Source organism: Nocardiopsis sp. CNS-639, assembly GCF_000381685.1.
GTDB classification, from domain to species: Bacteria; Actinomycetota; Actinomycetes; order Streptosporangiales; family Streptosporangiaceae; genus Nocardiopsis; species Nocardiopsis dassonvillei.
Genome location: NZ_KB906864.1, coordinates 57,672 through 170,937 on the forward strand (window position 1 = coordinate 57,672; position 113,266 = coordinate 170,937).

A 113,266-nucleotide genomic window follows, 5' to 3' on the forward strand; every position below is an offset into this window, starting at 1 on the left:
TGAACTCCCGGTAGGGGGTCCCGTCCAGGAACAGCTGCCCCTCCTCGGGTTCGAGGAAGCGCAGCAGCAGCGAGAACACGGTGGTCTTGCCCGCGCCGGAGGGCCCAACGATCGCGGTGTGCCCGCGCCGGGGGACGGCCAGGTCCACGCCGTCCAGCGCGGACTCGGCGCCGGGCGCGTACCGGGCGGTGACCCCGCGCAGTTCCAGCAGCGCGCCCGAGCGGTCCCCGTCCGGGGAGGGGACCGGTGCGCCCGTGTCCGCCGCCTCGGAGGAGGGTTCGAGCGGAATGGCCTCCACCTCGCGGATGCGTCTGGCCGCGGCCACGCCCGACTGGAGGGTGGTGACGCTCTGGGACAGCTCCATGACCGGGGTCATCAGGGTGAACGCGTAGAGCAGGAAGGCGATGAGGGTGGAGACCTCGATCGCGCCCGAGGACACCCGCAGCGCGCCCACGCCCAGGATGGAGATGATGGCGAGCTGGATCCCGCTGAACGCGATCGTCCAGGCGACCGCCTCGCGCCGCACCGAGCGCACGCCGTGCCGCGCGGACTCCCGCGCGTGTTCGAGGATCTGGCCGCTCAGGCGCTCCTCGGCCCGGCTGACCTTGACCGTGCGCACCGCGCGCAGCGCGCCGTCGAGCATGCCGCCCATCAGGCCCAGGGAGTTCTGCGCCCTCTCCTGCGCCTTGGCCAGGGCGGGCATCAGGGTCAGGAACAGGACGGTGACCACGAGCACCGCGACGAAGGTGACCGTGAGCAGGAACAGGTCCAGCACGCCCATCATGACCAGCGTTCCCACCAGCAGCACGCCGCCGTTGATGAGGCTGATGACGCTGCTGGAGGCGGCCTCGCGCAGCAGGACCGTGTCGGAGGTCGCCCGGGTGACGAGTTCGCCGGAGGAGCGGCGCGACAGCGGGATGAGCGCGGCGCGGAAGTAGCGGCGCACCAGCGAGGTGCGCGCGTCCAGCACCACCTTCTCGGCGACGGTGCCCAGGAGGATCCAGTGCCACAGTCCGGACACCGTGCCCAGCACGAACAGGCCCAGCAGCAGGGCGATCGGCACGAGCAGGCCGCCCCCGCCGGAGACGGTGTCCAGGACCAGCTTGATCACCATCGGGTTGGCGAGTTCGAGCGCCGAGCCGAACAGGGCCAGCACCAGGCCCAGCGCCAGCTTGTTCCGGTGCGGGCGCACGAACGACCACAGCACCCGGAGCTGGGCGAACCGGGGTTCGGGCGCACCCGGTTGCGAGCCGGTGTCTACTTTCGATGGATCAGTCATGTTTCAAAGTAGGTCATAGGTGACCGATTATTGTCAACCAATTACCGACAAGCCTAGGATGAGGGCATGGTGAAGAGCGCTCCCTCAGACGAAGAGACGAGGACCCGCGCCCGGACCCGGCGCGCGATCCTCGAAGCGGCGGTGAAGGTGCTCGGGGAGAACTCCTCGGCCCCCCTGTCCCAGGTGGCCAGAACCGCGGGTGTGGCGCGCAGCACGCTCCAGCGCTACTTCGCCGAACGCGCCGACCTGGTGTGCGCCCTCGGCGAGTACGCCGACGAGCTCATCAACGAGGCCACCGAACGGGCGCGCACCGCCGAGGGCACCGGACTGGAGGCCTTCCGGCGCCTCGTGCCCGAGTACTTCGGACTCCAGAAGGTGATCATGCTGGCCTTCGGGTCCGACGACTCCTGGGACGAGGTGCTGGAGGAGGAGTGCGGGGAGGCGGACCGGGCCCTGTTCGCCCTGGTCGAGCGGGGCCACGCCGACGGCAGCATCGACCCCAGGATCACCCCGATATGGGCGCAGCAGCTCCTGTGGTCGGGGCTCTACGCGGCCTGGGCCTACGTGAGCGTCAGCCGCACGCCCGCCTACGAGGCCCTCAACCTGTGCGTGCACTCGCTGGTCAAGGCCATCGCGAACCCCGACCGCGACGGCACGGGCGACTGACCCGGGGGCGGCGCGAGGACGGGCGCCCGCCCCGGCCGGCGCGTCGGGGAACCCGCGGGGGAGAGGACTACAGGTACAGGCCGGTGCCGCGCTCGGGGGCCTCGTTGGCCACGGCGTGCACGTCGCGCTCGCGCAGGATCACGTAGCGCTCGCCGTTCAGCTCCACCTCGCCCTGCTCCTCGGGATCGAAGAGCACCCGGTCCCCGGTCTTGACGTGGCGGGCGCTGGTCCCGGCGCCGACGACCTCCCCCCACGCGAGCCTGGTCGCCAGCTTGACCGTGTCCGGGATGACCAGGCCGGCGCTGCTGCGCCGCTCGGTCCTGTCCGGGACCGTCTTCACCAGCAGGCGGTCGTGGAGCATCTGGATCTCAAGCTTTGATTCGGGCACCACTCCAGGGTATTCGGCGCGGAAACCGGCCACCGCACGTCCACCCGAGTGCCCCGAGGTCGCAACCCACTCCCAACCTCCGGTACAGTAATTCCATCGCCGAGCGGGGGAACCGCCCGGCATACACAAAAGCAAGGGGGTTGCGGGAATCGGCGGGGCGGATGGGGTGCTCTCCCGCAACGTGGGGCTTCGCCTCTGGGCCCCTGCGGTTGAGGCCGCGTTGACCGGCCGGGCGGGCGGCGCGTTCCCTCGCAACGCGGGACTTCGCCCCGGACTCGCGAGGCGCCCCCTGCGGTTGAGGCCGCGTTCCCTTCTTTCCGAGACGCTCCTCCTGTGGGTGCGCCCGGGTTCCGTGTTCGAGCCGCGCCGTCAGTACCGGTGGAACGTCCACTTCCCGGGGGCGGCTGCATCGTGGTATTCGGGATTAGGTTAGCCTCGCCTGGCTTGCGTCAAGGCTTCCCTCAGGAGTTCCCATGCCCCGCACCTCACGGCCCCTCCGGATCCACCCCATCGTGCTGCGCCGCGCGGAGGTGGCCCGCGTCGTCGACGTCACGCCGAACATGCGCCGGATCACTCTGACGGGAGACGAGCTCACCGCGGGGAAGATGGGCCGGGGCTACGAACGCCCCGCGTTCCGCTCGGACGGGTTCGACGACCACGTGAAGCTCGTCATCCCGCCGACCGACGGCCCGCTGCCGCATGTCGGTACGCAGGAGGAGAAGCGGTTCGCGTGGAACCCCGAGGTGCTCGCCCTGACCCGCGACTACACGGTGCGCTCGTACGACCCGGAGGCGAACACCTTCGACATCGACGTCGTGCGCCACGACCACGGCCTGGCCGCGGCCTGGGCGTTCCGCGCGCGGCCGGGGGACCGGATCCACTTCGCGGGCCCCAAGTCGTGCGCGCTGCGCAACGACGAGGCCGAGTGGCACCTGCTGGCCGGAGACGAGACGGCGCTCCCGGCGATCGGCCGCTGGCTGGAGGAGGCCCCCGAGGGCACGCGCGGGCACGTGATAGTCGAGATCCCGACCGAGGCCGACCGCCAGGACATCCCGACCGCCGCGGACGTCAGCATCGAGTGGCTCGTGCGCGGCGACCTCCCCGCGGGCACGGGCACGCAGCTGTTCGACGCCGTGCGGCGCGTGGCGGTGCCGGACCAGCGCGTCTACGCCTGGGTCGGCGGCGAGGCGATGACCATCGCCCCCATCCGCCGCTACCTGCGCGGGGACCTGGGACTCGCCAAGGAGGACGTCGAGGTCGTCGGGTACTGGCGCAGGCCCAGGAGCACGGACGGCAGCGCGCCGCGCGACGACGCCGAGCGCCTCGCTCCCGCGGACACCGGCGGCACGACCCCCGCCGAGCTGCTGCACGAGGTGCACGAGATGACCGAGCTGGCGCCGCCGATCATCACACGCGTCGCCGTCACGCTGGGGATCGGCCCGCTCATCACCTACGGCGTCCGCACCCGCGACGAGATCGCCCGCGAGACCGGCGTGGAGCCGACCCGCCTCGCGCCCCTGCTCGACGCGATGGCCGCGCTGGGGCTGGTGGAGCGGGACGGCGACCGCTACCGCAACACCGCCCGCGGCGGCGTCCTCATGGAGGAGACGGCGATCGAGGAACTCTCGCTCGACAACCCGGCCAACCGCGAGGCGCTCGCCCTGGTCGACCTCCTCGACGTGCTGCGCTCGGGCCGCTCCTCGCCGCGCCTGGGCGCGGCGTCGTGGCGTGAGCGCCGGGCGGCCGACGGAGCGCTCGACGGCGTCCACCACGACCGTGCCGCGGACAACCTCCAGTACGTGCTCGAACCGCTCGCGCGGATCGCCCCGGTCGCGGACGCGCGCACCCTTGCCGTCTTCGGCGACGCGGCCCCGTTCGTGGCCTCGCACCTCGCACGCGGGCGCACCGTGCAGCTGCCGGGCGACGCCGACCCCGCCTGGCCCGCGCACGACTGCGCCGTCCTCGTCGGAGCGCTGGAGGGCCGGTCCGACGAGGAGGCGCTCCTCCTGCTGCGCGCCGCGTTCGCCGCGGGGCCCGCCCTGGTGCTCGCCGAGCGCACGTCCGACAAGGCCGCCACCGACGACCACGCCGCCGAGCACGCCCTGACGAGTCTCGCGGTCACCGGCTCGGTGCTGCGGACCCGGGAGCGCATCGGCGGCCTCCTGCGCGCCGCCGGGGCGTCGCGGGTGGAGGCCACCACCCTGGGCTGGGGTTTCGGCCCGTTCGGGACAGTGACCGTCGCACATGCGTGAACTCGCCGCGCCCGGCCGCGCCCGGCCGCGCCCGGCCGCGCGCGGGCCGCTGGGTCCCCCTCTCGTGCGTCGCGCGGGTCTGGGACCGCAGGCTGGAGGCGATCAGGAAGCTGGCGGAGGAGGACTGAGCCGTTCGTCCACGAAGGCGAGGAGGCCCGGATCGCCCGAGGTCAGGCGCTCCACCTCCTCGCCCCCGTCGCACCGGCACAGGGCCACCGTCACCTCGGAGGCGGTCCGCCCCACCACCCGCCACACGGCGCCGTGCTCCTCCCAGCGGACCAGGGTGTCGACCGGGTTCTGTCGTGGTCTGTCGCTCATGTCCTCTCATGTGCCCCGTCCGGGAGCGGTTGAAGAGGGCCCCGGGCGGGTGTCCCGGCTGCTTCGGAGTGCAGGGGGTGTGTGGGGTGGCCGACACCGCGGCTGGTCATCCCACCCCCACGCGTCCGATAGACTCGAACCGTTGCCGAACGGCACACGGGGCTATGGCGCAGTTGGTAGCGCGCCTCCATGGCATGGAGGAGGTCTGGGGTTCGAATCCCCATAGCTCCACGTTGCGCGGGCTGCTGCTCGCCGGTCTTCGACCGGCTCGCCGCAGCCCGCGGTGCTTTCCGGGGGGAGACCCCCCGAACCCCCCGAACCCCCCGAGGTACCCCCCCTGTGGTCGGGGTTGTGGGAATCGGTGGGGCGGGTGGGGCGCTCTCCCACAACGTGAGGCTTCGCCTCTGGACCCCATGTGGTGGCCGAACCTTCCGAGGTACCCCCTGCGACCGGGGACGCGGTCGGCCTTCTGCTGTTTGATCGAAGCGGTTCCCCACCCTTGACTCCGTGATGTGTTGTGGCTCACAATCAACGTATTGGTTGATTAACAGGAAAGTTGAATACGCAGATGGCGACCGACCCGTTGAGTCTCACGTTCGCCGCACTGGCCGACCCGACCCGCCGGGCGCTGCTGGCGAGGCTCGCCGAGGGCGAGGCCACCGTCAACGAGCTGGCGGAACCGTTTCCCATCAGCCTCCAGGCGGTCTCCCGACACCTGAAGGTGCTGGAGCGGGCGGGCCTGGTCAGCCGGGGCCGCGACGCGCAGTGGCGCCCCTGCCGACTGGAGACCGCCCCCCTGGAGGAGGCGACGGGGTGGATCGAGCGCTACCACCGCCAGTGGGAGGACCGCTTCGACCGGCTCGACGCGGAGATCCGCCGAATCCAGCAGACACAGACCACAGGAGGACAGTCATGAGCGACCTCACGGTGATCGCCGAGCCCGGACAGCACGACATCGTCGTCACGCGCAGCTTCGACGCGCCCCGCGACGTGGTGTTCAGGGCCATGACCGACGCCGAGCACCTCGCCCGCTGGTGGGGGCTCAAGGAGAACGAGACCGTCATCGACCACGCGAACCTGCGCCGGGGTGGTTCCTGGAGGTTCGTCGAGCGCGCCCCCGACGGCCAGGAGTACGCCTTCCACGGTGTGGTCCACGACGTCGTCGCGCCCGAGCGCTTCGTGCAGACCTTCGAGTTCGAGGGCATGCCCGGGCACGTGTGCCTGGAGACCACCACCCTGGAGGAGAGGGACGGCCGCACCCTCTACACGTCGACCACGGTGTTCCAGAGCGTCGAGGACCGCGACGGCATGGTCGAGTCCGGCATGGAGTACGGCCTGAAGCAGTCCATGGAGGCCCTGGACGAGCTGCTGGCCACGATGGGCTGAAGCGCCTCCGGGAAGGATCGGCCGGGGCCCGGCCGATCCTGCCTGTGGACAACGCCCGCCCTGTCCTCCACGGCCGGTACTGTCGATCCGTGGCAGATCTCCCCGACGTTCCCACCCTGCTCGACGCGGCCGTCGCCGCCCTGGGCGGCAGCCGCCGCGAGGGCCAGGCGACCATGGCCGGTGCCGTGGCCGAGGCGGTCGACAAGCGCGAACACCTGGTGGTCCAGGCCGGTACCGGCACCGGAAAGTCCCTGGCCTACCTGGTGCCCGCGATCAGGCACGCCATGGCCGAGGAGAGCACGGTGGTGGTCTCCACCGCCACCATCGCCCTGCAGAACCAGCTCATCGAGCGCGACCTGCCGCGCCTGGCCAAGGCCCTCACGCCGATGCTGCCCCGCGAGCCCACGTTCGCCGTGCTCAAGGGCCGCCGCAACTACCTGTGCCGCAACCGGCTCCAGACCGCTGGCGAGGAGGCCGAGGACACCGAGCTGTTCGACCCGCGCCAGCTCTCCTCGCTGGGCCGGCAGGTGGCGCGCCTGCACGAGTGGGCCGAGGACACCGTCACCGGCGACCGCGACGAACTCGTGCCCGGCGTCAGCGACCTGGCCTGGCGCCAGGTGTCGGTGGCCGCCAACGAGTGCATGGGCGCCCGCATCTGCCCCTTCGGCCAGGAGTGCTTCGCCGAGTTCGCCCGCGAGGCCACCCAGGGCGTGGACGTGGTGGTCACCAACCACGCCATGCTCTCCATCGACATGTCGCAGGGTTACCACATCCTGCCCGAGCACAACACGATCATGATCGACGAGGCGCACGAACTCGTCGACCGCGCCACCTCCGTGGCCACCGGCGTCCTGGGCGAGCGCACCGTCAACGCCGCGGCCAAACGCGCCGCCCGCCTGGTCGAACCCGGGATCAGCGAACGCCTGACCGAGTGCGCCGACGGCCTCGCCCTGATGTTCACCGAGTCGCCCGACGGACGCCTGGACCACATCGACGACGCCCTGGCCAACGCGGTCGCCGCCACCCGCGACGCCGCCTCGGCCTGCGTCACCGCCATCGGCCCCTCACCCGGGGAGCTGGACCCGGACGGCGCCAGCGACCGCCGCCTGGCCCTGGCCGCGCTCGGCGAGGTGCACGACACAGCCGTGCGCGTCCTGGAGTCCTTCGAACCCGCCCTGCGCGACCGCACCGAGGTCGTCTGGTTGACCAAGACCCCCGGACGCCAACCCGCGCTCCACGTCGCCCCGCTCGGCGTGGGCGGACTGCTGCGTGAGAAGCTCTTCGGCGACCGCACCGTGGTGCTGACCTCCGCCACCCTCACCCTGGGCGGCTCCTTCGCCTCGCTGGCCAACCAGTGGGGCCTGGGCCGCGAGGTGGCCCAGGAGGCCGCCGAGCGCGCCGCCGCGGGCCGCGGCCCGGAGCCGGCCGAACCCCGGGACGAGGACGGTCCCGACGACGAGGACGGCCCGCACCGCGCGGCCGGGGAGCCCCGCTGGCGCGCGCTGGACGTCGGCTCGCCCTTCGAGCACGCCCGCCGGGGCATCCTCTACGTGGCCACCCACCTGCCGCCGCCCGGCCGCGACGGCCTCGCGCCCGCCTACCTGGACGAGATCAGCGAACTCATCGAGGCCGCCGACGGCCGCGCGCTGGGCCTGTTCTCCTCCATGCGCGCCGCCCAGCAGGCCGCAGAGGAACTCCGCGAGCGCCTGGACCAGCCGATCCTGTGCCAGGGGGAGGACTCCACCGGGCAACTGGTGCGCCGCTTCGCCGAGGAGGAGCGGTCCTGCCTGTTCGGCACCCTGTCGCTGTGGCAGGGCGTGGACGTGCCCGGCCCCTCGCTGTCCCTGGTGATCGTGGACCGCATCCCCTTCCCCCGGCCCGACGACCCGCTGGCCTCCGCGCGCCAGCGCGCGGTCGCCGCGCACGGGGGCAACGGCTTCCTGTCGGTGGCCGCCACCCACGCCGCCCTGCTGCTCGCCCAGGGCACCGGACGCCTGCTGCGCTCCACCGAGGACCGGGGGGTCATCGCCGTCCTGGACCCGCGCCTGGCCACGGCCCGCTACGGCGGCTTCCTGCGCGCCTCCCTGCCGCCCTACTGGGGGACCACCGATCCGGCGGTGGCCAGGTCCGCGCTGCGCCGCCTCGCGGGCCAGCCCGAACCCGCCGCCGGGTAGGGCGCCGGGGCCGGGTCGCGCGAGCGCGGTCCGGCCTCAGCCGCGCGTGCGGTAGCCGAACAGCCGGACCGCGTACGCGGGGGACCCGTCGTCCTCCGCCTCCTGGATGAACCAGCGGTCGTCGTGTTCGCTCACCAGGAGTTCGTTCCACATCATGTCGATGAGCTTGAGCCGGGAGACCACGGACGCCTCGGGGTCCAGCACGATCGAGTAGGCGCGGTCGGTCAGCCGCTGGGTCACCATGCCCACGGACTGGCCGTCCCAGATCGCCGGGACGGGGGCGTGCCCGACCTCGACCCCGCACAGCCGCAGCTGCTCCACCTCCTCGTCGAGGGCCTCGGCCGCCAGGGCGCCGTCCAACCGCAGGGCGTCCTCCAGTTCGTCGCGGTCCTCGTCGGCGCGCATGTAGGCGTGGTAGGTGCGGTAGCCGCAGGTGCGGCACTTGCGCCAGACGACGCAGCGGGCCAGTCCGTAGGCGGACTGCGCCTCGCCCACACTCTGGTAGTCGCTCACCTCGCGAATCGTGCCGCAGTCGCAGCACAGGGCCGTGAGATCCTGCTTCATCAGAGTCCCCCCTCCGAGGCGAGTATGCGACGGATGAAGCCCGTTAGGGAACCCGTTCGGCGAGGAAGTCACGGCAAGGACTCGTCATCAATGCCCAAAATGACCCGGTCGCGGGTTTCGGACCATCCCCAACAGCGTGTCGGTGTGGCGAGTCTTACGCTCGCCCAGTACGCCCGCGCGCCCTCACTCGTCCAGTGACAGGCCGCGCTTGTTGCGTGCGCTCCAGTCGCGCATCCGCTGCGGGTAGCCGACGATCTGCACGTCGTAGGCCGGGGTCGCCAGATCCCTGGCCACCTTGCGGATCACGTCGGGCGAACCGCACCGGCGGCGGATCCACTCGCCGTCCGTCGCGACCGCGACCGCCGTGGCCCGCGTGGCGAAGGTCTCCGGTTCGACGAAGAACTCCACACCCACCCGGCTCTTGGCGAACTCGATCAGCGCCTTGATGTCCGAATCCTCGGCTTCCCGGTCGAAACGGGCCTTGCCCTTGCGGTTGGCCTTGCGGAGTCCGAAACGGTCTCGCCATCCCATCGGCGCTCATGTCCCCTTGGTGCGGCTCGGTGCGGCTCGGCGCGGCTGGATGCTCGGGACCTCGCGAAGGCCCCCGCCGGGCGCCACGGCCCCCGAGTCTAGCGGTCCGGGACGGCCCCGACAGGACGCCTGTCCCCGTGCTCCGCGGCTTTGCGCGTTTTCCGGACAGCCCTGTCACCGCGCTGCTACGTTCTGTTCTCACATGGTGCTTACAGGGGGTGCAGACCATGCCGATGTGGACGTGGGCGGGGGAGACCGCACGACGACTCCGGGCGGCCGGGCAGACGGAGCTGGCCGAGGCGGTCGCGAGCCTGCCCGTGCTCTGCGAGGCCGGGGACCCGGTACGTGTGGAGGCCGTGGCCCGCTCGGCGCTGCGCACCGCGCGCCGACTGGTCGCCGAGGCGGGCGCGACCGAGGCTGCGGTCCCGGGGGTCTTCGGCCCGCCGACCCTGTTCTTCCTGGCGCACTGGCCCCTGGCCGTGCGCGTGGGGGCCCTGGCCGAGGGCGGACGCGCGCTCGCCCAGGTGAGCGCGGCGGCCGACGACGAACCCGAGCCCCTGGTCCACGGCCCGCTGCCGGTGTCCCTGTTGGAGACCCTGGTGCGCTGCCACGCCAACATCGACGCCCGCGGCACCACCGGACAGCGCCGCGAACTGCTCTCCACCCGGCGCCTGGCCGGTTGGGAGCGCACCCCCGCCTGGCCCTCCTTCACCCTCGCCCGGGTGAACCTGCTCATCGACGAGGACATGGCCGACCGGGCCGAGAACGAGCTGAGGCGCTACGAGCACACCGCCACCGGCCCGGCCATGCTCGGCGCCGACGGGGTGTTCACCCTCGTCAGAGCCCTGCGCCACCAGGACGAGCACGCCCAGGCGCTGGAGGTGCTGGACCGTATGGAGGCGGAGCTGGTCCTGGACGAGGCCAACCCGCGCCGGGCCGCCCTGCACCGGCGCATCCGCTTCGAGCGCGCGCGGCTGCTGTCCTGGCTGGTCCGCCTGGGTCACTGCCCGCCCCAGGAGGCCATCGTCCCCCTGCCCACCGTGGAGGAGGCCGAGGCGTACCCGAGTCTGCGGCCCGCGTGGGTGGAGGCGGTGGAGAACCTGGTGTGCCAGGGCGCGGTGCGCAACGACTGGCGGCTGGGAGTGCGGGTGACCACCTGGTCGCGCTACTTCGAGCGGGTGGGGGCGCCGCGCCGCGGCGCCGAGCTCGCCCTGTCCGCCGCCCGCCTGGCCTCGGTCCGCGGCGCCCGCTGGGTGGCCACCTGCTCCGCGCAGAGGGCGGAGCGGCTCATCGGGGAGCTGGGGAGCACCGAGGAGATCCTGGGCGACCTGGCCGAGGCGCGCGCCATGATCGCGATGATGCCCCCGGTCCGGCCGCTGGCCCCGGCCGAGGACGTGCTGGACTTCCTGCGGGCGCAGCCCGCGGAGGAGGTCGACCCCGAGCAGCAGGCCGAACAGGTCAACGCCGCCTTGGAGAGGATGCCGCACGACACCCCGCTGCTGACCGCGCTCGGCCAGGTCGGCCGGACCCTGATGCTCTCGGACGCGGCCACCGAGCCCCAGTGGCGCCACGTGCGCGAGCAGCCGGGGGACCAACGCGCTGCGCTGTCCCTGCTGGAAACCCTCCTGCACGACAACGACACCGTCGGGGTGCGCACCCTCGTGAGCACCCTCGCCGCCGGCGCGCTGGACGGTCCGGTGCGGGCCGGCGCCCCCGGGCAGGGGACCCTGGCACCCCACCCCTGACGGGTGGGTCGCGGGCGCTCCGGCAGGGAACGCCCTGATCCGGTCGCGGCGCTCAGCCCGTCGGTGGGGGGAGCGTCCTCACGCGGTCGCGGTGCCCGGCCCGTCAGCACGAGGACACTCTCGCACGGTCGCGGCGTCCGGCCCGTCAGAGGGGGAGCGCCTTCACACGGTCGCCGCGCCCGCCCCGGACGCCAGGGAGCGCCCCGCGGGGTAGGACAGCGCGGCGGCGGGCAGCCGGGAGGGACGACCGCTGGCCAGCACGCGTACCCGGCCCGGCGCGGTGCCCACGGGCCTCTCGCCGATCCGGCGCAGGGCCTGCGCGGCCACCGCCCCGGCGGCGGTGAACAGCTCCGCCCGCCCGCCCAGGGCCGCGGAGATCTGCGCGCCCACCAGGTCGTAGTGCGTGCACCCGAGCACCACGCCGTGCACGTCGCCGGGGGTCAGCTCGGCGGCGTAGGCCACCGCGTCGTCGATCAGCCGCGGGTCGGCCGACTCCACCGCCTCAGCCAGCCCCGCGCAGGCCACCGCGGTCACCTCCACACCGCGGGCGAAGGTCTCGATGAGCTGCCGTTGGTAGCCGCTGCGCGTGGTCGCGGCGGTGGACCACACCGCGATCGGCCCTCCGGTCGCCGCCGCGGGCTTGATGGCGGGAACCGTCCCGATCACCGGGACGTCCGGCTCGAACTCGGCGCGCAGTTCGGCCAGCCCGTGCACCGACGCGGTGTTGCACGGCACCACCACGGCGTCCAGCGCCGCGTCCCCGGCGGCCTCCTGTGCGGCCCGGGCCCCGGCCAGGGCGCGCGCGACGATCTCGTCCGGGGTACGCGGACCCCAGGGCATGTGGTCCGGGTCCATCGACAGGAACAGGTCGGCGTCCGGCCGTGCCACACGCAGGGCCGCCGCGGTCGAGAGCATGCCGATACCGGAGTCAACGAGAGCGATACGCACGAATCCCGATCCTACGACCACCTCCGCACCGCACCGGCGGGGCACCGCCCGGCGGCGTCGGATCCGCCCGCGGCACCCGTGTTCCGGACGCGACCGCAGGCAGGACGGCTAAGGGCAAGACACGGAACAAATGGGGTGGCACAAAGCCGTTACCGGTAGGTAGAACTGAGTGGATCGGCCGTCCCAGCCGCCCGGCGGCCATGGCCGATCCGGCACGCGAGTGCGTGTCGCCGACACCGGAACGGGAACTGGGATGACTCCTCAACAGCAGGGCACGGGCAGCGCCACCTCCACGCGGACGGGGCTCGCCGAGCACATAGCGGCGGTCCACAAGCTGCGCCGCGACTACCGGGCCCTGCCCAAGGAGGCACCGGTGCGCCTGGCCAAGCCCACATCCAACCTCTTCCGGTTCCGCGAGCCCACCGGTGCCCCGGCCCTGGACGTGTCCGCCTTCACCGGCGTCATCTCAGTCGACCCCGTGGAGCGCCTCGCCGACGTCGGCGGCATGACCACCTACGAGGACCTCGTCGCCGCCACCCTGCCGCACGGCCTCATGCCGACGGTCGTCCCCCAGCTGCGCACCATCACCCTCGGCGGCGCCGTCACCGGCATGGGCATCGAGTCCTCCTCCTTCCGCAGCGGCCTGCCGCACGAGGCCGTCCGGGAGATGGAGATCCTCACCGGAGGCGGCGACGTGGTCACCGCCACCAGGGACAACGAGTACAGCGACCTCTTCCACGGCTTCCCCAACTCCTACGGGACCCTGGGCTACAGCCTGCGCCTGCGCGTCGAACTCGAACCGGTCTCCCCGTACGTGCACCTGCGCCACGTGCGCTTCCACAAGGCCGCCGAGGCCATGGACGCCCTCGCCCTGGTCTGCGCCGACCACGAGTACGAGGGCCAGCCGGTCGACTTCGTGGACGGGGTCGTCTTCGGCCCCGACGAGCTGTACCTGACCCTGGCCCGCTTCACCGACGAGGCCCCCTGGACCAGCGACTACACCGGCCAGGAGGTCTACTACCGGTCCATCCAGCACTACGCGGGCAGCGGCCCCGGCGACTACCTCACCATCGCCGACTACCTGTGGCGCTGGGACACGGACTGGTTCTGGTGCTCCCGGGCCTTCGGCACCCAGCATCCGCTGGTGCGCGCCCTGTGGCCGCGCTCCCTCAAGCGCTCCGACGTCTACCGCAGGCTGGTCGCCTGGGACCGGCGCACCGACTTCTCACGCCTCCTCAACCACTACCGGGGGCGGCGGCCCCAGGAGCCCCTCATCCAGGACATCGAGGTGGGCGTCGAACGCGGCGCCGAGTTCCTCGACACCTATCACGCCGAGATCGGCATGACCCCCGTGTGGATGTGTCCCCTCCGGCTCCGTGAGCCCCGCCGCCCCGGCCAGGGCGGGGGCGAGCACGTGTGGCCGCTCTACCCGCTCGACCACGACCGCCTCTACGTGAACTTCGGCTTCTGGGGCCTGGTCGACATGAAGCCGGGGCAGCGCCGGGCCCACCACAACCGCCTGGTGGAGGAGACGGTCGCCGAACTGGGCGGTCACAAGTCCCTGTACTCGGACTCCTTCTACGAGGAGGAGGAGTTCTGGCGCCTGTACAACGGCACCGCCTACGCCGGGCTCAAGGAGGCCTACGACCCCGAGGGGCGGCTGCTCGACCTGTACGCCAAGTGCGTACGCAACCGCTGACGGCACGAGACCACGGGACGCGACCCGAGGGGGCGTCACCGCGTCCGGTACGAGGGAAGGACAGAGCAATGCGGCTCGCTGAGATCTTCGAACGCGTCGTCGGACCCGACGCGCCCATCCGGTTCACCGCCTACGACGGCAGCAGCGCGGGGGACCCCGGCAGCGACGTGGCCCTGCACGTGCGGACCCCGGTCGCGGTGAACTACCTGGCGCAGTCCCCCAACGCCGTCGGCCTGGCCCGGGCCTACGTCTCCGGCCACCTGGTGCTGGAGGGGGACATGTACACCGCCCTCAGACGCATGGCGGACTTCGTCTTCGCCGACGGGTTCGGGGTCTCGGTGCGCGACGCGGTCGAGATCGCGCGGTCGGTGGGCTGGGTCAAGTTCGTCAACCGGGTCGCCCCGCCGCCGCAGGAGATGCGCCAGGGCCGCCTCAGCGGACTGGGCTGGCGCCACTCCAAGCAGCGCGACGCCGAGGTCATCCACCACCACTACGACGTCTCCAACGCCTTCTACGAGATGGTCCTGGGTCCGTCGATGACCTACACCTGCGCCGTCTTCGACGACGAGGACGGGGCCCGGGACCGGGTCGGCCGCTTCGACGGAGCCCTGGAGAGCGCCCAGTTCCGCAAGTACGAGCTCATCTCGCGCAAGCTCGGCCTGGAGCCGGGCATGCGCCTGCTCGACGTGGGCTGCGGCTGGGGCGGCATGGTCATGCACGCCGCCCGCGAGCACGGGGTCCGTGCGCTCGGCGTCACCCTGTCCAAGGAACAGGCCGAATGGGCGGCCAAGAGGATCGCCCAGGAGGGGCTGTCCGGGCTGGCCGAGGTCCGCCACATGGACTACCGCGACGTCCCCGACGGCAGCTACGACCGGATCAGCTCCATCGGCCTGACCGAGCACGTGGGGGCGGACAACCTGGCCTCCTACTTCGCCTCGCTCAACGACAAGCTCGTGCCCGGGGGGCGTCTGCTCAACCACTGCATCACCCGGCCGCGCAACGACCTGCCCTCCCTGAACCGCAGGGGCGTCATCAACCGCTACGTCTTCCCCGACGGGGAACTGGAGGGCCCCGGCCGGATCCAGACCGCCATGAACGACGCCGGGTTCGAGATCCGCCACCAGGAGAACCTGCGCGAGCACTACGCCCTGACCCTGCGGCACTGGGGCGCCAACCTGGACCGCAACTGGGACGAGGCGGTCGCCGAGGTCGGCGCGGGCACCGCCCGGGTCTGGCGGCTCTACATGGCCGGGTGCGTGCTCGGCTTCGAACGCGACGTGGTGCAGCTGCACCAGATCCTGGGCGTCAAGCTGGACGGCACCGAGGCGCACGTGCCGCTGCGCCCCTGGTTCTGACCTGCCGCCCCACCCGCCGCCGCGGACCACCGCACGGCGCGTCGCCCGCACGGGCGCGTCGAAGGTCCTCCCCCCTCCTTGTTCGCCGGGGGAGGACCTTCGGCCTGTCAGGGGTCAGCCGGGTCCGCTTCGCGGCATCATGGACCCGGGGCGTGCCCGGCGGACGCACACCCCGCCGCGAGACCGGCGGGACCCAGCCCGGCACACCCCGGCCGCACACCCACCAGAAGGGACCACGACGTGTCCTCATCCTCCGACGGCAGCACCGACGGGACCACGCCCGCGCCCGACGCGCCCGACCACGTCAAGCGGACCGCGATCGACCTGATCGAGGCCTACGCCGACCGCAACCGGCAGGAGCTCGACGAGGTCGTCCCGCGCGCCGCCGACGACGTCGAGGCCGTCACGTCCGAGCTCAAGGTCATCGCCGCCTTCCTCGGCCGCCGCGTGCAGCAGACCGGCGTGGTGTGGAAGCCCGCCGACTCCCGCGAGGCCGTCGCCCGCATGGTCGCCGAGATGCTCCCGCCCGAACTGGAGTTCGCCGTCTCCACCGCGTGGGAGGCCCACTCGGTCGGCGAGGAGGAGGCCGCGGAGCGCTTCACCCGGGGCGATCCCATGGTCTACGTGCACATGCTCGCCGCCTTCGGCGCGGCCATCGGCCTGGCCGTGTACAAGCGCGCCGAACTCCTGTCCACCCTGCGCCAGGTCACCGGACTGTCCGAGTAAGGGCGCACAGCCAAGGGACAAACGGGTCGAAAGGGACTCGTGCGACACGCCGTACCGGCCGCGACACTCCGGATATGTCATGCCTCCTAACGGCTCAGACACAAAAGGTAGTGGTTTACTTCACTCGACGCGGTTCTTTACGTAGGTTTCCTACCAACCCTGAGGGGACCCTCGAAAGGAACGGGAGGCGTGCCGATGGCCCGCAGAAGAACCCACAAGTACGTTCCGCTCCCCGCCGCCGCCGCGGCGCTGGTCCTGGCCGCGACGGCGTGCGGGAGCGGAGGAGGCGGGGCCTCCGAATCCGACGGCCTCCTGGTCTGGATCATGCAGGGCACCAACCCCGACGAGACGGGGTTCTTCGAGGCGGCCAACGCCGCGTTCACCGAGGAGACCGGCATCGAGGTGGACGTCGAGTTCGTGCCGTGGCAGGACGCCCAGAACAAGATCTCCACCGCCATCGCGGGCGGCACCATGCCCGACGTCGCCGAGCTCGGCAACACCTTCACCCCCGGTTTCGCCGACGCCGGAGCCCTGCACGACCTGTCCGGCTACGACATCGACACCTCCCAGTACATCCCCGGCCTGATGGAGATGGGCCAGCTCGACGAGGGCGTCTACGGCGTCCCCTGGTACGCCTCCATCCGCTCCGTCGTCTACCGCACCGACGTCTTCGAGGAGCACGGCCTGGAGGTCCCCGAGAACTGGGAGGAGCTGCGCGAGACCGCCCTGGCCCTGTCCGAGGCCGAGGAGGACATGATCGCCTTCCCCGTGCCCGGAGACGCCCAGTACTCGGTCATGCCGTGGATCTGGGGCGGCGGCGGGGAGATCGCCGTCGAGCAGTCCGACGGCACCTGGGTCTCGGAGATCGACAGCGAGGAGGCCCGCGCCGGGGTTGAGTTCTTCACCGGCCTGGCCCTGGAGGACGACACCTCCACCACCGGCGCCGTCAACTGGAACGAGATCGCCGTCATGGAGGCCGTCGCGGAGGAGGAGGCCGCCATGGCCATCCTCGGCAGCGCCAACCCCAAGGCCATCCTGGAGGCCAACCCCGACCTGGAGGGCAGGCTGGGCTCCTTCACCCTGCCCGGCCAGGACGGCGGGTACATGCCCTCCTTCGCGGGCGGCTCGCTGCTGTCGGTCTTCGAGGGCACCGGCCAGGAGGAGGCCGCCTGGCAGTACGTCCAGCACCTGACCGGCGAGGAGTTCGGCATGCGCTGGTCCGAGGAGACCGGCTTCTTCCCGGGCGTGGTCGACCGGGTCGACACCTTCTCCGCCTCCGCCGACCCCATCTTGGAGCCCTTCGCCGTCCAGCTCAACGAGGCCAGCCGGGGCGTGCCCGTCACCCCCGCCTGGACCCAGGTCGAGGCCGAGAAGGTCCTGGTCGGCATGCAGCAGGACATCCTCAACGGCGAGGCCACCGTGGACGAGGCCACCGAGAACGCGGCCGACGAGATCGAGCGCATCCTCAACGGGGGGTAGACACGTGCGAACACCGGTCGGGTTGGGCACCGCCGACAGCGAGCCGGGGCCCGAGGTCCGCAGCTCCGCCGAGCCGTCCTCGCGACGGCCCCGGCCCCGGCGGACGCCGCTCCTGGGCCACCGCGGCCGCAGGGCGCTCCTGCCCTGGGTGCTGCTCGCCCCCGCGCTGACGGTCATCGGACTGCTGCTGTTGCTTCCGCTCGCCCGGATCGTGTGGCTGTCCTTCCGCGAGTACCAGCTGCGCAACCTCGTCTCGGGCGAGTCCGACTTCGTCGGGCTCGCCAACTACGCCGCCCTGCTCACCGACCCCTACCTGTGGCGGGTCGCCCTGCTCAACACGGTGGTCTTCGCCGTGGTCGCGGTGGTCACCACCATCGTCGTGGGCACGCTGGTGGCGCTGCTGCTGGCCACGCTGCGCCCGGTGCCCCGGATCATCGTGGTCTCCTGCATCATGGTCGCCTGGGCCATGCCCGCGGTCAGCGGAACCTACGTGTGGATCTGGATCTTCGACGTCGACAGCGGCGTCGTCTCCCAGACCCTGGCCTCCCTGGGCCTGCTGGAGCCCTCCGGGCACAACTGGTTCGCCGACCGGCTGTTCTTCTACGCCATCGTCACGCTCAACGTGGTGCACGGGGGCTTCCCGTTCGTGGCGGTCACGGTCCTGGCCGGACTGCTCACGGTCCCTGCCGAACTGCACGAGGCGGCCCGCATCGACGGCGCGGGCGCCTGGAAGCGCTTCTGGCACGTCACCTTCCCGGTGCTGCGCCCGGTGTTCGCCGTGGTCACCGTGCTCTCCACCATCTGGGACTTCAAGGTGTTCGCGCAGATCTACCTCATGCCCGGCGGCGACGTGGGCGGCTCGGAGATGCTCAACCTCGGCGTGTGGTCCTACGTGCGCTCCTTCGGCCACAACGACTACGGCCTGGGCTCGGCCATCGCCGTGCTGCTCACCCTGCTGCTCCTGGTGATCACCGTGTTCTACCTGCGCGCGCTCTTCCGAGAGGACGAGCTCCGATGAGCGCGTCGGCCCCCGCGGCCCGCTCAGCGGGCGGGACCGTGGAGCCCCGCCACGAGCTTGTCGCGCACGCGGCGCCAGTCGACCGAGGCCAGCGAGCGCCGGTCCAGGTCCTCGCGCACCGCGCCCATGGTCCGCAGGTCGTACTCGCCCAGCGGACGCCCGTCGTCGTTGCCGCGGTTGACCAGGTTCTCGACGTAGGCGTGCAGCAGCCGTCCGCTGGGGTCGCGCAGGGCGTGCCGGACGGCGCGGTCCCGGAAGCGCGCGTCGTGGGGGATCCAGCTGATGACGACCTCGGTGGGGGAGGGCCCGGCAGAATCGCGCACGGTGCTACGCCACCGTCTCCGGCGACCCTGTCGACACGGCCATCACTCCCCCTCCGCCGGGGTGCGGAGGACGTCCCGCCCCGGACAGTGCAGGAGTCTAACGGCCCCGTCCGAGCCCGGAACAACCGGATTCGGCCCGGTCACCGCTGAGGAAGGAACGCCCGTGGTCACGCGCACAGAGGCACCCGCCGCCGGCCCCGACTGGGAGGGCCGCGTCCGCGACGCCCGCCGCAGGGGCGAGGTCCGCAGGACGGGGCGGTTCCTGGCCAAGTCCGTCGGAGTGGCCGTCCTGCTGCTGTTCACGCTCTTCCCCGTCTACTTCATGCTCATCAGCGCGTTCTCGGACCGGGCCACCTCGGGGGCCGGGACGCTGCTGCCCACCGGGCTGTCCCTGGACAACTTCGTCTACGTGCTCACCGAGGCCAGGTTCGGCCAGTACATGCTCAACTCGCTCACGGTCGCCTGCATCACCGTGGCCGGAGCGTGCGTACTGTCGCTGCTGGCCGCCGTGGCGGTGGCCCGCTTCCGGTTCCGCTTCCGCACCGCGGTGCTGGTGATGGTCCTCATCGTGCAGATGGTGCCGCTGGAGGCGCTGGTCATCCCGCTCTTCCTCCAGGTGCGCGACCTCCAGCTGCTCAACACCATGCTCGGCCTGGGCGTGGTCTACGTGGCGCTGTCCCTGCCGCTGGCGGTGTGGATGATGCGCGGCTTCGTGGCCGCGGTGCCCGTGGAGGTGGAGGAGGCCGCCTACATCGACGGGGCCTCCTGGGGCCAGATGTTCTGGCGGGTGCTGTTCCCGCTGGTGGCGCCCGGCCTGGTGGCCACGGCCATCTTCTCGTTCATCGTGGCGTGGAACGAGTTCGTGCTGGCGCTGACCTTCATGACCCAGAGCGAGAACTACACGGTGGCGGTCGGCCTGCGCCAGTTCTTCGGCCAGTACGCCAACGACTGGGGGCACGTGATGGCCGCCTCCACGCTCATCACCATCCCGGTCATGGTCTTCTTCGTCCTCGTGCAGCGCTTCCTGGTCTCCGGACTCGTCCAGGGGGCCGTCAAGGGATGAGGGCGGGGCCGGACCCCCGGGGGAGGATTCGGGCGTCCACGGGGTTCTGGAGGTGAGACTGCGAGCAGGACCGCGCCGTAGGCGTCTGAGGGTGGGGGCCCGCCCCGTCGCGCAGCGCCCCCGGCGGGCGGTGGCGGGCGACGGGCGGGCCGAAGCGAAGCGGAGACCCGAAGAAGACAGGACCGGCCCCGCCGCGCGGGAGGTCAGCCGCGCAGCTCGCGCTTGAGGATCTTGCCGGTGGAGGTCATCGGCAGCTCGGTGCGGAACTCCACCTCGCGCGGGTACTTGTACCCGGCCAGTCGCTCCTTGGCCCACGCGACGAGCCCCTCGGCGGTGACCTCGGCGCCCTCCTTGGGGATCACGAACGCCTTGACCTCCTCACCGTGGGTGTCGTGGGGCACGCCCACGACCGCGGCCAGGCTGACCGCCTCGTGGGTCATCAGGACCTCCTCGACCTCGCGCGGGTAGACGTTGTAGCCGCCGCGGATGATCATGTCCTTGGACCGGTCGACGATGAAGTAGAAGCCCTCCTCGTCGCGGCGGGCGATGTCCCCGGTGCGGAACCAGCCGTCGCGGATCACCTCCGCGTTGACCTCGGGGCGGTTGTGGTACCCCTTCATCACGCAGTGCCCGCGCACCGCGATCTCGCCCTCCTCCGCCGCCTCGTTCCACTCGGGGTCGATGAGCTTCATCTCCACACCCCACACCGGCTGCCCGATGGAGCCGGTCTTGGCCTTGACCTTGGGGTTGTTGAACGACACCACCGGGGAGGTCTCGGACAGGCCGTAGCCCTCCTTGATGCCCACGCCGAAGGTCTTGGTGAAGTCCTCGGCGAGCTGGCCGGGCAGGGCGGCGCCGCCGGAGACCGCGTCCACCACGTTGCCCGCGATCTTCTCCAGGTTGTAGGTTCCCGGTTCGGCGGCCTGGACCGCGCCCAGCAGCCCCCAGTACATGGTGGGCACGCCCGCGAAGGCGGTGACGCCCTCCTTCTCCATGAGTCTGAGCGCCTCGGCGCCGTCGAAGCGCGGCATGAGGACCATCGTGCCGTGCCGGTACAGGGCCGCGTTGAGCATGACCGTCTGGCCGAAGATGTGGAACAGCGGCAGGACCACGAGGGCGACGTCGCGGCCGTCGGGGTGGGGCTCGACCAGCCTGGACGAGCCGACCGCGTTCAGCAGCAGGTTGTGGTGGCTCAGCTCGGCGCCCTTGGGCTTGCCGGTGGTGCCGCTGGTGTAGATGATGACCGCGGTGTCGTCGGAGCTGGCCTGCACCGTCTCGAACTCGCCGGGCTGGCCCTCCAGCGCCTTCCAGAAGGTCTCGGCGCCGTCGATGGTCGACTCCGTGGCACCCGGGGAGGCGGGCAGGTCCACGTAGAACTCGCAGGAGTCCACCTGGCCGAAGGCCTCGAAGGCCCTCTCGCCCAGCGGGAGCTCCGGCGTGCCGGTGAAGGCGAAGAGGGCCCTGGCCCCGGAGTCCTCCAGGTGGTAGGCGATCTCGCGCGGGGTCAGCAGCACGTTCAGCGGCACGATCACCGCGCCCGCCTTGAGCGCGCCGAAGTACACGAAGGGGAAGTAGGGCACGTTCGGACTGGCCAGCGCGATCCGGTCCCCCGGCCTGATCCCGCGCGCGACCAGCAGGTTGGCCACCTGGTTGGCGATCATGTTGGTGATCGCGTAGTTCAGGCGCAGGTCGCCGAAGACCAGGCACTCCTTCTCCGGAGCCGACCGGGCACCGTCCTCCAGGAGCACGGACAGGTTGAGCATGGGGGCCTCCCGCAGCCAGATGGGTCCAGTGGATACGCGATGATTCGGGATGATGTGACCCGAGTCGCGTGTTCTGCGCCACTTTGACGGCAGAGTAACAAACCGGCTGGTCGGTGTGGAGGGGTCAGGAGTCCGTAATCTCACCGATCTTCCCCCTCGCTCTCCGTGACCCCGTGACCGAGCGGGACAGGCGGTGACGCCGGGCCCGCCCGCGCGGAGTGGGGGGAGGGCTTCTCCGGTTCCGGGCCCCGGCCGCCGCCCCCGGGCGCACCCGCGCGGGGCTGCGCGGAACCCGTCCGCGCCCCGACCCGCCAACCGCTAACCTGAGTGCTGTACACCCCGAACCGGCTAAGGAACACGTGGCGATGACAGCGGCAGACGGCGACCAGACGACGGGCGACACCTACGACGCCCGTGCCCTCCAGGACAAGTGGCAGGCGCGCTGGGCCGCTGAGCTTCCGTTCCAGGCCGACGAGGACCCCGGGGACACCCGCCCGCGCTCCTACATCGTCGACATGTTCGCCTACCCCTCCGGCGACCTGCACATGGGCCACGCGGAGGCCTACGCCATCGGCGACGTCATCAGCCGCTACCGCCTCCAGCGCGGCGACAACGTCCTGCACCCCGTCGGCTGGGACTCCTTCGGCCTGCCCGCCGAGAACGCGGCCATCAAGAACAACTCCCACCCCGCCGAGTGGACCTACGCCAACATCGAGACCCAGGCGGCCTCGTTCCGGCGCTACGGCATCAGCGTGGACTGGTCGCGACGCCTGCACACCAGCGACCCCGAGTACTACCGCTGGAACCAGTGGCTGTTCACCCGTTTCTTCGAGCGCGGACTGGCCTACCGCAAGGACGGCCACGTCAACTGGTGCCCCCAGGACCAGACCGTGCTGGCCAACGAGCAGGTCGTGCAGGGCAAGTGTGAGCGTTGCGGAGCCGACGTCGTGCGGCGCAGCCTCAACCAGTGGTACTTCCGCATCACCGACTACGCCCAGCGCCTGCTGGACGACATGGACCAGCTCGACGACGGCCGCTGGCCGGACGAGATCCTGGCCATGCAGCGCAACTGGATCGGCCGCTCCACCGGAGCCGACGTCCACTTCGCCATCGAGGACCGCGACGAGCCCGTCACCGTCTTCACCACCCGGCCCGACACCCTCTACGGGGCCACCTTCTTCGTCGTGGCCGCCGACGCCGACCTGGCCGACGAGCTGTGCGCGCCCGAACAGCGCGAGGCCTTCGACGCCTACCGCGCCGACGTCGCCAAGCTCTCCGACATCGAGCGCCAGGCCACTGAGCGCCCCAAGACCGGCGTGTTCCTGGGCCGCTACGCGATCAACCCCGTCAACGGCGAGCGCATGCCCGTGTGGGCGGCCGACTACGTCCTTGCCGACTACGGCCACGGCGCCATCATGGCCGTGCCCGCGCACGACCAGCGCGACCTGGACTTCGCCCTGGCCTTCGACCTGCCGGTCCGGGTCGTGGTGGAAACCGGCGAACCCGACCCCGTCGAGACGGGCACGGCCACCGCGGGGGAGGGCGTCCTGCGCGACTCCGGCCCGCTGGACGGCCTGGCCAAGACCGAGGCCATCGAGCGCATCATCGAGATCCTGGCCGAGCGCGGCACTGGACAGGGCACGATCAACTACCGCCTGCGCGACTGGCTGCTGTCCCGCCAGCGCTACTGGGGCACCCCCATCCCGATCATCCACTGCCCCTCCTGCGGCGAGGTGCCCGTCCCCGACGAGCAGCTGCCGGTGACCCTGCCCGAACTCAAGGGCGCCGAGCTGGCCCCCAAGGGCGTCTCGCCCCTGGCCGCGGCCACCGAGTGGGTCAACGTCGACTGCCCCTCCTGCGGCGGCCCCGCCGAGCGCGACACCGACACCATGGACACCTTCGTGGACTCGTCCTGGTACTTCCTGCGCTACTGCTCGCCGCGCCTGGACACCGCCCCCTTCGACACCGAGGCGGTGGAGAAGTGGGGGCCGGTGGACCACTACATCGGCGGCAAGGAGCACGCCACGCTCCACCTGATGTACGCCCGGTTCTTCACCAAGGTCCTGTACGACATGGGCATGGTGTCCTTCACCGAGCCCTTCCGCCGCCTGACCAACCAGGGCCAGGTCATCAACCAGGGCCGCGCCATGTCCAAGTCCCTGGGCAACGGCGTGGACCTGGGCAAGGAGATCGACGCCTACGGCGTGGACGCGGTCCGGCTGACCATGCTCTTCGCCTCCCCGCCCGAGGAGGACGTGGACTGGGCCGACGTCTCCGTCGTCGCCGCGCAGAAGTTCCTCAACCGCGCCTACCGGGTGATGAGCGAGGCGGGCGCGGCCAGCGCGCCGGGAACCGACCCCGCCAAGGGCGACACCGACCTGCGTCGGACCACGCACCGCACCGTCGACCAGATCACCGCCCTGGTCGAGTCCCGCCGGTTCAACGTGGCCATCGCCCGCACCATGGAACTGGTCTCGGCCGTCCGCAAGGCCATCGACTCCGGCCCCGGCGCCGCCGACCCGGCGGTCCGCGAGGCCGCCGAGGCCGTGGCCGTCTCCCTGTCCCTGTTCGCGCCCTACGTGGCCGAGGAGGGCTGGGAGAAGCTCGGACGCAGCGGCAGCGTCGCCGTCGGCAACTGGCCCGAGGTCGACCCGGCCCTGCTGGTGCAGGAGTCGGTGACCTGCGTGGTGCAGGTGCAGAGCAAGGTCCGTGACAAGCTGTCCGTGGCGCCCGACATCGACCCGGCGGAGCTGGAGCGGCTGGCCCTGGCCTCGGAGAAGGCACAGGGCTTCATCGGCGACAAGCAGATCCGCAAGGTGGTCGTGCGCGCGCCCAAGCTGGTGAACATCGTCGTCGGCTGACCAGGCACACGAGGGGCGGCGGCCGCGCGCAGCGGCCGCCGCCCGTGTGCGGTCGGCTCGGTGACCGACAGGGAGGCGGTGGCCGGGTGGGTCCCCTCGCGCGGGTGGCCGTGATCGGCGCGGGCACGGTGGTGCTGTCCGCGGTGGCGATCGGCGGCGGGCTGTGGCTGGCCGGGGACGACCCGGGCGTGCCCGAGAGCGGCGACGTCCACGCCGCGGCGCCCGGGTGCGCGGTGGTCTCGGACGCGCTCGTCACCGGCCTGGTGCCCGGCGCGGTCCTGGAGTCCTCCGAAGAGGGCCCCCTGGCCGACGGCGACAGCACCACGTGCTCGTGGTCCTCCGCCGGTCTGACCGAGGGGCCGCAGGGGGTGCTCCGGCTGGACCTGTCCGCCCGCTTCACCGACACCACGGGGGAGGAGCCGGTCACCGGCGCCCAGCGGGCGCGGGAGGCCTACGACGCCCTGGTGCCGGTGCGCGGCGAGGCCGTGGAACTGCCCGCCGGGGAGGGCCGGGTGTGGCGCGGCCAGACTCCGGGTACCGCCGAACTGGCCTTCCCCACCGACAACCTGCTGGTGCGGGTGTCCTACGCGGGGACCTCCGGCACCGAGCCGGTCGACTTCGGAGAGGCCCGGGACCTGGCAGTGGAGTTCGCCGTGCAGCTCGGAGAGGCCCTGTGAGCGACCAGCACCCCGATCCGCGGGATCCCGAGCAGCCCCAGGAAGCCCACCAGCCTCCGCAGTCCCCGGGGGAGCACGAGGCACCGCGGTTCCAGGAGAGCCAACCGTCCCAGGGGCAGCGGGCGCATGAGGCGCCTCAGCCGCAGGAGGCCCAGGAACCTCCGCTAGCGCAGGAAGACGAGCAACCTTCGTCCCAGCGGGAGCACGAGGCACCTCAGTCGCAGGGATCACAGGAACCTCCGCAGCCGCACGAAGAACAGCAGTCGCCTCAGCCATCCCAGGTGGCACAGTCATACGGGCAACAGCAGCCACCCCAGTCCCACGTGCACCAGCACGACCCCACGCAGTCACAGGTGACGCAGACACCGCAGACGCATGGGCAGCCTCAGCAGCTTCAGGGGTACCAACAGCCTCCGCAACCGCAGCAGTCGCACGGTCAGGGCGACTCCGAGCAGCCACAGACGCCGCAAACGCATGGGCAGCCGCAGGGGCAGCAGGGACCCCTGGAATCACATTCGCCACAGTCGCAGGGGCACCAACAGTCTCCGCCGTCTCAGGCACCACAACCTCACGGACAACAGCAGGTCTACCACCCCCACCCGGCCCCGCAGGGGCAGTATCCGCAGCCCCCGGGATCCCCGTGGCAGCAGCCCCACCTCCAGCAGCCCGCGCCCGAGGTGGTGGCCTCCGTCCAACCGCAGAGCCGGGGCTGCGCCACCGCCGCCGTGGTCGCCGCCGCCCTGGTGCTGGTCGTGCTCGCCGCCGGGGCGATCTGGTACGTGGTGGCGCGCGACACCCCGGAGGCGAGCGCCTTCGGGGTCTCGCCCGAGTGCTCCGTCGCCGAGACCGGGACGCTGGACGAACTGGTGCCCGACCACGAGTTGGAGGTCGAGGAACCGGTCGGCGGCCCGCAGGAGGCGTTCGGCTCCGGCTGGCAGTGCCGGTGGGCGACCCCCGGCGGCCCCGGCGAACAGGTTCCGGCCACCGCGACGCTGGTGGCCGTGGCCGCCCCCGACCCGGGCGGCGTCACGACGGCCGCCGACAACCTGCGCACCACCACCTCCCAGTACGACGCGCAGGAGCTGGAAGGCGTCGGCGAGGAGGCGGTCGCCTGGGTCCAGGAGAACCCGTACACGGTCGCCTGCGTCGGCGCCCGGGTGTCCAACCTGTACCTGGAGACCTGTTACAGCCTGGCGGCCAGCTACGACGCGCAGAACCCGGGCGACCGGGAGCGCATGGTCGCGGGCGCCGAGGAGTTCGCGCTGTCCGTGACCGAGGCGCTGCCGGACTCCATCCCCGAGTGAGGCTCCGGCGCGGCTACCAGGCCGTGCCCAGGAACTCCTCCAGCGCGGGCGCGACCTCCTCGGCGAAGGGGCGCTGTTCGTCCAGGACCGTGGCCCCGGGCTCGTCCCGGTAGCGGCGGAAGATGTGGTCGGTGTCGGGGACGTCCACCCGTCCCGCGCCCTCCAGACCGGTCATCAGCCGGTCCACGTCCTGCCGGGACACCTGCGCGTCCCGCTCCCCCCACAGCACCAGCACCGGGGTGCCCCCGGGCAGGTCCTCCGCCAGGTCGACGGGGTCGAAGGCGTCCATGTAGGCCAGGAAGTCCTCGTTGACCGGGGTGTAGACGCCCAGCACACCCCCGCTGGGCATCTCCACCTCGCTGAGCGCACGCCCGGACCTGATCGCGGCCCGTCCGGCGCGGGAGTCCGAGAGGAGCTGGACCACCTGCCCCTCCTCCACCTGGCCCGAGGCCTCGACGGCACGCGCCTGCTCGGTGAGCTGGCGGTCGATCAGGTCGAGGTAGCGCGTACCGGGAGGCGCGGCCAGCACGAGCGCGGGGGAGGGGTGCTCCGCGCCGATGAGATCGTGGGCGCGCAGCGCGTACAGGGCGCCCTCGCTGTGCCCGACGACGACCACCCGTTCGGGGTCCACCTCGGGCTGGGAGACGAGCTCCTCGTAGGCGGCCGCGACCTGCTCGTCGAAGATCACCGGGTCCACCGGCACGACCTCGCCGCCGGGGTCCGGCGTCTCGAAGTCCGGACCGCTGCCGTACTTGTCGTAGCGCAGCGAGGCCACCCCCACCTCGGCGAGCACCCGGGACAGGTTCTGGTTGGTGTTGGCGTTGGGGCGCACGGAGCTGTTGCCGTCGCGGTCGGTGGGACCGCTGCCGGAGATGATGAGCGCGCCCGGAACGGTGCCGGAGACGTCCTGGGGCATCCGGAAGGTGCCGGACACCTCGTGCCCGCCGCCCTCGAAGGCCACCTCGCGCTCGACGCCGCCGACCCCCGGCGCCTCGGCGGCCCCGTCGTCGGCGGGGGCGCAGGAGGCGGTCAACAGGACGGCGCTCGCCGCACCGAGCAGTGCGGTGCGCCAGCGGACGGCGGGGGAGGAGGCACGTGTGAACACCTCCTCAGCCTAGCGGCCCGTGCCGGCCGGCCCCGCGTCGTCCACAGGGGGAAGCGCCCCCGATCCCTCCGAGGGGAGAGGGACCGGAGACGCGGGTACGCGGGGACCTCAGACACGGCGCATGACCGCGACCACCTTGCCGAGGATGGTGGCGTCGTCGCCGTTGATCGGCTCGTAGGCCTCGTTGCGCGGCATCAGCCACACGTGGCCGCCCTCCTCGCGGCGCAGCACCTTGACGGTCGCCTCCTCGTCGAGCAGCGCCGCCACGATGTCGCCGTTGTTGGCGTCCTGCTGCTGGCGCACCACCACCATGTCACCGTCGGTGATGGCGGCGTCGGTCATCGAGTCGCCGACCACGGTGAGCATGAACAGGCGCCCCTCGCCCACCAGCTGACGCGGCAGGGCGAGCACGTCCTCCACCGACTCCTCGGCCAGGATCGGACCACCGGCGGCGATCCGGCCGACCAGCGGCACGGCGGCGGCGCGCGAGAGGTCGATGTCCTCGGGCACCAGGGTCCGCCCCGAGGCGCGACCGGGCGTGCGCAGCTCCACCGCGCGCGGCCGGTTCTGGTCGCGGTGCAGGTAACCCTTGCGCTGGAGGACCTTGAGCTGGTGCGCCACGCTGGACGGGCTGGACAGGCCGACCGCTTCCCCGATTTCCCTTATCGACGGGGGGAAACCCCGCTCCCGGACATAGCGCTGGATGCAGTTCAGCACGCTCTGCTGGCGCGCGGTGAGTTTGGGGGCTTCGGGCGTGGACCCGCCCGTGTTCTCCGTTGGTGCGAGAACGGTGGCGGTGTCTGCGGTTCCGGGATTCTCCTCCGGCACGGCCGGGCCTCCTCGGCATTCGGTTCGGTCAGGGCCTGCTTGTGTGACTGGCCACCCCCGGTCCGCGACCGTGCCGACCTGGGGGTCCACGTGATGGCGAAACCGGTGTGAAATCAAGGTCAACTTTAGTCGTTGCACACGGTGATATCAAACAAGCGTTCGAGGCTGGGGACAATTGCCGTCGCGCGTATTCGCGGACAATTTCCGGCCTGCACTTACGTGTGTACACGCGTTCACGCGCTGTTGTCCCCGGAATGCGCGAACGCGTGTCCGTGACAGCGGTTCCGGCCAGGCGCGGGGGTCTTATCCCGGAGCGCAGGCTCGACCGAAATCCCCGCGACGCCGGGATTCCGACGCCCGCCGCCGGGGCGCGGGGGCTCCGGGCGGCGACGCTATCCTTGAGCGCGGTGCCGGGCCGCCCCCGCAGCGATCCGCCCGCGCCGACCTCCCCGCCCATCCCGCCGCCGCGGACCGCGATGCCGCGCGGCCGTTCGGCCGTGTCCGTGACACGCCCGTGCCAGGGTTGCGGCGGGTCAGGAAGAAGTCTAGGTTCGACCACAACATCTGGTGTGGCGACAGGGGCGATTGCCCAGAAGTTGTGGTTTAGTGGTACCTAAGCGTTGTCGTTCGGTGAGAGAAGCAGGTGAACCAGGGTGCACTGTCCGTTCTGCCGCCATCCGGACACCCGGGTGATCGACAGCAGGTCCACCGACGACGGCGCGGCCATCCGACGCCGCCGGTCCTGCCCTGTCTGCGAGCGCAGGTTCACCACCCAGGAGACCGTCCTGCTGATGGTGGCCAAGCGCTCGGGGGTCACCGAGCCCTTCAGCAGGACCAAGATCATCGCCGGGGTGCGCCGGGCCTGCCAGGGCCGCCCCGTCTCCGAGGACGCCCTGGCCAAGCTCGGCCAGCAGGTCGAGGAGGAGATCCGCGGCCGCGGCCTGGCCGAGGTACCGGCCCACGAGATCGGCCTGGCCATCCTGGGGCCGATGCGCGACCTGGACGAGGTCGCCTACCTGCACTTCGCCAGCGTCTACCGGGGCTTCGAGAGCCTCTCCGACTTCGAGGCCGAGATCGCCAGCCTGCGCCAGGACCGCGAGGCCGAGACCGACGGGGGCGCCGGGGCCGGCGGCCGGAGCGGCGCCGCCACGGGATAGCGCCCCTCGCGGCCGCACCCCGACCGCGTGCGGGGCCACACCACCCCCGGAACAAGGACGCCGGGCACGGTCGGTGACCGTGCCCACGAGTGAGGGGAGACCCGGCGATGACGGAGACCACCAGCGGTCCGGCCGGACGCAAGGGCAAGGGCAACCGCAAGGGGATCAGGGTGAGACGCGTCTTCACCACCCCGGGCACGCACCCCTACGACTCCCTGGAGTGGGAGCGCCGCGACGTCGTCATGACCAACTGGCGCGACGGCACGGTCAACTTCGAGCAGCGCGGGGTGGAGTTCCCCTCCTCCTGGTCGATGAACGCCACCCAGATCGTGACGAGCAAGTACTTCCGCGGCGCGGTGGGCACCCCCGAACGCGAGTGGAGCCTCAAACAGCTCATCGACCGCGTCGTCGGCGTCTACACCGAGACCGGCCGCGAACACGGCTACTTCGCCTCCGCCGAGGACGCCGAGGTCTTCGACCACGAGCTCAAGCACGCCCTCGCCCACCAGCTGTTCAGCTTCAACTCCCCGGTGTGGTTCAACGTCGGCACCACCTCCGCGCAGCAGGTCAGCGCGTGTTTCATCCTGTCCGTGGACGACACCATGGAGTCGATCCTGGACTGGTACAAGGAGGAGGGGATCATCTTCAAGGGCGGGTCCGGCGCGGGTGTGAACCTGTCGCGCATCCGCTCCAGCAGGGAACTGCTCTCCTCCGGCGGGACCGCGTCAGGCCCCGTCTCCTTCATGCGCGGCGCCGACGCCTCGGCCGGGACCATCAAGTCCGGCGGCGCCACCCGCCGGGCCGCCAAGATGGTCGTGCTGGACGTCGACCACCCCGACATCGAGGACTTCGTCGAGACCAAGGCCCGCGAGGAGCACAAGATCCGTGCCCTGCGCGACGCCGGGTTCGACGTCGACCTCGGCGGCGACGACATGTTCAGCGTCCAGTACCAGAACGCCAACAACTCCGTGCGGGTCTCCGACGCGTTCATGCGCGCCGTGGAGAGCGGCTCCGACTTCGGCCTGACCTCCCGCACCACCGGCGGGGTCGTCGCCACGGTGGACGCCAAGGAGCTGTTCCAGCGCATGGCCAGGGCCGCCTGGGAGTGCGCGGACCCGGGCATCCAGTACGACGGCACGATCCAGGACTGGCACACCACGCCCGAAAGCGGACGTATCAGTGCAAGTAACCCATGTTCGGAATACCTCCATTTGGACGACTCGTCCTGCAACCTGGCCTCGATCAACCTGCTGAAGTTCCTGCGCGAGGACGACACCTTCGACGTGGAGCGCTTCACCGCGCTCACCGAGCTGGTCATCACGGCGATGGACGTCTCCATCACCTTCGCCGACTTCCCCACCGAGAAGATCGGCGAGACCACCCGCGCCTACCGGCAGCTCGGCATCGGCTACGCCAACCTGGGCGCCCTGCTCATGGCGACCGGCCACGCCTACGACTCCGAGGGCGGGCGCGCCGTCGCCGCCGCGGTGACCTCGCTGATGACCGGCGCCGCCTACCGGCGCAGCGCCGAGCTGGCCGGGGTGGTCGGTCCCTACGACGGCTACCGGCGCAACGAGCGGGCCCACAAGAGGGTCATGCGCAAGCACGCCGCGGCCAACGACGACCTGCGCACCGTCGGAACCCTGGAGGAGCCGATCCACGCCGCGGCCACCCGCGAGTGGGCCGAGTGCCTCAGGATCGGCGAGCGCAACGGCTGGCGCAACGCCCAGGCGAGCCTTCTCGCGCCCACCGGCTGCCTCACCGGCGACTCCATGGTCACCACCGACCGGGGGCTCGTCCGGCTCGCCGAACTGGGCGACGTCTACGGACCCAGGTGGCAGGACCTCTCCGCCCGGGTCTCCACGGACGAGGGGCCCCGCGAGGCGACGAGGTTCTTCGTCAACGGAGAGGAGCCGACCCGGCGCATCGTGACGAAGGGCGGATACCGGCTCCAGGGCACGCACACGCACCGGATCAAGGTGGTCTCCCCCCGGACGGGTGACTGGGAGTGGAAGCGCTTCGTCGACATCGCCGAGGGCGACGTCGTTCCGGTCCAGATGGGCACCCTGGTCGGGCAGCCCCGCCGTGTGGTGCTGCCGGTCCTGGACCAGGCCTACTACGCGGGAGATCGCGGCCTGTTCGTGCCCGATGCGGTGGACGAGGAACTCGCGGAGCTCGTCGGGTACTTCATGGGTGACGGCAGTCTGCACGCCAAGGGCGTCCGTCTGTGCGTCGCCGACACCGACGAGGACGTCGTCGAGCGGCTGCGCGTCCTGGCCAAGGGGCTGTTCGGCCTCGTGCCCGTGGTGACCGCCATGCAGGGCTACCAGGAGGTCACCCTGTCCTCGGTCCGCCTGGCCCGGTGGTGGAAGGCCGCGGGGTTCGCCAAGGACCTGCCGGGTCAGGGCCACTCCGGCAAGGGCTGGACCCCCCGGGTGCCCTCGTCGGTCCTGGAGACCAACGACCCGGCGGTGTACGCGGCCTTCCTGCGCGGTCTCTTCGAGGCGGACGGCACCGTCCTGGAGGGTGTGCCGAGCATGTCCACCGCGCACGCCTCCTTCGCCGGAGAGGTCCGCACGCTGCTGCTGACCCTGGGCATGGCCTCCACCACGCGCACGACCCGGAGCGGATACGGCGGGGAGTGCCACGTGGTCCGCCTGCGCAACGTCGACCACGCCCTGCGCTTCGACGAGACTGTCGGGTTCCTGGGCGACCGCAAGAACAAGCTCGTCGTCCAACTGGAGCCGGACCGCTCGGCCAAGGGCGACCGGATCGTTCTGCCCCGCCAGGTATGGGACGAGCTGGTACCGGTCGGGCACGCCGCGCGGGGGACGGTCGTGCAGTCGCTGAGGAAGTACGGCGGCGTGGCCCGGCAGCTGGCCTCGGTCATTCACTCCGAGACGCTCGACGGCAGGCTGGGACACGCCCTCGGCTACGTCTTCGAGGAGGTCGGCGCCAACGAGGACGGCGGCGTGCAGCCGACCTACGACATCTCGGTGCCCGACAACGTCACCTACGTGGCCAACGGCCTGGTCAGCCACAACACCATCGGCTTCATGATGGACTGCGACACCACCGGCATCGAGCCGGACTTCTCGCTGGTCAAGTTCAAGAAGCTGGTCGGCGGCGGCTCCATGCAGATCGTCAACCAGGCCATCCCGCGCGCGCTGGGCAACCTCGGCTACCAGGACGAGCAGATCGAGGCCGTCGTCGAGTACGTCTCCGAGAACGGCCACGTCGTGGACGCGCCCGGCCTGCGCACCGAGCACTACGAGGTGTTCGACTGCGCGATGGGGCTCCGCTACATCCGGCCCATGGGCCACGTGCGGATGATGGCCGCGGTACAGCCCTTCCTGTCCGGCGCGATCTCCAAGACGGTGAACGTGCCGGAGGAGGCCTCGGTCGAGGACTTCGAGCACATCTACTTCGAGGGCTGGCGGATGGGCCTGAAGGCGCTCGCCGTCTACCGCGACAACTGCAAGGTGGGCCAGCCGCTGTCCACCGGAGGGACGCGGGAGAAGGAGGCCGGGTCCGAGGCGGAGGCCGTCGAGGCGCCCCGCCCGGTCCGCCGCCGCCTGCCCAAGAAGCGACCGAGCGAGACCACGTCGTTCTCCGTGGGCGGGGCCGAGGGCTACATCACGGCGGGCTCCTACCCGGACGACGGTCTGGGCGAGGTGTTCATGAAGCTCGGCAAGCAGGGGTCCACCCTGGCCGGGGTGATGGACGCCTTCTCCATCGCGATCTCCATCGCCCTGCAGTACGGGGTCCCGCTGGAGACCTACGTGGAGAAGTTCACGAACATGCGGTTCGACCCGGCGGGCATGACCGACGATCCGGACATCCGCATGGCCCAGTCGGTGGTGGACTACATCTTCCGCCGCCTGGCCCTGGACCACCTGCCCTACGAGGAGCGGGCCGCGCTGGGGGTGCTGTCGGCCGCCGAGCGTCAGGCGCAGGTGGCGGGCGAGGACCCCGCGCAGGTCGCCACGCAGGTGGAGTCCTACGCCCAGTCCGCCGCCACCCGCGGGGCGGACGCCCCGGAGGAGGTCCCGGCGGCCTCCGCGCGGGAGCCGCACGCGGCGGCGGAGCGGCCGACCCGGGCGCACTCCACCGCGGAGCTGATGGAGGGCAAGGGCTTCGTGGCGGACGCGCCGCTGTGCGTGACCTGCGGTACCAAGATGCGCCCGTCGGGCAGCTGCTACGCCTGTGAGGGCTGCGGGGCCACCAGCGGTTGCAGCTGACCGGCGCCGGGCGGACGGTCGGGGGAGGGGGCGGAACCGTGTCCCTCCCCGGAGCCCCGGTCCCGCGTCAGCCGCGGTCGAGGTCCCCGGAGGCGGCCGCGACCGAGGCGGTCACGGCGGTCACCCCCAGCACGGCGGGCCAGGCGCCGACCTTCTTCGCCAGCGGGTGGGAGAGCCCGAACGCCCCCACGTACACGCCGGTGAGCGCGACCGCCGTGCCCACCCCCGAGCGGCGGCGCCAGGTCTCGAAGGCCGCGGCGCCGAACGCGGCCAGCACGGCTCCGCCCAGCGGGCGGTTGCCTGTCGTGCGGGCCACCGTGTAGCCGCCGATCAGGCCCGCGGTGGTCAGGACGGAGCTGGGTACTGCGGGCATGGACGGGGTCCCCTCTCGCTGCGGCCGGAGCCGGTGGCTGCGTGTGCCGACGACGTTATCCGCCGTCCGGCGGCGGTGCGATCCGGCCCGCCCGGGCCGGTCTCGGGGGTGAGCGCCCCCGTCACGTTCCGGTCTACAGCCCTGGGTTCCGGACGCGTCTCATGACAGGGTTGGTGCTGTCCGCTACGGCCCCTCGGGTTACGGGACAGGTCCCCACCTGGAACCGGACCGCGGTACGCGACGTCGTAGCCGATAGTTCCCGACCTCCGACCAAGGAGCCCATGCCTATGTCGTTCGCGCAGACCGTGCGCGGCGCGGCCGGTGCCGTCGCCCAGGGGGGCGATCCGCGCCAGGCGGTGTCCGACGCGCTGCAACAGGCCACCGAGGGCGGTGGCCTCGACCCCCGGGACTTCGTCGCCGCCCGTGAACAGGGTGACTCCGTCGGCACCCGCATCGAGCAGAAGAGCACCTCCCTCAACAACGCGGGCGAGGCGATCAACCGCAGCTACTACGAGCGCGGCGACGGCGGGCCGGTCCACGTCATCTGCCCCATGGTCATCCCCCGCGGACGCACCTTCGTGACGATGCTCCCGGCCATCGCGCTGGTGGCCCTCGGTGTGCTGGGCGCCGTCACCGTCCTGGTCCCCCAGGCGGTCAGCGGTGGCAACCCCCTGCTCAACCCCGTCTTCGGCGTCCACTACTGGCTGATCACCATCGCGGTGGCCGTGTTCATGTGGTGGCGCCAGGGCATGGTGATGGTGCCGGAGGGCTGTGAGGCCATCGTCACCCGCTTCGGCAAGATGGAGAACGTCTTCCAGGCCGGGCGGGTCACGCTCTTCAACCCCTGGAAGCGCGTCTCCTACATCGTCAACACCACCCGCGAGTACCCCTTCAACGCGCCGATCCGCTCGGCGCCCACCAAGAGCGGCGTGCAGGCCTCCATCGACCTGTTCGTGCAGTTCAGGATCGTCAACGCCACCGACTTCGTCTACACGCTGGGCGGTGTGAACGGCTTCCAGGAGAAGCTCAACAACGCGATCAGCGAGACCACGCGGAGCCTCATCTACGAGCAGCAGGCCTCGGCCATCTACGACATGGTGGGTGACAACACCCAGAGCCTGGTGGAGCAGCTCAACCGCCAGTTCAGCGGGATCGTGGAGCTGACCAGCGCCAACATCACCCACGCCGAGCCCTCCAACCAGGAGTACCGGATGGACCTGGCGGCGCCGGAGATGGTCCGCGTCGCCAAGGACGCCTACACCTTCGAGTACGAGCTCCAGCTGCGCAAGGAGCAGAACGAGGGCGACCTGAACAAGGAGCTGGCGACCCTCAACGAGACCCTGTCCGCGATCCAGGCCGACATCGCCCAGTACCAGGCGCAGATGGACACCGCCCTGGAGCGCGAGACCAACCGGGCCCGCTCCCTGGCCCACCAGCGCTTCGTCGAGGCCCAGTCCGAGGCCAACGCCAACGCGGCCCTGTTGCAGGCCCAGGCCCTGGACATCCGCGCGGTGAGCGCCGCCGACGCCCCCGAGATCCTCAACTACCGCTTCCGCGAGACCCTCCTGGACAAGCTGGAGGCGGTCGCCGACAGCCTGCCGCAGGTCCTGCGGATCGGGTCGGGCGACGCCGCCAGCGTCGACTACCTGCGCATCGCCCAGGAGATCATCGGCCAGGCCGACACCGCCCTGTTCTCGCAGGAGGACATGGACGCCCTCCGCTCCCGCCTCGGCGACATCCGGGGCCGCATCGCCGAGCGCGAGCAGGAGATCAGCGCTCTGGTGCGAAAGGCCGACGGCCCCAGGACCGAGCCGGGCCGGGGCGAGGACCCGGGGGAGGAGCTGGTGGAGGAGATCCGCCAGTCCGTCTCCGAGCAGGCCATCGACGAGCGCATGTCCGAGGTGCCCCAAGCGCCCCGGGCATCCCAGGAGCCGCACGGTCGGCACGAGGCTCCGCGGGAGCAGGACCCCGCCGGGCCGCCGGTCGACGCGCCGCCGCCCTCGGACGCCCCCCACCGGTCCCTGGAGGACCCGCCCCCGCCGCCGTGGTCGCGCGGCACCCAGGGCTTCGGCCCCGACGAGGGAGGTCAGTAGATGAGCCTGTCAGTGAACGCCGGAGGCGGCTCCAGCATCAAGGAGTCCCTCGCCTCGTGGGGCGACCTGGCCGGTCTGCTGCGCGGCGGAGACCAGGGCGCGATCGTCCCCGTGGTCATCCCGCGCGACAACCGGGGCCTGCGGTGGACCGTCCTGGTCTGGTTCGGCCTCTTCGCCCTGTGCTCGGCGCTGATGATGGCCCTCAACGCCTCGGCGGGCGGGTTCGTCCTCGGGGTCGCCTACGTCGTGCTGGCCGTGCCGACCCTGGTCGTCGGCGTCCTCAGCATCGTCGTGGCGGGCCTGTGGTGGTGGCGCAGCTCGATCATCGAGATCGAGGAGGGCACGCACGGCATCCTCACCAAGTACGGCGCGATCGTGAAGCCGATCGGGCCGGGCCGCCACTACCTGTGGCACCCGTGGTCGCGGGTGGACTTCGTGGTGGACACCCGCACGGAGATCCCCTACACGGCGCCGGTCCTGGCCTGCCCCACGCGGGAGAACGTGCCGCTGAAGTCGATCGAGTTCTTCCTCAAGTTCCAGATCACCGACCCGATCCGGTTCGTGACGATCATCGGCGCGAGCAACTTCGACCTCGTGCTCTCCAGCGCGGTGCAGGACGCCATCCGCCAGCGCAGCCGCCTGGTCAACACCGAGTCCGCCTACGACCTGCGCGGTTCCAACGTCGAGGACATGCGCCGCCTGCTCAACGGGCAGCTGGAGAAGTACGGTGTGCGCATCACCGGCTGCAACATCCCCGACGTGCAGCTGCCCAGCCAGTACCAGCAGCACCTGTCCACCCGGGAGCGGGTGGCCAAGGAGCTGGTGGCCTACGAGCAGGAGTGGGAGCTGACGCGCAAGCGCCGGATCGACACCCTGCTGATGGACATCGAGCGCTCCAAGAAGACCCGTGACGCCAAGATCGTCGAGGTCAACGCCTCCCTCAACAAGGCGCGCAAGGACGTGGCGCAGATGCTGGAGGAGCAGGAGACCGAGGCGCAGCGGGTGCGCTACGAGATCGAGACGCGCGGGCGCGCCGACCTGGTGGCCGCCGAGAACGAGGCGAAGGCGCAGGAGCGCCTGGCCACGGCCTACCGGGACAACCGGGCGGTGCTGGAGTACGAGCTGGCCCGCCGCCGCCTGGATGTGGGCGCCACCCTTGCCGGGCGCGCCCCGCGTCCGGTGGTGGTGCAGACCGAGGCGGGCGCGGGGGACGGTTCGGCGCTGTCGACGCTGCTGACCGCGCAGCTGCTGCCCCAGGTGATGGACGGCCGGGGCGCGCGGACGCCGCTGGGCGGCTCTGGCGGCTCGGGCGGGGCCAGGGAGGTCCTGGACTCCGCGCAGGGAGCGGTCGCCGCGGCCGCCGAGCGCCAGCAGCAGCTGGCCGACGAGTACCAGCGCCAGCAGGGCGCCGCGATGCGCGAGCAGTTCGAGCGCGGAGAGGGGTACGGCGGGCAGGGGCGCCGCTGATCCGGCGGCTCCTGCCCCGCGGGTCGGCCGTGGGGCAGGAGCCGGGCAACAGGGGAGGGGCCCACGACCGGGAGCGGTCGCGGGCCCCTTCTGTGTGCCTTGGGGAAGGGCGTGGACCCTAGCCTGTCCGGTGCTCAGGCGACGGGGGAGAGGGAGGAGTAGCCCCCGGCGATGTCGATCCCGTTCCGCGCGGCGATCTCGACCAGGTCCTCGACCTCGCCCGCCTGCGCGCTGGCCAGGTCGTCGTCGCCGAGCGCGTGGGCGCGGCGCAGCGCGGTGATCGAGTCGTGGATGCGCACGTGAAGGGTGAGCGCGAACTCGCGCATGGGGCCTCTCCTCAGGGTTGGCGGCGCTGCCGGGGAGGGAGGACCTGACGGCTCTCCCCCAGGGGCGTCTCCTTGTGTACCCGGCGAGGGTGAGAGCAGGGTTGGAGGGGGACAAGGACCGGCAAGGTGAGGGTCAGTTTCCGGCGGTGGGAACGCGGCCGCCCGCCGCGCGGCGGCGCGGCGGGCGGGTCACGGGCGCGGGGGCGGTCTAGTGGTTGACCCAGACGTACCAGTCGCCCGACACGTGTTCGTAGATCCTGGAGCCCTGCCCGGGGACGAAGACGCCCTCGGGGATCGGCTCGGTGCTGTGCGCCAGACCCGAGGGGCTGAACAGCCCCGAACCCTCCACCGCGTAGTGGGTGACACCCTCGTACGCCGAGACGCTGCGCAGCGAGTACAGCCCCACCCGTTCCCCGTTGAGCGGGATGGAGGTGCGGCCGTCGGTGTCCTCGCGCAGCGAGAGCAGCTGGTCGGAGGAGGCGCTGATCCGGCTCTGGAGCGGGGCGTCGGCCACGGCCAGGCCGATCGCGGCGGCGGCGATCACCGGCGCGGACACCCAGCGCAGCCAGTAGTAGCGGATCATCGGCCGGGCCACCGCCAGGGCGATGCCCAGGCGCAGCGCGCCCATCCCGGCGAGCAGCAGACCGCCCACCAGGCCGATGAAGAACGTGGGCAGGTGCCCGCCGGGGACGCTGTCCTCGAAGAGCAGGACCAGGCCGACCACGCCGCAGGCGGGGATGTAGAGCCGGCCGGGTGGACGGGAGGCCCAGCTGATCAGTCGCTGGCCGAGCGTCGGCTTCTCCGCGATCTCGATCAGCTTGGCCAGGGACCTGTCAGGGGTCGGGCCGGAAGCTGCGGCGGACATGGCGTTCCCTCCACCGAATCCGTGTCATGGGGACGCGGACCCGCAGCGAACGGGAAGAAGGGGCCGCAGGGGGCCGCGTCACAGTCGATACGGCCGCCGAAGCACGGCCTGCTCCACAGGATAGAGCAGTGGCGGGGCGTGTTCGGGGAGACGCGAGGAAACACCGCCGTCACTCCCTCGGGCCGCGGACGGGTGACGGCGGTGTTTCCGGTGTCGCACGCCGACGCGCGGTGAGAGGACGAGGTGGTCCCAGGACCAGCGTCCGCCGCTCACGGCCATCAGTACGCACACCGCCGTGACCAGCGACGTCGTTCCCCACGAGGAGAGGGGCGCCAGGTCGGGCGATCCCGTCGTGAGGGCGCCGAGCACGGCCGCGACGGCGAGCAGGGGGCCGGTCAGCCATGTGAGCAGGCCCACGGCGAAGGCGATCGAGAGCGCGACGAGCAGGGCGGGCAGCGTCCCGGCGACCGGGGACAGCACGCCCAGTCCGACGGCGTCCAGGTGTGCGGCGACCGCGGCCTCCCGGCCGCGCAGCGCGAGCCCGTACTCGGTGAACACCCACCCGACGCCCACCCGGACGAGGGCGGCGACGACGTCGTAGAGGCGTCCCCGGGAGATCCGTGGCCGCGGGTACGGCCTGGCGCGCTGCATGTCCGCTCCTCCCGGGCGTCCGGCGGTCCCGACAAGCGGAAACTACACAAAGTCATGGGCTTTGACCTGCCGTGGTGACCGGCGAGTCGCGCGAAAGGGTGCGCGGGGGACCGCCTCGTCCGGATCGGGACCCGGGCGCGCGGGCCGGGGTCTGCCGCGCCCCGGGTCCCGCACGGCGTCCGCGCCGCACGCCCTAAGGTGGACACCGTGCCGACCACATCCACTTCCTCCCCGCCGCCCGCCGTGCCCACCTACGAGCTGGAGGACGAGCTCCGCTCCTCCGGCGCGCGGGTGGTCGCCGGAGTGGACGAGGTGGGCCGCGGCGCCTGGGCCGGGCCGCTCCTGGTCTGCGCCGCCGTCTCCGGTGAGGGCGCCCCGCCCCCCGGGCTGACCGACTCCAAGCGCCTGACCCCCAAACGCCGCCGGGAGATCGCCGACCAGCTGCGCCCCTGGGTCGCCGACCACGCCTTCGGCTGGTCCTCCCCCGAGGAGATCGACGAGGTCGGCATGACCGAGGCGCTGCACCGGGCCTCCCGCCGCGCCCTGGACGCGCTCTCCCCCCGGCCCGACGCCGTCATCCTCGACGGCAGGCACGACTTCATCGGCGGCCCCTGGAGGGTGCGCACCTGCGTCAAGGGCGATCTGGCCTGCGTCAGCGTCGCCGCCGCCGCGATCCTGGCCAAGGTCCGCCGCGACGCCCTCATGGCCGAGCTGGCCGCCGACCACCCGGGCTACGGGTTCGAGCGGGCCGCCGGGTACCCCTCGCCCGTGCACCGCGCCGCCCTGGCCGAGTCCGGGCCCACCCCGCACCACCGCATGAGCTGGTCCTACCTCGACGACCTGCCCCGATGGAAGCACCTGCGCAGGGTCCGCCCCGCTTCCGGCGGGCAGCTCCCCCTGCTGTGAGCACCGGACCCGCGGCCCCCGGGCGGCCCCCGGCCAGGGGGCACGACACGCGGTCCCGTACTGGACATCCGCCCCACTTGGGGCAAGGCTGTGGCTGTGGACGTCGGCCCCCCGACGCCTCCCGCCCCCGACCCGAACCCCGCCGGTCAGGAGAGCCGACCGCCACGGACCCCCACCCAGGAAGGTTCATGGATGACGCGTGAGATGCGCTCCACCGCCGCCGCGGAGCCGGGACGCGCCTCGGGACTCGACCGCATGCGCGCCCTCTACCACCGGATCCCCCTCGGCCGACGGCTCGTGTCCGCACTGGTCCTGCTGACCGTGGTCGCCGTCGTCGCGCTCGTCACGGGGGTCTCCGTCTTCGGCGCGGTCACCGCGGCACTGGTCCTGCTCATGGTCCTGGCCGCCCTCATGCGCTCCGTCGACGCCTTCGCCACCGTCATGGTGTGCGTGCTCTGGCTCGCGGTGGCCGTTCCCCTCTTCCAGATCCCCCTCACCGGCGAACCCGTCACGCTGCTGGTCCTGCCCCTGCCCCCGCTCGTGGTCCTGGCCGCCGGGCAGGCGCGCGAGTTCCCCGTCTGGCACACCACCGTGCTCTCGCTGACCGCCGGGCTCATCGCCGGGTTCTCCCTGGCCCTGGTCGGGCTGGTCGTCGAGCCCTTCGCCGCCTCCTGGGGGATCGCCCTGCTCTACGCCGCCGCGGGCGCCTGCCTGCTGTGGCGGCTGTCGGCCTCGCGCCAGATCCACCGGGAGAGCGAGGCCAACCGGCGCGAGACGGCCAAGTCCATGCCCGTCTCGCGCCGCAACGGCGGCGCGGGCCCCGCGAACGCGCCCGGGGGCCGGGACGGAGCCGACGGCCGCACCCGGCCGCTGCGCGCACGCACCGGCAGCGGCTCCCGCGGGGCCCCCTCCGCCGACAGCGACGACGAGCCCGTCCCCGTCGACCAGGCCCTGGCCGAACTGGAGGACATGGTCGGCCTCGACCCGGTCAAACAGCAGGTGCGCGGGATCGCCGCCTCCATCGAGGCGGCCCGCCTGCGCGCCGACGCGGGTTTCCCCGTCGAGCGGCCCCTGCGCCACCTGGTCTTCTCCGGCCCGCCCGGCACCGGCAAGACCAGCGTCGCCCGCACCCTGGCCACCATCTTCCACTCCTTCGGGCTGCTGCCCACCTCCCGCGTGGTCGAGGCCCAGCGGGCCGACCTCGTGGGGGAGTACCTGGGCGCTACCGCCATCAGGACCAACGAGCTCATCGACCGGGCGCTGGGCGGCGTGCTGTTCGTGGACGAGGCCTACTCCCTGGTCAACGAGGGCGACGGCCAGGCCGACCGGTTCGGCAACGAGGCCGTGCAGACCCTGCTCAAGCGCGCCGAGGACGACCGCGACCAGCTCGTCGTCGTCCTGGCCGGGTACGAGAAGGAGATGGACGCCTTCCTGGCCTCCAACCCCGGTCTGGCCTCGCGCTTCGCCACCCGCATCAGCTTCCCCAGCTACACCGCCGACGAGCTGTTCCGCATCGCCGAGTCCCTCGTCCACCAGCGCGGCGACATCCTCGACGAGGAAGCCGCCCAGGCGCTGCGGCGAAGGTTCGACCAGGTGGTCCAGCGCGAGGTGGTCGACGAGCTCGGCAACGGCCGCTTCGCCCGCTCGGTGGTGGAGAAGGCCGCCCAGGCCCGCGACGTGCGCGTGGTCACCGCCGGGGTGGACGGCGCCGAACCCGCGCCCCGGCCCGAGGCCGAGGACCTCATCACCGTCCGCGCCTCGGACGTGGAGGCCGCCCACCGGGAGCTGACCTCGCGCCTGCCCGGTTTCGGGGAGGCGCCCGGCATCGGGGAGGCGATGGCCGAACTGGACGCCATGATCGGTCTGGAGCCGGTCAAGGAGCAGGTCCGCTCCATCGTGGCCCAGCTGCGGGTGGCCAAGCTCCGCGAGGAGCAGGGGCTGCTCAACCAGGCGCCCATGCGGCACTTCGTGTTCTCCGGTCCGCCCGGCACCGGCAAGACCACCGTCGCCCGGGTGCTCGGCCGGGTCTTCGCGGCGCTGGGCCTGCTCGGCCGCGCCGACGTGGTCGAGGCCCAGCGCGCCGACCTGGTCGGCGAGCACCTGGGCGCCACGGCGGTCAAGACCAACCGGCTCGTGGACCGGGCGCTGGGCGGCGTGCTGTTCGTGGACGAGGCCTACTCCCTGGTCAACCCCGGCTACAGCGGCGGCGACGCCTTCGGCTCCGAGGCCATCCAGACCCTGCTCAAGCGGGCCGAGGACGACAGGTCCCGGCTCGTGGTCGTGCTCGCGGGCTACCCGGCGGAGATGGAGCGTTTCCTGGCCTCCAACGCCGGACTGTCCTCGCGGTTCAACGTGCGGGTGCGCTTCCCCTCCTACACCGCCGACGAGCTCACCGAGATCGCCGAGACCGTGGCCGCCCGCACCGGTGACGCCTTCGACGACACCGCGCGCGAGGACCTGCGCAGCATCTTCGCGCACGTGTGCGAGGCCGGGTGGATCGACGAGCTCGGCAACGGCCGCTTCGCCCGCTCCCTGTTCGAGAAGGCGTGCTCCCACCGCGACCTGCGCGTGTCCCAGGAGCTGGGCGAGGCCGCGACCGCCGCCGAACTCACCGTGCTGACCAGCGCCGACGTCCGCAAGGCCTACGCCGAGGCGACGCAGTAGACCCGGGGGGCGCGTACAGGCGTGCTGCTAGTGTCCGGATCATGACCGCTGCACCCACTTCCTCCGCGTCCCCCGTCACCCAGGCGCTCATCCTCGCCGGCGGCCAGGCCACCCGGCTGCGGCCCTACACCGACACCCGCCCCAAGGCGATGGTGGAGGTGGCCGGACGGCCCATCATCGACTACCAGCTGGAGTGGCTCACCGGCCACGGCGTCGAACACGTCGTCGTCTCCTGCGGCTACAAGGCCGAGGTCCTGCGCGAGCACCTGGAGGCCCGCGAGGGCGGCCCGCGGGTCACGCTCCTGGTCGAGGACGAGCCGCTCGGCCGCGGCGGGGCCCTGCGCTTCGCCTCCACCGGCCTGCACGACCCGGAGGCCCCCTACTTCGCGCTCAACGGCGACGTGCTCACCTGGTTCCCCCTGGACGAGATGACCGCCCACCACCGGGAGCGGGGCGGCCTGGCCACCCTGGCCCTGGCCCAGTTCCGCACGACCTGGGGCATCGTGGACGTGGACGACCAGGACCGGATCGAGGGCTTCACCCAGAGCCCGCTGCTACCGGTGTGGATCAACGCCGGGGTGTACCTGTTCGAGCCGGGCATCACCCCGCTGCTGCCCGCCAAGGGCGACCACGAGTCCTCCACCTTCCCCGACCTGGCCAAGGAGGGGCGCCTGGTTGCCTACCGCATCGACGGCTTCTGGCGCGGCGTGGACACCGCCAAGGACGTCAAGGAGGCGGGGGAGCAGATCACCGCCATGCGCGAGGGCGCCTGACCCCGGCCGGGGAAGAGCGGACGTCGGCTGACGGGGCGCCGGGGAGGATGGGTATCGTCACCAAGGTGACGAACGACGGTTTCCTCCTCTCCAGCGCCCCCAACTTCCGAGACCTCGGCGGGCACCGCACCGCCTCGGGCCGCACGGTCCGCCGCGGGCTCGTGTACCGCTCCGACGCCCTGCACGCGATCGCAGCGGACGAGCTGCCCGTCTACAACGGCCTGGGCATCCGCCAGCTCGTCGACCTGCGCACCCCGCACGAGCGCGAGACCCTCCCCGACGTCGTCCCCGAGGGCGCCGAGTACGCGGTCGTGGCCGTGCAGGACCCCGAGGCGGCCGGTGCCAACTTCTCCCTGGCCCTGGCCGACCCCGAGAAGGCCCGTCTCATGTTCGCCGACGGCGCCGCCGAGCGCTTCATGCACGGCGTCTACCGCGAGCTCGTGACCGACGCCGAGGCGCTCGCCGGATACCGCGAGCTGGTCGAGCGTGTGGCCCGGGGCCCGGCGGCCCTGGTCTTCCACTGCAGCGCGGGCAAGGACCGCACCGGCTGGGGCGCCGCCCTGCTGCTCGGCCTGCTGGGCGTGGACCGCGAGGCCGTGGTCGCCGACTACCTGGCAAGCAACGAGCGCCAGGCCAACACCGACGAGTGGATGCGCAGGCTCGCCCGGCACAGCGCCCTGGAGTGGGAGGAGGTCGTGCCCATGACGCGGGTGCGCGCCGAGTACCTGGAGACCGCCTTCGCCCACGTGGACGAGGTCCACGGCTCCTTCGACGCCTACGTCACCGAGGGCCTCAAGCTCTCCGACGCCACTGTCGAGCAGCTGCGCGAGCGCATGCTGGAGTAGGTGCCGTGCGGCGAGGGCGCAGCGTCGGGGCGGGCGCCGCCTACAGCGCGTCCAGTCGGCGGCGCAGGTCGCTCTCGCCCGAGGCGGCGTCCAGCACCTCGCCCAGCGCGGCCAGCACGCCGGGCCGGTCCACGCCCCGGTCCAGCATCCGGCGCGCCGCCGCCCACAGGTTCGCGGGCCTGCCGTGCCACAGCCGCCGGGCCAGGCGCTCGTGCCGGTCCAGCTCCCGCTCCCGCTCGGGATCGTCGCCGGTCACCGGCCGGTACCACCGGTCCTGCCCGCTGGAGTGGCGGCCGCTGTGCGGGGTGGCCGCCTCGTACTCGCCGTAGTGGTCCAGGCGCAGCAGCGCTCTTCGGCCCCGGGCCGTGTCCGGGTCGAACTCCTCCGGCGCCCACGTCACCAGCTCGCTGGCCAGCAGCGGGAACGCGAACATCCGCCGCGCCAGCGACGAGAAGTCGCCGTCGGGCATCAGCCGCCGCACCGCCTCCTGGCGCAGCCCCAGCGGGCGCGCCGGATCGCGGTAGGTGCGGGTGAACTCCGCGGTGGACTCCCACACCGCGTCCAGCGTCGCGCCCACCGCCACCTGCGGCAGCCCGCCGCGTCCGCCCGCCCAGCGCACCCACGCCGCCAGCACGTGCGGCATGGCCTCCTGCTCCTCGGGCAGCAGCACCACCCGGCCGGGCAGCCAGTGCAGCAGGAAGGACTCCACCTTGCGCGGGCTGACGCGCATCGGCCGACCGCCGTCCACGTCGCAGCCGTGCGTGATGATGTGGTCGGCGCAGCGGCTCGCCGCGTAGGAGTCGGAGAGCTCGGCGGCCTCGTCCGAGGCCAGGAAGCGGGCGGCCAGCACCGCGCGCCGGTCGCGCCGCCACACCGGTGCGGGGAAGGGGTCCACTCCCTCGGGAGGGGTGGGCAGGGACCGCACCCGCGCGTTGGCCAGCGCGAAGTGCGCGGCCAGCGACCCCCCGGTCAGGTCGGAGACCTTCAGTCCCACCGGCTCCACGAGCGCCCCCGAGGCCCGGTCGGCCGACGCTCCCGCCACCACCTGCTCCGTGCGCTCCAGGGCCCGTGACAGCAGGGCGCGCGCCTCGGTCAGCTCCACCTGGGCGAACCGCGCGAACTCGTCCGTCTCGGCCCTGGCCCGGCAGCTCTCCAACAGCTGCTCGACCTTGGTGGTCACCCAGGCGTCGCGCAGCACGCCGCCGCCGTTGTGGTCCAGGACCAGGATCAGCGCGTGCTCGGGCGGCAGCGAGCCCGGGTGGCCGGGGTGGTCGCCGTCGCGGCTGAACACGCACACGAAGTCCTCGGTGTCACCGAACTGGTCGGTGCTGACGTAGACGGCCACCGGCGTGACCTCGCCGAGCTGGGAGGCCCACGCCGGTACCTGGAGGCCGCGCTCGCGGAGTGCGATCATCCCCTGTTCGGCCAGGCTCCGCTGCTCGGACGAGGTGCCCAGGGCGGTGACCGCCGCGAGCACGCCCAGCCCCGCGGGCTTGCCGGAGGCGGTGGCGTGCGCCACCAGGCCCTCGCCGAGCAGCCTCTCCACGTCCACGCCGGGGACCCGCTCCCCCCACCACGTGCCGAGCAGCTCGCTGAAGGCCAGCTCGGCGTCGAGGGGGTGGCGCATGGCCAGCAGCGCTCTGGCGGCGCGCAGCATCTCGTCGAAGACGGCGCGGGGAACCGGTTCGGAACCTGGGGACGGAGGCATCGGGGAGGGCACCATCCGAGCGTATGCCAGCCCGGGTGTGCGCTCCTCCGTTCCCGCGCACCGACGGCGGCGCCCCGGCGGAGCCGGGCGCGACCGGGGCGCGGCTCCCGTCGGGGGAGGCCGCGCCCCTGGCGGCGACCGTCGGGTTCAACGCGGTTGCGGTACGCCCCGGTGGCCGCCGAACAGGCCCGCGGCCGATCTGCGCGCCGACTTCCTGGCCGGCGGGGAGGGCGGCACGGAGTTCACCATCGCCTCCAGGTGCTCGCGGGCGACCCGCTCGACCAGGTGCGGCGTGACCGTGATGCCCAGGTGTTCGACGCAGTTCCAGGTGTCGCTGACGCAGCGTTCGACACATCGGTGGGACAGGGCACTGAACTCGTCGTGGAGCCGTGCCGAGATCCGACTGAGATCCTGGACCGGGAAGGTCTGGAGCATTCTCGCTCACACCCCTAGCTGGAGATGGCCTGGACGGTGACCTCCACCCATTTCACTTGTTCTGAACGGAGTGTCAACCCCTCTCCCGGCACGCTGTTGATAAAACCTCCGGGAAGCATCGTTTACTCGAACACCACCGTCATCGCAGATCAACAAGGCGAAAAGGGTGTTTCAGGCGTATAACGCCCCTGGTCCCGAGTGGAGAACGCAAACCTCCCGCGAACGCCCATCGCCCGGAATTGGCGGAAAACACGTCACGGAAAGTCCCCGTCCGCTGTGACGCGACCGGCGGGTGGCCTATTGTTTACCTTCCACGTCCGCGGACGGCCTCCCTCCACGACGGCCGTTGCGTGCGGACGGCTGTGTCTTATGCTTGAGCCGTGACAGCGGCCGAGAGGAGTCATCGAGCGTGACTCCCGGGAGCCGCGGAGCCCCCCGATCACCTTCGGCGCCGCGCGACTTCCGGCTTTCACGCCATGGGCGGCCGGTCGACAGGGGCCGCGCGGCCCAGGCAGCACCCCCCAACGAAACACGGCTGGGGAATCGACGGTTCCGGAGGTGTCGAGCAGTTGAGCGCCGAGACGTCCATTCCGCCACCCCGGGTCAGCAGGGCGGAACTCCCCGACGCGGTCAGATCCCTCCTCACCGACTCCCCGATCGGATTCGCGCTGCTCGGCCCCGACGACCTCCTCGGCACGATCAACCAGCGCCTGGCCGCCGACGTCCTGGGGCGCGCCCCCGCCGAGTGCCTGGGCCGCGACCCCGCAGACCTGCTGGAGGAGAACGGTGACCGCGACGCGGCCGCCGACCACCGGGCCGGCCTGGCCCGGACGCGCGAGAGCGGACAGGCCGCACGCGGACGCCACCGCGCCCCCGCCGGGCAGCTGTGGGACCTGACCTGGTTCCCCGTCACCGAACCGGACACGGCCGAGGAGTACGTCGCCCTCATCGCGGTCCCCGCCGGTGAGGGCGCCGAACCCGTCGACGGCGCCGCGCTGCGCCGCGACGAGCAGCGGCTGCGCGCCCTGTTCCAGGCGGGCAACCAGATCGTCTGGGCCGCCGGACCCGGCGGCGAGATACGCGAGGACTGCCCCCAGTGGCGGGCCGTCACCGGTCAGGAGCTGGAGCACTACCTGGGCCGGGGCTGGCTCGACGCCCTCCACCCCGAGGACCGGCCCCGCGTCGAGCGCGCCTGGGAGGACTCCGTCCTCGACGTCACCCCCTTCGACGCCATGTTCCGCGTGCGGACCCGCTCGGGCGGCTACGGCCACTACCGGGCCAGGGCCCACCCGGTCATGGAGGGGACACGGACCGCCGAGTGGGTCGGCACCCTCGCCGACATCACCAACGAGCGCGAGGCCGACGAACTCCGCCAGCGCCTCAACCAGCAGCTCAGCGAGGCGGCCATGCGCACCGCCCGCCTCCAGAAGGCCACCTCCGACCTGGCCGAGGCGCTCACCGCCGACGAGGTCGTCAACGCCATGTCCGAGATCGGCCGCTCCGGGGTGGGCGCCGACCACACCTGCGTCGTCCTGCTGGACCGAGACCGCCTGCGGCTGCGCACCATCGCCGCCGCGCACGCCCACCAGCTGCCCCGCTCCACCTTCCCCACGGACCACCCCGACATCGCCGCCCTGGCGGTGGCCGACCGGCTGCCCCGCCTGGCCGCCAACCCGGCCGAGCTGGGCGCGCTGTTCGACGGCGCGCCCGAGGTGGACGAACTCGTCGGGTCCACGCCCGAGCGGGCCTGGATCGCGTTGCCGATGATGACCGCGGGGCGCCCCATCGGCGCGCTGCGCTTCGCCTTCTCCACCCCGCGCGAGGTCTCCGACGACGAGCGCGTGTTCCTGGAGGCCCTGGCCGGACAGTGCGCGCTGGCCATCGGCCGCGCCACCCTCTACGAGCAGGAGCACAACACCGCCGAGGAGCTCCAGCGCAGCCTGCTGCCCGAGGAACTGCCCGAGGTGCGCGGCGTGCGCCTGGCCGCCTACTACCGGTCCGGGTCGCAGAACGTGCAGGTCGGCGGCGACTGGTACGACGCCTTCCCGCTGCCCGACGGCCGCGTCGCCGGGGTGCTCGGCGACGTCATGGGCAAGGGCATCCCGGCCGCGGCCGGGATGAGCCGCATCCGCAACGCGCTGCGCGCCCTGGCCTTCTCCATGCCCGAGCCCGCCGACGTCCTGGCCGGCCTGGATCGCATGTTCTCGGCCACGGAGGGTATGGACCAGGTCACCACACTGGTCTACTTCGTGCTCGACCCCGTCACCGGACAGCTCGACCTCAGCAACGCGGGCCACCTCCCGCCGCTGGTCGTGGCGGGCGGCGCGCGGCCGTCACTGCTCGACACCGAACCCGACACGCCGCTCGGGGTCAGCTCCCCGCGGGGTCACCATAAATTCTTCGTCCAACCCGGTAACACCGTCGCCCTGTACTCCGATGGACTGGTTGAGAACCGCAAACGGTCCGTCTACTCCGGACTCGACGAGCTCGTCCACGTGGCGTCCTCGGCCCCTCCGGAGGTGGTGGGCGATCCACAGCAGATGCTGGAGTACCTTGTTGAGAGCATGCTCGATGGGTATGAGCAGGACGACGACGTCACGCTGCTCGCCGTCCAGCTTCCGGTGATCGACTCCGTGCCGGAGCGGTAGTGCCGGTTCGAGGCGAACTGGTGGACACCGGTCTGTGGCGGACCGGTGCGCACCGGTCCGCGCCGTGCCGGTGAACCGGCGGCAGACCGACGACAGACCGTACGAACAAGTCCATTGCCTTGCCTACAGTGAAGAAGCCGTTCCGCCCCGCGATGCGGGAGTGATCCTCTGCGGGGGTGACCTCCGGGAGCGCATACGCTGGACGGGGACGAACCTGGAGAGCGCATACGCTTGAAAGACCAACGGCTTCCCCGTTCCAGTGGGGACGATCCCAGGCCGCAGGTGGGAGAGGGCGCAGTGCCCGGTCCCGGCCAGGCGGACCACCGGGTCCGACAATCTCGCCACACGTCCGTTCGAGAGGTGTTTGTGTCATCTGCCAGTTCGACTCGCTCGAAGCAGTCCGAGTCACTGCAAGAGCCCGTCATTCAGCAGCTGATCGAGCGTGGGCGGTCCCAGGGCTTCCTTGAGCCCGAGGACGTGCGCCGTGCCTTCGAAGAGGCCGAAATCCCGATGTCGCAGGCGCAGTCCGTGCTCCGCAGCCTCGCGAAGGAGGGCGTGACCGTACTCGTTCCCGAGTCGGCCTCCTCCCGGCGCAAGGCGCCGCGGCGCAAGGCGGCGACCACCAAGACGGCGGCCACGCGGTCCACCTCGACCAGGTCCACCAAGACCACCGCGACGAGCAGGGCGGCCAAGCCCGTGCGCGCGGCGGCGGCCCAGGAGCAGACCGAGACGGTCACCGCCGTGGTCGGTTCCGCCGAGGACGCCGGGGACGAGGCCGGGGCGGAGAAGAAGCCCGCGGCCAAGAAGCCCGCCAAGAAGACGGCGACCAAGAAGCCCGCGACCAAGGCGGCCAAGACCACCGCGGCCAAGGGCCCGGCCGCCAAGACCACCGGCCTCAAGGCCGCCGCCGCCAAGAAGACGGCGACCAAGGAACTCGGACTCGCGGCGGACGGCGAGTTCGACGAGGACGACGAGGACGGCCTGGACGACCTCGAGCACACCGGCGCCGAGCTGGAGCTGGTCGAGGACACCCCGGACCCGGCGGACAAGGACCTCAAGCCCACCAAGCCCGAGGCCGTGGGCGCCCCGGCCAAGCCCGCCAACGAGGACGAGTCCTTCGTCCTCTACGACGACGATGACGACGCCCCCGCGGCGCAGGTCGTGGCCGCGGGCGCGACGGCGGACCCGGTCAAGGACTACCTCAAGCAGATCGGCAAGGTCCCGCTGCTCAACGCCGAGCAGGAGGTCGAACTCGCCAAGCGGATCGAGGCCGGTCTGTTCGCCGAGGAGAAGCTGGCCGAGGAGGCCGAGCTCCTCACCGTCGAGCTGCGCGACGAGCTGGAGTGGATCGCCGAGGACGGCGGCCGCGCCAAGAAGCACCTGCTGGAGGCCAACCTCCGGCTCGTGGTCTCGCTCGCCAAGCGCTACACCGGCCGCGGCATGCTCTTCCTGGACCTGATCCAGGAGGGCAACCTCGGTCTGATCCGCGCGGTGGAGAAGTTCGACTACACCAAGGGCTTCAAGTTCTCGACCTACGCCACGTGGTGGATCCGCCAGGCGATCACCCGGGCCATGGCCGACCAGGCGCGCACCATCCGCATCCCGGTGCACATGGTCGAGGTCATCAACAAGCTGGCCCGCGTCCAGCGCCAGATGCTCCAGGACCTGGGCCGCGAGCCCACCCCGGAGGAGCTGGCCAGGGAACTCGACATGACCCCGGAGAAGGTCGTCGAGGTGCAGAAGTACGGCCGCGAGCCGATCTCCCTGCACACCCCGCTGGGCGAGGACGGCGACAGCGAGTTCGGCGACCTCATCGAGGACTCCGAGGCGATCCAGCCGGGCGAGGCGGTCAGCTTCACCCTGCTCCAGGAGCAGCTGCACTCGGTGCTGGACACGCTGTCCGAGCGCGAGGCGGGTGTGGTGTCCATGCGCTTCGGTCTCACCGACGGCCAGCCGAAGACTTTAGACGAGATCGGCAAGGTCTACGGGGTCACCCGTGAGCGCATCCGGCAGATCGAGAGCAAGACGATGTCGAAGCTCCGCCACCCGTCGCGTTCGCAGGTGCTCCGCGACTACCTGGACTAGGTTCACCCGGGTGGTCGGCCGGTCGGCGGCGGTAGAGCGCTGACCAGCGGCTGAAGAGAACCGGACCGGTCCCGGATCCGCGCCCCCGCCCGAAGGCGGGGAGTGCCGACCCGGGACCGGCACCCCCAGGTCCGCGCGGCTGTGGCGACGTCCGCGTGTGCCGGAGCAGCCCCCGTTGGTGCTCCGAGGTGCCCGTCGCGCTCGGGAGCGTCCTTGGTTCTCCCGGGCACTGCGTCATACGGGGCACCGTGTCGTCCGAGGCGCTGTGTCATCCGATCCGACGGTGTCCATGGTGCCGCACGTACTGTAGGTGCGGCATAAAGTCGCGATATCGAGTCGTTATGTGACGGGGAGTGGCCTGCGGTCGCTCCCCGTTCTCCGTGTGTCCGCAGGCCCCTCCGGGCGCACGGGCGCGGCCCCGTCCGCGCGGCCCGCGCCCCTTTCCCCGGTGCCGTTCCTCAGTCGCGGACGACGACGTTCAGGACGTGCCGTTCGGGCAGCTCCACGGTGTGCCCGAGGTCGCGCAGGGCCGACACCAGCTCCTCGGGGGTGGCGGCGTCCACGCCCTCCAGAAGCAGGGAGCGGGCGATGTCGCCCCGGGTGGCCTTGGCCATGTGGCTGACCACCGTACGCCTGGCGACCCCGTCCACCATGCGCTCGCGCAGCACCCTGACGGCCACGCCGGTCCCCGGAGCGTAGGCGGCGGCGTAGGCGGACGAGCGGCAGTCGACCAGGAGCTGTCCCCCTGTGAACTCGTCCAGGGGCGCGGCCAACTCGCGGCGCCAGTAGGCGCCCAGACCGCCCAGGGGCGGCAGCTTCACGCCCATGGACAGGCGGTACGGGGGCAGCCGGTCGGCGGGCCCGACCACTCCCCACAGCCCCGAGAAGATCAGGACCCGGGCGTCGGGGATGTCGGGGAGGCCGAGCCGGTCGTAGAGCACGCCCGTGTACAGGTCGGCCGCGCGCAGGGTCGGCGCGGTGGTCAGATCCAGGTTGCGCTTGAGAGCGTCGGCCTGCCTGGCGCTGATTCCCAGGGTCTCCAGCGCGGTCTCCTCTGGCCCCGAGCACAGGTCCGCCAGCGCCGCCATGACCCGCTCGCGGGCCCCGGTCAGCTCCGGAAGGGTCAGCGTCCCGAGGTCCAGGCGGGGGCCCTCACCGGAGGAGGCCTTGCCCTCGGACGGCGGCAGCAGGAGGAGCATGGTGGAACTTCCCGGGTGGAGGCGGTGGTCGGTTACCCGTCCATGCTAGGGCGTGTGCGGAGCCGGTTCCCGGTGCCGGAGGACCTGGACGGCGAGGGTGACGAAGGCGACGCACAACAGGGCGTCCATCACGGCGCCCACGGGGACGAATCCCTTGAGGATGCCGTTGGCGTGCAGCGCCATCGAGAGGACGCACAGGAATCGGACCGCGCCCACGGAGCGGGTCGCGAGCAGTCCCGCGGCCAGGAGCACCCAGCCCAGGTTGGGGGCCCACACCACCGCGTACACGGGGTGGACCCGGGAGTAGAGGTACTCGACGAACGCGGTGGCCAGTTCCGGGGAACGGGCGTCGGTGAGCTGGAGGGCGACGAAGTTGGCGCCCTCGAAGAAGGCGCCCACCATCAGCCCGAACAGGCACACGATCCCCGTGACGGCACCCAGCACGGGCCGGGTCCTGGCGATCGCGGCGCCCAGCCCGGCGAAGGCCGGTACCAGGAGCAGCTGTCCGGTGAACCAGAGCCCGTACCCCCACGCCATCTGGAGGGGATCGTCGGCGTAGGCCGCGATCTGGTCCGGGAAGAAGAAGTGGTGCGGCGCCTTGAGAAGCTCCCCGGCCAGGAGCAGCGGCGGAGCCGCCGCCAGCGAGACGGCGGTCGGCCAGCGGCCGGGGAAGGGGCCGGGCACGGGGGCCTCGGCCCGTCCGGGCAGGTCGCGGAGCAGGGCCGTTCTCAGGGACGCGGACGCGAGAGGGCTTTTTCGGGGAGTGGAACGCATGCGGCCATCCTCGTCACCGGGAGGGCGCCGTGTCAGGAACGCTGCCACGACGGTCCACCGGGGGTCCGCACCCCCCGGGTAGCCCTGTCGGGGACGCGGCCGCGGTCGCCGCGGGCCCGCCGGATAGCATCGTCGGCTCCGGGAGAGGGGAGCGGGCGTGCACGAGTGGGCTCGGCGGGTGACGCGGGACTGGCCGCCGTTCGAGGTGGAGGAGCGCGGCGGCTGGCGGTTCGGCTTCGCGGAGGGGATCACCAAGCGGGCCAACTGCGCGCTCGTGCTGGACCCGGACGCGCGGGTCGCCGAGGTCACCGCCTACTACACCGGGCGCGGCCTGAGGCCCTGCGTGCAGGTGTGGCCGGGTGAGGAGGAGGTCGACCGGCGGTTGGAGGAGCACGGCTACGCGGTGGTGGAGCCCTCACTGGTCCTGGCCCGCGACCTCGGCGCGCGCCCCGACGCCCCGGGCACGTCCTCGGTGGCGGCCTCGCCCGGGCCCGGGTGGTCGGCCGCCGGAGCCGCGCGCATCCTCGGCCGGGTCGAGGCCGCCTACGGGGTGGCCGAGCGGGGCCTGGGCCGGGGCGCGGCGGTGCTGGACGGGGAGTCGGTGGCGCTCTGCGCCATGTTCACCGAGCCCGCGGCGCGCGGACGCGGCGTGGCCGCCGGACTGCTGGCCGACCTGCTGCGCTGGGGGTACGACCGCGGCGCGCGGCGGGCCTACCTGTGTGTGGTCGCCGACAACGCCCCGGCGCTGCGGCTGTACGGGCGCGCGGGGTTCGCCGAGGTGTCGCGGTACCACAGCCGTGTACTGGAGGGCGCGCACGAAGGCGGCGGCTCCTGAGGGGAGCCGCCGCCGGTGTTCAGGCCTGTTCTGTTGTGCTCTGTGGCTAACGCTCGTCCGTCTTGCTCTCGGTGAGCTTGTCGGTCTCGTCCTGGATGTCCGAGGCGATCTTGCGGAGAGAGTCGTCGTGCTTGCGCATGTGGTGGGCGCAGAACAGCAGCTCGCCGCCGGAGTTCAGCAGCACCCGGACGTAAGCCTGCGCACCACAGCGGTCGCAACGGTCAGCAGCCGTCAGCGGCTGGGTGGGGGCAAGGGTTCCAGTCACTTCGCCATCCTCAATACTCGGCGTTAGTCACCTCTGACAACATTTAACCCGACCAGGACGTTCCCAACCTGGTCCCGTGTACGCCGACAGCGGAATCTGCCTGGTTGATGCCTGGATGTCGTCTCATGTCCTTGTTGTACCCGCCTCATGGCTCGGCATCCCAGGAAATGGGGAGCATCCAGGTCGCATCCACCGGAGGTGGTAGTCTCGCGCGGGGCAGGCCCCCGTCCTCCCGCCGAGTCCCGGTGGTAGCAAGCGACCGGCACGCCGCCCCCCTATTCGTCAGTGCGGCGCGGTACAAAGGGCACGCACCGCACAGCGCCCTGATGGCCCTGAAGACGCAGGAGATGTCCGAGTGACCGCCTTGACCGCAGTCGTCCACGACCCCGAGGATTACTCCGCCCGACACCTGTCGGTCCTCGAAGGTCTTGAGGCGGTGCGCAAACGGCCGGGCATGTACATCGGGTCCACCGACAGCCGCGGCCTCACCCACTGCATGTGGGAGATCATCGACAACTCCGTGGACGAGGCCCTGGGCGGCTTCTGCACCCGGATCGACGTCACACTGCACTCCGACGGGTCGGTGTCGGTGAGCGACGACGGACGCGGAATCCCCGTGGACGCCGAGCCCAAGTCCGGCCTGTCCGGTGTGGAACTGGTCATGACCAAGCTCCACGCGGGCGGCAAGTTCGGCTCCGGCTCCTACACCGCCTCCGGCGGCCTGCACGGTGTCGGCGCCTCGGTGGTCAACGCCCTGTCGTCCCGCGTGGACGTCGAGGTCGACCGCCAGGGCCGCACCCACGCGATCAGCTTCCGCCGGGGCATCCCCGGCCGCTTCGCCGGTTCCGGCCCCGACGCCGAGTTCACGCCGGTCTCGGGCCTGGAGCAGGTCCGCAAGGTGGCCCAGAAGATCACCGGCACCCGCATCCGGTTCTGGCCGGACATGCAGATCTTCCTCAAGGACGCCGACATCGCCCGCGAGGCGCTGCTGGACCGGGCCCGCCAGACCGCGTTCCTGGTGCCGGGCCTGACCCTCTCCGTGCGCGACGAGCGGGTGGAGGGGGAGCCCGCCCACGAGGAGGAGTTCCGCTTCGACGGCGGCATCGGCGAGTTCTGCACCTTCCTGGCCCCCGACGAGCCGGTCAGCGACGTGCTGCGCATCCAGGGCAGCGGCAACTTCACCGAGACCGTCCCGGTCCTGGACGACGCGGGGCACATGGTGCCCGCCGACGTCGAGCGCCGCCTGGACGTGGACGTCGCCCTGCGCTGGGGTACGGGCTACGACACCACCGTGCGCTCCTTCGTCAACGTCATCGCCACCCCCAAGGGCGGCACCCACATCAACGGCTTCGAACGGGCCCTGGTGCGGGTGATCAACGAGCAGCTGCGCACCACCAAGCTGCTGAGGAACAGCGACGACCCCGTCACCAAGGACGACACCCAGGAGGGGCTCACCGCGGTCGTCACCGTCCGCCTGCCCGAGCCCCAGTTCGAGGGCCAGACCAAGGAGATCCTCGGCACCTCCGCGGCGACCAGGATCGTCTCCCAGGTGGTCGGCAAGGAGCTGCGCGAGTTCCTGACCTCCACCAAGAAGGTGGAGAAGGCCAGGGCGCGCAGCGTCCTGGAGAAGGTGGTCGGCGCCGCCAAGGCCCGCCTGGCCGCGCGCCAGCAGCGCGAGACCCAGCGGCGCAAGACCGCCCTGGAGAACTCGGCGCTGCCCGCCAAGCTGGTGGACTGCCGAAGCGAGGGCCTGGAGCACAGCGAGCTGTTCATCGTCGAGGGTGACTCGGCGCTGGGCACCGCCAAGCTGGCCCGCGACTCGGAGTTCCAGGCGCTGCTGCCGATCCGGGGCAAGATCCTCAACGTGCAGAAGTCCTCGGTCGCCGACATGCTCAAGAACGCCGAGTGCGCGGCCATCCTCCAGGTGGTCGGCGCCGGTTCCGGGCGCACCTTCGACATCGACGCGGCCCGCTACGGCCGGATCATCCTCATGGCCGACGCCGACGTGGACGGCGCGCACATCCGCTGCCTGCTGCTCACGCTCATCTACCGCTACATGCGGCCGATGCTGGAGGCCGGGCGGGTGTACGCGGCCGTGCCGCCGCTGCACCGCATCGAGCTGACCAACACCCGGCGCAAGCGCGGCAGCAAGCCCGAGGACCGCTACGTCTACACCTACTCCGACGCCGAGCTCTCGCGCACGCTGCTGGACTTGGAGAAGCGCAAGATCTCCTGGAAGGAGCCGGTGCAGCGCTACAAGGGCCTGGGTGAGATGGACGCCGACCAGCTGGCCGAGACCACCATGGACCCGCGTTACCGCACGTTGCGCCGGATCCGGGTGGAGCAGGCCGAGGAGGCCTCGTCCGTGTTCAACCTGCTGATGGGCAACGAGGTCGCCCCGCGCCGCCGCTTCATCCAGCAGGGCGCCCAGGAGCTGGACGTGACCCGCATCGACACCTGACCGGTTTCTCAGGGGGTCTGGGGAGGCTCCCAGGCCCCCTCCGCGAGGAACCGGTCGATGGTCGCGCGGTAGGGCGCCGGGTCCAGGCCCCGCTCCGCCACCCAGGCGTCGTTGTAGTAGCTGTGCTGGTAGCGTTCGCCGCCGTCGCAGATCAGGGTGACCACGCTGCCCCTGCGCCCCTCCCGGAGCATCCTGGCCACCAGGTGCCACACCCCCCACAGGTTGGTGCCCGTGGAGCCTCCGGCGGAGAGTCCGGTGCGGTCGTGCAGGTGGCGCATCGCGGCGATGCTCGCGGCGTCGGGCACCGGCATCATCAGGTCGATCACCGACGGCACGAAGCTCGGCTCCATGCGGGGGCGGCCGATCCCCTCGATCCGGGAGGGCATCCCGGTGGCGTAGTCGGACGCGCCGGTGACCCAGCCGGGGAAGAACGCCGAGTTCTCCGGGTCCACCACCGCCAGCCGGGTGCCCAGGCGCCGGTAGCGCAGGTAGCGGCCGATGGTGGCGGAGGTGCCGCCGGTGCCCGCGCCCACCACGATCCACTCCGGGCACGGGTGGCGCTCCATGGCCAGCTGTTCGAAGATCGACTCGGCGATGTTGTTGTTGCCGCGCCAGTCCGTGGCCCGCTCGGCGTAGGTGAACTGGTCCATGTAGTGCCCGCCGGTCTCGGCGGCCAGCCGCTCGGCCTCGGCGTACATCGCGGGCGGGGCGTCCACGAAGTGGCACCTGCCGCCGTAGCGCTCGATCAGGGCGATCTTCTCCGGGCTGGTCCTGCGCGGGATGACCGTGATGAAGTCCAGGCCGACCAGCTGGGCGAAGTAGGCCTCCGACACCGCGGTGGAGCCCGAACTGGCCTCCACGATGGTGGTGCCCTCCCGGATCCACCCGTTGGCCAGCCCGTACAGGAACAGCGAGCGCGCCAGCCGGTGCTTGAGGCTGCCCGTGGGGTGCACGGACTCGTCCTTGAGGTACAGGTCGATGCCCCACTCCGGGGGGAGCGGGAACACGTGCAGGTGGGTGTCGGCCGAGCGGTTGGCGTCGGCGACGACCCTGCGTACCGCCTCGTCCGCCCAGGAGCGGGCGCCGTCGTCGCAGCGGTCCACCCACGGGGTGTCGTCGCCCGGCCGCGGACCTGTCGGTGAGGATGCCATGCCCAGCAGCGTAGCCCGCACACGGGAGGGGCCGGGCCCCGAGGGGCCCGGCCTCGCTCCTGCTCGGGCGGGGAACCGCGGCCGACCCGGCCGTGGGGGCGGTCCGGGGGGAGGGGTCTCCCGGCCCCGGTGCGCACGCGGGTGCGGTGGACCGGGGGCCGATCAGTCCAGGGAGCCCCCGGACATCACCGCGTGCATGCGCCGGTAGGTGGCCGCCTCCTCGTGGCGGCTCTGGCGCTCCAGCGTGCGCGCCAGGGCGATGTGCGCCCAGTTGTCTACCGGGTCCAGCTCGATGATCCTGCGGAAGGTCCGCTCGGCCTTGTTGAGCTGTGCGGAGTGGAAGTAGGCGCGGCCCAGCAGCTCCAGCAGGGAGCGGCTGTCGGGTTCGTCGTCGACGATCGGTTCGAGGGTGCGGGCGGCGTAGATGGGGTCGCCCAGTTCCATGAACATGCGGGCGCGGTTGAAGGTGTCGTAGGTGTTCTCTTCCACGGTGCTCCTTCCGACGGCGCGGGGCCGTCCCGGATCACAACGGCCGGCGTACCGGTCGCATTCCCTGGTGGGGCGTGCGGGGGCGAAGGCGTGGGCAGGAGCCCACCGGGCCCTCCCGTGCCTTCGTCCCCACTGAAGAGATCCCCGCGCACGTGCGGCGCACACGTGGCCGAGCGCGGTCACCGCCTCCGCTCGGGAGCGGTCACAGGTCCGTCATGGTGATCCGGCCGGTGTCCACGTCGTACAGCGCGCCCGCGACCGGCAGGCCCTCGGGCAGCAGCGGGTGGTGGCGGATGCGCTCCAGGTCGTGCCGTAGCGCGCCCAGCTGGTCGTTGTCGGTGTGGAACTCCAGGCTGCGCGTGTCCACTCCGTACTGCTTTTCGATGAGGTCGTGAACGGCGTCGTCGCCCTCCACGGAGGCCATCTTGCAGCGGGTGTGCGGCATGATCAGCACCCGGTCCACACCGAGCAGGTACACCGCCAGCACCAGGGTGCGCAGGGTGTCGTCGGTCACGCGCGCGCCGGCGTTGCGCAGGATCTTGGCGTCACCGGGCTTGAGGCCGAGCATGTCCAAAGGCTCGATCCTGGAGTCCATGCAGGTCACCAGGCCCAGACCGCGCGCGGCGACGGGTTCGAGCCCGGAGAGGGAGAAGGACTCGGCGTAGGCCTCGTTGGCCGGTAGGAAATCGTCGAAGGCACTGGAGGAAGTGGTGCCGCTGTTGTCGCTCACGTGGAGGCGCTCCCTTGTCCCGTGGTCGCGGACGCGCCGCGCGCACCGGACGGATCCGGTGCGCGCGGCGCTCTCCGAGACGAGTCAGGCTTTCGCTCCGGGAACGGTGATCCCGGAGTCGGTCTGTCCGCTACCTACAGTAACGATCGCGCGGGGCAGCGCGTCACCGGACCCGTCCCGACGGTCGATCGGGTCGGGCAGGCGGACCGGCTTGCCGTCCGCGCGCGCGGCGCGGGCGGGGGAGCGGCCGATCCATCCGAACAGCAGGGTGTCCTCGCCCTTGAGGTAGCGGTGGCAGCGCACGCCGCCGGTGGCGCGGCCCTTGACCGGGTAGGCCTCGAAGGGCGTGACCTTGGCCGAACCGGCCTGGGTGCCCTCCAGGGCGCCGGAGGAGCCGGAGACGGTGACCACCACCGAGTCCTGCGGACTGGGCACGGCGCCGAACCACAGCACCCGCGCTCCCTCCGACAGGCGCACGCCCGCCACGCCGCCCGCGGGTCGCCCCTGGGGCCGCACGGCGCTCGCGGAGAAGCGCAGCAGCTGGGCCTCGGAGGTGATGAAGGCCAGGTCCTCCTCGCCCGTGGACAGCTGGGTGACGCCCACGACGCGGTCGTCGTCCTTGAGCGCCACGACCTCGAAGTCGTCCTTGTTGGGCGGGTAGTCGGGGGAGACCCGCTTGACCACGCCGCCGCGCGTGCCCAGGGCGAAGCCGGGACCCGAGGCGTCCATGGACACCACCGACACCACCCGTTCGTCCCCGTCGAGCTGGACGAACTCGGACACGTCCAGCCCCGAGGCCAGCGGCGGGCTGTCCCCGCCCTCGTCGGGCAGCTCCGGCAGCTCCACCACCGGCACGCGGATCATCCGGCCCAGGTCGGTGACCAGGCCCACGGCCGAGCGCGAGGTGGTGGGGACGGACACGTGGACCGCGTCGTGCCGGGTGCGCAGGCCCTCGTACACGCGCGGCACCGCGGGTCCCTTGCTGCGGCCGATCGCGCCGTCCACGCCCATCAGCACGTGGCAGGGCTGGTCGGCCATCTCCAGCGGGATCACCGCGCTGCGGGCCACGCCGTCGCTCTCGCGCAGCTGCGTGCGACGCGGGGTGGCGAACTCCTTGGCGACGTCGCCCATCTCCTTGGAGACCAGGCGGCGCAGCTTCTTGTCCGACTCCAGGACCGCGGTGAGGGCGTCGACCTCCTTGTTGAGCTTGTCCCGCTCGGTCTCCAGCTCCATCCGGTCGAAGCGGGTCAGGCGCCGCAGCGGGGTCTCCAGGATGTAGCGGGCCTGGATCTCCGACAGGTCGTAGGCGCCCATGAGCGACTCGCGGGCGGCGGCGGTGTCCTCGGCCTCGCGGATGAGGGAGATGACCCGGTCGATGTCCAGCAGGGCCACGAGCAGGCCGTCCACCAGGTGCAGGCGCTCCTGGCGCTTGGCGCGGCGGAACTCGCTGCGGCGGCGCACCACGTCGAGGCGGTGGTTGACGTAGACCTCGAGGAGTTCGCGCAGCCCCAGCGTCTGGGGCTGGCCGTCCACGAGGGCCACGTTGTTGATGCCGAAGGACTCCTCCATCGGCGTGAGCCGGTACAGCTCCTCCAGGACCGCCTCGGGGTTGAAGCCGTTCTTGAGCTCGATGACCAGGCGCAGGCCCTGCGTGCGGTCGGTCAGGTCCTTCAGGTCCGAGATGCCCTGGAGCTTCTTGGACTGCACCAGCTCCTTGATCCGGCTGATGACCTTCTCCGGGCCCACGCTGTAGGGCAGCTCGGTGACCACCAGGCCGGTGCGGCGCGCGGACACCTTCTCGATGGAGACGGTGGCGCGGGTCTTGAACGTGCCCCGGCCGCTGCGGTAGGCGTCGCGGATGCCGTCCAGGCCGACGATGGTGCCGCCGGTGGGCAGGTCCGGGCCCGGGACGAACTCGGTGAGCTCCTCCAGGGTGGCCTCGGGGTGGGCGATCAGGTGGCGGGCGGCCGCGACGACCTCGCCCAGGTTGTGCGGGGCCATGTTGGTGGCCATGCCCACCGCGATGCCGGAGGCGCCGTTGACCAGCAGGTTCGGGAAGGCGGCGGGCAGGACCTCGGGCTCGGTCTCCTGGCCGTCGTAGTTGGGCCGGAAGTCGACGACGTTCTCGTCGATGGAGGCGACCAGCTGCTCGGCGGCGCGGTCCAGGCGCGCCTCGGTGTAGCGCATGGCGGCCGGCGCGTCGTCGCCGCCCAGGGAGCCGAAGTTGCCGTGGCCGTCCACCAGGGGCACACGCATGGCGAAGGGCTGGCTCAGGCGCACGAGCGCGTCGTAGATGGCGGTGTCGCCGTGGGGGTGGAGGCGGCCCATCACGTCCCCGACGACGCGGGCGCACTTGACGTGGCCGCGGTCGTGCCGCAGCCCCATCTCGTTCATCTGGTAGAGGATGCGCCGCTGCACCGGTTTCATACCGTCGCGCGCGTCCGGTAGCGCGCGTTGGTAGATGACCGAGTAGGCGTACTCCAGGAAGCTGCCGCGCATCTCCTCGGAGACGTCGATGTCGATGATCTTCTCGGCGAGATCCTCGGGGGGACGGGAAGTAGTACGGGCCATGTCCGTAATTCTGGCCTGTGCCAGAGACTGAAACGTACAAGGACGCGTCACCGGACGGGTGTGAGCCTCGTGACGCGGCGTCGTGTGTGCCGCTGCGACGTGCGGGTTGTGTGGGGGTGGGCGGGTCCGCGATGTTTCTGTGCTTGGGTGCCGGACGGCCACACAACGCTCCGATCGTGCCCGGAACGCCCGAAACGGAGCCTCGGGCGCGGTCCGTTTCGGTTGGCGCGTCCCTCGGCGGGGCGGAGGGCGCCCCCGGCGCCCCGCGGGCGCCGGGGGCCGGGCGTCAGTCGGTGAAGGGGATCGTGACCGAGGCGCCGCCGTCGGGGCCGACCAGGACCCGCGAGGAGGCGTTGCCCAGGGCGCTCCACAGCTCGACGCGGACGGAGCCGCCCTCCAGGTCGCCGAGGGACCCGTCGGCGCTCGCCGCGCCCTGGCCCTGGGTGTACTCCTCCCAGCCGTTCAGGTCGTTGGTGGCGAAGTAGCGGTAGGTCTCCGTGCGGTCGTCGGTGCCGTCGCCGTCCAGGTCGTAGACCACGCGGACCTGGACCGCGTTGCCGACCGCGCCACCCGAGTCCACGGGCAGCGAGAACGCGGTGGCGCCGCCGGTGTGGGTGCCGGTCAGGTCGTCGGCGCGCAGCACCACGCGGTCGCCCGGCGGCAGGCCGTCCTGGTTGCGTCCCCCCGCGGAGGCCACGGTGATCTCGCCGACGGAGCCGTGCGGGGCGCTGGAGAGCGCGGAGGGGGTCAGGTGCAGGCCGCCGTCGCCGACGTTGCCCTCACCCGGGTCTCCGGGGTCGCCCGGATCGCCCGGATCGCCCGGGTCGCCGGGGTCACCGCCGCCGCCCTCGCCCGTGGTGGAGGCCAGCGAGCGGGGCTCCACCTCCAGTTCGACGCCGTCGGAGAAGGTGACCGTCAACGGGGAGCCGGAGGGGTTGAAGGCGACGTGCGTGCGCTCCCCGCCGTCGGTGAAGACGGCGTAGTGCGCGGTGTCGGCGGTCACGGAGATGTCCACGGTGCCGACCTCGGCCAGCGTCGAGACCCACTGGTAGGTGTGCGGCTTGGACTCGCCCGCCTCCGGTTCGTAGGTGCTCCACTGCTCCTCGAACATGCGCAGGGCGTCGTCGCCGTCGGAGAGGGCGCGGTGCTCCCAATGGATGTCGCGCCAGATCTGCGGCTCGCGGCCCAGGCGGTCCACCAGCGACTCGTACATCGCCCCGGCGTGCTCGGGGTCGTGCCCCAGGTACAGCGAACTCGCCGTGATGGGCAGGTAGTTGATGCCGTAGTGCTCCTCGTCGCCGCCGTCCCACCAGATGCGGTAGTCGCCGCCGTCGCCCCACACCATGCCGACGACGTCGTGCTCGAAGCCCTCGGGGAAGGTGTCGCCGCCGTGGTTCTGCCAGTAGCGGGTGATGGCGGAGGCCTGCGTGGTGTGCAGGTACACGCCCAGGTCGCGCAGCTCCTCGTCCCCGGTCAGGGCGCCGAACAGTGCGGTGGCGGCGGCGAAGTGCATGCCCTCGGAGGAGGACTCCTGGTTGTTCCCGGCGGCGAACCCCGCGTGCCCGGAGGCCCATCCGTGCCCCGCGTAGGGCGAGAAGGACCGCAGGCGCGGGAACATGTCGCTGTTCGGGTCGGTCTCGGCCACGTCGCGGATCAGCAGGCGGACCATGCCGCCCCAGGCGTCCTCGGCGGCCCAGGCGCTGTCGTAGCGGGCCACGACGGCCGCCGCGGAGACGAAGTAGCCGTAGTGGAAGTCGTGGTCGTTGACCTCGGTGGCGGAGCCGAAGCTGTCCGGGTAGCCGAGCATGGTGCCCCAGTCGGCCTCGTAGGCGAACTGGCGGGTCCCCCCGGCCGTGAACCAGTCCTCCAGGCGGCCCCGGACCAGGTCCAGCAGCGCGTCGCGGCCCTCGGTGTGGCCGATGGAGTCGGCGATGGGCACCAGCTGGGCCAGCCTGCCCAGCGCCTTGCCGTCCCAGTAGGTGTCGCCGGGCTCGGGGAAGTGCTCCTGCTCGGCCAGGACCTCGTCGATGAGCTGGCGCATGCGGTCGTGGTCGGCGCTGTCCACGGTCGGCAGGCTGGGCAGGATGCCCTGTGTGGCCAGCTCGGTGGTGAAGCTCGCGCCCTGCGCCACGCGCATCTCGCCCCGGGGGGAGGAGTAGGACAGGTCGGTGACGGGGGTGGAGGCCTCCTGCCAGTGGTGCGGGTAGAGGGCCATGAGCGTGCCCTCCTCACTCCCCTCGCGCGGCTCGGTCTCCACCCGGTAGGTGCTGGTCAGGGTGGCGGCGGCCTCGTCGTAGTCGTACTCCACGCGGGAGCCGGTGACGAAGGAGTGGGCGTAGGGGGCGAAGGTGTCCAGGTCCTCGGGTGAGGGCAGGACCGCCACGGAGTAGTGGCCCTCGGCGCCGGTCGGGGCGGTGAAGGTGTCGCCCGAGCGCGTCCAGGGGGCGTCGGAGGGGGAGAACAGCGCGTAGTGGCGGCCGCCCACGCTGGCGCCGACCACGGAGCCCTCCTGGTGCCAGACCTCGGGGGTGCCGGAGAAGGTCACCTGGGCGTCGCCCCCCGCGGTGTCGGCGTAGGCGAAGGGCAGGCCCTGGCCGATGGTCACGCGCAGGGTCCGGCCGGAGCCCTCCCAGTGCGCGGTGACGGTCCAGTCGCCGTGGTCGGCGACCCGGGTGTCGGGGGAGGACAGGCCCTGGACCCCCAGGGACAGGTCCGCGGTGTGGGGGTGCTCGTACTTGAGGCCGTCGGCGACGAGCTGGGGGTCCCGCGGGTAGCCCATCTCCAGCCCGCCCTCGTGGGGGTGGAAGCTGGCGGGGTGGGCGAAGAGGTTCTCACCGTGGGGGCTGTCGGGGTAGCGCTGGAAGATCAGCGACGACCACCACTCGTTGGTGGGGGCGTGCCCCTCGAAGTCCTCGGTCACCTTGGGGTCGACCGGGGCGCCGTTCAGGTCGGAGGGCCCGGGGGCTCCGGCGGGGAGGGTGTCGCTGTAGCCGCCCGAGCCGACGGGGACCTCGGCGGCCACGGCCGCCGGAGGGGCGGAGGCCACGCCCGCGGCGCAGACCAGGGCCGTGGCGGCGGCCAGGACGCCCATGCGCGGGGACCGCGCGCGCCGTGCTGTCGTCGGTCCGTTGGGGGGATGGTGGGGGGACGGTCGACTCCATGGGTGCCGCATACTGCGCCTTTCACTCGCTTCCGCGGTAGAGCGTCCGCCCTCTATGGGCGGGAGCGCTCCCAGGCGTGAGCCTTGGTAAATGAGTGTTCAGTCCCGGTTGTAGGAGCGCAATGCCAGGAAAGTGGAAAGTATCCTTTCTGTTACCGGCGGTGTTCATGAGGATCACAGGGGAACCCCGTCCCAGGTCGGCCGCGCACGCTCCGGGGCGGGCCGCTCCCGGGCGAAGCGGGACGGGGACGCGGGCCGGTTCCCCGTCACGCGGAACCGGGCCTGTGGACAACCGCTCGACCGTCCCCCGGCTCTGGTACCAAGGGACGTATGGCCACACCCACCCCTGACAGCACCGTTCCCACCACCGCGTCCGACGGCGCGCTGCGCGAGCGCGCCGAGGCGCACCTGCGCGCCCTGGCCGGGGACTCCGCCCGGCTGCGCGAGGACCAGTGGACCGCCATCCACGCCCTGGCCGCCGAGCACCGCAGAGCCCTCGTCGTCCAGCGCACCGGATGGGGAAAGTCGGCGGTGTACTTCGTGGCCACCGCCCTGCGGCGCGCCGAGGGGGCGGGCCCCACCGTCATCGTCTCCCCGCTGCTGGCGCTGATGCGCAACCAGATCGCCGCGGCCGAGCGCGCGGGCATCCACGCGCGCACCATCAACAGCTCCAACACCACCGACTGGGAGAACGCCTACGCCGACGTGGCCGCGGGCCGGGTCGACGTCCTGCTGGTCAGCCCCGAACGCCTCAACAACCCCGAGTTCCGCGACCGGGTCCTGCCCGAGCTGGCCGCGGGCGCAGGCCTGGTCGTCATCGACGAGGCCCACTGCGTCTCCGACTGGGGGCACGACTTCCGTCCCGACTACCGGCGTATCCGCTCCCTGCTGCACGACCTTCCCGAGGGGGTTCCGGTGCTGGCCACCACCGCCACCGCCAACGAACGCGTCACCCGCGACGTGGCCGAGCAGCTCCAGGCGGGCGGCGAGCGCGCGGACACCCTGGTCCTGCGCGGTTCCCTGGAACGCGAGAGCCTGCGCCTGGCCGTCGTCCGGCTGCCCGACCCCACCGCCCGGCTCAGCTGGCTGGCCGAGCACCTGCCCAAGATCCAGGGCTCGGGCATCGTCTACGCGCTCACCGTCAGCGCCGCCCAGGAGACCGCCCGCTTCCTCGCCCAGCAGGGCATGGAGGTGCGCGCCTACACCGGCCAGACCGACCCCGACGAGCGCCGCGAGGCCGAGGACGACCTGCTCGCCAACCGGGTCAAGGCGCTGGTCGCCACCAGCGCGCTGGGCATGGGCTTCGACAAGCCCGACCTGGGCTTCGTCGTCCATTTGGGCGCCCCCCAGTCCCCGATCTCCTACTACCAGCAGGTGGGCCGCGCCGGGCGCGGTGTACAGCGGGCCGAGGCGGTCCTGCTGCCCGGCCGCGAGGACACCCGCATCTGGGAGTACTTCGCCGGACTGTCCTTCCCGCCCGAGCAGACCGTGCGCCAGACCCTGGACGCGCTCGCCGAGGCGGGCGGACCGCTGTCCGTCGCGCACCTGGAGACCCGGGTGGACCTGCGCCGCACCCGCCTGGAGCAGATGCTCAAGGTGCTGGACGTGGACGGGGCCGTGCGCCGGGTGCGGGGCGGCTGGGAGGCCACCGGCCGGCCGTGGACCTACGACGCCGAGCGGTACGCGGCCGTCAGCCGGGCGCGCGAGCGCGAGCAGCGCGCCATGCTCGACTACCTCGACCTGGACACCTGCCGGATGGAGTTCCTGCGCCGCCAGCTGGACGACCCCGAGGCCGCGCCCTGCGGGCGCTGCGACGTGTGCACGGGCGAGTACTGGCCCGCGGACGTGGACTCCACCCGGCGCGAGGCCGCGGCCGAGCACCTGGACCGGCCCGGCACGCCCATCGCGCCCCGGCGCCAGTGGCCGACCGGGATGTCCGCCCTGGGCGTGGACCTGTCCGGCAGGATCGCCGAGGAGCTGCGGGCGGGGGAGGGCCGCGCCCTGGGCCGCCTCACCGACATCGGCTGGGGCAACGAGCTGCGCCGCGTCCTGGCCGCCGACGCCCCCGACGCGCCCGTGGACGAGCGCGTGCTCCAGGGCGTGGTGCGTGTCCTGGCCGACTGGAACTGGGACCAGCGCCCCGTCGGTGTGGTGGCGATGCCCTCGCTCACCCGACCCGGGATGATCACCGACCTGGCCGAGCGGCTGTCCCGGCTCGGGCGGCTGACGTACGTGGGGACGCTGGGGTACCGCACCGAGCGGGGCACCGGGCCGCGCAGGCACAACAGCGCCATGCGCCTGGAACAGGTCCACGCCGCCCTGGTGGCGGGGGAGGAGCTCACCGAGCGGATGGCGCGGCTACAGGAGCACACCCCCGGGCCGGTGCTGCTGGTCGACGACGTCACCGACACCGGCTGGAGCCTCACCGTGGGCGCCGCCCTGCTCCGCAGAGCCGGGGCGCCCCAGGTGCTGCCGCTCACCCTGGCCACCGCAGGGGGGTGAGCGGCGGACGAGCGGGAGCTCCGGCGGGAGCCCCGCGGGCGCCGTCCCGCCGCGGGCGGGCGCGTCCACCGCCCGCACCGGGCTCCGTGCCGTAGGACTTTCAGGGGCACCGAACCTGGCGGAGGGAGGCCCGGTCCGCGCGGGCGGGCGTCCGGGCTCGGGCCTTCGGGCCCTGCCGCCGGGGCCAGGGCGGCAGGGGCTCGGCGGATGTGTTGACCGCGTGAGCGGGTTACCGTTGGCCCTTCGGAGTCGGGCCGCTGGGCTCAGCGGGTGCGCTGGCCGCGTGGGCGGGTTGCCGGGGCTCGGCTCTTTGGTTCGCCGGGCCGTTGGGCTCAGCGGATGCGCTGGCCGCGCGGTGCGCCGCGGCGCACCGGCTGGCCCTCGCCCAGGTCCGGGCGGGCGCCCGGCTGGTGCAGGGCGCGCGCCGCCAGGCGGTGTGCCCGGCCCAGCGCCTCCTTGGGGTGGCGGCCGAGCAACCACGCGGGCAGGAAACCGGCGATGAAGGCGTCACCGGCGCCCACCGAACCCGGGGACGGGTCCACCGGCTCGGCCGGCGCGGTCACGCAGTCGTCGCGGGTCTTGGACGCCCACAGGCCGCCCTGCTCGCCGAGCTTGAGCACCACGTTGGGGTACCACGCGGTCAGCACCTTGGCGGCGGCCTCGGGCTCGTCCCTGCCGGTCAGCACCCGGGCCTGGTCGACGTTGGCGAACAGCAGGCGCGCGCCCTGCGTCCAGTCCAGGAAGTTCTCCGCGCCCGCGCGCTCCAGCGGCGCGTGCGAACCGCCGTCCACCGAGATCGACATCCCGCTGTCGCGGGCCATCCGCAGCGCCACCCGGGCGGCGCGCCGGGAGTCGTCGTTGATGAGGGTGTAGCCCGACACGTGCAGGTGCCCGTCCGGGCCGAACACGTCGCGGGGCAGGTCCTCGGGCTGCAGGCGGGCGTTGGCGCCCGGGTCGCTCAGCATCGTCCGGTCGCCCCGGTGCGTGATCATCACCACGCAGGTGCCGGTGGGCCGCTCCGGGTCCATCACCATCCGCGAGTCCAGGCCGTAGCCCATGAGTTCCATCTCACGGGTGCGCCCGGTGATGTCGGAGCCGCGGCGGCCGACGAACGTGGTGTCGGTGCCCTCCACGGCCAGCCACGAGGCGATGTTCGCCCCCGACCCGCCGCCGTACATGATCACGGACGCCGGAGTGTCGCTGCCGCGGGCCAACGGGTGGAACGCGCGCGCGACGGCGTCGGTCATCAGGTCACCGATCACGACCACTCGTGTCATTTCGCCAGCCACCACCGAGGGTTATCAGAATCCGTGCTCGCACGACGTTAACAGGTCAACCGTCAGCGGCGTGTAACGAAGTGACAGCACCCCGGCCACACCGCCTCCAGGCACCCCCGCGGAGCCGCGAACGCCCACGGGGCGGCCGATCCGGTCCGCGGACGGGGCACCGGCCCCGACCCGCGCCTCCGGGAGCGGGGGGACACACCGTGCGCGGTCCCGAGCGGGGTTTTCGCGCGGCCCGCACGGACTTTCCCCGGATTCGGCCGTTTGTCGTCTAGTCTCGCAGTCGTGCAGTCCTACCCGAACCACTGGGAAGCCGACGTCGTCCTGACCGACGGAGGCACCGCGCACCTGCGCCCCATCACCCCCGAAGACGCCGACCTGCTCCGCGAGTTCCACTCCCGTCTCTCCCCGGAGACGATCTACTACCGGTTCTTCGCGCCCTACCCCAGGCTCTCCGACCGCGACGTCAAACGCTTCACCACCGTCGACTACGAGGACCGCGTGGCACTGGTCGCCACCATCTCCGACTCCCTCGTCTCCGTGGTGCGCTACGACAAGGTGGCGCCGGAGGAGGCGGAGGTCGCCTTCGTGGTGGAGGACGCCCACCAGGGCCGCGGCCTGGCCTCGGTCATGCTGGAGCACATCGGCGCGGCCGCGCGCGAACGCGGGATGCGCCGCTTCATCGCCGACGTGCTGCCCGAGAACCGGCGCATGATCAACGTCTTCCGCGAGGCCGGGTACACCGCCCAGCAGACCTTCGACGAGGGCGTCATCCGCCTCACCCTGGACCTCCAGCCCACCGACGACTCCACCGAGGTCATGCGGGCCCGCGAGCAGCGCGCCGAGTCGCGCTCCATCGCCCGCCTGCTCTTCCCGAACTCGGTCGCGGTGATCGGCGCCAGCCGCACCGCGCACACCATCGGCCAGACCGCCCTGCGCAACCTCCTGGGCGGGGAGTTCCAGGGCCCGGTCTACCCGGTCCACCCCGAGGCCAAGGCGGTCGTGGGCGTGCGCGCCTACCCCTCGGTCCTGGACATCCCCGACCAGGTCGACCTCGCCGTCGTGGCGGTGCGCGCCGACATGGTCGTCGACGTGGTCGAGCAGTGCGCGGACAAGGGCGTGCACGGCCTGGTCGTGGTCAGCTCCGGGTTCGGCGAGACCGGGCCCGAGGGCCGCGCCCGCCAGGACGAGCTGGTGCGCACCGCCCGCGCGGCCGGGATGCGCGTGGTCGGTCCCAACTGCCTGGGCATCGCCAACACCGACCCCGAGATCTCGCTCAACGCCACCCTGTCCCCGGACCTGCCGCCCTCGGGCACGATCGGGTTCTTCTCCCAGTCCGGCGCCCTGGGCCGGGCCATCCTCCAGCGCGTGGCCGAGCGCGGCATGGGCCTGTCCACCTTCGTCTCGGCGGGCAACCGCGCCGACGTGTCCGGCAACGACCTCATGCAGTACTGGCAGGAGGACCCGGCCACGGAGGTGGTGCTCCAGTACCTGGAGTCGCTGGGCAACCCGCGCAAGTTCACCCGCCTGGCCCGGCGACTGGCCAAGCAGAAGCCGGTCGTGGCGGTGCGCAGCGGCGGCTCGGCGCGGACCACCCCCACCGGCCACGCCGCGGGCGGGCTCTCCCTGCCCGACTACGCCGTCACCTCGCTGTTCCAGCAGGCCGGAGTGGTGCGGGTGGACGACATCACGCAGATGTTCGACGCCGCCCAGGTGTTCGCCTACCAGCCCCTGCCCCAGGGGCCCCGCGTGGGCATCATCGGCAACTCCGACTCCCTGGAGCTGCTGGTCAAGGACGCGGCCGTCCGCCAGGGGCTCAAGCCGCACGACCCGGTCAACCTCGGCCCCCAGGCCACCGCGGAGGACTTCGACCGCGCCCTGGAGACGGCCCTGGCCGCCGAGGACGTGCACTCGGTGGTGGTCGTGTTCGTCCCCGCGCTGCACCCCATCTCCGACGACGTCGCCCGCGTGCTGCGGGCCCGCTCCCTGGACTCGACCAAGCCCGTCGTCACCACCTACCTGGCCCGCCAGGGGATCCCCGAGGAACTGCGCCGCGTCGGGGACCGGGGCCAGACCCTGCGCGGCTCGGTGCCCTCCTACCCCTCGCCCGAGGACGCCGTGCGCGCCCTGGCCTACGCCACCCGCTACGCCCAGTGGCGCGACCGCAAACCCGGACGCCACCCCGAGCTGCCCGACATCGACGGGGCCCGGGCCCGCGCCACCATCGTCCGCGCGCTCAAGAACGCCACTCCCTCGGCGGAGGAGATCGCCTGGTTCGGCGGCGAGCGCCGCTACGACGAGGAGACGGCGATCTCCGGCGAGGACGCCCGCGACCTGCTGGCCTGCTACGGCATCGCCGCCTACCCCGACATCCCGGTGACGTCGGAGGAGGAGGCCGTGGTGGCCGCGGGCCAGCTGGGCTACCCGGCGGTGGTCAAGGCCGACTCACCGGACCTGCGCCTGCGCGCGGGCGGCACGTTCGTCCGCGCCGACCTGCGCACCCCCGACGACGTGCGCAGCGCCTTCGCGGCCCTGCACGACCGCTTCGGCGACGAGGCCTCGCTGGTCGTGCAGCGCATGGTGGCCCCCGGGGTGCCCACGGTCATCCGGGCGGGCGACAACCAGTCCTTCGGATCGGTGGTCTCCTTCGGGCTGGCGGACGTGACCGCCGAACTGCTCGACGACCGGGCGTTCCGGCTGGCGCCGCTCACCGACATGGACGCCGCCGACCTCATCCACGCCGTGCGGGCCGCCCCGCTGCTGTTCGGACTGCCCGCCGGTGCGACCTCGCTCGCCGAGCAGCCCAACGTGGAGGCGCTGGAGGAACTCCTCGTCCGGGTCTCGCGCCTGGTGGAGGCCTTCCCCGAGATCGGCTACATCGACCTGGACCCGGTCCTGGTCAACGCCACCGGCGCCCACGTGCTGGGCGCGCGCGTCTGGCTCCGTGAGGCCCCCGACGTGCGGCCCGACGCCGGGCCCCGGCGACTGCGCGGGGTGACGTTCTGATCATGGGGTGGGCATCCCGTTTCACGTCCCGGTCGCGAAGTGTCACGGGAAAGGGGCAGGATAGGAGTATGAGGAAAACACGCGCCGTGTCCACGGACTGGCGGACGGAGATCGAGCGCAGCGGGTACTACCCCGCGCTCGTGATCGACGCCGTCGCCACCGCCCTGGGGAGCGAGGGCGCCGAGGCGTTCATCGTGCACCACGAGGCGACCTTCGACCCGGCCATGGAGATGCGGCGGCACATCACGGTGATGCTGTTGACCGCGACCCGCCTCGTGGTGTGCCACACCGACGAGCACCCGCCCACCGAGCCCGGCGGCACCTCGCACGCCTCCACCACCACCGACAGCATCCAGTTGGGCAACATCCAGTCGGTCGCCCTGACCCGTGTGGTGCCCAACCCCGCCCAGTACACGCCGGGCAGCATGCCCAGCGAGCTGGTGCTGAGCGTCAACCTGTCCGTGAACTGGGGCGCGATCGCCCACATCGACCTCGAACCGGCCGCCTGCGCCGATGAGGAGTGCGAACTCGACCACGGGTACACCGGCGCGATCACCGCCGAACCCCTCACCCTGAGGGTCAGCGAGGCCGCGGACGGCGCCGGGGCGGTGTCGGCCATGATGCACTTCGCCGACGCCCTGTCCGAGGCGACCACCCGCCCCTGAGGCCACCGGAGTCGCGGAGGGCCCCGACCGCTCCGGCGGCCGGGGGCCCTCCGACGCGCGGTGTCCGCGCCGCGCGCCGGGCGGCCCACGGCGGGGGCGGACCGGGCAGTCGACCCGTCACGCCGCACACGCGGCCACCCGTGAGCGGGACTTAACAAGCGGGGTGTACACGGACATGGTGTCCCGAGGGCCCGGTTGTCTAGGGTGGGACCGGCCTCGTGCACCACGCCACAGGGCCGGGCGCGTCCGGCCACGAGCCGGGCGCGCACGCGCGCCGCGACAGGCACGCGCGCGTTCCCCCTCTCCAGCACCCGCGAGTACGGACCCTGAGAAAGGCCCGCCTGCGATGACGCAGCACCCCTCCCCGACCCCCTCGGACGACACGCCCCTGGTACGCCTGGCCGTCGAGCGCTCCATCGCCACGGTCACCCTCGACTCCCCCCGCAACCGCAACGCCCTGTCCGCGAGGCTGCGCGCGCAGCTGTCCGCGGCCCTGGCCGCGGCGGTGGCCGACGACGAGGTCCGCGCCATCGTGCTCACCGGCACCGGCCCGGTGTTCTGCGCCGGAGCCGACCTGAAGGAGGTCGGCGCGGCCCTGCGGGGCGCCCCGGCCGAACCGGCGCCCGAGCTCCCCGAGATCTTCGAGCAGATCATGGGCGCCCCCAAACCTGTGGTCGCCGTGCTCAACGGCGCCGCCCGCGCCGGGGGCATCGGACTGGTGGCCGCCGCCGACATCGCCCTGGCGCCCAAGAGCGCCACGTTCGCCTTCACCGAGGTGCGCATCGGCGTGGTCCCCGCGATCATCTCCGTCCCGGTGTCCGCGCGGATGCACTCGCGCCAGCTCAGCCGCTACTTCCTCACCGGCGAGCTGTTCGACGCCTCCGCCGCCGCCAAGGCCGGTCTCCTCACCCAGGCCGTCCCCGACCGCGACATGCCGCACGCCGTGGACGCGATCCTGCAGGGACTGCGGGGTTCGGCGCCGCGCGCGCTGTCGCGCACCAAGGAACTCCTGGGCGAACTGGGCGCGGGCGCGCTCGCGGCCCCGGACCGGCGCACCGAGGCCTTCGCCCGGATGGGCGAGCTGTCCGCCGAGTTCTTCGCCAGCGAGGACGCCGCCGAGGGCCGCGCCGCCTTCTTCGACAAGCGGGCGCCCCGCTGGGCCAGGTGACCCCGGCCGCGGCGCCCCGCCCGGGCCGCCGCGGCCGCACACCCGTGCCACCCTGGTGCGTCCGCTCCCGGACGCGGGCCACAATGGTCGGGTGAGCTACTCCGGAGATACCAGGGTCGGCGGTCCCGCCGACCTGCGACGACTACCGCACCTGACCATCACCAAGCTGGCCGTCGGCCCGATGGACAACAACGCCTACCTGCTGCGCTGCCAGGGCACCGGCGAGGCCGTCCTCATCGACGCCGCGGCCGAGCCCGACCGCATCCTGGAGCTGATCGGCGAGGAGGGCCTGGCACGGGTGGTCACCACCCACCGCCACCAGGACCACTGGCAGGCCCTCGCCGAGGTCGTGGGCCAGACCGGGGCACGCACGGTCGCCCACCCCGACGACGGCGACGAACTCCCCGTCTCCGTGGACGAGCCCGTCGTGCACGGGTCGCGCGTCCCGGTCGGGGAGTGCCACCTCACCGTCATCCACCTGCGCGGGCACACCCCCGGGTCGATCGCCCTGCGCTACGACGACCCCGAGGGCCACACCCACCTGTTCACGGGTGACTCCCTCTTCCCGGGAGGCGTCGGCCGCACCTGGTCCGACGACGACTTCCGCGTCCTGTTCGCGGACGTGGAGGAGCGCGTGTTCGGGGCGCTGGCCGACGACACCTGGGTCTACCCCGGGCACGGACGCGACACCACCCTGGGCGCCGAGCGTCCGCACCTGGGGGAGTGGCGCGAGCGCGGCTGGTAGCGGCCTCAGGCGCCGAAGCAGCAGAACCCCGTCCGCCCGAGGTGGACAGCCACCGCCTCGGGCGCGGGGACGCCCGCGGCGAGCGCGCGGTGGAACAGCCGCATGGCCCCGGCGGTCCCCGCGTCCCGGACGGGGACGGGGCTGGCCACCACCGTGCGGACCCCGGCCGCGAGCAGCGCGCCGGTGAACCCGAGCGGAGCCCCGGCGCGGTCCGCGAAGCCCCGGCCGCTCCAGCAGGTCGACAGCACCACCGTGTCCGGGGTCTCGGCCAGTCCGGCCAGGTCGCAGGCGAGCAGCGGCCCGTCGCCCAGGCCGACCGAGGCGAGCATGGGCGAGCGGCCGGGGACCCGCCCGTGCCCCGCCAGGTGGACCAGGTCGGCCCGGCCGAGAGCGGACAGGACGTCGGAGCGCAGGGCCCGGTCGGCACGGAGCACGCGCGCCCCCGGGTACACGTCGGCCAGCTCGGCGACCTCGCGCGCCGCCCCGTCCGGTTCGGGAGCCGCCACCAGCAGCACCCGCTCCGGCGGGCGGGGCACGGGTACCCCGGAGCGGGTCCGGTCCAGCCAGAACCCGGCACCGGGCACCAGGTTCAGCGGACGGCCCCGCAGCGCGGGGAGCATGCCCCAGGGGGGATCGCCGAGGTAGGAGTCGCCGGCCACCACCAGCGGAAGGTCGCCGACCAGCGCCAGCAGCGGTTCGAGGAGGACGCGGGCGGCGTCCTCGGCCGCCTCCCGCGCCTCGCAGCCCTCCTGTGCGAACGCCACCGGGTGGACGAACCGGGCCATCGCACGGGCCACCCGCGGGAGCGGCCCCAGGACGCGGGCGTGCACCCGTCCGGCCGCGGCCACGAGCGCGACGGCCTTCCCGTCCGCCCGCGTGTACCGCACGAAGGCCCGGTCGTCCAGCCGCTCCAGCAGCGCGCCCGCCACGGGCGCGGGTGCGGGGGTGCGGCGCGCGCCCGGGGTCTGGTGGTGCGCCTGCCAGCGGGCCGACTCCAGGCGCCGGGCCAGGACGTGCGGGTCGCGGCCGCGGACCAGCGCCGCACGGTAGCGGTCGGCCAGCGAGGCCGTCGCGGGTGTGCGTACGCCGGGACCGGGGACGTGGGGCGCGGCCCAGGTCCGGGCCAGTTCCGCCCACTCCAGGGCGGTGGCCGCCTCTCCGGCGCGCAGGGCGCTCTCCAGGCCCGCGCGGACGACGTGGGGGTCGCTCACCGCGCCCGCCAACCAGGGACCCGGAGCGAGGCGGGCGTGCGCGTCCAGGATGTCCAGGGCCAGGTGGGCGGCGCCCTTCCCCGACGATCGCGGCGCGGCCAGGGGCGCGCGGACGGCCAGGGCGTTCCTGGCCCGGGCCACGGGGGAGGTCGTCCGGCCCTCGCGCAGCGCCATCCTCTCCAGGCGGGTGGCCAGCCGGTACCACAGCGAGCCCGTACCGAAGGAGTGCCGCACCCGGCGGGTGAGCTCCACCGTGTGGCGGTGGTCGCCCCGCAGCAGCCGCAGCTTGGCCTCCACCAGCAGGGCGTTGGCCGACGAGCCCCCGGCCCAGGGGCCGTCCGCGAGCGCCGTGGCCGCCTCCTCCACCAGGCCCTCGGCCAGCAGCGCCTCGGCCAGGTCCACGTGCAGCGCCTCACGGCGTTCGGAGGGCAGCCGGTCGGTCAGGCCGTGGAAGGTGGCGATGGCCGCGGGGGCGTCGCCCCGGTAGAGGCTGAGGCAGCCCAGGTTCTGGTCGATGACCAGGCCCATCAGCGGCAGACGGCGCTCCCGTGCCAGGGACCGGGCCTCGCGCAGGTGTTCCTCGGCCTGCGGGAAGCGGCCGCACAGCGTCTGCGCCAGTCCCAGGTTGAGCAGGACGCCGGGCATCACCGTCGCGGACTCGGCCACCGGGTGGCCGAGCAGGCGCCGGTGGGCCTCGTCCAGCAGGGCCGCGGTCTGCTCGAACATGCCGCCCTGCGCCAGCCGCACGCCGTGGCTCACGCGTGCGAGCAGGGATCTGCCGGACCGCAGCGCGTGGTGGTCCGGGCAGGCGGCGGAGAGGGGGGACTCGGGGGAGAGGGGGGAGGGCTGGGCGCGCAGGGACACGACCGGTGCCTTTCACCGAGGGGGCGGGCCGCACACAGTGATAGCAGCGCGGGGAGGGCGCGCGGGAGGGGCCGCGTCCGCCTGCGCGCAACTCGGCTGAGGCGAACCCGGACGAAGCCGGTCGAAGGGCCCCCATCAGGAGTCGGTTCGCGTCTGTCTGCAACCCGGGTTCGGCCTTCCCCGTTTCTGTGAAGGATGGGATCACCAGCCGGCTGCCCGACGGTCCGCCTGGTCAGACGGTGAACCACCCGGTCACCACCGCCGGGCGTCCCGCCCTGAGCAGCGCCAGGCTGACCGGGCCGCGGGACAGGCCGGACAGTGCGAACCCGCCGTCCTCGCCGATCCGCAGCTCCTCCCCGGAGCCCGGGCGGCGCACGCGCAGGACCGCGTGGTCGTACTCCCCGCTGGCCAGCCCCGACAGCGAGCGCAGCCGACCGTGCGCGTGGACCCGCACGTCCAGGGTGAGGTCGCCGTGCTCGAAGCGCAGGGAGGTGACTACCGCGCCTTCCGCCTCCCCCTCCGCCGAGCGCAGCACCTCGCCCGCCGGAGACCTCTCCCCGGTCAGGGCCGCCACGTCGGCGCCGTCGTCGCCGCGGTCGAAGGCGGCCAGCGCGGCGGCGCGCCCCGCCAGGGCCCGTACCGGATCGTCGTGGTCGCTCATGTGGGTTCCTCCAGGAGGCGGCGGAGTCTGCGGAGCATACGGCGGCGCTGGTTCGCGGCGGTCCGGGGGTGGACCCGGTCGTCGGAGGACCCCGGGTCGCACGGGGCCGGGGGCACGGGCAGGCCCGCGGCCCCGTCGAGGTAGCGCAGGGCGGCCCGCCGCTCTCCGGGGTCGGTGAGCCGCCGGATCGCGCGGTGCAGCTCCTCGTGCTCCTCCTTGCGCAGGTACTGCGCCTCGGGACCCGAGTCCTCCGAGAGGGGGTCCCGCCGGGTGAGGCTCCGGGGATCGACCGGCTGGTCCCGGGCGCTGTGGCGGCGCTGTCGGCCGCAGGCGTCGTGGGCGACCCTGCGCAACCAGCCGCGGAGCCGCTCGGGGGAGTGCAGGCGGGGCAGCTGCTGGTTGAGGGTGAGCCACACCGTCTGCACCGCGTCCTCCCGGTCCGGGACGGACAGGCGGTAGGAGCGCGCGATCGCGTTCACGACCGGCAGGTGCCGGTCCACGATGGCCTCCCACGCCCTGTGCTCACCCCGGCAGGCGCCCCGTACGAGCTCGGCGTCGCTGGGGGAGGCGGCGTCGGTTTCGCCGGGGCTCCCGTCCGGATTGGGCCCGGCTGTATCACCGCCGGTTGTGGCCGGAACCGGCAAAGGTGGGGGTGCTTCCTCCCCGGAAAAGGTCGAAAGTACGGTTTGAGGAGGTGCCTGGGTGTCATGGATGTCCTCGTGCGACTGGTCTGGCACACCCGCCCCCACTATGATCGGACTCCCGCTCGCCGGGGCTCACGCTAGCTTTTGGGGCTTCCGGAGGTGGGGAGAACGCTGGAAAAAGCAAAGTGAGCGCTGGTTCTCCAGGTGCCCTTGGGGCACAATGGGGCAAAAGCATTCAGGCGGGTATGCAACCTTCTCGTGGTACGAGGGCGTCGGGGAAGCGCACTCGTTCGTATCAGGAGGTTCGGTGTCCGCACGTGGCGTCTTGTACGTCCACTCCGCGCCAGCGGCGCTGTGCCCACACGTCGAGTGGGCGGTCGCGGGCGTCGTTGGAGTACCCGTGAAACTCGACTGGGTCGCCCAACCGGCGGCACCCGGCAACCACCGCGCCGAGCTCAACTGGCAGGGGAAGCCGGGCACCGCGGGCTCGGTGGCCTCGGCGCTGAACGCGTGGCAGCGCCTGCGGTTCGAGGTGACCGAGGAGGGGTCGCCCGGCTGCGACGGCGTGCGCTACAGCTACACGCCCTCCCTCGGTATGTTCACCGCCCTCACCAGCGCGGCGGGTGAGGTCCTCGTGCCCGAGGGCCGACTCCGCCTGGCCGTGGAGCGGGCCGCGGCCGACGGCACCGACCTGGCCGCCGAGATCGAACGCCTCACCGGCCGCGCCTGGGACGAGGAGCTGGAGCCCTTCCGCTACGCGGGCGACGGCGCCCCGGTGCGCTGGCTCCACGCCGCGGGCTGACCCCTCCCGCCTTGGTCCCGGCCGCGCCCGGGGCGCCGAACGCCCGCGCGGGAGCGGGGGCGCCGCGTCAGGGCGGCTCCCCCTCGCTGGGCCAGATGGCGGAGGCGAGCAGGACCGCGGCCCAGATGCCCAACGGCACCAGCGGCCAGTAGGGTACGAGCTCGCCGCCCATCAGGCTGACCACGCCCCACACGCTCGTCAGGATCACCGCCACACCCGTCCACCAGCGCCACTCGTCGCCCCACTCGCCCCAGGGGGCGCCCAGGAGCGACAGGCCGTCCGCGTCGGGGGGTTCGCGGCCGTCCCGGGGGTCGCGTCCGGACCCCGGATCGGCGCGGGCCGCCCCGGAGAGGGGGTCCGACAGCGGATCGGCGCCGTGCCGCGCGCCCGGGACCCCGTGCACCGCGGACGGGGGCGCCGGCAGGTCCGCGGTCAGCGGGCGCAGGTCGCCGAGCAGCACCGCGCCCAGCGCCAGACCGACCCGGCGGTCGTACTCCTCGTGGTCCAGGCGGCCCTCGACGAACGCGGTGGTGAGGCGGTCCACCGTGAGGTCGCGTTCGGCGTCCGAGGCGCGCATCCGGTGCAGCGGCAGGCGTTCGTCCTCCACTTCCCACCCCCAAGACGCGAGTTGGTGACCACACGATACGCGCCGCACCCGGTGTGGAAAAGGGATACACGGAAAGTGAGCCGCGGCCCCCGGTCCACGGCCCCGGGGCGGCTCCCGGAGCGCGTTCTCAGGAGCCCAGCCAGTCGGAGACGGCCCGGCACGCGGCGGGGTCGGCGGCGCCCACCAGCCCGGTGTGCTCGTAGGGCCCCCGGTAGTCGAACGGGCTTCCGTCCAGCCGGGTGACCAGGCCGCCCACCTCCTCCAGGACCAGGGCGGGCGCCGCCACGTCCCAGTCGCGCACCGGCACGTCCTTGACGAACAGGTGCGCGGAACCCTCGGCGACCAGGCACAGCTTCAGTGAGATGCTGCCGCTCTCCAGGTACCCGCCGTAGCCGAAGCGGTCGCCGACCCTGCGGGCGATCCCCTCCGGCTCCGGGGTGTTGTCGGTGAGCACACCCCGTCCCGGCGGGGCGGGCCGCGGGGGCGGCAGGGGGCGTCCGTCCCGACGCGCGCCCCGGCCGCGCACGGCCGTGTAGAGGGTCGCGGTCTCGGGGGCGAACACGGCGGCCGCCTCCGGCCGCCCCCCGTCCACCAGCGCGACCTGCGTGACGTACCCGGGGAACCCGTGGACGTAGCTGGCGGTCCCGTCGACGGGGTCGATCAGCCAGTACCGGTGCGGCCGCTCGCCGCGCAGCGACTCGGGGTCCTCCTCGCTGACCACCGGGATCCGGCCGTCGATCGCGGTGAGCCGCTCGGACAGGGCCCGGTGCGCCATGGCGTCGGCCCGGGCCTTGAACTGGCTCCCCTCCCACACCCCGCTGCGCGCGTCCGCGTCGGAGCGCCACTCCCGCAGCAGACCGCCGACCTCCACGACCGCCGCCGCCATCGCCTCGGCCAGCGGGTGCGCACCGGCGGCCCCCGTCGCGGAGCCGGTCAACGCACACGCACCGGAACGACCGGGACCGGCCCCGTGCCTCCCGCGGACAGCTGCCGGGGCAGCTCCGTGCCGCCCGCGGGGGCGGGGGAGATGCCGTGGGAGGTGAACTCCGCCTCGCTGACGAACTCGTCCGTCCACCGCCGCACCATCGCCACCCCCTCGCGCCAGTCGTCATCCAGGCGGGGCCCGTCCGCTACGGCCTGCCGCAGCAGCCCCGTGATCTCGTCGATCCCGGCCGCCGCGGTGAGTGAGGCCGTGGAGGAGAAGCGCGGGTTGATCTCGAAGATCCTCGGCCTGCCGTCCGCGTCCAGGCACAGCTGCACGTTGAAGGGGCCGTCGGCGCGCAGAGCGGACTGGACCGCCCGGCAGACGCGGTCCACCTCGCGATGGCGCCGGGTCACCGCGTACCTGGTCACGCCCTGCTTGAGGACGACCTCCTTGGGCACCACGGCCTGGACCCCGCCGTCCCGCCACACCACCACGGACACCGTGTACTCGGGTCCGCCGACCAGCTCCTGGACGATCAGCTCGTCCGCCGCGTAGCCGCCCTCGGACACCACCCGCGCCATGTCGCGGACGGAGTCGATGACCACCACCCCGCGGCTCCCGCGTCCGCAGCGCGGTTTGACGATGAGTCCGCCGGGCGCGGAGTCCGCGGCGCCGCTCGGCCACTCCGAGGCCAGCCAGGTGCGCGGCACGCCGATCCCGGCGTCCTCCAGTTCGCGCATCAGCACGTACTTGTCCAGGCAGGTGGTGACGAAGTCCAGCCGGGGCAGCAGCACCTCCACGCCGTCCTTGGCGAGCTCGCCCACCCTGACGAGTTCCTCGTCCACCAGGGGGATGACCGCGACGGCCCCCTCGTCCGCGCACAGCGTCCGCATCCTGGGCAGGAAGGCCTCGCTGTCGCCCGGCGGCACCAGGTACCCGCGGTCGGCCAGGTACAGGCCCGGCGCGGCGGGGTCCACATCGGTCGCCACCACGCGGAAACCCTGTTCCCGCAGGTGGAGGATGGTCCCGGGCGTGGGCGCCGACCCCGCTGTCGTGACCACGACGGTTGGTTTGCTCGCAGGCTGCTGTGGCACCGGTCGAACCCTTTCCGACGTGAACGGCGGACTGGGGGGATGCTTACCGAGCCTAGACCTCGGGGTGTCCGATGGCCCGCAAATGGCCGAATCCGGTTGTCAGGACAACCGAAAGGGCCCACTGCGCGTGTGTCCCTCAGCCCCGGGGAGAAGGGGGCCGGGGGCGGGCGACGCGGCACGGCCGCGCCGCCCGCCCCCGGCGCGTCGCGCGGCCCAGGGTTCCGGTTCCGGCCCGGGCTCCGCGCCGCCCGCGCGGGCTACTCCACCTCGTAGACGGGGGTGACCATCGCACGGCCCAGCGCGTGCGAGAACAGGTTGAAGCCGAGGAAGGCCGGGCTGGCCGACTCGTCCACCTCCAGACTGGGCACGTCCACCGCGTGCACCACGAAGAAGTACCGGTGCGGGCCGTGCCCGGCGGGCGGCGCCGCGCCGACGTAGCGGTGTCCGCCCGCGTCGTTGCGTAGGGTGACGGCCGACTCGGGGAGGCCGGAGCCGTCACCCGCGCCCGCGGCCAGCTCGGTGACGTCGGCCGGGATGTTGGCCACCGACCAGTGCCAGAAACCGCTGGCGGTGGGTGCGTCCGGGTCGAAGCAGGTGACGGCGAAGCTGCGCGTCCCCTCGGGGAAACCGCTCCAGGACAGGTGCGGCGAGACGTCCCCGCCTCCGGCGCCCATGATCCCGCTGACCTGGGCCCGGGGCAGGGTCTGTCCGTCGGCGACGTCGTTGCTGGTGACGGTGAACGACGCGACCTGGGGCAGGAAGTCGTAGGGGGAGGGTGGCGTGGCCACGAAGGGGCCTCCTTCGTTCGTCTGGGATGCGCTCGTGCGGCCCGGTCGGGGCGCACGCCGTCGGCGGCGCTCCGGTCCGGGCCCTACGAACATACGCCCCAGCGGGCACGCGCGTCCCGGGGGCGGCGCGCCGTGTCGGAAGGGCGGCGGCGGTGCGCCGGGACGGAGGGGCGCGGCCGCCGACGGTGCGAAGGGGGGAGGTGCCCCGAGACAACAGACCGACCGGGCGGTACGGTGCTGCCAGCACGGAAAGAGAACCGGATTCGGTTCCACACCGACAGGGAGTCGCCATGACCACTCGCTGGGGCATCACCATCCCGCTGGAGGGGGTCCCGCTCTCCGAGCAGCGGGCCCTCATCGAGCGGCTGCCGGACCTGGGCTACACCGACGCCTGGTCGGCCGAGACCAACGGCACCGACGCCTTCACCCCCCTCGCCCTGGCCAGCGTGTGGGCGCCCCGGCTGCGCCTGGGCACCGCGATCGTGCCCGCCTACACGCGCGGCCCGGCCACCCTGGCGATGAGCGCCGCCGCCCTGGCCGCCGCCGCGCCGGGCCGCTTCGCGCTGGGCGTCGGCACGTCCTCCACCGTGATCGTGGAGCGGTGGAACTCCATCCCCTTCGAGGAGCCGTACAAGAAGGTGCGCGACACCGTGCGCTTCCTGCGCGCCGCGCTCACCGGCGCGAAGGTCGGGGAGGACTACGACACCTTCAGCGTCAACGGATTCGCGCTCGGCGCGGTCCCCGAGCAGGCGCCCCCGCTGCTGGTGGCGGCGCTGCGGCCGGGCATGCTCCGGCTCGCCGGACGCGAGGGCGACGGAGCCGTCATCAACTGGCTCTCGCCGGAGGACGTGCGCACGGTGGTGCCCCACGTGCGCCGGTACGGCGAGGACAAGGAGGTGGTCGCGCGGATCCTCGCCGTGCCCGAAGCCGACCCGGACACCGCCCGGGGGATCGGCCGCTGGGCCATCTCGGCCTACCTCAACGTCCCCGTCTACCGGGCGTTCCACGAGTGGCTGGGCCGCGAGGAGCTCACCCCGATGTGGAAGGCGTGGGACGAGGGGGACCGCAGGGGCGCGCTGGCCGCGATCCCGGACTCGGTGGTGGACGACCTCATCGTGCACGGCCCCGCCGAGTACTGCCGCGAGCGGATCCGGGCCTACGTCGACAACGGGGTGACCACCCCGGTCGTCGCGCCGATCGGTCCGCCGAACGCGGACCCGGCCGCGGTGGTGCGGGCGCTGGCGCCGCGGGGCTGAGGGGGCGCGGCGAGGGCAGCACGAAGCGGGAGGGTCCGGGGGACCCCCCGCTTACCACGCTAGTCCTCGGCGCAGTGGTCGGGGAAGGCCGATCTGTCGCCTGTGGACAACCGCTTCGCTGGCCGGGCTTGACCCTCACGCCGCGTGAGGCGGGACGGTGGACCGCATGAGTGGTTTCTTCGACGCATTCGAGATGGGCCCCCTGTCCGAGCGCGGACCGGACGCGGTCGCGCCAGAGGTGTTCCGCGGTATCTACGCGATGCCGGTGTTCGTGACGGTTCCGACGTCGGACTTGGCGGCGTCGACGGATTTCTGGGTGCGGGGGTTGGGCTTCGTCGAACTGTTCAGCGTCCCGGGACAGGTGGTCCACCTGCGCCGGTGGGCGTTCCAGGACGTCCTGCTCGTGCCCGCGGCGGCCGGGGCCGAGCCCCCCGAAGCGCCCCCGATGAGCGTGAGTTTCCTGTGCGTGCTGAGCGAGGTCGATCCGCTGGTCGAGGCGTGCTCGGACCTCGCGCCGGGAAGCGTGACCGGGCCGCGGGACACACCGTGGCGTACCCGCGACGTCGAGGTGACCACCCCCGAGGGCGCGCGGGTCGTGTTCACCGCGGCGCGGGAGTTCGACCCCGACAGCCCCGAGGCGCGGAACCTCGCCTCGGTCGGGATCGTCGCCCCGGGGTCGGCGGAGGGGGGTCACAATGGTGTCCATGGTTGAACGCGAGCGCGACACCGGTGACGGTGTCACGGTGGGCGCCGCCGCCGGACTGGTGGGGGTGACGGTCCGCACGCTCCACCACTGGGACGAGGTCGGCTTGGCGTCGCCGTCCGCGCGCACCGCCGCCGGCTACCGCCAGTACACCGACGCGGACCTGCGGCGGCTGCGCCGAATCGTCGCGTACCGGGAGGCCGGTCTCGGGCTGGACGCGGTGCGTGAGGTCCTCGACGACCGGACGGCGGAGATCGGCGCCACCCTGCGTGAGCAGCGTGCCCGGCTCGCCGAGCGCATCCGGGACCTGCGACGGCACGACGAGCGCCTGGAGCGGATGATCGAGGCCCACGAACGGGGGATCCTCCTCGACGACGAGGCGCAGTCGGAGGTCTTCGGGGCCGACTGGGACGCTCGTTGGCCCCGGCAGGCCCGCGTCGTGTGGGGCGGTTCCGCGCAATGGGCGCAGTTCGCCGAGCAGGCCGCTTTCCGCACGCGGGAGCAGTGGCAGTCGCTCTCCGCGTCGATGTCCGCGTTGCAGCTCGATCTGGGCGACGCCCTCGACCGGGGTGTCGTGCCGGGCAGCCCGGAGGCGGACGCGCTCGTCGAACGCCACCGCGAAGTGTTCTCCCACTTCTTTCCACTCACACGGCGGATGCAGGTGTGCCTGGGGAGGATGTTCGAGTCCGACCCCGGCTTCTCCGCCCACTACGACGGAATCCGGGCCGGGCTGGCCTCCTGGTTCCGGCGGAGCATCGACGAGTGCGCCCGCGCTCACGGGATCGATCCGGAGACGGCCACCTGGCGGTGACCCCGTGGCGCGAAGACGCCCGTCACCCGCCGTCCGGCCACACCGGACCCTCCTCCAGGGGACCGAGCAGACGGCGGGCCCGCAGGACCAGTTCCAGTTCGAAACGCTCTCCGGGCTCGCGCAGCCGTTCGCCGAACAGCTCCTCCAGCTGGCGCAGCCGGTAGCGCACGGTCTGCGGGTGGATGCGCAGCCGCTCGGCGGCCTCGTTGGCGTTGAGACCCGACTCCAGCCAGGCCAGCAGGGTGTCGGCCATCCGCTCCCGCTGCGGCGGGCGCAACGGCGCCAGCGGAGCGAGCCGGGACCGCGTCATCTCCGCGACCAGCCCGGGGTCGCGCGACAGCAGCAGCGCGGGCAGATGGTCGCCCCACCGCACCACACCCCCGCCCGGCACCACGCCCGTGCGCACGAGTTCCGCGAGGTCCCGGGCCCGGGCCAGCGACAGCGGCGCCCGGTCCAGGGGCACGCTCGGGCCCAGCACCGCACAGGAACCGCGCAGCGAGCGTTCCAGCGACCGCAGCCGCCCCGGCCCCTCGGGATCGGGTACCACCGCGCACGGCTCCACGCGGTCCAGGCCCACGAGCACGTCCGACGGCAACGCGCTGAGATGCGAGAACGCCCCCGCCGAGGCGGACAGCGCGTCCGCCGACGGGCCGCCCACGACCGCCTGGGCCACCGTCGACGGGCCGATCGGGGCCGCCCCCGCCGGGGCCGCCGCCGCGCCGTCCGTACCCCGGTACAGCAGCGCCACCGCCACCCGCCCGGGCAGCCGCCACCGGGCGGCCCGGGCCAGCGCGGGCACCGCCTGCTCCTCCCGCCGCGTACCCGTCTCGGCCAACAGCACCTCCAGCAACCGCGCCCGGCGCCTGCGCAGCGCGTCCACCCCGGCGCCGCGCACCCGCGCGTGGCCCTCGGCCGCGGCGGTCGAGACCTCCTCCTGGAACGCGAAGATCGCCTCTCCCAGCACCGCCATGTGGTCGCGGGTGAGCGCGTCAGCGTGGGCCAACCGCCGCCAGGCCACGGCCGCCGCCGTGCGCATCCCCGTGTGCAGGCACTCCAGGGTGCGCCCGTGCCGGGCCTCGCCCGCGCCGAAGGCCCGGAACTCGGCGGCCAGCGCGTCCACGTGCCCGGGGGAGCGGTCGCCCTCCACCCGGTCCAGGAAGGCGCGCAGACCGGCTTCCACCGTCCGCCGCAGACCCTCGGCGTCGGCGGGCTCCAGGGGCGCGGCGTGGAACTCCGCCCGGCGCCGGATGCCCTCCAGGGCCTCCTCCGCCAGCGACGGCACCAGCGGGCGCAGCCGGGCGCCCAACTCCGGGGGGATACGGGCGAACGGGTCCGTCGGACGGCTCTCCCGCAGGGGGTAGGACATGTCACCTCCGGCGCGGACGCACGGCGGAACCGCCCGTGGCACGCCCGCGCGTGCTCTGTGCGCCAGGAACTCCGGAGCGGTTCCGTCGGGAGGGGACCGCGTTCCCATATCACCAGAAGCCCGGCTCCGCCGACAACCCCCGGACCCGTCACGGGTCGGGCTCGTGGTGATGGTCGGAAGCCCTGCCCCACCGACAACCCCCGGGTCCGCCGCAGCGCGGGCTTCTGACGATGCTCGGGAGCCCTTCCGACCGGACGGCCCCGGGGCTACCTGGGGCGCGCGGACACCGCTGGTCACGCAGCGGGCCGATACGGTAACAATGGTGCGACGCCCCCGCCCCCTCGAAAGGCGCCCGCCATGAGACGACTTCCGCTGTCCGCCCCGCTGCTGGCCCTGCTCCTCGCCGCCACGGCCTGCTCCGGCGAGGAGGCCCCGGAGGAGGCCGCGGGGCAGGCCGAGGAGAGCGCGGCCGCGGTGGACCCGGACGCCGAGACCCACGTGCGCCGCGCCGCGCAGGGCTTCATCGCCTCCCTCATGGCCGCTGACGGCGAGGCGGGCTGCGCGCTGATGGACGAGGCCGCGCGCACGGTGGTGGCCGACGAGCACGGGGCCGAGGACTGCCCGGCGGCCTTCCCCCTCTACGCCGAGGCGCTCCAGGGCGGTGAGGGCATCGAGGTCGGCGAGGTCACCATGGGCACCGACCTGGAGGGGGAGGTCCCCATCGCCACGGTCGCCCTGGTCTACCCCGGCGAGGACCACGGGCCCCTGGAGATGCGCCGCGACTCCGACGACCAGTGGGTGGCCACCCGCCTGCCGGGCACCTCCCCGGGCGGAGCCTGAGGCCGCCCGGGTCCGCGGCGCCGCGCCCGGCTCAGCTGAAGAACGCGTAGCCGAGGACCATGCCCACGGCCACGACCACCACGGCCGCCAGCGGCCACAGCCACTGGCCGATCCTCTCCCCCGCCGAGGGCCTCCGCCCGCCCTCGCCCTGTCTTTCGGACTCTCTCGTACTGTTCACACCGTCCGGCTTACCAGACGGCGGCTCCGGCGGGGGCACGGCTCGCCCGGCCGGGGGTCAGCGCGGGCCCGTGCGCCGGAGCCGACCGCGACCCCTGTCAGGGGCCGCGCGCCCGCGTACACCGGAATACGTTCCGGGCTGTACGCCGTCTCGGGCCCGCGCTCGGATACTGGCCGCATGGACACCGTGACGACCCCCCGACGGCGCCTGGGCGCCCGCACCCGCAAGACCGTCCTGCTGACCCACATCGCCGCGGCCGGAAGCTGGCTCGGGCTCGACCTCGTCCTGGGCGTCCTCGTGGTCACCGCGCTGCTCGGCGGCGACGACGCCTCCGTCGCGGTCGCCCTCGCGGCCTTCGCGACGTGGCCGCTGGTCGCGGTCGGCGCCCTCACCCTGCTGTCCGGGATCGTCCTGGGCCGGGGGACCAGGTACGGACTGGTCCGGTACTGGTGGGTCCTGCTCAAGCTGGCGGCCAACGTCGTGCTGCTGACCCTCGTGGTCCTGCTGCTCTCACCCGAGGTCGCCGGGCTGGCGGAGCGGGCCCGTACCGCCCTCGCCGAGGAGGCGCCCTTCGCGGTCGGCGCCCAGCTCCTGTTCCCGCCCCTGGTCTCCACCACCGCGGTCGCCGCGGCCATGGCCCTGTCGGTGTTCAAGCCCTGGGGACGCGTCCGCGGGCGCCCCCAGCGGGTCCGCCCCGGGAAGCCGGGCCTTCGGCGGGCCCCGGTCACGCGCCCCTAGGTCCCGGGCCGACGGAAGGCGGCACGGAGCCGGGGCTGCCGTCCCCGACAGCGCCCGCGCCCAGTCGCACGGCCTCCGCGGCCAACCCGGTGATCCGCGCCCAGTCCCCCTCACGGACCGCGCCCCCGGGGGTCAGCCAGCTCCCCCCGACGCACGCCACGTTGTCCAGGGCCAGGTAGTCGGCGGCCGTGGCGGCCGTGATCCCGCCCGTGGGGCAGAACACGACGTCGGGGACCGGGCCCGCCACCGAGCGCAGGAACGGGGTCCCCGGAACCGACGCGGGGAAGAGCTTCTGCGCGAACATCCCCGCCTCGCGGGCGGTCAGCACCTCGCTGACGGTGGCCACCCCCGGCAGTGCCGGAACCCCACTCGCGACCAGGTGGCGCAGCATCCGGTCCGTGGTGCCGGGCGTGACCAGGAAGCGCGCCCCGGCCTCCGCGGCCTCGTCGGCCTGGCGGGGGGTGAGCACGGTCCCCGCGCCCACCACCATGTCCGGCACGTCCTCCGCGATCGCCCGAACCGCCTCCAGGGCGCCGGGCGTGCGCAGGGTGACCTCCACGACTCCCACACCGCCCGCCAGCAGCGCCTCGGCCAGGGGAACCGCCAGCGCGGGGGAGTCCACCGTCACCACCGGCACGACCGGCGACAGCGCCAGCACGGCTCCGATGCCGCCGTCCCCCTCGCTCCGGCCGCTCCCGTGGCCCGTGTCCCTCACGTCGTCCCCGCCGCCCGCGCTCACGAGGCGACCTCCGCCGCCAGCGCGCCGCCCCCGGCGGACACGACCCCGTACCAGTGGACCAGCAGTTCGGTGAACACCGGATGGGACGCCAGGTCCCCGGGGAAGACCTCCGAGCGCAGCAGCGCGGCGACCACCTCCCGCGCCCCTCCGCCCGCGGGCAGCAGCGCGCGCAGGGAGTCGGCCAGCGGGTCCTCCAGCCCGGGACCGGCCGTGGCGACGTGGTGCATCCACGCCGCCACCACCAGGGCGCTCCACCGCGGCTCGCCGCCCCCGGCCAGCACGTCCCGGACCGTGGGCACGACGCGGGGGCCGAGCTTCTGGGAGCCGTCGGCCCCGACCTTGGCGGTGGTGTGGCCCAGCGCGGGATTGGCGAACCGACGCAGCACCGACGCGGCGTAGGCCGCGCCGTCCAAGCCCTCGGGCAGGGTGAGCGAGGGCAGGACCTCCTCGTGGACGAGGTGGTGGGCCGCCGTCGCCACGGCGTCGTCGGCGGCGCACGCGGCGATCGTCGCGTGTCCCACGGACAGGCCGAGGTAGGCGAGCAGGGAGTGGCTGGCGTTGAGCACGCGCAGCTTGGCCGCCTCCCAGGGCCGCACGTCGTCGGTGATCGTCGCCCCGGCCGCCTCCCACCGCGGGCGCGGACCGGCGAAGCGGTCCTGGATCACCCACTGGTGGAAGGGTTCGGCGACCACGGCCGCCTCGTCGCGCAGGCCCAGTTCCGCCTCGACGGCGTCCAGGTCCGCCGCCGTGGTGGCCGGGACGATCCGGTCCACCATCGTGTTGGGGAAGGCCGCGTGCGCCTGGATCCAGGACCGCAGCCGCTCGCCCTCCGCGCCCGGCAGGGCGTCGGCGAAGTCGGCGACGAGCGCGGCCGTCAGCTCGCCGTTGTCGGGCAGGTTGTCGCAGGACAGCACGGTCACCGGACCGGCGTCCCGGAGCTGGCGCAGCTGGAGGCCGCGCGCGATCTGCCCCACCGGCGTGAGTGGCGGGCCGCCGTCCAGGTCGGCGCGTACCCGGGCGTCGCCGGTGTCCAGGCGCCCCGTGACCGGGTGCGCCAGGTACCCCTTCTCCGTGACCGTGAGGGTGACGATCCGGGTGTCGGGGTGGGCGATGCGCTCCGCCACCGCCCACGGGTCGGCCGGACCGGACAGGGTCTCGCGGACGGAGGAGACCACCCGCACGGGTCGGGCGCCCTCACCGCGTTCGGTGACCGTGAACAGGCCGTCCTGCGGGGCCAGCTGCTCCCACACCCGGGCCGAGCGCCCGGTCACGGCGCTGATGCCCCATCCGGTCTCGCCCGTGGCGAGCATGGCCTCCTCGGTCAGGACCGCGCCGTGTGCTCGGTAGAACGCGCCGATCCCGAGGTGGACCACCCCGGTGCGCAGGTCGGCGCGGTCCAGGGCGGTGGTGCGCCCCGCGGCCCGCAGCGCCGCCAGGTCCAGCCGGGTCATCGCGTCGCCTCCTTCTCGCCCCGCGCGTGCGCGCGGGTCTGTTCCAGGGTCGGCAGGAAACCGGTTCCGCCGCGCCCGCCCACGCTCAGACTGGCCGCGGCGGCCGCCAGGCGCGCGGCCTCCGCGAGGGGGTCGCCCAGGGTCAGGCGCGCGGTCAGGGTACCCACGAACACGTCTCCCGCGCCGGTCTGGTCCAGGACCCGGGGAGCGGGGACCGCGTCGATCCAGGACTCCTCCTGCGGCGTGGCCAGGTGGACGCCGCGCGACCCGCAGGTCACCGCGACGTTGCGGGCGCCCGCCTCCAGGAGGCGGCGGGCCGCCTCGGACGGGGTGGCGCTGTCCAGCAGGGCGGAGGTCTCGCCGGGGTGGGAGGGGGTCACCAGATGGGCGTGCCGGGCCAGCTCCGCGAGGGTCGCGGCGCCCTCCTCCCGCGAGGCCAGCCGCGGCCGGTGGTTGGGGTCGAACACGAACCTGCGGGCCAGGCGCGCCGCGGTCAGGACCGCCCGGCGCGCGCTGTCGGAGACCGCGCAGGCGATGCCGCCCGCCACGACCGCTCCCGCCGCGCCGACCGCCTCCTCGTCCAGGTCCTCGGGGGACAGGGACGAGCCCACGCTCCCGGCGCGCGCGTAGGAGAAGGCGCGCTCGCCCTCGGGGTCGCTGTGCACCAGGTACACGCCCTGCTGCCCGGGGCGGAAGCGCAGCATGCCGGTGGACACACCCAGCTCCGCGACGCGGTCGGCGATCGCCCGCCCGAGCTCGTCGTCGGTCAGGACGGCGGCCAGACCGACCCTGGCCCCGGCCCGGGACGCCGCCGCGGCGACGTTCAGGGCGTCGCCCGAGACACCGATCCTGGCCGGGACCCCGTGCGCGACGGGGGCGTCGGTGGCCACCTCCAGCAGGACCTCGCCCAGGACGACGACGTCCAGCGGCTCGCCCCCACCCGTCAGTCCATGTGTACTCACCAGTCGTGCACCGTTCCGTCGAGCCGCCGGTTGACCGGCAGGTACCTGGGTTCGTAGGGGTGGCGGGCCGCGGCCTCCTCGTCGAACTCCACACCCAGGCCCGGGGCGTCTCCGGGGTGCATGTACCCGTCCGAGAAGGAGTAGGAGGTGCGGAAGACCTCCGCGTAGGGGCCGGTGTGGCCCATGTGCTCCTGGATGCCGAAGTTGGGGATGGCCAGGTCCAGGTGGAGCGCCGCGGCCATGGCGACCGGCGACAGGTCGCCGGCGCCGTGCGAGCCCGAGCGCACCCCGTACAGCTCCGCGAGCGAGAACACGCGGCGCAGGTGGGTGATGCCGCCGGTGTGCGACACCGAGGCGCGGACGTAGTCGATGAGCCGCTCGGTGATGAGCTGCTGGCAGTCCCAGATCGAGTTGAACACCTCGCCCACCGCCACGGGGGTGGTGGTGTGCCGGCGCAGGATCCGGAACGCGGACTGGTCCTCGGCCGGGGTCGGGTCCTCCATCCAGAACAGCCGGTACGGTTCGAGCGCCGCGCCCAGGCGGCCCGCCTCGATCGGGGTGAGCCGGTGGTGCACGTCGTGCAGCAGGTGCACTCCGTAGCCGAACTGCTCACGGACGTGGGCGATCATGGCCGGCGCGAAGTCCAGGTAGGCCGGGGTGTCCCAGGTGTCCTCCTGGGGCCGGTTGCCGCTGGCGGGCTCGTACACCCGGCCGCCCGCCGGGGCGATCCCGTAGGTCTTCTCCAGTCCGGGGACCGCGGCCTGGACCCGGATCGCCCGGTAGCCCAGGTCCAGGTGGCGCTGGAAGTCCTCGGAGAGCCCGTCCAGCGACGTGCCGCTGGCGTGCCCGTAGACCAGGACGCCCTCGCGCGAGGCCCCGCCCAGGAGCTGGTAGAGGGGCATGCCCGCGGCCTTGCCCTTGATGTCCCACAGCGCCACGTCCACGGCGGCGATCGCGGTCATCGTCACCGGGCCGCGGCGCCAGTAGGCGCCCTTGTACAGGTACTGCCAGGTGTCCTCGATCCGCCGCGCGTCGCGTCCGACGAGCAGCGGGCACACGTGGTCGCGCAGGTAGGAGGCGACCGCGAGTTCGCGGCCGTTGAGCGTGGCGTCGCCGATGCCGGTGACGCCGTCCTCGGTCTCGACCACCAGGGTGACGTAGTTGCGGCCGGGTGAGGACACGACGACACGCGCGTCGGTGATCTTCACGGAATGCCCTTTCTGGGATGGAGGGGAGGCGCCCGCTCCCGGTCGGGAGCGCGGGGCGCCCGCGGCGCGGCTCAGGCGAAGCGCAGCATGACCTTGCTGCTGCCGGAGGCGGGATCGGCCGCCGTCCGCATCGCCTCGTGCGCCTCCCCGACGGGGAAGGAGTGGGTCATGAGCGGGGTGACGTCCAGACCGGCGGCCATCGCGGCCAGGGCGTCGTCGATCTCCTCGACGAAGCGGTAGGAGCCGATCCAGGTGATCTCCCTGGTGACGAGCTCGCCCAGCGCCGCCGGTGCCTGCGTTCCGGGGAGGTTGCCCACCTGGACGAGGGTCCCGCCGCGCGCGGTCGCGCGCAGGACGCCGCCGAGGGCGGCCGGGGCGCCGGAGGCCTCGAAGACCAGCTCGGCGTCCTCGGGCAGCGCGTCCCCGCGCGAGAGGTCGCGCGTGTCGTCGGCGCCCATGGCCCGGGCCACCTCCAGCGGGGCGCGCCCGAGGTCGGCGACGGTGATCCGCGCCGCCCCCGCGTGCCGGAGCGCGGCGACGACGAGCGAGCCGATCGGCCCCGCGCCGTTGACGAACACGTCCCGGCCCCCGACGCCCCCCACGGCGCCCGACGCGCGGTTGACGGCGTGGCAGGCCACGGCGAGCGGTTCGGCCAGCGCTCCGCTGCGGGTGTCCACCCCCTCGGGCAGGGGCCGCAGCTGCCGGGCCGCGACCTTCTTGAGGTCGCAGAACCCGCCGTCGGTGTGCGGGGAGAACGCGGCCGACCCGAAGTAGCGCACCCTCGGGTAGAGGTTGGTGCGCCCGGCCAGCCGCTCCGGCATGCGCCCGTCGCCGACCAGCTCGGCCGGGTGCACGGTGACGGGCAGCCCCTCCTCGACGCCGGTCACACCGGGGCCCACCCGGGCGACGCGTCCGGCGATCTCGTGGCCGAGCACGAGGGGGTCGCGCAGCACGGCCGTCCCCGAGCGGCCGTGGCGCCAGTAGGCCAGGTCGGACCCGCAGATGCCGCCCCACTCCACGGCGACGACGACCTCCCCCTCGCCGGGGACGGGGTCGGGGAGCTCGTCGACGCGCAGGTCCTCGGCTCCGTGGACGGTCACGGCCCTCATACGGCGTCCTCCAGTCGGACCAGGTCGCGTCCGCGCACCTCGGGGGACAGGTAGGCGGAGGCCAGGGTGATCAGGGAGTAGGCGATGATCATCGCCGACAGCGGCCACCAGGAGCCGGTCGCGGCGGTGAGCGTGGCGGCCAGCACCGGGCCGATCGCGGTGGCCAGGACGCCGCCGATCTCCTTGGCCAGGGCCAGCTGGGTGAACCGGGTGCGCGCACCGAACAGCTCGGCCATGGTGACGCTCTCCACGGAGAACAGCCCCAGGACCGACAGGTTGAGCCCGACGACCATCGCGACGGTCACGAGCACGGTGTCGCCGGTCTCGATCATCAGCATCATGGGCACGGCGAACAGCATGCTCGCCACGGTCAGGAAGAGGTAGACGGGGCGGCGTCCGAAGCGGTCGCCGAGCACGCCGACCAGGGGGACGGTGACGAAGCCGAGCAGGGAGCCGTAGACGATCGCGGACGTGCCGACCGCGTCGTTGAGCATCAGGTTGGCGCTGAGGTAGCCGACGAGGAAGGTCTGGACGATGCCGGAGTTGCCCGCCTGGCCGAAGCGCAGGCCGAGGGCGAGCAGGAACGCGCGGCCCTTGCGCTGGCGCAGGGCGGTCTCCAGTCCGCTCCTGTCCTCCTTCACCGCGGCCGCGGCCAGTTCGCTCCGGGACATCGCCACACCGTCGACGATGTCCTCGCGCTGCTCGAAGACCGGGCTCTCCTTGACGGAGAGGCGGATCCACAGCGCCAGGAGCAGCAGGAGGAAGCTCGCCAGGAAGGGGAGGCGCCAGCCCCAGGACAGCAGCTGCTCCTCGGAGAGCGCGAACACCAGGACCGCCCAGATCGCGGAGGCGCCCAGGGTGCCGGAGTTGGTGCCCAGGCACACCAGGGAGGCGATGAACCCCCGACGCCTGGCCGGGGCGTACTCCGCCAGCATCACGGTGGCGCCCGCGATCTCGGCGCCCGCGCCGAAGCCCTGGATCAGCCGCAGGCCCACGAGCAGGATCGGGGCGAGCAGGCCCACCTGCTGGTAGGTGGGCAGGGCGCCGATCAGGGTGGTGGAGACGCCCATCAGGGCGACGGTGATGAACAGGACCTTCTTGGGGCCGAGGCGGTCGCCCATGCGGCCGAAGTAGACCGCCCCGACGAGCCGGGCGACGTACCCGACACCGTAGGTGCCCATCGCCGCGATCAGGCCGACCGCGGGGTTGAGGTCGGGGAAGAAGATCTGGTTGAACACCAGGGCGGCGGCCAGGGAGTAGAGCTGGAAGTCCATGAACTCCATGGCGGTCCCCAGCCACCCGGACACGGAGGCCTTGGTGAGGTCCCGGGTGCTGCGCTCCCCCTGTCCGGCTGGCGCGGGGGGTGCCTGTTCGGTCATCGGCCGGTCCTTTGTGAAGGGCTTCCACCTGCGAAGAAGTATCGGGGAAACCGTACGTGAACATGATGGCAACTGACATACAAGCACTGCCATACCAGTGGCGTCAATGCCGGTAGACTCCCCTCATGGCCGACCAGACCCGGTCCGGGGGACCCCTGCTGTCCGCGCGGGACCGCACCCTGGACACCATCCGCCGCGCGATCATCACCCTGGAGCTCAAGCCGGGCACGCCCCTGTCGGAGAACGAGCTCGCCGCCGAGCTCGCCGTGAGCCGGACGCCCGTGCGCGAGAGCCTCATCCTGCTGCGCGAGGAGGGGCTGGTGGAGGTCTACCCCCAGGTCGGCACGTTCGTCTCACTCGTGGACCCCGAGCGCGTCCGGCAGGCGCAGTTCATCCGGGAGGCGGTGGAGTGCACCTCCCTCGCCCAGGCCCGGCCCCCCTTCTCGGCGGACCACGTCGGCGACCTGCGCGTCCTGCTCGGCGCGCAGAGGGAGGCGGACGGCGGTGCCGACCACGACCGCTTCTTCGAGCTGGACGAGGATTTCCACCGCTCGCTGCTGGCGCTGGCGGGCAACGAGAGCGCCTGGCGGACGGTGAACGCGGCCAAGGCCCACCTGGACCGGGCCCGGCGGCTGAGCCTGATCGACACGCGCCCGATCGGGGAGCTGGTGGACCAGCACACGCTGGTCGTGGACGCGATCGAGGCCGGGGACACCGGGACCGCGGTGGAGGCCCTGCGCTCCCACCTGCGGGCGGTGTTCGAGGACGTCGGGCGGATCCGGGCCGCGTCACCGGAGTTCTTCTCGGACGGACAGCCCCGTCGTCCCGTCCGCAGGACCGTCACCTCGCTGAGATAGCCTCTGCGCCGCTGCGGCCGTCGGCTCCGGAGCCGCGGCGGGCCCGCGGCCCTAGCGGCGCCTGCGTCCCCAGCCCGAGCCGTAGCCCCCCGCGTGCAGCGCGAGGAACAGCAGCCCGGCGAGGGCGAGGGTCGTGGTGGTGACCAGGTCCTGGATGTTCTCGCCGAGCAGCTCCAGCAGCAGGGCGAGTCCGAACAGGACGGCGGCGATGATGGCGAACACGGTTACCTCCGGGGGGTCGGGGTGGTGTTCGTGTACCCTCCGTGCGCGCCTGTAACCAAGCTGGTGTCCCGGGTGTCCCCGCGACCCGGGGGAGCGCCCCGGAGAACACCTCGGGCCAGAGCGTGTGCTCTGGCCCGAGGGGAGGTCAGGGTTTTGGGGGTCGTCCCCCGGAAGGAACGACGAGACGACCCGGCGAGGCGGCCGAAGGCCGCCGAGCAGGGTCGTCCGAGAGTGGAGTGGGCGATACAGGATTCGAACCTGTGACCTCTACCGTGTCAAGGTAGCGCTCTAACCAACTGAGCTAACCGCCCTCATCGGGGGATGAGGTGAAGCTTGATGCGAGGCGGAGACGGGAATCGAACCCGTGTGCAGGGATTTGCAGTCCCTTGCCTCAACCACTCGGCCACTCCGCCGGAACGCGATGGGGGGCTGTCGAGTGACACCCATGCGGGCCTCTCCGAGCGGACGACGGGATTCGAACCCGCGACCCTCACCTTGGCAAGGTGATGCTCTACCAGCTGAGCCACGTCCGCGTGCGCCCCGGAGCGGACTCCGGAGCCGGAACCGCTCCGCGACCCGGGGGACGCGGAACGTTTCCGTTCGAGCGGACGACGGGATTCGAACCCGCGACCCTCACCTTGGCAAGGTGATGCTCTACCAGCTGAGCCACGTCCGCGCGGCGAGTCCTGCCTCCGGGGTTCCTCCCCCGTCAGCGCCCCTCGCTGCGTTAAGAACTCTAGCGGATTCCCGGCCAAGCGCGAAATCGGCCGGGCGCACCGGGCACACCCGTGCCCCGCCGTGGCAGGTCCGCCGACCCGCCGAGGCGGCGGGAGCTACTTCTCCACGTGGGCTGGCGAGGAGGGCATGTCGGGCCGGGGAGGCGCCGAGAGGTACTGGCCGACCCTCTCGATCACCTTGTTCATCTCGTAGGCGATCAGGCCCACGTCGCTGTCGGAGTCCGACATCAGCGCCATGCAGGCGCCCTCTCCGGCCGCGGCGACGAAGAGGAAGGCGCGGTCCATCTCGATGATGCTCTGGCGGATGCCGCCCGCGGCGAACTGCTTGCTCGCCCCGCCCGCGAGGCTGTGCAGCCCCGAGGCGATCGCGGACAGGTGCTCGGCGGCGGGACGGTCCAGTCCGCTGGAGGTGGCCATGAGGAGTCCGTCGGTGGACAGGACGATGGCGTGCTGCGTACCGGAGGCACGCGTGAGGAGATCGTCCAGCAACCAGCTGAGCTCTCCGCGGGCGGTACTCGGTGGGGTCATGTCTCTCTTTGCTCTGTCAGTGGTCGTGCGTGACGTGGGACACGCGCACTGCGGGCCGCCGCCGGGGGGCCTTGGGGGAAAGCTCCGAACTCGGCTGCCACCGGTCCCGCATAAGCGTTGCCCAGATGATAGTCATTCGTAACTTATCTGTCCGGCCGCCACGGTGGATTCCGGGTGGGCCGCCCAGACCGTCGAGCCGTGTGACCAGTCGCGATACCTCCGCAAAACGGGCATAGGTGCTGGACCAGCGGCCGGTGCCGGTCATGGGACTTGCCAACCCGCCGTACGGAGGTTACGGAAGGAGCGGGCCGGGACACGCCGACGAGGTGGGAGGATCGTGCAGACACCGGCCCTACCTGGGCTCTTGAGAACGTGGGGGTGGCAGATGAAGGTGTGGATCGCGGGTGCCGGGTACGGCCGCGGCACCGTCGTCGACGAGAGCGAGGCGCGCATTCCCGTGGTAGACCACGGGATCACGGTGGGTGACGGGGTCTTCGAGACGGTGCGGGCCCGCGGCGGCCGCCCCTTCGCCCTCACCCGCCACCTCAGGCGCCTGGCCCGCTCCGCGGAGGGGCTGGGCATGGCCGAGCCCGACCTGGAGCTGATCGCCGACGGCGTCGCCCGCGCGGTGGCGGCCAACCCGGACCTGTCCGACGCCCGGGTGCGCATCACGGTCACCGACGGCGCCGGGCCGCTGGGCTCGGACCGCTCCCCGGGCGAGCAGACCGCCATCGTGGCCCTGGGGCCCTTCCCCGGGATCGCCCCGCACGCCGACGTGGCGACGGTTCCCTGGCCGCGCAACGAGTTCGGGGCCCTGGCCGGGCTCAAGACCACCTCCTACGCCGACAACGTGCGCGCCCTGGCCTACGCCAAGCAGCGCGGCGCCGGCGAGGCGCTCTTTCGCAACGTGAGCGGCAACCTGTGCGAGGGCACCGGCAGCAACGTCTTCGTGGTGCTCGACGGCAGGCTGGTCACCCCGCCGCTGTCGGCGGGCCCGCTGGCGGGGATCACCCGCGAACTCGTCCTGGAGTGGTTCGGGGGCGAGGAGGAGGACGTGCCCATGGAGCGCCTCCCCGAGGTGACGGAGGCCTTCCTGACCTCCACCGGGCGCGACGTGCAGGCGATCCTGCACGTGGACGGCCGCACGGTGTCGGCCGAGCCCGGGCCGGTCACCGCCAAGGCCGCGTCGGTGTTCGCGGAGCGCTCCGCGGCCGACATCGACCCCTGACCCCCGCGGCCGGGGGGCGGACACGGCTGAGGGGGCGGCGCGTGGTGCGCCGCCCCCTCAGCTGTCGGGAGTGCTCCGCGAAGGGCCCCGGGGCCCGCGGGTCGTCAGGAGTGCAGGTGCTGCTGGATCTCCTCGTCGAGGTTCACGAACTGGCCCTCCTGGCCCGCCGGAACGATCTCGTAGGTCCGGTGGAGGAACTCGGCCAGGGGAGAGACCTGGGTGTCGAACTCGGCCTGACCGAAGGGGGAGGAGAGCGCGATGCTCACACTGCGGTCGCCGTTGTCGTCCTTGGAGGGCCACACGCGGACGTCGCCCTCGCCGACCGGGCGCACGATGCCGACGGTCAGGAGCTCGCGGGCGAAGATCCACTCGACGGGGTTGTCCTCGCCGGTGTGGAAGGCCACCCGTATGGCGTACGGGTCGTCCGCGCTGTAGTCCAGGCGCGCGACCAGGGGAACCGCCGTGCGTTCGGGGACCACGAGCCGCAGGCCCAGCTCGGCGGTGGCAGTGGTGTCGCTACTGTTCATGTTCGCCAAACCTTTTCTCGTCCGGCCTTGCTGTTGCGGCGCGGGTCGGTTGCCGTCTCACGGGCTCCAACGCGGCTTCCCGCGGAACATGACGTGAGTACGGAGGCTTTCTTGGTGGGTGGGACCGGAGGTCTCGCCGCCCGTGCGACGGGCCCGGCGTGCCGCGGTGCGGCGCCACGATCCTTCGTCACTGTAATGACCAGGACAAACCAAAGATTTCCCAATGTTGGGTGTCCCACGTCACGCGGAGGTAATGAAGGGGTGGTGTTCGTCGGGTCCACGGGGGCGGGAACTCCTTATCACTGCGGGGATCGGGGGTGGGTGCGGACACTCCCGCGAACCCCTCGAAAGGTTAAAGTGACCTCCATCACATGGAACGGGGTCCGCCGAGGGCTTCCGTGTGCGTCGAGCACCCCCGAACGTGCGCTAGAGTCTTACTTGTCCGGCCGACAGGGCGGGCAGGCAGGAAGCTCAGGGCGATTAGCTCAGTTGGCTAGAGCGCGTCGTTCACACCGACGAGGTCACTGGTTCGAGTCCAGTATCGCCCACACGGCTCTGAGACGGTCCCACTCGGGGGTAGGTACCCCGGTGGGGCCGTTTTCCGTTCGTACGGGGCGCTGTCTCGTTCGTGCGGGGTCCCGTCCCGTTCGCGCGGGCGCTCCGGCGGTCCGCGGCCGTGGTCGGCGGGGGCCGCCCCTCGCGTCCAGCGCCGGTGCGCCGCCACCGCCCACCGGGGTCCGGCCGACTCCGGGGGCCTAGTCGGACGGGGTGTCCGGCAGCGGGTGCCCGCGCCGCACCGCCCTGCGCTCGCGCAGGCGCCGGAAGAACTCCTCCTTCAGGCGCATCCCGTACCGCTCGGCGCGGTGGAACCACACCTGGGCGGGCCGCACCACCTTCTGCGCCCACCGGAACTCGGTGCTGAGGATGACCAGCCCCAGGATGACCGAGGCCAGGCCCGGGCCCGGAACGACCATCATGACCAACCCGGCCAGGATCACGACGACGCCGACGGTCCCCACGAGCACGCTCCAGGGCAGGCGCAGCGCGGGGTGCGTGTGCATGCGCCTGCGGAAGAGGCGCAGCCGCGCTCGCATCCGCCGCCACCTGCGCGCGCGGGTGCGGCGGGTGGGGGATGTCTCCGGGGCCGGCTGGTCGTTGGTGGGGCTCGGTGACATGCGCTCACAGTATTCGGTCGAAGCGAGTGGATGCATTCGGGTCGACTGGGGGCGATGGCCAGGGCATCTGTTGATTCTCACCGATCCTGACAGTGGGATCAATGGCCTTTCGTAAGGGTGTGGACAGCCCCACGAAAGGTGACGTTCCATGACAGATCAGCCCCTGTCTGGTTCCCTGCCCCGCCTACGGGCGGTTCACGCGGGTACGCCCTGAAGAGTCCGAATCCCTGACCGAATCCCCGGTCGGTCCCCGGGTCCGCGGCACCGGAACCCCACCGTCCCACCACGTCCGCCGCGCCGCCAGCGTGGTCGCGCGGCCTGTGGACAACCGGGGCGGCCCCGCCCCGAAGCCGCTAGCATCGGGAGGGAGTACACGCCCGGCCGCGCACAGCGGCCGGTCCGCGTTCGACATCATCCACGTCTTCCTAGGAGTCACCGTGTCCGCCGCGCCTGAGCTGCACATCACCCTCGCCGGAACCCCGCGTGCGGTGGCGGCGAACACTACGGCGGGCCAGGCTCTGGAGGCCGACGGCAGGACCGTCATCGCGGCGCTGGTCAACGGCGAGCCGCGCGACCTCGCCCGGGAACTGCACGAGGGCGACACCGTCGAGCCGATCGCCATCGACTCCGAGGAGGGGCGGGCGATCCTGCGCCACTCCACCGCGCACGTGCTGGCCCAGGCCGTCCAGGAGCTCTTCCCCGAGGCCAAGCTGGGCATCGGCCCGCCCGTGGAGAACGGCTTCTACTACGACTTCGACGTCGCCGAGCCCTTCACCCCCGCCGACCTGAAGAGCATCGAGAAGAAGATGCAGCAGATCGTCAAGCAGGGGCAGCGCTTCGACCGCCGCGTCGTCTCGGACGAGGAGGCCCGCGCCGAACTGGCCACCGAGCCCTACAAGCTGGAGCTGATCGGGCTCAAGGGCGGCGCCACCGAGGCCGCCGAGGGCGCCGGTGTGGAGGTGGGCGCCGGTGAGCTCACCATCTACGACAACGTCCACCCGCGCACCGGCGAGCTGTGCTGGAAGGACCTGTGCCGCGGGCCGCACCTGCCCACCACCCGCGTCATCCCGGCGTTCAAGCTCATGCGCACCGCCGCCGCCTACTGGCGCGGCAAGGAGACCAACCCGCAGCTGCAGCGCGTCTACGGCACCGCCTGGGAGAGCAAGGAGGCCCTCAAGGACCACCTGACCTTCCTGGAGGAGGCCGAGAAGCGCGACCACCGCAAGCTCGGCTCCGAGCTGGACCTGTTCTCCATCCCGGACGAGATCGGCTCGGGCCTGGCGGTCTTCCACCCCAAGGGCGGCACCATCCGCCGGGTCATGGAGGACTACTCGCGGCGGCGGCACGAGGAGAGCGGGTACGAGTTCGTCTACACCCCGCACGCCACCAAGAGCACCCTGTTCGAGAAGTCCCAGCACCTGAGCTGGTACGCGGACGGGATGTACCCCCCCATGCAGCTCGACGGCGGCCAGGACTACTACCTCAAGCCGATGAACTGCCCGATGCACAACCTGATCTTCGACGCGCGCGGGCGCTCCTACCGTGAGCTGCCGCTGCGCCTGTTCGAGTTCGGCACCGTGTACCGGTACGAGAAGTCGGGCGTGGTGCACGGCCTGACCCGCGCCCGCGGCTTCACCCAGGACGACGCGCACATCTACTGCACCAAGGAGCAGATGGCGGACGAGCTCGACTCGCTGCTGACCTTCGTGCTCGAACTGCTGCGCGACTACGGCCTGGACGACTTCTACCTGGAGCTGTCCACCAAGGACCCGGAGAAGTACGTCGGCGGCGACGAGGTCTGGGAGGAGGCCACCGAGACCCTGCGCGAGGCCGCGCAGAAGCAGGGCCTGGAACTGGTCATGGACCCGGGCGGCGCCGCCTTCTACGGCCCCAAGATCTCGGTGCAGGCCAAGGACGCCATCGGCCGCACCTGGCAGATGTCCACCATCCAGCTGGACTTCAACCTGCCCGAGCTGTTCGACCTGGAGTACACCGCGGCCGACGGCTCGCGCCAGCGCCCGGTGATGATCCACCGCGCCCTGTTCGGCTCCATCGAGCGCTTCTTCGCCGTCCTGCTGGAGCACTACGCGGGCGCGTTCCCGGCCTGGCTGGCGCCGGTGCAGGCGGTCGGCATCCCCATCGCCGACGAGCACGTGCCCTACCTGCGCGAGCTCGCCGCCAGGCTGCGCGCGGAGGGCATCCGCGTCGAGGTGGACGCCAGCGACGACCGCATGCAGAAGAAGATCCGCAACGCCCAGAAGCAGAAGGTGCCCTTCATGCTGCTGGCCGGTGACGAGGACGTCAGCAAGAACGCGGTGTCCTTCCGCTACCGGGACGGCTCGCAGAACAACGGCGTGCCGCTGGACGAGGCGGTGGCCGAGATCGTCGCCGCCGTCCGCGAGCGCCGCTGACGCCCGAAACGCACGCGAGAGGAGCGCCCATCCGGGGTGACCGGGTGGGCGCTCCGCCGTCTCGGGTCAGCGCCGCTCGCCGGGCGCCTGGAACTCCTCCTCGTCGCGGAACAGGTCCGCACGGGAGATGCGCGCGGTCGCGTTGGGGTCCGGGGCGGTCGTCTCCTCCTCGTCGTCGCGGAACAGGTCCGCGCGCGAGATGCGGTGCGTCGCGTTGGGGTCACTCATGAGGGCGGTACTCCTTGTTGCTACGGGGGCAAGGCGAATTTTATCCGCCTCACGGGCGGGTCCGGGTGCCCGGACGTGCGCGTGAGGCCGCTCAGCGGCCGGGGGCGCGCCGTTTCCAGGCCTCGGCGGGGACCCGCTCCACGAGGGCGATCAGGTAGTCGGCGGCGGTCACGGCCCGGTCGGGATCCAGCCGCATGGCCGCCCACGTGAGGACGTAGTCCCCGCTGAAGCGTACGGGAAGGGACCGGGACCTGGGATCGGTCAGCAGCCACTTGGTGACCACGTTGTCGAGCACGGCCCCGGTGAACGCGGGATCGTTGCCCGTCGCGTGGAAGGCGCCGGCGAAGTCGTCGTCGGAGGCGTCCGGGTCCCACCTGCGCAGTATCTGTAGTTCGGCGTTGGGTCCGGGGGTGCGCACGGCCACCACGCGGTGGACGCGGCGGACCCGCTCCGTGCCCCTGCCCGCCGTGTGGGTCTGCTCGAAGGCGACGACCAGGTGCTGGCCCCGGCGGCCGGTGAGCACGTGCTGTGCGCGCGGGTGCGGCCCGAGGGCGGCACGGGGGAGCACGGCGTCCCCCAACGGACTGGGGAGCTGTTCGGTGTAGGTCCACCCGCGTTCACGCGCCCATCGGCGCAGCTCGGTGGAGCGTTCCTTGCGGAAGTGCGCGGCGACCGCGATCGTGCCGGCCGACATGACGACGGCGACCAGCGCGATCACAGACAGGGCGCCTTCCATGTCTCCTCCGGCTGGGGGATGTGAGGTGGCCGTGGGCCGCGAAGAACCCGTCCTGAGCGGGCCGGGTCGGGAAAGTCGGGGACCCGCGCTGGCCGTACGGGTCCATTCTGTGTTGATTTCGGGTGCTTGTCACCCCTTGTTGTTGTTCCGCGGTGACGCTGGGGGTTCGCGGCCTCGCGGTGTCCGCCCACGGTCTACCCGGAACGGACGCGGCGCCACCGTCACCGCGCGTCCCCGTCCGGTCACCACCTGCGCGAACGCCGTCCTCAGCGCGGCTCGGGAACCCTCCTTCGCCTGCCACGCGGCCCTTCCCGCCTCCGCGGCCCCGACGGTGCGCGGTCATGCGGAGGACACGGAGGGTGAGGACTGTCCGGAACCGGCCACCGTTCGCCCCGTCCGTGCCGCAACCGCCCCTCGCGGGCCGATCGCGGCAGCGGCGCTTCCGGGGACCGCCTAGGCGGGCAGGCCCAGCTCGCGGGCGATGAGCATCTTCTGCACCTCGCTGGTGCCCTCGCCCACCTCCAGGATCTTGGCGTCCCGGTAGAAGCGGCCCACGGGGTAGTCGTTCATGAACCCGTACCCGCCGAACACCTGCGTGGCGTCCCGCGCGTTGTCCATGGCCGCGTTGGAGGCCACCAGTTTGGCGACCGCCGCCTCCTTCTTGAAGGGCTCGCCCGCCAGCATGCGCGAGGCCGCGTCGTAGTAGGCCAGCCGCGCGGTGTGCGCACGCGCCTCCATCTCCGCGATCTTGAACTGGATCGCCTGGTAGCTGCCGATCGCGCTGCCGAAGGCGTGCCGCTCGTGGGCGTAGCGCACGCTCTCGTCCACGCAGCCCTGCGCCAGGCCCACCGACAGCGCCGCGATGGCGATGCGGCCCTCGTCCAGGATCCGCAGGAACTGGGCGTACCCGCGCCCGCGCTCACCGACCAGGTTCGCCTCGGGCACCCGGCAGTCCTCGAAGACCAGCTCGTTGGTGTCGGAGGCGTTCCACCCCACCTTGGAGTACTTCTGGCCCACGGAGAAGCCCGGCGTGCCCGCGGGCACCAGGATCGAGGAGATCTCCGGCCGCCCGTCCTCCCGGCGCCCGGTCACGGCGGTGACGGTCACCAGCGCGGTGATGTCGGTGCCCGAGTTGGTGATGAAGGACTTGGTCCCGTTGATCACCCACTGGCCGTCCTCCAGGCGGGCCGTGGTCCTGGTGGCGCCCGCGTCGGACCCGCCGTCGGGCTCGGTGAGCCCGAACGCGCCCAGCGCCTCACCCGAGGTCAACCGCGGCAGGTACGCCTTCTTCTGGTCCTCGGTGCCGAACCGGAAGATCGGCATCGCGCCCAGCGAGACCCCGGCCTCCAGGGTGATCGCCACCGAGGAGTCCACCCGGGCCAGCTCCTCCAGGGCCAGGCACAGGGCGAAGTAGTCGCCGCCCATGCCCCCATGCTCCTCGGGGAAGGGCAGCCCGAACAGGCCCATCCGGCCCATCTTGGCGACGATCTCGTACGGGAAGGCCTCCCGCTCGTAGTAGTCCCCGATGACCGGGGCGACCTCTCCGCGGGCGAACTCCTCCACGGCGGCCCGCAGGTCGGCGTGCTCGGTCGAGAGCTGATGACGGTTCATGCGTGCGACTCCTCGCTGGTGGCGGGGGAGGGCGCGTCCGACGGGGTGTCGGCGGACGCGTTCGGAACGGGTTCGACGGTGACCAGGACGGCGTCCATGGGCACGGACGCGCCGGGGCGCACCGCCACGGCCGCGACGGTCCCGTCGACGGGTGAGGTGACGGAGTGCTCCATCTTCATGGCCTCCACGACGGCGAGCGGGGTCCCCGCGCTCACCGTCTGCCCCACCCGCACGGCGACGGAGAGCACCGTGCCGGGCATGGGGCTGCGCACGGTCCCGTCGGCGGCGGCGTCGTCCTCGCGCAGCGCGGCCGCGACGGGCTCCTCGTGCAGGCTCCAGGCGGCGCCGCCCGAGCCCAGCCAGCGGTGCGCGGTGCCGGGGTCGTCGGCGCGCGCGTAGGTGCGGGTGGCGTAGCCGTCGGTGACGGTGAGCCGGGTGCCGTCGGCGGAGCGCCGGGCCCCGAACGCGACGGGTTCCCCCTCCGCCACGCTCACCAGGTAGCGTCCGGGCTCCCCGTCGCGGCGCACCCGGACCGCGACGGCCTCGCGCCCGGAGAGCCGCAGCCGCCACGGGGTCCAGGCGGGGCCGCCCATCCGCCAGCCGTCCGGTACGGCGAAGCGGTCGGCGCCCGGCTCCGTCTCCAGGTCGAGCTGGTGGTCCAGGGCCGCGGCCGCGTACACCTCGTCGAGCGTCCGTTCGGGAGCCGGTGCGGGCGGGTCGGAGGCGATGAGGTCGGTGCTCAGGTCCCCGGCGACCACACGCGGGTGGCGCAGCAGCCGGCGCAGGTAGGCGGTGTTGGTCACGCAGCCCAACAGCTGGTAGGAGGCCAGCGCGGAGTCCATCCTGTTCAGGGCCTCGGCGCGGTCCGCGCCCCAGGTGATCACCTTGGCGAGCATCGGGTCGAAGTCCGAGGTGATCCGCCCTCCCTCGGCGATGCCCGAGTCCACCCGGACCTCGTGCCCCCGGGGTTCGGTGAGGGACAGGACCGGCCCGCCGGTGGGCAGGAACCCGCGGTCGGCGTCCTCGGCGTAGATCCGCGACTCCACGGCGTGCCCGACCCAGGACACGTCGGACTGGGCGAAGGGCAGCTCCTCCCCGTAGGCCACCCGCACCTGGAGTTCCACCAGGTCCACGCCGCGCTCGCCGCGCACCGCGACGACCTCCTCGGTGACCGGGTGCTCGACCTGCAAGCGGGTGTTCATCTCCAGGAACGAGAACGACAGGTCGCCGTCCCGCCCCGCCTCGGCGATGAACTCCACCGTGCCCGCGCCCACGTACCCGCACGAGCGGGCGGCGGCCACGGCGGCCTCGCCCATGGTGGCGCGCTGGGCGTCGGTGAGCAGCGGGGAGGGCGCCTCCTCCACCACCTTCTGGTGGCGGCGCTGGAGGCTGCACTCGCGCTCGCCCAGGTGCAGGACGTTGCCGTGGGCGTCGGCCATGACCTGCACCTCGATGTGGCGGGGCCGCTCCACCAGCCGCTCCACCAGCAGGGTGGAGTCGCCGAAGGAGGCCAGGGCCTCGCGCCGGGCGGCGGCGGCAGCGGCCACCAGGTCGTCGGGGGAGTGCACGGACCGCATGCCCTTGCCACCGCCCCCGGCGGAGGGCTTGATGAGCAGCGGGTAGCCGGTCTCCTCGGCCGCGCGCAGGAGTTCGTCGTCGCCCAGGGGCCGCCCGGGCTTCTCGGTGAACCCGCCCAGGACGGGCACGCCCGCGGCGGCCACGGTGTCCTTCGCGCGGATCTTGTCGCCCATGGCCTCGATCGCGGAGGCCGGGGGGCCCACGAAGACCAGTCCGGCGTCGGTGCAGGCGCGCGCGAAGCCGGCGTTCTCGGACAGGAAGCCGTAGCCGGGGTGCACGCCGGTGGCGCCGCAGTCCAGGGCCAGGGCGACGATCGCCTCGGCGTCCAGGTAGTGCTCCACCCGCAGCGCCAGGTCGGCGGCGAGGGTGTGCGGGGCGTTCGCGTCGGCGTCGGTGTACACGGTGGCCGGGCTGATGCCCATGCGGCGCAGGGTGCGCATGACGCGCAGCGCGATCTCGCCCCGGTTGGCGACCATGATGCGCGCGGGCCCGCGGACGCCCGGGTTCGTGCGTGGCGTTGTGGTCAAGGGTTCCTCACATCCGGAAGACGCCGTAGCCCACCGGCTCCAGCGGGGCGTGGCGGGCGGCGGACAGGGCCATGGCGAGCACGTCGCGGGTGTCGGCGGGGTCGATGACGCCGTCGTCCCACAACCGCGCGGTGGAGTAGTAGGGGCTGCCCTGCTCCTCGTACTGGTCGCGCACGGGCGCCTTGAAGGCCTCCTCGTCCTCGGCGGACCACTCCTGCCCGTGCGCGGCCATCTGGTCGCGGCGGACGGTGGAGAGCACCGAGGCGGCCTGTTCCCCGCCCATCACCGAGATGCGCGCGTTGGGCCACATCCACAGGAACCGGGGCGAGTAGGCCCGCCCGCACATGCTGTAGTTGCCCGCGCCGAAGGACCCGCCCACGACCACGGTGAACTTGGGGACGCGGGCGCAGGCCACGGCGGTGACCATCTTCGCCCCGTGCTTGGCGATGCCGCCCGCCTCGTAGTCCCGTCCGACCATGAACCCGGAGATGTTCTGGAGGAAGACCAGCGGCACGCCGCGCCGGTCGCACAGCTCGATGAAGTGGGCGCCCTTGAGCGCGGACTCGGCGAACAGGATGCCGTTGTTGGCGACGATCCCGACCGGGTGGCCGTGCAGGTGCGCGAACCCGGTGACCAGGGTCGTGCCGTACTCGGCCTTGAACTCGGTGAACTCGCTGCCGTCCACGATCCGGCCGATGACCTCGCGCACGTCGTAGGGGGTGCGGGTGTCGGCGGGCACCACCCCGTACAGCTCCCCGGGGTCCAGCGCCGGGGGACGGGGCTCGCGCACCTCCCACGCGGGCGGTCCGGGCGGGCCGAGGGTGTCGGCGATGCGCCGGACGAGGGTGAGGGCGTGCGCGTCGTCGTCGGCCAGGTGGTCGGTGACCCCCGAAACCCGCGAGTGCAGGTCGCCGCCGCCCAGCTCCTCGGCGGTGACGACCTCGCCGGTGGCCGCCTTGACCAGCGGCGGGCCGCCCAGGAAGATCGTGCCCTGCTCGCGCACGATGACCGCCTCGTCGCTCATCGCCGGGACGTAGGCGCCGCCCGCCGTGCACGAGCCCAGCACCGCGGCGATCTGCGGGATGCCCATCCGCGACATCGTGGCCTGGTTGTAGAAGATCCGGCCGAAGTGCTCGCGGTCGGGGAAGACGTCGTCCTGCATGGGCAGGAACGCGCCCCCGGAGTCGGCGAGGTAGACGCACGGAAGCCGGTTGTGCAGCGCCACCTCCTGGGCGCGCAGGTGCTTCTTGACGGTCATGGGGTAGTAGCTGCCGCCCTTGACCGTGGCGTCGTTGGCGACCACGACCGTCGGGCGGCCCATGACCCGGCCCACGCCCGCGATCATCCCGGCGCCGGGGGCGTCCTGTCCGTCCGCGCCGTAGAGCCCGTACGCGGCCAGGGGAGCGATCTCCAGGAAGGGGGAGCCGGGGTCCAGGAGGAGGTCCACGCGGTCGCGCGGCAGGAGTTTGCCCCGCTCGACGTGCCGTGTCCGGGTCCTCTCCGGGCCGCCCAGGGCCGCGGTGGCGATCCGCTCGCGCAGCTCCAGGGCGAGGGCGCGGTTCGCCGCGTCGTTGGCGGCGAACGCGGGCCCGGCGGTGTCCACCGCCGTGCCGAGCACAGGTGCCCTGCTCATGGTGTCCTCTCGTGGAGGGGTGTTAATGCTCACTAACATCTGGGATGTTAGTGACTACTAACATGGGTGTCCAGGGCCCGGCGCGACACCGGGGGAGGGGAGGAGACCGGATGGGGGCCAGACCCGCGGGTGAGCGGCGCACGGCGCTCCTGGGCGCGGCGGCGCGGCTCTTCGCCGAGCACGGCTACCGGGGGGTGTCCATCGACGACCTCGGCCGCGCCGTCGGCACGACAGGGCCCGCCCTGTACCGCCACTTCCGCGGCAAGCAGGCGCTGCTCGGCGCGGTGCTGGTGGACATCAGCGAACGCCTGGCGCGCCAGGGCGGCGAGCTGGTGGCGCGGGCGTCGGGCGCCGAGGAGGCGCTGGAGGCCCTGCTGCGCGGGCACATCGCCTTCGCCCTGGACGAGCCCGACCTGATCACGGTGCACGACCGGGAGCTGGGCAACCTCACCGACGCCGACCGGCGCAGGGTGCGCCGCCTCCAGCGCGGCTACGTCGAGCAGTGGGTGGGGGTGCTCGGCGAGCTGCGCCCCGACGCCTCGGCCACCGTCCTGCGCGCCGCCGTGCACGCCGTGTTCGGGCTGCTCAACTCCACCCCGCACAGCCGGGGCGAGCTGTCGCGGCGGCACATGGCGCGGCTGCTGCTGGAGATGGGCCGGGCCGCCCTGACGGTCCCCGCCGCCGAGCCCGACTGAGCGTTCGCCCCGAGCCGGTTCCGGCCGCGGTCCCCCAGCGCTCTTCCGGTACCGGGCGCCCCCGCCCGCCGTGCCCCTGACGGCCCATCCCGGGATTTGGCGCCGGTCATGCCCTGCGCTGACCCGCCGCCGGGTAGACAGGGCGCCAGGCACCGGAGAGGAGGAGCGCCATGAACGTGGTGAGCAGGGGTTTCCAGGGGCGCAGGGGAGGCGACCCCTCGCGTGTGCCCCCGGGGCAGTACGAGACCCACGACTTCCCCGTCCTGTCGGCCGGACCCACACCGCACGTGGACACGGCCGAATGGACCTTCGCGATCGCCGACGAGGCGGGCGGCACGCACTCCTGGACGTGGGACGAGTTCCTGGACCTGCCCCAGGAGCGGCCCCGCGTGGACATCCACTGCGTCACCCGCTGGTCCAAGCTGGACACCGACTGGGCGGGCGTGAGCGTGGACACCCTCCTGGAGGACGTGGAGACCGCGGCCGAGTACGCCCTGGCGGTCAGCCACGGCGGCTACACCGCCAACCTGCCGCTCCAGGACCTCACCGACGGCCGGGCCTGGGTGGTGCACAGCTTCGGCGGGGAACCGCTGGCCCCCGAACACGGCGGACCCGCCCGGCTGCTGGTCCCGCACCTGTACTTCTGGAAGTCGGCCAAGTGGGTGCGCGGGCTGCGGCTGCTCGACGAGGACGAGCCCGGGTTCTGGGAGCAGGCCGGGTACCACGACTACGGCGATCCGTGGCGCGAACAGCGCTACCAGGGCGACTGATGGCGGCCTGGCGGCCCGCCGAACTGGTGGCCGACCGGTGGGAGACCGCGAGCGCCAGGACCCTGGTCCTGGAGGTGCCGGGGTGGCCCGGGCACCGGCCGGGCCAGCACGTGGACGTGCGCCTGACCGCCGAGGACGGCTACACCGCCCAGCGCGGCTACTCGATCGCCTCGGCCGCGGACGGCGAGCGCGTCGAGCTGACCGTGCAGCGGGTGGAGGGCGGGGAGGTCTCCCCCTGCCTGGTGGACGTGTTCGCGCCGGGCGACCGGGTGGAGGTCCGCGGTCCGCTGGGCGGCTGGTTCGTGTGGGACGCCGCGTCGTCCGACCCGGTGGTCCTGGTGGGCGGAGGCTCGGGCGTGGTCCCGCTGATGGCGATGGTGCGCGAGCGGCGCCGGACGGGCGGCCGGGCCCTGTTCCGGGTGCTGTACTCACTGCGCACCCCCGAGGACCGGTACTACCGGGGGGAGCTGGGTGCGCACCGGCCGGGCGACGGAGGGGTCGACGTGTTCCTGGCCTACACGCGCCGCGCGCCCGAGGGCGCGGTCCGGGGACCGGGACGGTTGGGCGTGGCCGAACTCAACACCCACGGCTTCCCCGCCGAGTTCGCGCCGGTGTGCTTCGTGTGCGGGCCCACCGGCTTCGTGGAGACGGTGGCCGACGCCCTGGTGGCGCTGGGGCACGACCCCCGGCGGGTGCGTACCGAGCGTTTCGGCTCGGGTGGAGGTGGCGGATGAGGGAACCGGAGCACATGGACGCCAACGTGCTGGCCGGACCGCTGTCGGAGATCATGTCCGTGGACCTGACCTCGGCCGAGCGCCGCTGCTCGGTGTGCGGGGCGTGCGGGACCTTCGCCGAGCTGTACGTGACGACGGACGGGCCCGGCCTGGTGGCGAGCTGCCCGCGGTGCCGGACCCTGGTCCTGCGGCTGGTGCGCACCCCCGACAGCGTGTGGCTGGACCTGGGCGGTACCGGGGTCGTCCGGATCCGGCTCGGGCTCTGACGGGGTCCGGGGCGGGCCCGCGGCCCGCCCCGGCACCACGTCCGCGCCCTACACGCCGCCCGTGGCGCCGCCCGTGTTCGGGCTCTGCTCCGCCGGAGCCGTGGGTGCCTCCTGGGCGGGGGCCTCCTCGGCCGGAGCCTCAGGGGCCTCCTCGGCGGGGGTCTCCGGGTCCTCGTTGACCACCGGCGGCTTGGAGTCCTCCCCGAAGACGCCGTCGAAGAGGAAACCGAGCACCCCTCCGGGGCGCGAGTCGTCCTGGTCCGCGGTGGCGGCCACGGCGGCCCCCGTCCCGGCAACGGTCAGTCCGGCGGCCAGCACCGTCGCGGCGGTGATCCTGGTGAACGCACGCATACGCGCTCACGACTCCCTTCGTGTCGGGTGTCAATGCATGACGTGATTATCTTGTTACATAAAGTCACGAAAATCACGAACTCCCCCCGCGCGGGTGTTTCGGACCGGCCAGGGGAGTCGCCCCGTCCTCCCCAGGGGCCGCCAACGGCGGGCAAAGTCCCCGACAGGTCACGGGTGGCGGCTCCCGGATCCGCCGACCCGGCCATACATTGGCCGCGGCCTTGTGGGTAGTGCTGCGTCCAACGGCCCAACGGACGCACTCAGCCGTCCCGCCCCACGACACGTCAGAAGGAGCGCTGTCTATGTCTCGGCCTCGTATCGTGGTGGTCGGCGCGGGTTTCGGTGGTCTCCACACCCTGCGCCACCTCGAACGCCGCATCCCGGCGGGGGCGGCGGACATCGCCCTCGTCGCGCCGCACGACTACATGCTCTACAGCCCCCTGCTGCCGCAGGTGGCCTCCGGACTGCTCACACCGCAGTCGGTCGCCATGTCGGTGCACCGGCTGACCCGGCAGACCCGGTTCGTCCCCGGACACGCCGTCGGCGTGGACCCGGGAGACCGCGTGGTCGTCGTACGGCGCCCCACCGGCGAACTCGCCCCGGTCCGCTACGACCGCCTGGTCCTGGCGCCCGGCGGGGTCACCCGCGCCTTCGACATCCCCGGTCTGGCCGAGCACGCCTACGGCGCCAAGACGCTGGCCGAGGCGGTGCTCCTGCGCGACCACGTCCTGGCCCAGCTGGAGCTGGCCAACGACAGCCGCGACCCGGCCGAGCGCGAGGAGCGCTGCCGCTTCGTCGTCGTCGGCGGCGGCTACACCGGCGTCGAGACCGCGGCCTCGCTCATGCGCCTGTGCCAGGAGGCGGCCAAGCGCTACCCGGACCTGCGCTCGGTGATCCGCTGGCACCTGGTGGACATCGCGCCCAAGGTGCTGCCCGAACTCGGCGACCGCCTCGGCCGCAAGGCGCTCGACCTGCTGCGCTCCATCGGCGTCGAGGTCAAGCTCAAGGTGAGCGTGCGCGAGGTGACCGACGACAAGGTGGTGCTCACCGACGGCCGCGCCCTGCCCTGCCGCACCCTCATCTGGACGGCGGGCGTCTCACCCAGCCCGCTCATGGCGACCCTGGACAAGCCCACCCAGAAGGGGCGCCTGGAGGTCGGCGCCGACCTGCGGGTCCCCGGCCTCGACGACGTCTTCGCCGTCGGCGACGCCGCGGCGGTGCCCAACCTCTCGCACGAGGACAGCGACTACTGCCCGCCGACCGCCCAATACGCCACGCGCCAGGCGGCCACCGTCGCCGACAACGTCGTCTCGTCCATCCTGGGACGCCCGATGAAGGAGTTCCGGCACCGGGACATGGGGCTGGTCGTGGACCTGAGCGGCAACGACGCGCTCGCGCGCGTCATGCAGCTGGAGCTGAGCGG

At 72.7% G+C, this 113,266-nt stretch carries 97 protein-coding genes and 6 tRNA genes (2 of these 103 only partly in view); 48 read left to right on the plus strand and 55 right to left on the minus strand.

What is annotated here, in order from left to right; all coding sequences use genetic code 11:
- On the minus strand, window positions 1-1,207 hold the 5' portion of the coding sequence (locus G011_RS0117495) for an ABC transporter ATP-binding protein (protein WP_019609621.1). It extends 572 nt beyond the left edge of the window; only the first 1,207 of its 1,779 coding nucleotides appear in the window; the start codon lies at window positions 1,205-1,207; its stop codon lies beyond the left edge, outside the window.
- A 138-nt stretch (window positions 1,208-1,345) separates the two neighbouring features.
- Here G011_RS0117495 and G011_RS0117500 point away from each other — a divergent pair, with 138 nt between their 5' ends.
- Window positions 1,346-1,945, plus strand: a complete 600-nt coding sequence (locus G011_RS0117500) for a TetR/AcrR family transcriptional regulator (protein WP_019609622.1) — start codon at window positions 1,346-1,348, stop codon at window positions 1,943-1,945.
- 67 nt (window positions 1,946-2,012) lie between these two features.
- Here G011_RS0117500 and G011_RS0117505 read toward each other — a convergent pair whose 3' ends face one another.
- Complete coding sequence (locus tag G011_RS0117505; RefSeq protein ID WP_019609623.1) at window positions 2,013-2,306, minus strand: co-chaperone GroES; 294 nt, start codon at window positions 2,304-2,306, stop codon at window positions 2,013-2,015.
- Between the two features lie 500 nt (window positions 2,307-2,806).
- On the opposite strand from G011_RS0117505, the gene G011_RS0117510 reads away from it, so the two are divergent.
- Window positions 2,807-4,585 (plus strand): siderophore-interacting protein, encoded by a 1,779-nt coding sequence (locus G011_RS0117510; protein WP_019609624.1) that lies wholly within the window; start codon window positions 2,807-2,809, stop codon window positions 4,583-4,585.
- 102 nt (window positions 4,586-4,687) lie between these two features.
- On the opposite strand, the gene G011_RS0117515 is transcribed toward G011_RS0117510, so the two are convergent.
- Entirely contained in the window at window positions 4,688-4,903 is a 216-nt protein-coding gene (locus G011_RS0117515) for a hypothetical protein (protein WP_019609625.1), read from the minus strand.
- A 158-nt stretch (window positions 4,904-5,061) separates the two neighbouring features.
- Here G011_RS0117515 and G011_RS0117520 point away from each other — a divergent pair.
- From G011_RS0117520 to G011_RS0117535, 4 genes are all read left to right on the plus strand, one after another.
- Window positions 5,062-5,134: transfer RNA gene (locus G011_RS0117520), tRNA-Ala, on the plus strand.
- Window positions 5,135-5,471: 337 nt separating this feature from the next.
- On the plus strand, window positions 5,472-5,819 hold the full coding sequence (locus G011_RS0117525) for a helix-turn-helix transcriptional regulator (protein WP_019609626.1): 348 nt from the start codon (window positions 5,472-5,474) through the stop codon (window positions 5,817-5,819).
- Window positions 5,816-6,289, plus strand: a complete 474-nt coding sequence (locus G011_RS0117530; RefSeq protein WP_019609627.1) for an SRPBCC family protein — start codon at window positions 5,816-5,818, stop codon at window positions 6,287-6,289. The genes G011_RS0117525 and G011_RS0117530 overlap by 4 nt, the downstream gene beginning before the upstream one ends.
- Before the next feature lie 89 nt (window positions 6,290-6,378).
- Window positions 6,379-8,463, plus strand: a complete 2,085-nt coding sequence (locus tag G011_RS0117535) for an ATP-dependent DNA helicase (protein ID WP_019609628.1) — start codon at window positions 6,379-6,381, stop codon at window positions 8,461-8,463.
- A gap of 36 nt (window positions 8,464-8,499) precedes the next feature.
- Here the strand turns inward: G011_RS0117535 and G011_RS0117540 are convergent, their stop codons facing one another.
- Together G011_RS0117540 and G011_RS0117545 are read right to left on the minus strand one after the other, a co-directional pair.
- Entirely contained in the window at window positions 8,500-9,027 is a 528-nt protein-coding gene (locus G011_RS0117540) for a DUF6315 family protein (protein ID WP_019609629.1), read from the minus strand.
- A 183-nt stretch (window positions 9,028-9,210) separates the two neighbouring features.
- Window positions 9,211-9,558 (minus strand): hypothetical protein, encoded by a 348-nt coding sequence (locus G011_RS0117545; protein WP_019609630.1) that lies wholly within the window; start codon window positions 9,556-9,558, stop codon window positions 9,211-9,213.
- A 227-nt stretch (window positions 9,559-9,785) separates the two neighbouring features.
- Between G011_RS0117545 and G011_RS0117550 the strand changes: the two genes are divergently transcribed.
- Entirely contained in the window at window positions 9,786-11,303 is a 1,518-nt protein-coding gene (locus tag G011_RS0117550; protein WP_036552794.1) for a hypothetical protein, read from the plus strand.
- A 162-nt stretch (window positions 11,304-11,465) separates the two neighbouring features.
- Here the strand turns inward: G011_RS0117550 and G011_RS0117555 are convergent, their stop codons facing one another.
- The gene (locus tag G011_RS0117555; RefSeq protein ID WP_026338401.1) at window positions 11,466-12,251 is read right to left on the minus strand and encodes a glutamate racemase; all 786 of its coding nucleotides are present in this window, start codon (window positions 12,249-12,251) and stop codon (window positions 11,466-11,468) included.
- 253 nt (window positions 12,252-12,504) lie between these two features.
- Here G011_RS0117555 and G011_RS0117560 point away from each other — a divergent pair, with 253 nt between their 5' ends.
- The 5 genes from G011_RS0117560 to G011_RS0117580 all read left to right on the plus strand — a co-directional run bounded on the left by G011_RS0117560 (window position 12,505) and on the right by G011_RS0117580 (window position 18,528).
- On the plus strand, window positions 12,505-13,950 hold the full coding sequence (locus G011_RS0117560) for an FAD-binding protein (protein ID WP_019609633.1): 1,446 nt from the start codon (window positions 12,505-12,507) through the stop codon (window positions 13,948-13,950).
- A 68-nt stretch (window positions 13,951-14,018) separates the two neighbouring features.
- The gene (locus G011_RS0117565; protein ID WP_013154352.1) at window positions 14,019-15,305 is read left to right on the plus strand and encodes a cyclopropane-fatty-acyl-phospholipid synthase family protein; all 1,287 of its coding nucleotides are present in this window, start codon (window positions 14,019-14,021) and stop codon (window positions 15,303-15,305) included.
- Window positions 15,306-15,545: 240 nt separating this feature from the next.
- Window positions 15,546-16,031, plus strand: a complete 486-nt coding sequence (locus G011_RS0117570; protein ID WP_013154351.1) for a hypothetical protein — start codon at window positions 15,546-15,548, stop codon at window positions 16,029-16,031.
- Window positions 16,032-16,226: 195 nt separating this feature from the next.
- Complete coding sequence (locus G011_RS0117575; RefSeq protein WP_019609634.1) at window positions 16,227-17,510, plus strand: sugar ABC transporter substrate-binding protein; 1,284 nt, start codon at window positions 16,227-16,229, stop codon at window positions 17,508-17,510.
- 112 nt (window positions 17,511-17,622) lie between these two features.
- Window positions 17,623-18,528, plus strand: coding sequence for a carbohydrate ABC transporter permease (locus tag G011_RS0117580; protein WP_051104378.1), 906 nt, complete (start codon window positions 17,623-17,625; stop codon window positions 18,526-18,528).
- A gap of 23 nt (window positions 18,529-18,551) precedes the next feature.
- On the opposite strand, the gene G011_RS0117585 is transcribed toward G011_RS0117580, so the two are convergent.
- The gene (locus tag G011_RS0117585; RefSeq protein WP_019609636.1) at window positions 18,552-18,851 is read right to left on the minus strand and encodes a hypothetical protein; all 300 of its coding nucleotides are present in this window, start codon (window positions 18,849-18,851) and stop codon (window positions 18,552-18,554) included.
- Window positions 18,852-19,014: 163 nt separating this feature from the next.
- Here G011_RS0117585 and G011_RS0117590 point away from each other — a divergent pair, with 163 nt between their 5' ends.
- A complete protein-coding gene (locus tag G011_RS0117590) occupies window positions 19,015-19,914 on the plus strand; it encodes a carbohydrate ABC transporter permease (protein WP_019609637.1) in 900 nt (299 codons plus the stop codon).
- A 203-nt stretch (window positions 19,915-20,117) separates the two neighbouring features.
- On the opposite strand, the gene G011_RS0117595 is transcribed toward G011_RS0117590, so the two are convergent.
- Entirely contained in the window at window positions 20,118-21,677 is a 1,560-nt protein-coding gene (locus tag G011_RS0117595; protein WP_019609638.1) for a long-chain fatty acid--CoA ligase, read from the minus strand.
- Window positions 21,678-22,042: 365 nt separating this feature from the next.
- Here G011_RS0117595 and leuS point away from each other — a divergent pair, with 365 nt between their 5' ends.
- Together leuS and G011_RS0117605 are read left to right on the plus strand one after the other, a co-directional pair.
- A complete protein-coding gene (leuS, locus tag G011_RS0117600) occupies window positions 22,043-24,538 on the plus strand; it encodes a leucine--tRNA ligase (RefSeq protein WP_019609639.1) in 2,496 nt (831 codons plus the stop codon).
- Window positions 24,539-24,624: 86 nt separating this feature from the next.
- Entirely contained in the window at window positions 24,625-25,215 is a 591-nt protein-coding gene (locus G011_RS0117605) for a hypothetical protein (protein WP_019609640.1), read from the plus strand.
- A gap of 347 nt (window positions 25,216-25,562) precedes the next feature.
- Here the strand turns inward: G011_RS0117605 and G011_RS32790 are convergent, their stop codons facing one another.
- Window positions 25,563-25,691: a hypothetical protein gene (locus G011_RS32790; RefSeq protein ID WP_255342148.1), complete on the minus strand. Its 129-nt coding sequence runs from the start codon at window positions 25,689-25,691 to the stop codon at window positions 25,563-25,565.
- A gap of 201 nt (window positions 25,692-25,892) precedes the next feature.
- Here G011_RS32790 and G011_RS0117610 point away from each other — a divergent pair, with 201 nt between their 5' ends.
- A complete protein-coding gene (locus G011_RS0117610; protein ID WP_019609641.1) occupies window positions 25,893-26,519 on the plus strand; it encodes a hypothetical protein in 627 nt (208 codons plus the stop codon).
- 13 nt (window positions 26,520-26,532) lie between these two features.
- Here the strand turns inward: G011_RS0117610 and G011_RS0117615 are convergent, their stop codons facing one another.
- Window positions 26,533-27,624 carry a S9 family peptidase gene (locus G011_RS0117615; protein WP_019609642.1) on the minus strand — a complete coding sequence of 364 codons (1,092 nt, stop codon included), beginning with the start codon at window positions 27,622-27,624 and terminating at the stop codon, window positions 26,533-26,535.
- 108 nt (window positions 27,625-27,732) lie between these two features.
- Window positions 27,733-28,452 carry a transcriptional repressor LexA gene (gene lexA / locus G011_RS0117620; protein ID WP_026338403.1) on the minus strand — a complete coding sequence of 240 codons (720 nt, stop codon included), beginning with the start codon at window positions 28,450-28,452 and terminating at the stop codon, window positions 27,733-27,735.
- A 653-nt stretch (window positions 28,453-29,105) separates the two neighbouring features.
- Here lexA and nrdR point away from each other — a divergent pair.
- Window positions 29,106-29,609 carry a transcriptional regulator NrdR gene (gene nrdR / locus G011_RS0117625; protein ID WP_026338404.1) on the plus strand — a complete coding sequence of 168 codons (504 nt, stop codon included), beginning with the start codon at window positions 29,106-29,108 and terminating at the stop codon, window positions 29,607-29,609.
- A gap of 107 nt (window positions 29,610-29,716) precedes the next feature.
- On the plus strand, window positions 29,717-33,850 hold the full coding sequence (locus tag G011_RS0117630) for a vitamin B12-dependent ribonucleotide reductase (RefSeq protein ID WP_019609645.1): 4,134 nt from the start codon (window positions 29,717-29,719) through the stop codon (window positions 33,848-33,850).
- 67 nt (window positions 33,851-33,917) lie between these two features.
- On the opposite strand, the gene G011_RS0117635 is transcribed toward G011_RS0117630, so the two are convergent.
- Window positions 33,918-34,223, minus strand: a complete 306-nt coding sequence (locus G011_RS0117635; RefSeq protein WP_019609646.1) for a hypothetical protein — start codon at window positions 34,221-34,223, stop codon at window positions 33,918-33,920.
- 287 nt (window positions 34,224-34,510) lie between these two features.
- Between G011_RS0117635 and G011_RS0117640 the strand changes: the two genes are divergently transcribed.
- Window positions 34,511-36,316, plus strand: coding sequence for an SPFH domain-containing protein (locus tag G011_RS0117640; RefSeq protein ID WP_019609647.1), 1,806 nt, complete (start codon window positions 34,511-34,513; stop codon window positions 36,314-36,316).
- A complete protein-coding gene (locus tag G011_RS0117645; RefSeq protein ID WP_019609648.1) occupies window positions 36,317-37,783 on the plus strand; it encodes an SPFH domain-containing protein in 1,467 nt (488 codons plus the stop codon). It abuts the gene before it with no gap.
- Between the two features lie 134 nt (window positions 37,784-37,917).
- On the opposite strand, the gene G011_RS0117650 is transcribed toward G011_RS0117645, so the two are convergent.
- From G011_RS0117650 to G011_RS0117660, 3 genes are all read right to left on the minus strand, one after another.
- Window positions 37,918-38,109 (minus strand): hypothetical protein, encoded by a 192-nt coding sequence (locus tag G011_RS0117650; protein WP_013154335.1) that lies wholly within the window; start codon window positions 38,107-38,109, stop codon window positions 37,918-37,920.
- A 208-nt stretch (window positions 38,110-38,317) separates the two neighbouring features.
- Window positions 38,318-38,974, minus strand: coding sequence for a hypothetical protein (locus tag G011_RS0117655; protein ID WP_013154334.1), 657 nt, complete (start codon window positions 38,972-38,974; stop codon window positions 38,318-38,320).
- Window positions 38,975-39,052: 78 nt separating this feature from the next.
- Window positions 39,053-39,625 (minus strand): DoxX family protein, encoded by a 573-nt coding sequence (locus G011_RS0117660; protein ID WP_019609649.1) that lies wholly within the window; start codon window positions 39,623-39,625, stop codon window positions 39,053-39,055.
- A 207-nt stretch (window positions 39,626-39,832) separates the two neighbouring features.
- Here G011_RS0117660 and G011_RS0117665 point away from each other — a divergent pair, with 207 nt between their 5' ends.
- From G011_RS0117665 to G011_RS0117680, 4 genes are all read left to right on the plus strand, one after another.
- Window positions 39,833-40,531 carry a ribonuclease HII gene (locus G011_RS0117665; RefSeq protein ID WP_026338405.1) on the plus strand — a complete coding sequence of 233 codons (699 nt, stop codon included), beginning with the start codon at window positions 39,833-39,835 and terminating at the stop codon, window positions 40,529-40,531.
- A gap of 192 nt (window positions 40,532-40,723) precedes the next feature.
- Window positions 40,724-43,195 (plus strand): AAA family ATPase, encoded by a 2,472-nt coding sequence (locus G011_RS0117670; protein WP_026338406.1) that lies wholly within the window; start codon window positions 40,724-40,726, stop codon window positions 43,193-43,195.
- Window positions 43,196-43,236: 41 nt separating this feature from the next.
- Window positions 43,237-43,968, plus strand: coding sequence for a nucleotidyltransferase family protein (locus tag G011_RS0117675; RefSeq protein WP_019609651.1), 732 nt, complete (start codon window positions 43,237-43,239; stop codon window positions 43,966-43,968).
- Between the two features lie 47 nt (window positions 43,969-44,015).
- Window positions 44,016-44,813, plus strand: coding sequence for a tyrosine-protein phosphatase (locus G011_RS0117680; RefSeq protein WP_019609652.1), 798 nt, complete (start codon window positions 44,016-44,018; stop codon window positions 44,811-44,813).
- A 40-nt stretch (window positions 44,814-44,853) separates the two neighbouring features.
- Here G011_RS0117680 and G011_RS0117685 read toward each other — a convergent pair whose 3' ends face one another.
- Entirely contained in the window at window positions 44,854-46,470 is a 1,617-nt protein-coding gene (locus G011_RS0117685) for a hypothetical protein (RefSeq protein WP_026338407.1), read from the minus strand.
- A 198-nt stretch (window positions 46,471-46,668) separates the two neighbouring features.
- Window positions 46,669-46,956, minus strand: a complete 288-nt coding sequence (locus G011_RS0117690; RefSeq protein WP_019609654.1) for a hypothetical protein — start codon at window positions 46,954-46,956, stop codon at window positions 46,669-46,671.
- 569 nt (window positions 46,957-47,525) lie between these two features.
- Between G011_RS0117690 and G011_RS0117695 the strand changes: the two genes are divergently transcribed.
- Both G011_RS0117695 and G011_RS0117700 read left to right on the plus strand, forming a co-directional pair.
- Window positions 47,526-49,604, plus strand: a complete 2,079-nt coding sequence (locus G011_RS0117695) for a SpoIIE family protein phosphatase (RefSeq protein ID WP_019609655.1) — start codon at window positions 47,526-47,528, stop codon at window positions 49,602-49,604.
- Between the two features lie 366 nt (window positions 49,605-49,970).
- Entirely contained in the window at window positions 49,971-51,689 is a 1,719-nt protein-coding gene (locus tag G011_RS0117700) for an RNA polymerase sigma factor (RefSeq protein WP_081642984.1), read from the plus strand.
- Between the two features lie 458 nt (window positions 51,690-52,147).
- Here G011_RS0117700 and yaaA read toward each other — a convergent pair whose 3' ends face one another.
- Both yaaA and G011_RS0117710 read right to left on the minus strand, forming a co-directional pair.
- Entirely contained in the window at window positions 52,148-52,888 is a 741-nt protein-coding gene (yaaA, locus tag G011_RS0117705) for a peroxide stress protein YaaA (RefSeq protein ID WP_019609658.1), read from the minus strand.
- 45 nt (window positions 52,889-52,933) lie between these two features.
- Window positions 52,934-53,662, minus strand: coding sequence for a hypothetical protein (locus G011_RS0117710; RefSeq protein WP_026338409.1), 729 nt, complete (start codon window positions 53,660-53,662; stop codon window positions 52,934-52,936).
- Window positions 53,663-53,819: 157 nt separating this feature from the next.
- Here G011_RS0117710 and G011_RS0117715 point away from each other — a divergent pair, with 157 nt between their 5' ends.
- The gene (locus tag G011_RS0117715; protein WP_026338410.1) at window positions 53,820-54,497 is read left to right on the plus strand and encodes a GNAT family N-acetyltransferase; all 678 of its coding nucleotides are present in this window, start codon (window positions 53,820-53,822) and stop codon (window positions 54,495-54,497) included.
- Between the two features lie 46 nt (window positions 54,498-54,543).
- Here the strand turns inward: G011_RS0117715 and G011_RS0117720 are convergent, their stop codons facing one another.
- Window positions 54,544-54,762 (minus strand): hypothetical protein, encoded by a 219-nt coding sequence (locus G011_RS0117720; protein WP_013154321.1) that lies wholly within the window; start codon window positions 54,760-54,762, stop codon window positions 54,544-54,546.
- Between the two features lie 355 nt (window positions 54,763-55,117).
- Here G011_RS0117720 and G011_RS0117725 point away from each other — a divergent pair, with 355 nt between their 5' ends.
- Entirely contained in the window at window positions 55,118-57,223 is a 2,106-nt protein-coding gene (locus tag G011_RS0117725; protein ID WP_019609661.1) for a type IIA DNA topoisomerase subunit B, read from the plus strand.
- Window positions 57,224-57,231: 8 nt separating this feature from the next.
- Here the strand turns inward: G011_RS0117725 and G011_RS0117730 are convergent, their stop codons facing one another.
- The 5 genes from G011_RS0117730 to G011_RS0117750 all read right to left on the minus strand — a co-directional run bounded on the left by G011_RS0117730 (window position 57,232) and on the right by G011_RS0117750 (window position 65,255).
- Complete coding sequence (locus tag G011_RS0117730; protein WP_026338411.1) at window positions 57,232-58,374, minus strand: PLP-dependent cysteine synthase family protein; 1,143 nt, start codon at window positions 58,372-58,374, stop codon at window positions 57,232-57,234.
- A gap of 162 nt (window positions 58,375-58,536) precedes the next feature.
- The gene (locus G011_RS0117735) at window positions 58,537-58,863 is read right to left on the minus strand and encodes a M48 family metallopeptidase (protein ID WP_013154318.1); all 327 of its coding nucleotides are present in this window, start codon (window positions 58,861-58,863) and stop codon (window positions 58,537-58,539) included.
- A gap of 202 nt (window positions 58,864-59,065) precedes the next feature.
- Window positions 59,066-59,593 carry a carbonic anhydrase gene (locus G011_RS0117740; RefSeq protein WP_019609663.1) on the minus strand — a complete coding sequence of 176 codons (528 nt, stop codon included), beginning with the start codon at window positions 59,591-59,593 and terminating at the stop codon, window positions 59,066-59,068.
- A gap of 84 nt (window positions 59,594-59,677) precedes the next feature.
- Window positions 59,678-62,164, minus strand: coding sequence for a DNA topoisomerase (ATP-hydrolyzing) subunit A (locus tag G011_RS0117745; protein ID WP_019609664.1), 2,487 nt, complete (start codon window positions 62,162-62,164; stop codon window positions 59,678-59,680).
- 286 nt (window positions 62,165-62,450) lie between these two features.
- Window positions 62,451-65,255 (minus strand): glycosyl hydrolase, encoded by a 2,805-nt coding sequence (locus G011_RS0117750; protein ID WP_019609665.1) that lies wholly within the window; start codon window positions 65,253-65,255, stop codon window positions 62,451-62,453.
- Window positions 65,256-65,654: 399 nt separating this feature from the next.
- Between G011_RS0117750 and G011_RS0117755 the strand changes: the two genes are divergently transcribed.
- Complete coding sequence (locus tag G011_RS0117755) at window positions 65,655-67,826, plus strand: RecQ family ATP-dependent DNA helicase (RefSeq protein ID WP_019609666.1); 2,172 nt, start codon at window positions 65,655-65,657, stop codon at window positions 67,824-67,826.
- 332 nt (window positions 67,827-68,158) lie between these two features.
- On the opposite strand, the gene G011_RS0117760 is transcribed toward G011_RS0117755, so the two are convergent.
- Window positions 68,159-69,094: a carbohydrate kinase family protein gene (locus tag G011_RS0117760; protein ID WP_019609667.1), complete on the minus strand. Its 936-nt coding sequence runs from the start codon at window positions 69,092-69,094 to the stop codon at window positions 68,159-68,161.
- A 300-nt stretch (window positions 69,095-69,394) separates the two neighbouring features.
- Between G011_RS0117760 and G011_RS0117765 the strand changes: the two genes are divergently transcribed.
- From G011_RS0117765 to G011_RS0117780, 4 genes are all read left to right on the plus strand, one after another.
- Window positions 69,395-72,115 carry a GNAT family N-acetyltransferase gene (locus G011_RS0117765; protein ID WP_019609668.1) on the plus strand — a complete coding sequence of 907 codons (2,721 nt, stop codon included), beginning with the start codon at window positions 69,395-69,397 and terminating at the stop codon, window positions 72,113-72,115.
- An 86-nt stretch (window positions 72,116-72,201) separates the two neighbouring features.
- Window positions 72,202-72,780: a DUF5998 family protein gene (locus G011_RS0117770; protein ID WP_019609669.1), complete on the plus strand. Its 579-nt coding sequence runs from the start codon at window positions 72,202-72,204 to the stop codon at window positions 72,778-72,780.
- A gap of 346 nt (window positions 72,781-73,126) precedes the next feature.
- Window positions 73,127-73,948 carry an enoyl-CoA hydratase-related protein gene (locus tag G011_RS0117775; RefSeq protein WP_019609670.1) on the plus strand — a complete coding sequence of 274 codons (822 nt, stop codon included), beginning with the start codon at window positions 73,127-73,129 and terminating at the stop codon, window positions 73,946-73,948.
- A 91-nt stretch (window positions 73,949-74,039) separates the two neighbouring features.
- Window positions 74,040-74,693, plus strand: a complete 654-nt coding sequence (locus G011_RS0117780; RefSeq protein WP_019609671.1) for an MBL fold metallo-hydrolase — start codon at window positions 74,040-74,042, stop codon at window positions 74,691-74,693.
- A gap of 5 nt (window positions 74,694-74,698) precedes the next feature.
- On the opposite strand, the gene G011_RS0117785 is transcribed toward G011_RS0117780, so the two are convergent.
- The 3 genes from G011_RS0117785 to G011_RS0117795 all read right to left on the minus strand — a co-directional run bounded on the left by G011_RS0117785 (window position 74,699) and on the right by G011_RS0117795 (window position 78,073).
- Window positions 74,699-76,768 carry a CHAT domain-containing protein gene (locus G011_RS0117785; RefSeq protein WP_019609672.1) on the minus strand — a complete coding sequence of 690 codons (2,070 nt, stop codon included), beginning with the start codon at window positions 76,766-76,768 and terminating at the stop codon, window positions 74,699-74,701.
- A 232-nt stretch (window positions 76,769-77,000) separates the two neighbouring features.
- Window positions 77,001-77,429, minus strand: coding sequence for a hypothetical protein (locus tag G011_RS0117790; protein ID WP_019609673.1), 429 nt, complete (start codon window positions 77,427-77,429; stop codon window positions 77,001-77,003).
- Window positions 77,426-78,073 (minus strand): RNA polymerase sigma factor, encoded by a 648-nt coding sequence (locus tag G011_RS0117795; RefSeq protein WP_196808522.1) that lies wholly within the window; start codon window positions 78,071-78,073, stop codon window positions 77,426-77,428. The genes G011_RS0117790 and G011_RS0117795 overlap by 4 nt, the downstream gene beginning before the upstream one ends.
- A 307-nt stretch (window positions 78,074-78,380) precedes the next feature.
- Between G011_RS0117795 and G011_RS0117800 the strand changes: the two genes are divergently transcribed.
- Entirely contained in the window at window positions 78,381-78,875 is a 495-nt protein-coding gene (locus G011_RS0117800; RefSeq protein WP_013154305.1) for a DUF3145 domain-containing protein, read from the plus strand.
- A 67-nt stretch (window positions 78,876-78,942) separates the two neighbouring features.
- Here the strand turns inward: G011_RS0117800 and G011_RS0117805 are convergent, their stop codons facing one another.
- The 4 genes from G011_RS0117805 to G011_RS0117820 form a co-directional block, all read right to left on the minus strand.
- Window positions 78,943-79,482, minus strand: a complete 540-nt coding sequence (locus tag G011_RS0117805) for a DUF1707 domain-containing protein (RefSeq protein WP_019609676.1) — start codon at window positions 79,480-79,482, stop codon at window positions 78,943-78,945.
- 127 nt (window positions 79,483-79,609) lie between these two features.
- Window positions 79,610-80,368, minus strand: coding sequence for a 3'(2'),5'-bisphosphate nucleotidase CysQ (locus G011_RS0117810; protein WP_196808524.1), 759 nt, complete (start codon window positions 80,366-80,368; stop codon window positions 79,610-79,612).
- Between the two features lie 47 nt (window positions 80,369-80,415).
- On the minus strand, window positions 80,416-81,468 hold the full coding sequence (locus tag G011_RS0117815) for an ATP-grasp domain-containing protein (protein ID WP_019609678.1): 1,053 nt from the start codon (window positions 81,466-81,468) through the stop codon (window positions 80,416-80,418).
- A gap of 290 nt (window positions 81,469-81,758) precedes the next feature.
- On the minus strand, window positions 81,759-82,289 hold the full coding sequence (locus G011_RS0117820; protein ID WP_019609679.1) for a YbhB/YbcL family Raf kinase inhibitor-like protein: 531 nt from the start codon (window positions 82,287-82,289) through the stop codon (window positions 81,759-81,761).
- Between the two features lie 290 nt (window positions 82,290-82,579).
- On the opposite strand from G011_RS0117820, the gene G011_RS0117825 reads away from it, so the two are divergent.
- The 3 genes from G011_RS0117825 (at window position 82,580) to G011_RS0117835 (ending at window position 85,059) form a co-directional block, all read left to right on the plus strand.
- Entirely contained in the window at window positions 82,580-83,545 is a 966-nt protein-coding gene (locus G011_RS0117825; RefSeq protein WP_019609680.1) for an LLM class F420-dependent oxidoreductase, read from the plus strand.
- Between the two features lie 166 nt (window positions 83,546-83,711).
- Complete coding sequence (locus G011_RS0117830) at window positions 83,712-84,257, plus strand: VOC family protein (protein ID WP_019609681.1); 546 nt, start codon at window positions 83,712-83,714, stop codon at window positions 84,255-84,257.
- Window positions 84,250-85,059 (plus strand): MerR family transcriptional regulator, encoded by an 810-nt coding sequence (locus tag G011_RS0117835; RefSeq protein WP_231391520.1) that lies wholly within the window; start codon window positions 84,250-84,252, stop codon window positions 85,057-85,059. Before G011_RS0117830 ends, G011_RS0117835 begins: the two co-directional genes overlap by 8 nt.
- Window positions 85,060-85,081: 22 nt before the next feature.
- On the opposite strand, the gene G011_RS0117840 is transcribed toward G011_RS0117835, so the two are convergent.
- Window positions 85,082-86,425: a CdaR family transcriptional regulator gene (locus G011_RS0117840; protein ID WP_019609683.1), complete on the minus strand. Its 1,344-nt coding sequence runs from the start codon at window positions 86,423-86,425 to the stop codon at window positions 85,082-85,084.
- Between the two features lie 357 nt (window positions 86,426-86,782).
- Here G011_RS0117840 and G011_RS0117845 point away from each other — a divergent pair, with 357 nt between their 5' ends.
- Complete coding sequence (locus tag G011_RS0117845) at window positions 86,783-87,265, plus strand: hypothetical protein (RefSeq protein ID WP_019609684.1); 483 nt, start codon at window positions 86,783-86,785, stop codon at window positions 87,263-87,265.
- A gap of 31 nt (window positions 87,266-87,296) precedes the next feature.
- Here G011_RS0117845 and G011_RS32130 read toward each other — a convergent pair whose 3' ends face one another.
- A complete protein-coding gene (locus G011_RS32130; protein WP_019609685.1) occupies window positions 87,297-87,443 on the minus strand; it encodes a hypothetical protein in 147 nt (48 codons plus the stop codon).
- A 177-nt stretch (window positions 87,444-87,620) separates the two neighbouring features.
- Between G011_RS32130 and G011_RS29960 the strand changes: the two genes are divergently transcribed.
- On the plus strand, window positions 87,621-88,181 hold the full coding sequence (locus G011_RS29960; RefSeq protein WP_019609686.1) for a hypothetical protein: 561 nt from the start codon (window positions 87,621-87,623) through the stop codon (window positions 88,179-88,181).
- Here G011_RS29960 and G011_RS29965 read toward each other — a convergent pair.
- From G011_RS29965 to G011_RS0117885, 6 genes are all read right to left on the minus strand, one after another.
- Window positions 88,168-88,896, minus strand: a complete 729-nt coding sequence (locus G011_RS29965; RefSeq protein ID WP_081642988.1) for a bifunctional 4-hydroxy-2-oxoglutarate aldolase/2-dehydro-3-deoxy-phosphogluconate aldolase — start codon at window positions 88,894-88,896, stop codon at window positions 88,168-88,170. The genes G011_RS29960 and G011_RS29965 overlap by 14 nt on opposite strands.
- A gap of 20 nt (window positions 88,897-88,916) precedes the next feature.
- Window positions 88,917-90,371, minus strand: coding sequence for a mannitol dehydrogenase family protein (locus tag G011_RS0117865; RefSeq protein WP_019609688.1), 1,455 nt, complete (start codon window positions 90,369-90,371; stop codon window positions 88,917-88,919).
- Complete coding sequence (locus G011_RS0117870) at window positions 90,368-91,333, minus strand: PfkB family carbohydrate kinase (RefSeq protein WP_019609689.1); 966 nt, start codon at window positions 91,331-91,333, stop codon at window positions 90,368-90,370. Before G011_RS0117870 ends, G011_RS0117865 begins: the two co-directional genes overlap by 4 nt.
- Window positions 91,330-92,541, minus strand: coding sequence for a D-mannonate dehydratase ManD (manD, locus tag G011_RS0117875; RefSeq protein ID WP_019609690.1), 1,212 nt, complete (start codon window positions 92,539-92,541; stop codon window positions 91,330-91,332). Before manD ends, G011_RS0117870 begins: the two co-directional genes overlap by 4 nt.
- A gap of 71 nt (window positions 92,542-92,612) precedes the next feature.
- Window positions 92,613-93,650, minus strand: a complete 1,038-nt coding sequence (locus G011_RS0117880) for an L-idonate 5-dehydrogenase (protein WP_019609691.1) — start codon at window positions 93,648-93,650, stop codon at window positions 92,613-92,615.
- The gene (locus G011_RS0117885; protein WP_019609692.1) at window positions 93,647-95,029 is read right to left on the minus strand and encodes an MFS transporter; all 1,383 of its coding nucleotides are present in this window, start codon (window positions 95,027-95,029) and stop codon (window positions 93,647-93,649) included. The genes G011_RS0117880 and G011_RS0117885 overlap by 4 nt, the downstream gene beginning before the upstream one ends.
- A 125-nt stretch (window positions 95,030-95,154) precedes the next feature.
- Here G011_RS0117885 and G011_RS0117890 point away from each other — a divergent pair, with 125 nt between their 5' ends.
- Complete coding sequence (locus G011_RS0117890; protein WP_019609693.1) at window positions 95,155-95,886, plus strand: GntR family transcriptional regulator; 732 nt, start codon at window positions 95,155-95,157, stop codon at window positions 95,884-95,886.
- A gap of 51 nt (window positions 95,887-95,937) precedes the next feature.
- Here G011_RS0117890 and G011_RS32135 read toward each other — a convergent pair whose 3' ends face one another.
- The 6 genes from G011_RS32135 to G011_RS0117920 all read right to left on the minus strand — a co-directional run bounded on the left by G011_RS32135 (window position 95,938) and on the right by G011_RS0117920 (window position 97,373).
- A complete protein-coding gene (locus G011_RS32135; RefSeq protein ID WP_019609694.1) occupies window positions 95,938-96,108 on the minus strand; it encodes a hypothetical protein in 171 nt (56 codons plus the stop codon).
- Between the two features lie 237 nt (window positions 96,109-96,345).
- A tRNA-Val gene (locus G011_RS0117900) sits at window positions 96,346-96,419 on the minus strand.
- A gap of 30 nt (window positions 96,420-96,449) precedes the next feature.
- Window positions 96,450-96,521 (minus strand) — tRNA-Cys (locus tag G011_RS0117905).
- Between the two features lie 47 nt (window positions 96,522-96,568).
- Window positions 96,569-96,641, minus strand: a tRNA-Gly gene (locus tag G011_RS0117910).
- A 70-nt stretch (window positions 96,642-96,711) separates the two neighbouring features.
- Window positions 96,712-96,784 (minus strand) — tRNA-Gly (locus tag G011_RS0117915).
- Between the two features lie 157 nt (window positions 96,785-96,941).
- Entirely contained in the window at window positions 96,942-97,373 is a 432-nt protein-coding gene (locus tag G011_RS0117920; RefSeq protein ID WP_013154286.1) for a roadblock/LC7 domain-containing protein, read from the minus strand.
- A 385-nt stretch (window positions 97,374-97,758) separates the two neighbouring features.
- Between G011_RS0117920 and G011_RS0117925 the strand changes: the two genes are divergently transcribed.
- Window positions 97,759-98,601, plus strand: a complete 843-nt coding sequence (locus G011_RS0117925; RefSeq protein WP_019609695.1) for an aminotransferase class IV — start codon at window positions 97,759-97,761, stop codon at window positions 98,599-98,601.
- A gap of 104 nt (window positions 98,602-98,705) precedes the next feature.
- On the opposite strand, the gene G011_RS0117930 is transcribed toward G011_RS0117925, so the two are convergent.
- Window positions 98,706-99,128, minus strand: coding sequence for an SsgA family sporulation/cell division regulator (locus G011_RS0117930; protein WP_013154284.1), 423 nt, complete (start codon window positions 99,126-99,128; stop codon window positions 98,706-98,708).
- A 474-nt stretch (window positions 99,129-99,602) separates the two neighbouring features.
- Here G011_RS0117930 and G011_RS0117935 point away from each other — a divergent pair.
- A tRNA-Val gene (locus tag G011_RS0117935) sits at window positions 99,603-99,676 on the plus strand.
- Between the two features lie 207 nt (window positions 99,677-99,883).
- Here the strand turns inward: G011_RS0117935 and G011_RS0117940 are convergent.
- A complete protein-coding gene (locus tag G011_RS0117940; protein WP_026338413.1) occupies window positions 99,884-100,222 on the minus strand; it encodes a PGPGW domain-containing protein in 339 nt (112 codons plus the stop codon).
- Window positions 100,223-100,740: 518 nt separating this feature from the next.
- Between G011_RS0117940 and thrS the strand changes: the two genes are divergently transcribed.
- Window positions 100,741-102,714: a threonine--tRNA ligase gene (gene thrS / locus G011_RS0117945; protein WP_019609697.1), complete on the plus strand. Its 1,974-nt coding sequence runs from the start codon at window positions 100,741-100,743 to the stop codon at window positions 102,712-102,714.
- A gap of 66 nt (window positions 102,715-102,780) precedes the next feature.
- On the opposite strand, the gene G011_RS32140 is transcribed toward thrS, so the two are convergent.
- The 5 genes from G011_RS32140 to G011_RS0117970 form a co-directional block, all read right to left on the minus strand.
- Complete coding sequence (locus G011_RS32140) at window positions 102,781-102,942, minus strand: hypothetical protein (RefSeq protein WP_013154281.1); 162 nt, start codon at window positions 102,940-102,942, stop codon at window positions 102,781-102,783.
- Between the two features lie 91 nt (window positions 102,943-103,033).
- Entirely contained in the window at window positions 103,034-103,678 is a 645-nt protein-coding gene (locus G011_RS0117955; protein WP_026338414.1) for a hypothetical protein, read from the minus strand.
- Window positions 103,679-104,131: 453 nt separating this feature from the next.
- The gene (locus G011_RS0117960; protein ID WP_019609699.1) at window positions 104,132-105,289 is read right to left on the minus strand and encodes an acyl-CoA dehydrogenase family protein; all 1,158 of its coding nucleotides are present in this window, start codon (window positions 105,287-105,289) and stop codon (window positions 104,132-104,134) included.
- On the minus strand, window positions 105,286-107,394 hold the full coding sequence (locus G011_RS0117965; RefSeq protein ID WP_026338415.1) for a biotin carboxylase N-terminal domain-containing protein: 2,109 nt from the start codon (window positions 107,392-107,394) through the stop codon (window positions 105,286-105,288). Before G011_RS0117965 ends, G011_RS0117960 begins: the two co-directional genes overlap by 4 nt.
- Before the next feature lie 7 nt (window positions 107,395-107,401).
- Complete coding sequence (locus G011_RS0117970; RefSeq protein WP_369757378.1) at window positions 107,402-109,027, minus strand: carboxyl transferase domain-containing protein; 1,626 nt, start codon at window positions 109,025-109,027, stop codon at window positions 107,402-107,404.
- A 110-nt stretch (window positions 109,028-109,137) separates the two neighbouring features.
- Here G011_RS0117970 and G011_RS0117975 point away from each other — a divergent pair, with 110 nt between their 5' ends.
- From G011_RS0117975 to G011_RS0117990, 4 genes are all read left to right on the plus strand, one after another.
- A complete protein-coding gene (locus G011_RS0117975) occupies window positions 109,138-109,722 on the plus strand; it encodes a TetR/AcrR family transcriptional regulator (protein WP_013154276.1) in 585 nt (194 codons plus the stop codon).
- 170 nt (window positions 109,723-109,892) lie between these two features.
- Window positions 109,893-110,492 carry a sulfite oxidase-like oxidoreductase gene (locus G011_RS0117980; protein WP_019609702.1) on the plus strand — a complete coding sequence of 200 codons (600 nt, stop codon included), beginning with the start codon at window positions 109,893-109,895 and terminating at the stop codon, window positions 110,490-110,492.
- Window positions 110,492-111,226 (plus strand): FAD-binding oxidoreductase, encoded by a 735-nt coding sequence (locus G011_RS0117985; protein ID WP_019609703.1) that lies wholly within the window; start codon window positions 110,492-110,494, stop codon window positions 111,224-111,226. The genes G011_RS0117980 and G011_RS0117985 overlap by 1 nt, the downstream gene beginning before the upstream one ends.
- Entirely contained in the window at window positions 111,223-111,492 is a 270-nt protein-coding gene (locus tag G011_RS0117990) for a DUF6510 family protein (protein WP_013154273.1), read from the plus strand. The genes G011_RS0117985 and G011_RS0117990 overlap by 4 nt, the downstream gene beginning before the upstream one ends.
- Window positions 111,493-111,540: 48 nt before the next feature.
- Here G011_RS0117990 and G011_RS0117995 read toward each other — a convergent pair whose 3' ends face one another.
- Window positions 111,541-111,843, minus strand: a complete 303-nt coding sequence (locus G011_RS0117995) for a hypothetical protein (RefSeq protein ID WP_019609704.1) — start codon at window positions 111,841-111,843, stop codon at window positions 111,541-111,543.
- Window positions 111,844-112,145: 302 nt separating this feature from the next.
- On the opposite strand from G011_RS0117995, the gene G011_RS0118000 reads away from it, so the two are divergent.
- Window positions 112,146-113,266: the 5' portion of an NAD(P)/FAD-dependent oxidoreductase gene (locus G011_RS0118000; protein ID WP_036552789.1), read on the plus strand. 256 nt of this gene lie beyond the right edge of the window; only the first 1,121 of its 1,377 coding nucleotides appear in the window; its start codon is at window positions 112,146-112,148; its stop codon lies off the right edge, out of view.

Excerpts from the sequence above, each read along its gene's own strand:
- G011_RS0117565 (WP_013154352.1), top strand. The coding sequence starts at position 14,019 with ATGCGGCTCGCTGAGATCTTCGAACGCGTCGTCGGACCCGACGCGCCC.
- G011_RS0117710 (WP_026338409.1), bottom strand. The coding sequence starts at position 53,662 with ATGCGTTCCACTCCCCGAAAAAGCCCTCTCGCGTCCGCGTCCCTGAGA.
- G011_RS0117575 (WP_019609634.1), top strand. The coding sequence starts at position 16,227 with ATGGCCCGCAGAAGAACCCACAAGTACGTTCCGCTCCCCGCCGCCGCC.
- G011_RS0117630 (WP_019609645.1), top strand. The coding sequence starts at position 29,717 with ATGACGGAGACCACCAGCGGTCCGGCCGGACGCAAGGGCAAGGGCAAC.
- G011_RS0117880 (WP_019609691.1), bottom strand. The coding sequence starts at position 93,650 with ATGAGGGCCGTGACCGTCCACGGAGCCGAGGACCTGCGCGTCGACGAG.
- leuS (WP_019609639.1), top strand. The coding sequence starts at position 22,043 with ATGACAGCGGCAGACGGCGACCAGACGACGGGCGACACCTACGACGCC.
- G011_RS0117670 (WP_026338406.1), top strand. The coding sequence starts at position 40,724 with ATGACGCGTGAGATGCGCTCCACCGCCGCCGCGGAGCCGGGACGCGCC.
- G011_RS0117830 (WP_019609681.1), top strand. The coding sequence starts at position 83,712 with ATGAGTGGTTTCTTCGACGCATTCGAGATGGGCCCCCTGTCCGAGCGC.
- G011_RS0117745 (WP_019609664.1), bottom strand. The coding sequence starts at position 62,164 with ATGGCCCGTACTACTTCCCGTCCCCCCGAGGATCTCGCCGAGAAGATC.
- G011_RS0117640 (WP_019609647.1), top strand. The coding sequence starts at position 34,511 with ATGTCGTTCGCGCAGACCGTGCGCGGCGCGGCCGGTGCCGTCGCCCAG.
- G011_RS0117985 (WP_019609703.1), top strand. The coding sequence starts at position 110,492 with ATGGCGGCCTGGCGGCCCGCCGAACTGGTGGCCGACCGGTGGGAGACC.
- G011_RS0117930 (WP_013154284.1), bottom strand. The coding sequence starts at position 99,128 with ATGAACAGTAGCGACACCACTGCCACCGCCGAGCTGGGCCTGCGGCTC.
- G011_RS0117865 (WP_019609688.1), bottom strand. The coding sequence starts at position 90,371 with ATGACCCGGCTGGACCTGGCGGCGCTGCGGGCCGCGGGGCGCACCACC.
- G011_RS0117755 (WP_019609666.1), top strand. The coding sequence starts at position 65,655 with ATGGCCACACCCACCCCTGACAGCACCGTTCCCACCACCGCGTCCGAC.
- G011_RS0117970 (WP_369757378.1), bottom strand. The coding sequence starts at position 109,027 with ATGAGCAGGGCACCTGTGCTCGGCACGGCGGTGGACACCGCCGGGCCC.
- G011_RS0117825 (WP_019609680.1), top strand. The coding sequence starts at position 82,580 with ATGACCACTCGCTGGGGCATCACCATCCCGCTGGAGGGGGTCCCGCTC.
- G011_RS0117505 (WP_019609623.1), bottom strand. The coding sequence starts at position 2,306 with ATGCTCCACGACCGCCTGCTGGTGAAGACGGTCCCGGACAGGACCGAG.
- G011_RS0117660 (WP_019609649.1), bottom strand. The coding sequence starts at position 39,625 with ATGCAGCGCGCCAGGCCGTACCCGCGGCCACGGATCTCCCGGGGACGC.
- G011_RS0117690 (WP_019609654.1), bottom strand. The coding sequence starts at position 46,956 with ATGCTCCAGACCTTCCCGGTCCAGGATCTCAGTCGGATCTCGGCACGG.
- G011_RS0117500 (WP_019609622.1), top strand. The coding sequence starts at position 1,346 with ATGGTGAAGAGCGCTCCCTCAGACGAAGAGACGAGGACCCGCGCCCGG.
- G011_RS0117750 (WP_019609665.1), bottom strand. The coding sequence starts at position 65,255 with ATGGGCGTCCTGGCCGCCGCCACGGCCCTGGTCTGCGCCGCGGGCGTG.
- G011_RS0117560 (WP_019609633.1), top strand. The coding sequence starts at position 12,505 with ATGACTCCTCAACAGCAGGGCACGGGCAGCGCCACCTCCACGCGGACG.
- G011_RS0117840 (WP_019609683.1), bottom strand. The coding sequence starts at position 86,425 with ATGTCCTACCCCCTGCGGGAGAGCCGTCCGACGGACCCGTTCGCCCGT.
- G011_RS0117515 (WP_019609625.1), bottom strand. The coding sequence starts at position 4,903 with ATGAGCGACAGACCACGACAGAACCCGGTCGACACCCTGGTCCGCTGG.
- G011_RS0117530 (WP_019609627.1), top strand. The coding sequence starts at position 5,816 with ATGAGCGACCTCACGGTGATCGCCGAGCCCGGACAGCACGACATCGTC.
- G011_RS0117885 (WP_019609692.1), bottom strand. The coding sequence starts at position 95,029 with ATGACCGAACAGGCACCCCCCGCGCCAGCCGGACAGGGGGAGCGCAGC.
- G011_RS0117960 (WP_019609699.1), bottom strand. The coding sequence starts at position 105,289 with ATGAACCGTCATCAGCTCTCGACCGAGCACGCCGACCTGCGGGCCGCC.
- G011_RS0117890 (WP_019609693.1), top strand. The coding sequence starts at position 95,155 with ATGGCCGACCAGACCCGGTCCGGGGGACCCCTGCTGTCCGCGCGGGAC.
- G011_RS0117540 (WP_019609629.1), bottom strand. The coding sequence starts at position 9,027 with ATGAAGCAGGATCTCACGGCCCTGTGCTGCGACTGCGGCACGATTCGC.
- G011_RS0117810 (WP_196808524.1), bottom strand. The coding sequence starts at position 80,368 with ATGGCGGCGGCGGTCGTGGAGGTCGGCGGTCTGCTGCGGGAGTGGCGC.
- G011_RS0117550 (WP_036552794.1), top strand. The coding sequence starts at position 9,786 with ATGCCGATGTGGACGTGGGCGGGGGAGACCGCACGACGACTCCGGGCG.
- G011_RS0117545 (WP_019609630.1), bottom strand. The coding sequence starts at position 9,558 with ATGGGATGGCGAGACCGTTTCGGACTCCGCAAGGCCAACCGCAAGGGC.
- G011_RS0117845 (WP_019609684.1), top strand. The coding sequence starts at position 86,783 with ATGAGACGACTTCCGCTGTCCGCCCCGCTGCTGGCCCTGCTCCTCGCC.
- G011_RS0117940 (WP_026338413.1), bottom strand. The coding sequence starts at position 100,222 with ATGCGAGCGCGGCTGCGCCTCTTCCGCAGGCGCATGCACACGCACCCC.
- G011_RS0117685 (WP_026338407.1), bottom strand. The coding sequence starts at position 46,470 with ATGCTGCGCGCCGCCAGAGCGCTGCTGGCCATGCGCCACCCCCTCGAC.
- G011_RS0117920 (WP_013154286.1), bottom strand. The coding sequence starts at position 97,373 with ATGACCCCACCGAGTACCGCCCGCGGAGAGCTCAGCTGGTTGCTGGAC.
- G011_RS0117955 (WP_026338414.1), bottom strand. The coding sequence starts at position 103,678 with ATGGAAGGCGCCCTGTCTGTGATCGCGCTGGTCGCCGTCGTCATGTCG.
- G011_RS32140 (WP_013154281.1), bottom strand. The coding sequence starts at position 102,942 with ATGAGTGACCCCAACGCGACGCACCGCATCTCGCGCGCGGACCTGTTC.
- G011_RS0117790 (WP_019609673.1), bottom strand. The coding sequence starts at position 77,429 with ATGAGCGACCACGACGATCCGGTACGGGCCCTGGCGGGGCGCGCCGCC.
- G011_RS32790 (WP_255342148.1), bottom strand. The coding sequence starts at position 25,691 with ATGCGTTTGCGGCGTCTGTGGCTGCTCGGAGTCGCCCTGACCGTGCGA.
- G011_RS0117775 (WP_019609670.1), top strand. The coding sequence starts at position 73,127 with ATGACGCAGCACCCCTCCCCGACCCCCTCGGACGACACGCCCCTGGTA.
- G011_RS0117990 (WP_013154273.1), top strand. The coding sequence starts at position 111,223 with ATGAGGGAACCGGAGCACATGGACGCCAACGTGCTGGCCGGACCGCTG.
- G011_RS0117925 (WP_019609695.1), top strand. The coding sequence starts at position 97,759 with ATGAAGGTGTGGATCGCGGGTGCCGGGTACGGCCGCGGCACCGTCGTC.
- G011_RS0117645 (WP_019609648.1), top strand. The coding sequence starts at position 36,317 with ATGAGCCTGTCAGTGAACGCCGGAGGCGGCTCCAGCATCAAGGAGTCC.
- G011_RS0117650 (WP_013154335.1), bottom strand. The coding sequence starts at position 38,109 with ATGCGCGAGTTCGCGCTCACCCTTCACGTGCGCATCCACGACTCGATC.
- G011_RS0117655 (WP_013154334.1), bottom strand. The coding sequence starts at position 38,974 with ATGTCCGCCGCAGCTTCCGGCCCGACCCCTGACAGGTCCCTGGCCAAG.
- G011_RS0117995 (WP_019609704.1), bottom strand. The coding sequence starts at position 111,843 with ATGCGTGCGTTCACCAGGATCACCGCCGCGACGGTGCTGGCCGCCGGA.
- yaaA (WP_019609658.1), bottom strand. The coding sequence starts at position 52,888 with ATGCTCCTCCTGCTGCCGCCGTCCGAGGGCAAGGCCTCCTCCGGTGAG.
- G011_RS0117510 (WP_019609624.1), top strand. The coding sequence starts at position 2,807 with ATGCCCCGCACCTCACGGCCCCTCCGGATCCACCCCATCGTGCTGCGC.
- G011_RS0117980 (WP_019609702.1), top strand. The coding sequence starts at position 109,893 with ATGAACGTGGTGAGCAGGGGTTTCCAGGGGCGCAGGGGAGGCGACCCC.
- G011_RS0117975 (WP_013154276.1), top strand. The coding sequence starts at position 109,138 with ATGGGGGCCAGACCCGCGGGTGAGCGGCGCACGGCGCTCCTGGGCGCG.
- G011_RS0117595 (WP_019609638.1), bottom strand. The coding sequence starts at position 21,677 with ATGCTCAACCTGTCCGTGCTCCTGGAGGACGGTGCCCGGTCGGCTCCG.
- G011_RS0117635 (WP_019609646.1), bottom strand. The coding sequence starts at position 34,223 with ATGCCCGCAGTACCCAGCTCCGTCCTGACCACCGCGGGCCTGATCGGC.
- G011_RS0117835 (WP_231391520.1), top strand. The coding sequence starts at position 84,250 with ATGGTTGAACGCGAGCGCGACACCGGTGACGGTGTCACGGTGGGCGCC.
- G011_RS0117680 (WP_019609652.1), top strand. The coding sequence starts at position 44,016 with ATGGGTATCGTCACCAAGGTGACGAACGACGGTTTCCTCCTCTCCAGC.
- G011_RS0117525 (WP_019609626.1), top strand. The coding sequence starts at position 5,472 with ATGGCGACCGACCCGTTGAGTCTCACGTTCGCCGCACTGGCCGACCCG.
- G011_RS29960 (WP_019609686.1), top strand. The coding sequence starts at position 87,621 with ATGGACACCGTGACGACCCCCCGACGGCGCCTGGGCGCCCGCACCCGC.
- G011_RS0117675 (WP_019609651.1), top strand. The coding sequence starts at position 43,237 with ATGACCGCTGCACCCACTTCCTCCGCGTCCCCCGTCACCCAGGCGCTC.
- G011_RS0117730 (WP_026338411.1), bottom strand. The coding sequence starts at position 58,374 with ATGGCATCCTCACCGACAGGTCCGCGGCCGGGCGACGACACCCCGTGG.